Raw genomic sequence first — 83,137 nt, forward strand, 5'->3', positions numbered from 1 at the left:
AAGACCGGCCAGGAGGGCAAGAGCTTCTTCCTCAACATCAAGGGTCCCGAGCTGCTCAACAAGTACGTCGGCGAGACCGAGCGGCACATCCGGCTGGTCTTCCAGCGGGCCCGGGAGAAGGCCTCGGCCGGCACCCCGGTGATCGTGTTCTTCGACGAGATGGACTCCATCTTCCGCACCCGCGGTTCCGGGGTCTCCTCCGACGTGGAGAACACCATCGTCCCGCAGCTGCTGTCGGAGATCGACGGGGTCGAGGGCCTGGAGAACGTCATCGTGATCGGCGCCTCCAACCGGGAGGACATGATCGACCCGGCGATCCTGCGGCCCGGCCGGCTGGACGTCAAGATCAAGATCGAGCGGCCCGACGCCGAGGCGGCCAAGGACATCTTCTCCAAGTACATCCTGTCGGGGCTGCCGCTGCACCCCGACGATGTCAAGGAGCACGGCGGCAGCGAGGATGCCACCGTCGACGCGATGATCCAGCGCGTCGTCGAGCGGATGTACGCCGAGTCCGAGGAGAACCGCTTCCTGGAGGTCACCTACGCCAACGGTGACAAGGAGGTCCTGTACTTCAAGGACTTCAACTCCGGGGCGATGATCCAGAACATCGTCGACCGGGCCAAGAAGATGGCCATCAAGCAGTTCCTGGACACCGGGCAGAAGGGCATGCGGGTCTCCCACCTGCTGGCCGCCTGCGTGGACGAGTTCAGCGAGAACGAGGACCTGCCCAACACCACCAACCCCGACGACTGGGCCCGCATCTCCGGCAAGAAGGGTGAGCGGATCGTCTACATCCGCACGCTGGTCTCCGGTAAGGCGGGCACCGAGGCCGGCCGTTCCATCGACACCGTGGCGAACACCGGCCAATACCTGTAGGCGGACGGGGGCGGGGCATCCTGCTCGCCGCCCTTCGGGCGGCTTCGCCGGAGCCCCGCCGCCTGTGCCTGCCCGGGGGGACGACCCCCCGGAGCCCCCCGGGGTGGGGGCTCCGCCCCCACGCCCCCGTATGCCTGCAAGGCCGTCAGGGATCCGATCATCTCGGAGTCCTGGCGGCCTTGTTCCGTGAGGTGGGTCTGGGTCGAGGTGATCGGTTTCTAGGTGATCTTGTCCTGTGCGGAGGAGGCTCGTGCTGTGCCGGCGGGGGGCGAGAGCCGGTTCGGTCGGATCTTCGTGGGCTCCGTCAGCGCGGCGGGCGGGAGGTGACGGGCAGCGAGCGGATGGGCCGCGTTCCCTTTTGGTGTGGGGGCTGTGGGGAGTCGTGGGGGGCGTCTCGGGCGTGGCCGTGTGATGTTCGTCGGGGTGGTGGTCGACTGAGGTGGTCGCCGCGCCGGTGTTTTCGGGGGCGGGAGTGGGGGATCGGGGGGCGGTCGGGACATTGACGTGGGCAAACCGTCCCGGTGGGGGTAAGAACAACCCGATGTCGTACGTATGCAGCAGTTGCTTCGCCGGCGGCCCGACGAGTGGTCGGGGGCCCGTCCCGGCGCGTGCGCGGGAGTGCGGCCGGTCCGCCGTGGCGTCATCACGATCCAGTCCCGCCTCTCATGGGAGGCCACGATCGGCACTAGGCTCGGCGATATGAGTGTTCGGCGGGTGATGGGGATCGAGACCGAGTACGGCATATCCGTGCCCGGTCAGCCAGGGGCCAACGCGATGGTGACCTCCTCGCAGGTCGTCAACGCCTATCTGGCGGCCTCGGCGGCGCGGGCCCGGCGGGCCCGCTGGGACTTCGAGGAGGAGAACCCGCTGCGCGACGCGCGGGGCTTCGACCTCGCCCGCGAGGTGGCCGACCCGAGCCAGCTCACCGACGAGGACCTCGGGCTGGCCAACGTCATCCTCACCAACGGCGCCCGGCTGTACGTCGACCACGCGCACCCGGAGTACTCCGCTCCCGAGTGCACCAACCCCCGCGACGCCGTCATCTGGGACAAGGCGGGGGAGCGGGTGATGGCCGACGCCGCCCGGCGCGCCGCGATGGTGCCTGGCACGCATCCCATCCAGCTCTACAAGAACAACACCGACAACAAGGGCGCCTCCTACGGCTGCCACGAGAACTACCTGATGCGGCGGGAGACCCCGTTCTCCGACATCGTCCGGCATCTGACGCCGTTCTTCGTGTCCCGCCAGGTGGTGTGCGGGGCCGGGCGGGTCGGTATCGGGGTGGACGGCCGCGGCGACGGCTTCCAGATCAGCCAGCGCGCCGACTTCTTCGAGGTCGAGGTGGGCCTGGAGACCACCCTCAAGCGGCCCATCATCAACACCCGGGACGAGCCGCACGCCGACCCGGAGAAGTACCGGCGGCTGCACGTCATCATCGGCGACGCCAACATGAGCGAGATCTCCACCTACCTCAAGCTCGGCACCACCTCGCTGGTGCTGGCGATGATCGAGGACGGGTTCCTCACCGTGGATCTGTCGGTGGACATGCCGGTGGCGGCGCTGCGGGCGGTCTCCCACGACCCGTCCTGCCGGCACCTGGTCACCCTGCGGGACGGCCGCAAGATGACCGCCGTCCAGCTGCAGATGGAGTACCTGGAGCAGTCCCGCAAGTACGTCGAGGACCGCTTCGGCGCCGACGTCGACGAGCACACCCGTGACGTGCTGGACCGCTGGGAGTCGGTGCTGCACCGGCTCGGGGACGACCCCATGCAGCTGTCGCGGGAACTGGACTGGGTGGCCAAGCTGGAGCTGCTGGAGGGCTACCGCAGCCGCGACGGCCTGGACTGGTCGCATCCGCGCCTGCAACTGGTGGACCTGCAGTACACCGACATCCGCCCCGACAAGGGCCTGTACAACCGCCTGGTGGCCCGCGGCCGGATGGAGCGCATCGCCACCGAGGCCGAGGTGGAGGCCGCCATCGAGGACCCGCCGGAGGACACCCGGGCCTACTTCCGCGGCCGCTGCCTGCGCCAGTACGCCGACTCGGTGGCCGCGGCCTCGTGGGACTCGGTCATCTTCGACGTGCCGGGCCGCGAGTCGCTACAGCGCGTCCCCACCCTGGAGCCGCTGCGCGGCACCCGGCAGCACGTGGGCGCACTGCTGGACCGCTGCCGCACCGCCGCCGAGCTGGTCGCCGTGCTCACCGGACAGCGCTGAGACGGACGGCGACCAGCGGGACCACCGCACAGTCCTGACCGGTATGCCCGTTTCAGGGGTGTGCGGGCGGGCGATAACCCTGACAGGCAGCCCCGGATGCCGGGAGGCGATACGGACGTCGAGGACCGCTCGTCGTCGGTGATCGGAGATAGGGTTGGGGCACCGGCAGTGAGTGGAGGTAACCGATGGCCACTAAGGACACCGGCGGTCAGAAGCAGACCACCCGCCGCGATGAGGAGGTCGAGGAGACCCAGGCGGCGGTCGGTGAGGACGTCGCCGAGCGGCACGAGAAGCTGTCCGACGATGTCGACGCCATCCTCGACGAGATCGACGAGGTGCTGGAGGAGAACGCCGAGGACTTCGTGCGCTCGTACGTGCAGAAGGGCGGGCAGTAACACCCTTCGCAGTCAACCGGTCACCTCCGGCCGCGCGGCCCCCTGCGGGCCGCGCGGCACCGACCGGGGAATTGGGTACCCGTATAGCACCGGTCCTGCGGAGGCCCGCAGGACAGCCCCGTCCCGCAGGACAGGCCCGTACCGCAGAGGTACGCAGGGGGCGCCGGCACTGGATGCGGGTCCCCTCGCCCGGCGAGCCCTGGAGGGCTCGACGGGCTTTTCCCTTTTCACCCATGCCGCCCGCCCGGCTCCCCCGGAAGGTGGTCCCCCGGCCCGTATGAAGGCGGGATCAGACCTCCGACGCCTCGCCCGTGGCGGGCTTGGCCGCGAGGGCGTCGAGGGCGGCGGCGAAGGCGTCGGGCACCGTGAAGCCGTCCGGGGGGATGGGGATTCCGTGCGCCAGCCGGCACCAGGCGAAGTCGACCGCCGCCGCCGCGCTGAGCGCCTTCAGCGCCGTGTCGGTGTCGGCCGGGCGGAAGTCCTCCGGCAGCCTCCCGCGTGAGGGCCACAGCCTGCGCAGCCCGTGCCCGGGTTGCCCGATCACATCGCTGAGCAGGCCCCGCAGCTCCGGATCGAGCCAGTTGCCGATCGGGGCGGCCAGGTCCGGCCGGTACCCGGCCATGTCGGCCGCCAGCAGCGCCACCGCCGCATACCGCGGCTCGGTGAACGCCGTGCTCTCCGGATCCCCGCACATCGGCCGCAGCGCCTCGGCCAGGTCGTAGACGGCCATCTGGAAGCGCTCGCCGGGCGCGGTGTCGGCGAACAGGGTGGTGCCCAGCGCCGGCGGGCAGCGGCTCGTCCACTCCCGCTCCATGGCCTCGTCGCCGTACGGCAGCGAACGGTGGTCCAGGGCGGGGTTGGCCTGCAGCGGCTCGATGATGGACAGCAGCGCCGAGGCGCGCACCTTGAAGCGGGGGTCGTCGCGCAGCGCCTGCGCGGTCATCACCATGCAGCGGACGATCTGCCCGGCGGCGTCGGCGCGGCCGGCCCGCATCCGCTCGGCGTACAGGCCGATGACGGTGCGCAGCAGCGGCGGCACCAGCCAGCGCAGCCGGCCGTGGTCGTCGAACGGCTGGGCCAGGTAGGGCTCCCACAGGCCGAGCAGGCCGGGGGAGCCACCGGAGTCCAGGTCCGGGTCGAACACCGGCACCGACGCGCACCACAGCATCGCGCTCCAGGTGGCGGCGATGGTGCTCGGGGTGCCGTGCAGGAAGTAGCTCCAGCCCAGGGGATAGTCCATCGGTGGGGCCAGCGCCGCCTCCTGGATCACCGAGCGCAGCCGGTAGAGCAGCGCGCCCGATACCGGCCTGCCCGCCAGGGCCAGCGGCGGCCCGTGGTCGTAGGCGAAGTCGGGCCCGGCCGGCAGGATCTCGGCGGGGATGGGCGGCGGGCTGAGGCCGGGCTGCGCGGGCCGGGCCGACCGGCGGACCATCGTGCCCCGCGGGGGAGAGCAGGGGAACCAGCGGCCGTCGGCCGGATGCCAGCGGTACCAGCGCGCCCACGCCCCGTACATCCACCAGGAGCGGTCCGGCAGCGACACCAGCCGGGCGATCAGGGCCTGCTGACGCTGGAGCGGGGCGGCGGTCGCCCACCAGGGGGCGGCCACGGTGGCGCGGGTGTCGTGCTCGGCGCGGGTGAAGGGATCGCCGTCGCCGCTCATCGGGAGCGGCTGCTCCGGCGGCGGCCCGTAGGGTGCGGGCGGCGGCGACCCGGGATGCCCCGGCGGCGGCCAGCCGGCCTGCGGGGGCGCGCCCGGCGGGGTCGGCCAGACGGGCTGTCCCTGGTCGCCGGGCCATGTCGGCTGGCCGTGCGGGCCCGGCCAGCCCGGCTGCCCGGGGGGCGGGCCTGGAGGTCCCCAAACCACGTGGTCATCGTAGTGTCCCGAGGCCTGGGCCGGGGTCCGAAGCCGTCCTATAACGCCCCGATGTGGGGAGAAGGTGCCGTCTTGGGGCGTATGTGCCGACCGATGGGCGGTGCCGGGGCGGGACGCGGCGTGGGACGGCCGGGGCGGCGGGCCTTGCGGCCGGTTCGCCGTGGGCGGACTCCCCGAAGGATCACCGGGGTATGCGGGTCGTACCGGTTGAACAGTAGGGTCGTAATCGTCCGCGCCGGTGACCCCTCGTGGGGAGCCGGTGCCATGGTGGAGGGAAGGAGTCGCGTGGCGTCCCACGATTCGCATACCGGACGTCTGCCGGGAATGTTCATGAGCCCGGGCACGTCCTCGTTCACCGAGTTCCTGGGGGCTCATGCCCCCGACCTGCTGCCCGGCCGCCGTATGGCGCAGCTCGCCGGGGGAACGCCGGGGAGCGTGGAGGTTCCGCATGCCACGACGATCGTGGCGGTGACGTTCCCGGGCGGGGTCGTGATGGCCGGCGACCGGCGGGCGACCTCGGGCAACATGATCGCCCAGCGCGACGTGGAGAAGGTCTTCCGGGCCGACGAGTTCTCCGCGGTGGCCATCGCCGGCACCGCCGGGATCGGGATGGAGATCGTCCGGCTGTTCCAGGTGGAGATCGAGCACTACGAGAAGACGGAGGGCCGCACCCTCTCCCTGCAGGGCAAGGCCAACCGGCTGGCTGCGATGATCCGCGGCAACCTGGGCCTGGCGATGCAGGGCCTGGTGGCGGTGCCGCTGTTCGCCGGGTTCGACACCGAGCGGGAGACCGGCCGGATCTTCAGCTACGACCCGGCCGGCGGCCGCTACGAGGAGCAGGACCACTACTCGATCGGCTCCGGCTCGGTGTTCGCCCGGGGCGCGCTGAAGAAGCTGTGGCGGACCGACCTGTCGGAGGCCGACGCCGCGCTGGTCTGCGTGCACGCGCTGTACGACGCGGCCGACGACGACTCGGCCACCGGCGGCCCGGACCTGATCCGCCGGATCTTCCCGGTGGTGGCGGCGGTGACCGCCGACGGGTACCGCAGGCTGCCCGAGGAGGAGATCGCGGACTTGGCCCAGTCCGTCGTCGACGAGCGTTACGACTCGCCGGGCGGTCCGACCGCCCCGCTGCGATAGAAGGGATCGACGACGGTGAGCATGCCGTTCTACGTGTCGCCCGAACAGGCGATGAAGGACAAGGCCGACTACGCGCGCAAGGGCATCGCGCGCGGCCGCAGCGTCGTCGTGCTGCAGTACGACGAGGGCATCCTGTTCGTGGCCGACAACCCGTCCCGGGCGCTGCACAAGATCAGTGAGATCTACGACCGGATCGCCTACGCGGCCGTCGGCAAGTACAACGAGTTCGAGACGCTCCGGCTGGCCGGCGTCCGCTACGCCGACATCAACGGCTACCAGTACGACCGCCAGGACGTGACGGCGCGCGGCCTGGCCAACGCCTACGCGCAGACGCTGGGCAACATCTTCACCGAGACGGCCAAGCCGTACGAGGTGGAGCTGGTGGTGGCCGAGGTCGGCGAGGACGCCGAGTCCGACCAGATCTACCGGCTGACGTTCGACGGCTCGGTGCGCGACGAGCACGGTTACGTCGCGATGGGCGGCCAGGTGGAGGCCGTCGAGCAGGCCCTCAAGGAGCGCTACCAGGAGGGCATGTCGCTGTCGGCGGCCCTGCACGCCGGGGTGCAGTCGCTGGAGGCGCAGGAGGCCGACCGGCACCTGGAGGCCAAGGCGTTGGAGGTGGCGGTGCTGGACCGGCGCCGCGAGCACCGGCTGTTCCGGCGGCTGTCGGCCGCGCGCATCCAGGAACTGCTGGCCGACAGCTCCTGAAGGCCCCCGCCCCCGAGGACTTTGCGGTCCCCCCGTCCGGCCCGGGCGGGGGACCGGTACGGCCCCCTCCCGGCGCTCATTGATCTACAACGTAAAGATCACAACCGGGGCATACCGTGCTTCCATGGCGGCGGGCACTGTCGAGTCGGCCCGCCGCCGCATAGGGTCAAGGTGTGGACAGGCGCATTTTCGGGCTTGAGAACGAGTACGGGGTCACCTGCACCTTCCGTGGGCAGCGGCGGTTGTCACCCGACGAGGTGGCCCGCTATCTGTTCCGCCGGGTGGTGTCGTGGGGCCGCAGCAGCAACGTGTTCCTGCGCAACGGCGCGCGGCTCTACCTCGACGTGGGCAGCCACCCCGAGTACGCCACGCCCGAGTGCGACAGCGTCGTCGACCTGGTGACGCACGACAAGGCGGGCGAGCGGATCCTCGAGGGGTTGCTGGTGGACGCCGAGCGGCGGCTGCGCGAGGAGGGCATCGCCGGCGACATCTACCTGTTCAAGAACAACACCGACTCGGCCGGCAACTCCTACGGCTGCCATGAGAACTACCTGGTGGGGCGGCACGGCGAGTTCGGCCGGCTCGCCGACGTGCTGATCCCGTACCTGGTCACCCGGCAGATCATCTGCGGGGCCGGCAAGGTGCTGCAGACCCCGCGCGGGGCGGTCTACTGCGTCTCGCAGCGGGCCGAGCACATCTGGGAGGGGGTCTCCTCGGCCACCACCCGGTCCCGCCCGATCATCAACACCCGGGACGAGCCGCACGCCGACGCCGAGCGGTTCCGCCGGCTGCACGTGATCGTCGGCGACTCCAACATGAGCGAGACCACCATGCTGCTCAAGGTCGGCGCCACCGACCTGGTGCTGCGGATGATCGAGGCCGGGGTGGTGATGCGCGACCTGACCCTGGAGAACCCGATCCGGGCCATCCGCGAGGTCAGCCACGACATGACCGGCCGCCGCAAGGTCCGGCTGGCCAACGGCCGCGAGGCCAGCTCGCTGGACATCCAGAAGGAGTACTACGGCAAGGCCAAGGACTTCGTGGACCGGCGCGGCGGCGACGAGATCTCGCTGCGGGTGCTGGACCTGTGGGGCCGTACGCTGCGCGCGGTGGAGACCGGCGACCTGGACCTGGTCGCCCGGGAGATCGACTGGGTGACCAAGTACCAGCTCATCGAGCGCTACCGGCGCAAGTACGACCTGCCGCTGAGCTCGCCCAGGGTGGCCCAGCTGGACCTGGCCTATCACGACGTGCACCGCGGCCGCGGCCTGTACTACCTGCTGGAGAAGCGCGGATCGGTCGAGCGGGTCACCCGTGACCTGGACATCTTCGAGGCCAAGTCGGTGCCGCCGCAGACCACCCGGGCGCGGCTGCGCGGGGAGTTCATCCGGCGGGCCCAGGAGAAGCGCCGCGACTTCACCGTGGACTGGGTGCACCTGAAGCTCAACGACCAGGCCCAGCGCACGGTGCTGTGCAAGGACCCGTTCCGGTCCGTCGACGAGCGGGTGGACAAGCTCATCGCCGGGATGTGACCTGGGCTGTCTCCGGGGGTGACCAGCCGGTAAGGTGAGCGCTCGATCCGGCCCGTCACCCCCGGAAGGACGCCCATGCGCCGACTGGTTCCCTTCGCGGCCGCCCTCGCGGCCGCACCGCTGGTGCTGACCGCCTGCGTGGGCGGCGACGACGTTCCGGTGAAGGTGACCGGCGAGTACGGCGAGCGTCCTGAGGTGTCCTTCCCCAAGGACACCGAGCCCGGTGACGAACTGGTGACCTCCACGCTCGTCACGGGCAAGGGCGCACAGGTGGCCAAGGGCGACCTGGTGATCGCCTCCTACGCCGGGTACCGCTGGAACGACGCCGGCAGCCGGCTGATCGCCAGCAGCTACGCCGCCGGGCAGCCGGGCGCGTTCCCCTCCGGCAAGCTGGTGCCGGGCCTGGACAGGGCGCTGATCGGCCAGAAGACGGGCAGCCGGGTCGTCGCGGTCATCCCGCCCGACCAGGGATACGGCTCCCAGGGCGACGCCCGCCACCAGGTGGGCGCCCACGACTCGCTGGTGTACGTGCTGGACGTGCTCGCCACCTACTCCAAGAACGCCCAGGCGAAGGGGACGGCCCAGCCGCTGGAGGACCCCAGGCTGCCCAAGGTCGCTGCCGCCGCGCCCGGCCGGTCCCCGCGGGTGACCGTACCGCGCGCGGCCCCGCCCTCGACGCTGCAGGTGCGCACCCTGGTGCAGGGCTCGGGCCCGGCCGTCCGCAGCAACCAGCTGACGGTGCTGCAGTTCACCGGCGTGCTGTGGCGGACTGGCAAGGAGTTCTACTCCACCTGGAGCGACGGGCGGCCCGCCGGGGAGGTCCTTGGGGTGGGGCAGGACATCAAGGCCTTCGACGAGGGCCTGGTCGGGCAGAAGGTCGGCAGCCGGATGCTGTTGGTTGTCCCGCCCAAGTGGGGTTACGGCGCCAAGGGGCTGTCGCACTACGGGATCAAGGGCGACGACACCCTGATCTACGTGGTCGACATCCTCGGCGTGCACTGAGGACGGCGCCCGCCGCTCTCTAACGTCAAGAGCGGTTGTTCTTAGACTGGCCGGGTGGACGACGTCGAAGCGATAGCCGCGCTGCGCGACCCGGTCAGGCGGCGCCTGTACGAGTACGTGGCCGCCCAGGACCACGAGGTGAGCCGCAACGAGGCCGCCGAGGCCATGGGCGTGCAGCGCACCCTGGCCGCCTTCCACCTGGACAAGCTGGCCGAGGCCGGGCTGCTGGAGACGACCGGTCGCCGGCTGACCGGCCGCTCGGGGCCGGGGGCCGGCCGCCCGGCGAAGCTGTACCGGCGCGCCGCCGCCGAGCGCGTGGTGTCGGTACCGCCGCGCGACTACCGCACGGCCGCCGAACTGCTGGCGGAGGCGGCCGAGGAGGCGGAGCTGGACGAGCGGCTGTGGCGCGCGGCCCGGCTGCGGGGCCGGGAACTGGCCCGTGACGCCGGGCCGGTCCGTGGGCTCGACGAGGCCGAGGCCCTGCTCGCCCGCCGGGGTTATGAGCCCGTTCGCGAGCAGACCCCCGCAGGGGCGGTGCTGCGCATGCGCAACTGCCCCTTCCACGTGTTGTCCGAGCGGTTCCCGCCGCTGGTGTGCGGGATGAACCTGGCGTTGCTGGAGGGCGCGTTCGAGGGCTCCGCCGATCTGGCGCCCCGGATGGACCCCCGGCCGGGCTGGTGCTGCACGGTGCTGGCCGCTTCTAAAAATAATGAAGATTGACATACAGGCCGAGGCGGTGGTGTGCTGGGCGGCATGAGCGACTTCCACCTGGCGCAGTTCAACTTCGCGCGGCTGCGGGCGCCGCTGGACGCCCCCGAGATGGCCGGGTTCCTGGCGTTGCGGGATCCCCTCAACGCGCTCGCCGAGGGCACGCCCGGCTACGTGTGGCGGCCGGTCTCCCCGGTCGAGGGCGCCGACGAGTGGCCCTACGGCCCCGACGTCCTGATCAACTACTCGGTCTGGGAGTCCCGGGAGACACTGTGGGAGTACGCCTACCGCAGCGGGCACCTGGAGGCCATGCGCCGCCGCCGCGAGTGGTTCGAACGAGCCGCGGAGGTCTACCAGGTGTTGTGGTGGATCCCCGCCGGGCACCGTCCGGGCCCGGACGAGTGCGTGGAACGCCTCGAACTGCTGCGCCGTGAGGGCCCCGGCCCCCGCGCGTTCACCTTCCGTACCCCCTACACCGCCGCGGAGGCCGCCCGGGCGGAGGCCGAGCACGCCACGATCACACAACTGGACGCCGCACGGGCGGGCTGAGCCCGCCGAAGCGAGGCCGCCTGCGGGGGAGCGCCGGGGCGGCCGGTCGAAGCCGGTGTGCCGCGATCATCCGGATGGGCGTCGCATGGATGGGCCGGGCCGCCCTGGCAGGGCCGCCGCCGGGACGGCACGCAGGGCGGTTGCCGGTCGCGGCTCCCGGCGGCTACAGCAAGGAGGCGGTGTGGCGGCCGGCGGCGGCCGCGGTGAGGAAGTAGGCCGGGTCCTCGTCCAGGCGGCGGCCCATCGTGGACAGCCGCACGCCCCAGGCCCGCTCCGCCTCGCCCAGCGCCTCCCGCAGGCCGTCGACCGGGACGTGGACGAGATCGTGCCGGTGGGCCAGCGCGGCGGCCTGCTCGGCGACCCGGGCGCCGAAACCGCCGGGCAGCCCGGGCACCACCACGTCGGCCCTGGCCAGCGCCACCCGGCCGTAGGCGGTCAGGCTGTGGTGGGAGACCCCGACGTGCCGTTCGCGCCTGTCGCCCTCGCTGACCCGCAGCGAGGCCACCGGCCGCCCCGACAGCACGGCGGCGGCGTTGACGGCCTCGCCCGCCGACACTCCCGAGAACCCCCACCGAGTCCCGGTGCCGAGGTTGCCCGGCCCCTGGGCCAGGATCACCACCTCGGCGTCCAGCACCAGCCGGGCGGCCAGCAGGCCGGTGTGGACCGTCACCGCCTCCAGGTCGCCCCCGAACGCCTGTCCCACCGTGACCGTGGCGGCCAGCGCTCCCGCGTCCTTGAGTTGCGAGATCGACATCGAGAACCAGGCGGGCAGCGCGCCCCCGTCCGGCATCACGTACACCACCCGGGTGCCCGGCCGCTCGGCCAGCAGCCCGGCCAGAATCGGCGGCAGGGCCGAGTGCAGGTCGGCCACGACCACCGGCATCCCGTCCAGGGAGTCGGCCTCGCGCAGCACCTCGTGGTGCGGGGAGTCCTGCTCGTCGGCGCCCAGCAGCGTGGCCTGCAACGGTGTGTAGCGGGCCTTGACCAGATGGCCGGGGCCGGACGGGTCGGGCGGCAGCCGGTCGGGCACCGCGACCACCATGGCGTAGCCGCCGGTGCCCAGCCCCATGGCCAGCGCGGTGGTGTTGAGCAGCACCGTGTCACCGGGCTCGGGACGTCCGACCAGGGCCGGATAGGCCAGCGCACGCGCCGTGCCGTCCTCGCCCTGGACGGCGACCTCCAGTTCCAGCGCCCCGGCCCACTCCCGGCGGACTCGTTCCACCCTGCCTTTACGCCATCGGATCACGCCGGAAACGGTAGCGTCTTGACATGAGAGATGATGCGGAACCCCGACAGCCGGGGACGCCCGAGGATCGAGGTGGTGGGGTGTGTCGCGGCGCAAGACCGAGCGCCTGCTGAACCTGGTGGTGTGCCTGCTGGCCACCCGGCGCTATCTCACGGCCGAACAGATCCGCCGGGCGGTGCCCGGCTATCCCGACTCCGGCGACGCGTTCAAACGGATGTTCGAGCGCGACAAGGAGGAACTGCGCGAACTCGGCGTCCCCCTGGAGGTCGGCAGCGAGGACGGCGGCGAGGCCGGATACCGGATCCCGCCGCAGGACTACGAGCTGCCGGAGATCCACCTGACCCCTGACGAGACGGCCGTGCTGGGGCTGGCGGCCCGGGTGTGGCAGCAGGCCAGCCTGGCCGAGGCCGCCTCCGGCGCGCTGCTGAAGCTGCGCGCCGCCGGGATCGACACCTCCGAGACCGACTCGCTGGGCATCGAGCCCCGGGTGGACACCGACGAGCCCGCCTTCCCCGCGCTGTGGGAGGCGGTCAAGGGCGCCTACCCGGTCGCCTTCGACTACCAGGGCATCGGGCGGACCGCCGCGGCCCGCCGCCACGTGGAGCCGTGGGGGGTGGTCAGCCGCCGGGGCCGCTGGTACGTGGTCGGGTTCGACACCGACCGGCAGGGCACCCGGGTGTTCCGGCTCAGCCGCATCACCGGCGAGGTGGTGCCCGACGGTCCGGCCGGCAGCGTCACCGTTCCCGACGGCGTGGACATCCGCAAGATCGCCTTCGAGCGCAGCGAGGCACCCGCCGAGCCGCGCACCGCGACCGTGCGGCTGCGCGCCGGGGCGGCCCAGGGCCTGCGCCGCTGGGCGGCCGAGGTGCACCGCACCGGCGGGGAGTGGGACGAGGCGACGCTGACCTTCGGCGAGGCCGAGCGGTTCGCCCCCCACCTGGCCAGGTTCGGCGCCGACGTGGTGGTGCTGGACCCGCCGGACCTGCGCGACGCCGTCATCCAGCAGCTCAAGTCGGTACTGGCCGGACACGAACGGTGAGGGGGAGCGGCCCGTGAACAAGCCCAATACCTCCAGCGACCGGCTGGCCCGGCTGCTGGCGCTGGTGCCCTACGTGGTCAGCCGCGCCTCGGTGGCGCTGGACGAGGCCGCGGCCGCGTTCGGGGTCACCGAGAAGCAGCTGATCGACGATCTCAACCTGCTGTGGTGCGTGGAACTGCGCGCCCCCGACCCGTACTGCCCCATCGACCTGTCCTACGAGGGCGGGGAGATCACCGTCAGCGAGGCCGAGTCGATCGCCCGGCCGCTGCGGCTGAAGGTGGACGAGGCCGGGGCGCTGCTGGTGGCGCTGCGGATGCTGGCCGAGATCGGCGATCCGCGCGACCGTGACGCGCTCAGCCGCGTGATCGTCAAGCTGGAGAACGCCGCCGGGGCGGCCGCCGCCGCGGTCAGCAGCCAGGTGTCGGTCCAGGTGGACGTGAAGGCCGACCAGGCCGGAGCGATGCCCGCCCGGGTCCGCGACGCCATCGCGCGGGGCCGCAGGCTGCACCTGACCTACTACGTGCCGGCCCGCGACGAGAACACCGAGCGCGACGTGGACCCGATGCGGCTGCTGGTGGTCGACGGCCAGGCGTACCTGGAGGGCTGGTGTCGCCGCGCCGAGGCCGTCCGGCTGTTCCGGGTGGACCGGATCGTGGAGCTGTCGGTGCTGGAGGTGCCGGCGCAGGTGCCCGAGGAGGCCGAGCCGCTGGATGTGCGGACCGGGCGGCTGTTCCGGCCCTCGCCCGACGACATCAGGGTCACCTTCGAGCTGACCCCGGCCGGACGCTGGGTGGCCGACTACTACCCCTGCGAGAGCGTTGAGGAACTCGGCGAGGGACGGCTGCGGGTGGTGCTGCGGACCCCGGACCAGCGGTGGGTACGGGGCCTGGCGCTGCGGCTGGGCGACCAGGGCCGCATCACCGGTCCGGCCGGGCTGGCCGAGGCCGTCCGCGACGAGGCCGCCCGCGCCCTGGCCGGCTACGAGACGGCGGGTGTCTGAGCGGCGGCGCACGGTTACCTCGAATGCGGGCTATCGCTGGTCACGGCGATTCGCTAACGTGACGGGCGTGGGTTGGGCTCAGGTCTTCGTCGGAGTCGCATTCGCCGGGCTGGTGGTGCTGGCGGTGTGCTCCGTCAAGGTGTTCCGCGCGCTGCGGACGCTGGGACGTGAACTTGAGCGCGCCCGCCGGCGAATCGAGCCGAAACAGTCGGCGCTGAGCGGTGAACTCCGCCGGCTGCGGGACGCCCAGGAGGCTGAGCACGTCCCGGACGGCGTACGATCGTCATGAATGGCATCTGCTGAAGAGGTATGACATGGCTGGACTTGGCTGGACCGAGATTCTGATCATCCTTGCGGTGGTCATGCTGTTGTTCGGGTCGGCGAAGCTGCCACAGCTCGCCCGCTCGCTCGGCAAGTCTGCACGCATCCTGAAGGCCGAGACCAAGGGGCTGCGGGAGGACGACGACGAGGCCAAGCCGGCGCAGCCCGCGCCGCCGCAGCAGCCGCCGGCGCAGCAGTACGCGCCGCCGCCGCAGGGCCAGCTGCCGTCGGGGGAGCCCATCCAGGGCGTGCCGGTCGACCCCAACCAGGCCCGCAACCGCTGACCCTCCCTGCTGAACCCGACCGGCGACAGGTGCGACCCGAAAACCGATGATGAAGCTGACCAGGCGGCGACCCTCGGCCGATCCCGAGGGCCGCATGCCGCTCATGGACCATCTCCGTGAGCTGCGCAACCGATTGATCAAGGCCATCCTGGGCCTGCTGGTCGGCACGGTCGTCGGCTGGATCCTGTTCCAGCCGGCCTGGGACTTCCTCAAGGAGCCCTACTGCGCGCTGCCGGCCTCCCGGGACCTCAACGGCCACTGCTCGCTGGTGGTCAACGGGATCTTCTCCTCGTTCTTCCTGCGGCTGAAGATCGCGTTCATCATCGGGCTGGTGATCTCGGCGCCGGTCTGGCTGTACCAGCTGTGGGCCTTCGTGGCGCCGGGGCTGTACCGCCAGGAGCGCCGCTGGACCTACGTGTTCCTGGGCGCGGCGGTCCCGCTGTTCTTCGTCGGCACGGCGCTGGCCTACCTCACCGTCGACAAGGGGCTGTCGATCTTCCTGGGCTTCGTGCCCGAGGACGTGGCGGCGCTGATCACCGTCGACCACTATCTCGGCTACGTGCTGGCGATGCTGCTGGTGTTCGGGCTGACGTTCGAGCTGCCGCTGTTCGTGGTGGTGCTCAACATGGCCGGGGTGCTCAGCTCGGCGCGGATCCGCCGCTCCCAGCGGCTGATCGTCTTCGGGATCTTCGTGTTCGCCGCGGTGGCCACCCCCAGCGCCGACCCGTTCACCATGCTGGCGCTGGCCTTGCCGACCGTGCTGCTGTTCGAGGTGGCCGCCTTCCTGGCGTTCCTGAACGACCGGCGGCGGGGGCGGCGTCCCGACCCCTACGCGGAGCTGTCGGACGACGAGGCGGCCCCGCTGGACCTGGAGGAGATCGACGCCTCCCTGGAAGAGGGCGTCGGCGCCAAGGACGGAGTGGAGCGCGGCGAGCGGGCCCGCTGACCGGCCGGCGCGGTCCGCTGACCGATTGGGTGTCGGACCGTGCCAAACCGTAGGCTCGATGTCATGACTTCCCCTGGTACCACGCCCGCCGAGCGGTACGCCGCGCACCGCGCGCGCGTCCGCGAGAACGGGCCCGCACTGCTGGACTTCCAGACCCTGTACGACTTCGGGTTGGACGCGTTCCAGCTGGAGGCCTGCCGGGCGCTGGAGGCGGGCAAGGGCGTGCTGGTCGCCGCCCCCACCGGGTCGGGCAAGACCGTGGTCGGGGAGTTCGCGGTGCACCTGGCGCTGGCGAACCGGCAGAAGTGCTTCTACACCACGCCGATCAAGGCGCTGTCCAACCAGAAGTACGCCGACCTGGTCAGCCGCTACGGCCCCGGCAACGTCGGCCTGCTCACCGGTGACAATAGCGTCAACGGCGAGGCCCCGATCGTCGTCATGACGACCGAGGTGCTGCGCAACATGCTGTACGCCGGCTCCCACACCCTGGCGGGCCTGGGCTTCGTCGTTATGGACGAGGTGCACTACCTGGCCGACCGGTTCCGCGGCGCGGTGTGGGAGGAGGTCATCATCCACGTGCCGGACTCGGTCCGTATCGTGGCGCTCTCGGCCACCGTCTCCAATGCCGAGGAGTTCGGCGAGTGGCTGCAGGAGGTCCGCGGCGACACCGCGGTGATCGTCGACGAGCACCGGCCGGTGCCGCTGTTCCAGCACATGCTGGTCGGCAACCGGCTGTACGACCTGTTCGTCGACTCCGGCGAGCCGTCCGCCCGGCCCAAGATCAACCCGCAGCTGCGCAATGTCGCGGTGGACGAGGTGCGCCGCGCCAAGATCAATCAGAGCCGGCGCAACGGCCGCAAACGGGTCGCGCGCCCGCCCCGCTTCCGCCCCCCGGCCCGCCCGGACGTGATCGAGCGGCTGGACCGGGCCGGACTGCTGCCGGCCATCACCTTCATCTTCAGCCGGGCCGGCTGCGACGCCGCCGTGATGCAGTGCCTGTACGCGGGGCTGCGGCTGACCTCCCGCGAGGAGGCCGAGGAGATCCGCGCGCACGTCGAGTTGCGCACCGCCGACATCGCCGACGAGGACCTGCGCGTCCTGGGCTACGACGAGTGGCTGGACGGGCTGATGCGCGGCATCGCGGCCCACCACGCCGGGATGCTGCCGACCTTCAAAGAGGTCGTGGAGGAGCTGTTCGTCCGCGGGCTGATCAAGGCGGTGTTCGCCACCGAAACGCTGGCGCTGGGCATCAACATGCCCGCCCGCACCGTGGTGATCGAGAAGCTCGACAAGTGGAACGGCGAGGCCCACACCGACCTGACCCCGGGGGAGTACACCCAGCTCACCGGGCGGGCCGGCCGGCGCGGCATCGACGTTGAGGGCCACGCGGTGGTGATCTGGTCGCCGGGCATGGACCCGTTCGCGGTGGCCGGGCTGGCCGGCACCCGTACCTATCCGCTCAATTCCAGCTTCCGGCCGTCGTACAACATGGCCGTCAACCTGGTCGGCGCGGTCGGCCGCGAACGCGCTCGCACCCTGCTGGAGGAGTCGTTCGCTCAGTTCCAGGCGGACCGGGCGGTGGTGGGCCTGGCGCGTCAGGTGCACAAGAACGAGGAGGCGCTGGCCGGGTACGCCGAGGCCGCCTCCTGCCATCTGGGCGACTTCATGGAGTACGCGGGGCTGCGCCGGGCGCTGTCGGACCGCGAGGCCGACCTGGCCCGGGAACGGGGCGCCGCACAGCGCGCCGAGGCCGTCCGGTCGCTGGAGCGGCTGCGCCCCGGCGACGTGGTCGTCGTACCGTCGGGGCGGCGCGCGGGCCTGGCGGTGGTGCTGGACCCGGGGCTGGGCAAGCGGTCGGACGGGCCCGCCCCGCTGGTGCTGACCGCCCAGCGGTCGGTGCAGCGGCTGTCGGTGCTGGACTTCCCCCACCCGGTCGAGCCGATCGAGCGGATCCGCATCCCCCGCTCCTTCAACCCGCGCAGCCCGCAGGCGCGCCGCGACCTGGCCTCCACGCTGCGCAACAAGGTGCCCGACGCGGAGGTCAAGACGCGCGGCGGTGGCCGCCGGGGCAGGGGAGCGGCGGCCGGTGAGGACGCCGAGATCGCCCGGCTGCGGCGGGAGCTGCGGCAGCACCCCGCCCACGGCTGCTCCGAGCGGGAGGACCACGCCCGCTGGGCGGAGCGGTACTTCCGGCTGCACCGGGAGACCGAGGCGCTGCGCCGCCGGGTGGAGGGCCGCTCCCAGGTGATCGCCCGGACCTTCGACCGGGTGTGCGGGGTGCTGGAACAGCTCGGCTACCTGGAGGGCGACACCGTCACCGAGGACGGCCGCCGCCTGGGCCGTATCTACAACGAGCTGGACCTGCTGACCGCCGAGAGCCTGCGCGCGGGCCTGTGGGAGGACCTCGGTCCCGCCGAGCTGGCGGCCTGTGCGTCCGCGTTGGTGTACGAGTCCCGGCAGCCGGATGACGCCGGAGCCCCCCGCACGCCGCCGGGCCCCGCCCGCGACGCGCTGGCCGCGATGGTGCGGCTGTGGGGCGAGCTGGAGGCGATCGAGCAGGACAATAAGGTGTCGTTCCTGCGCGAGCCGGATCTCGGCTTCGCCTGGACCGCCCACCAGTGGGCCTCGGGCCGTCCGCTGGACGAGGTGCTGCTGGAGACCGGGATGACCGCCGGCGACTTCGTGCGGGCGGTCAAGCAGCTGATCGACCTGCTCGGCCAGATCGCCGACGCCGCCTCCCCGGACAGCCGGATCCGCCGCGTTGCGGGCAAGGCCATGGACGCGATGCGGCGCGGCGTGGTCGCCTACACCTCGGTCGGCTGACCTCGGCCGCTCTCCGTCCTTCCCGCCCCTCCCGCCTGCCCGGTGCGCGGCGGGAGGGGCGGCCGTTCCGGGGACCGGACGCCGGATCACCGGGGTTCCTGGAGCGGGGTCAGAGTGATCCGGTGGTGACTGCGGAGTAGCCGCTTGGACCGAAAACCCTAACTTACTATGTAAAGGGGCGGGCCGGAATCCGGCCCCCCGTTTTCCTGCCGCTAGGCCGGAGATCCCGGGAGCACGCCGCGGAACGAGCCGCGGCCCGAGTCCACCTCCGGAGGCACCGATGCTCGCGATCGTCGCGGCGATCGTTTTCGGCCTGGCCCTGCTGTTCGACCTGGCCGACATCCAGTCCGACCCGTTCGACTACATGACCATGGTCACCCTGGGCCTGCTCTTCCTGGCTCTGCACCTGGCCGGCGTCGGCGCCACCTCGACCTGGCGCACCCGCGGTCGCGCCCGTCGCTGACAACCTACGCACCACAGGCCGGGCCGGGGACGGCACTCATACCGTCCCCGGCCCGGCCTGTGCGGTGCCGGCGCCCGGGGCGAGGGGAGTGGGTCGGCTCGTCCCGGGCGCCGACCCGTGGATCGACCAGCCGCGGAAAGGTCGGTCATCTGGCATGGTCCGCCGGGCGGTGCGGTGCGGTCTGTGTCGTCTGGCACAGGTTCAGGAAACGGCCGCCAGTGCGTCCTGCAGGCGTTTGACGGGGCTGCCGAGGTTCCACCGCTCGGCCAGCTCGGCCAGGGCCCGCGGGTCGCGCGGCGCGCGCGGCAGGGTGTCGTCGAGGGCGGCCAGTTCGGGGGCGTCGATGTCGGTCACCACCTTGACCACGGTCTCGGCGGCGGCCAGGTAGTCGCGGGCGGCCTCCAGCCGGCGGCGGCTTCCCGCCGGGAAGCCCTCGGTGGCGCCCGCGTCCAGCGCGTCCAGGATCCCGGCGATGGAGCCGAAGCGGGTGACCAGCGCGGCTGCGGTCTTGTCGCCCACCCCGGGGACCCCGGGCAGCCCGTCGCTGGGGTCGCCGCGCAGCGTGGCGTAGTCGCCGTAGGCGCGGCCGGGGATGCCGTACTTGGCCGCGACCTCTTTCTCGCCCATCACCTGCAGGTTGCGGATGCCGCGCGCGGTGTAGAGCACCTGCACCGGCCCGCGCTCGTCGACCAGCTGGAACAGGTCGCGGTCGCCGGTGACGATGTCGACCGCGCCGCCGGCCGCCGCGTGCCGGGCGGTCAGCGTGCCGATGACGTCGTCGGCCTCGTAGCCGGGCACCCCGGCGCGCACCAGCCCGGCCGCATCCAGCACCGCGTCGATGACCGGCAGTTGCGCGGCCAGCGGGTCGGGGGTCTGGTCGCCGCCGTCGTCGGCCACCCGGTGGGCCTTGTAGGACGGCAGCGCCGCGACCCGGAAGGCGGGCCGCCAGTCGGCGTCCATGCAGCACACCAGCCGGGCGGGGGAGCGGTCCCGCACCAGCCGGGCGATCATGTCGATCAGGCCGCGGACGGCGTTGACCGGCGTGCCGTCCGGCGCGGTCACCGACTCGGGCACGCCGAAGAACGCCCGGAAGTACAGCGACGGCGTGTCGAGCAGCATCAGCGCACTCATGGAGGCCATCGTGCCACGGGCCGGGGACATCCTCGCGCCGCCGGCGACCGCCGCCCCGGCCGCGGCGGCGCGGAGGTTGTTGGGATGCTGGGAGTACCGAACGACGAAGGGCCGTGATCTTGATGAATCCGGATGTGACGACGGAGTTGTATCCGCCCGCCCGCCTCGCCCAGGTCCAGGAGGCGACTGCCGAGGCCGGGCTGGGCGCCCTGCTGCTGACGCCGGGTCCCGACCTGCGCTATGTGACCGGCTACGACGCGATCCAGCTGGAACGGCTGACCTGCCTGGTGGTACCGGGCGAGGGTGAGCCGTTCCTGGTGGTGCCGCGGCTGGAGCTGGCCGCCGCGCAGGCGTCCCCGGCCGGCGCGCTGGGCGTGGAGATGGTGCCGTGGGACGAGACCGACGACCCCTACGCGCTGGTGGCCCGGCGGCTGCCGTCCGGCTTGGCGGCGGTGGGTCTCGCCGACCGGATGTGGGCGGTGATGGCGCTGCGGTTCCGGGACGCGATGCCGGGCGCCCGGCAGGTCCCGGCGGGCCGGGTGATGGGCCGGCTGCGCGTCCGCAAGAGCCCCGCCGAGGTCGCCGCGCTGCGCGAGGCGGGGGCGGCGATCGACCGGGTGCACCGCCTGGTGCCGGGGCTGCTGAAGGCCGGCCGCACCGAACGGGAGGTCGGCCGGGACATCGCCGAGGCCATCGTGGCCGAGGGGCACGCCAGGGTGGACTTCGTGATCGTCGGCTCCGGCCCGAACGGCGCCAGCCCGCACCACGAGCTGTCGGACCGGGTGATCGGGCACGGTGAGCCGGTGGTCGTGGACATCGGCGGCACCATGCCCAGCGGCTACTGCTCCGACGAGACCCGCAACTACTGCGTGGGCGAGCCACCCGCCGACTACACCGCCTACTACGAGGTGCTTCGGCGGGCGCAGCAGGCGGCGTGCGAGGCGGTGCGGCCCGGCGTGACGCCCGAGGCGGTGGACGCGGCGGCACGGGACGTGATCGCCGATGCGGGCTACGGGGAGTTCTTCATTCACCGCACCGGTCACGGCATCGGCCTGGAGACCCACGAGGACCCCTACATCGTGGCGGGCAACACCGAGCCGTTGCGGCCCGGCATGGCGTTCTCGATCGAGCCGGGCATCTACCCCGGTGAGCACGGCGCGCGCATCGAGGACATCGTGGTGTGCACCGAGGACGGGTTCGAGCGGATGAACCTGATCGACCGTGCGCTGACCATCGTGGACTGACCTTCGCGCGGACGGAACGTGGACAGGGGCCTCGATCGAGGCTCCTGTCCTTTTTGTGTTCCCATGGTATGAAATGGGGTTAAATGGCCCCTCGTTCGCCCGTCGGCGGGTCGCCTCGCCGTTAATAACGATCTCTTTACGAACGTTCGAGTGCGTGCATGAGGGTTGCCGGGCCGGAGACAGGAGCGGTACGGCTTTATGTGTTCCGCCGGGGTTACGTGCGGATGTCCCCGGGGTTGCGTCGAGCGAAGGAGACGTCGTGGCCGAGGTCGTCCTGGCAGGAGTCGGCAAGGTCTATCCCGACGGAACCCGCGCGGTCACCGATCTGGACCTGCGCATCGCCGACGGGGAGTTCCTGGTCCTGGTGGGACCGTCCGGCTGCGGCAAGACGACCGCGCTGCGGATGGTGGCGGGCCTGGAGGACATCTCCGAGGGCGAGGTCAGGATCGGCGAGCGGGTCGTCAACCGAGTGCCGGCCCGCGACCGCGACGTGGCGATGGTGTTCCAGAGCTACGCCCTCTACCCGCATCTGTCGGTGCGCGACAACATCGGGTTCGGGCTGTCGCTGCGCAAGGTCCCCAAATCGCAGATCCGCGAGAAGGTCGAGCACGCCGCCCGGCTGCTGGGCCTGACCGACCACCTGGACCGTAAGCCCCGCAACCTGTCGGGCGGCCAGCGGCAGCGGGTGGCGATGGGCCGGGCGATCGTCCGCGAGCCGCAGGCGTTCCTGATGGACGAGCCGCTGTCCAACCTCGACGCCAAGCTGCGGGTGCAGATGCGCGCCGAGATCGCCCGCATTCAGCGCGACCTGGGCGTCACCACCGTCTACGTCACCCACGACCAGACCGAGGCGATGACGCTCGGCGACCGGGTCGCGGTGATGAAGAAGGGGGTGCTCCAGCAGGTCGCGCCGCCCCAGGAGCTCTACGACCGGCCGGCCAACCTGTTCGTCGCCGGGTTCATCGGCTCACCGGCCATGAACCTGCTGCAGGGCACGCTCACCGGCACCGAGGACGACCTGCGGGTGCGGTTCACCGATCAGTCGCTGACGCTGCCGCGCGAGGTCCTGGCGGCCCGCCCGGCGCTGCGCTCCTACCTGGACCGGCCCGTCATCGCCGGGATCCGGCCCGAGGACATGGAGGACGCCGAACTCGCCGACGGCCCCGAGGGCGCCCGGCTGACCTGCACCGCCGATCTGGTCGAGGCGATGGGCTCCGACGTGCTGGTGCACTTCGCGGTGAACGCCGAGCAGGTGGTCACCGAGGACACCCGGGAACTGGCGCGCGACATGGGCACCGACGTGCTCGACAAGGCCGAGGCCGGACCGGGGGGCACCCCGATGGTCGCCCGGTTCAGCCCACGCACCCGGATCAAGGTCGGCGATCCGGTGACCGCCCAGGTCGATACCGGGCGAATGCATTTCTTCGATCCCGAAACAGGCGCGTCGATCTGGGACTCGGCGCAGCCTTCCCCCAGGAAGGAATCCGAATGAGGGCCGAAAGACGTTCGATGGGCCGCCGGCGGATGCTCGGTGTGACGCTGGCGGCCGGGCTGGCGATCTCCACCGCCGCGGCCTGCGGCGGGGACGACACCGACACCGGGCCCGAGGGCGGCGGCGCGCTCAAGGGCCAGACCGTCACCGTGGCCGCGATCTGGACCGGGACCAACGAGGGCGCCAAGTTCAAGAAGGTGCTGGACGCCTTCGGCAAGCGCACCGGCGCCAAGGTCATCTACACCCCCACCGGCGACAACGTCGCCGCCTTCCTCGGCTCCAAGGTCAACGGCGGCGCGCCGCCGGACGTGGCGTTCCTGCCGCAGCAGGGCGTGCTGGTGGAGTTCGCCAAGAAGGGCTGGATCAAGCCGCTGCCGGCCGAGGCCCAGTCCGAGCTGCAGAAGAACTTCGCCAAGGTCTGGCAGGACCTCGGCAGCCATGACGGCAAGACCTACGGCATCTACTACAAGACCGGCAGCAAGTCGACCATCTGGTACCGCAAGCAGGCGTTCACCGACGCCGGCATCGCCCAGCCGCCCACCACCTGGGCCGACTTCGTCAAGACGGCACAGACGCTGTCGGACTCGGGGGCCACCCCGATCGCGATCGGCGCCGCCGACGGCTGGGTGCTGACCGACTGGTTCGAGAACGTGTACCTGTCGGTGGCCGGTCCCGACAAGTACGACCAGCTGTCCAAGCACGAGATCAAGTACACCGATCCGACGGTCAAGGAGGCGCTGCGCAGGCTGGCCGAGATCTGGGGCAAGCAGAACTACCTGGCCGGCGGGCCCAAGGGCGCGCTGCAGACCGAGTTCCCCGGCTCGGTGCCCCAGGTGTTCGGCGCCTCGCCCAAGGCGGCCATGCTGCCCGGCGCCGACTTCGTCGCCTCGGAGATCACCTCGGCCACCAAGTCCAAGGTCGGCACCGACGCGGACTTCTTCCCCTTCCCGGCGGCCGGCGCCACGGCGCCGGTGGTAGGCGCCGGTGACGCCGCGGTGATGATGAAGGACACCCCCGGGGCCCGGGAACTGCTGAAGTTCATCGCCACCACGGAGGCGGCCAGGATCTGGGCCGAGCAGGGCGGGTACATCTCCCCGAACAAGTCCCTGGACCTGGCCGCCTACCCCGACGAGGTGCAGCGTCGGATCGCCAAGGCGGTGATCGACGCCGGTGACGACTTCCGCTTCGACATGTCCGACCTGGCCCCGGCCGCCTTCGGCGGCACCAAGGGCGCCGGCGAGTGGAAGATCCTGCAGGACTTCCTGGCCGATCCCTCCGACGTGGACGGCACCGCCGCCAAGCTGGAGCAGGCGGCCGCCGACGCGTTCAAGTGATCCGCGGGTGACCCGTTCCTCCGGGGGATGACCAGCCCGGTCCCCCGGAGGAACGGGCCGGGCGACCCGCGTCGCGGCGGCGCTCCGCCATGATCGCCCGACCCGTCTCGGCGGGGGACCCCCAGATCCCGCCGCCCGCGGCCGGGCGACCGTGCCCCGCGGAACCCGCCGCGGTCGCCCGGCCCGCCGACCTGGGGGCGCCCCCGCTCCGTCCCTGATCCGAAGGAACCCCGCCGAGCCCCGGGAGAGTGTGCGATGACAGACACCTCCGAGCCGCCCGCACCACGCGAGGACCGGCCGGCCGACGAGCCGGCCGGCGGCGGCACGTCCCCGCCCGCGGCCGGGCCCGTCGCCGACCGCGCGGCGTCGGTCGCGACGACACCGGCCGAGGCGCCGGCCGAGGCCGCGTCCGGCGGCCGGTCGGCCAAGGCCGCCGGACGTGAGCGGCTGGGGCCGCCGCCCTGGCTGGCCGGCGGGTTCCTGGCGCCGGCGCTGGTCCTGCTGGCGCTGCTGGTCGTGTACCCGATCGTCTACACGCTGTGGCGCAGCCTGTACGACGCCGACGGCGGCCGGCTGGTGTGGTTCGACAACTACGTCACCATGTTCACCGACTCGACCACCTTCACCGCGATCAAGAACAACGCCATCTGGGTGGCGGTGGCGCCCGCGCTGATCACCGCGTTCGGGCTGATCTTCGCGGTGCTCACCGAGCGGATCCGGTGGGCGGCCGCGTTCAAGGTCATCGTCTTCATGCCGATGGCCATCTCCATGGTCGCGGCCGGTGTGATCTTCACGCTGGTCTACGACCACTCGCCCGAGCGCGGCGTGCTCAACGCGGTCGCGGTCGGCGTCCACGACACCTTCGCCGCCGCCTCCCCGTACCCGGGCGTACGGCCCCGCGAGCAGGGCAGCCCGCTCAAGCCCGAGGGGAAGGCGTTCGTCACCACCGCCCAGGTGCAGCCGGGGCAGGCGGTGACGCTGCCGCTGGTCGCGGTGCCCCCCGCCAAGCAGCGCGAACTGGCGCCCGCCCGCGCCGCCGCGCCCGCGCAGGGCGCCATCACCGGCACCGTGTGGGCCGACTTCGCGCCCGGTGGCGGCAAGGTCAACCAGATCGACGGCAACGAGAAGGGCCTGCCGAAGGTCGAGATCGAGGCGCTGGCCGGCGGCAAGGTCGCCGCCACCACCACCTCCCGCGACGACGGCACGTTCACCCTGGACGGCCTGGCCCCCGGCTCCTACACGCTGCGGCTGGCCGAGTCCAACTTCGCCGCCCCCTACAACGGGGTCACCTGGCTGGGCCCCGGCCTGGTGACGCCCGCGATCATCGGTGCCTACGTGTGGATGTGGGCGGGCTTCGCGATGGTCCTCATCGGCGCGGGACTGGCGGCGATCCCCCGGGACGCGCTGGAGGCCGCGCGGGTGGACGGAGCCACCGAGTGGCAGGTGTTCCGGCGGGTGACCATCCCGCTGCTGGCGCCGGTGCTGATGGTGGTGTTCGTGACCCTGGTCATCAACGTGCTCAAGATCTTTGACCTGGTCTACATCATGGCGCCGGGCTCCTCGGTCCAGGACGCCAATGTGCTGGCACTGCGGATGTACCTGGTCTCCTTCATCGGGGAGCGCCCCGACCAGGGGCTGGGCAGCGCCATCGCGGTGGTGCTGTTCCTGCTGGTGCTGCCCGCGATGATCTTCAACATCCGCCGTTTCCGAGCCGAACAGGGGTGAGCCGCCGATGACCGCCGACACACAGGCCGCGCCGGGAGTCGACCGGGCGGCGGGGGCGCCGCGCCGCTCGGCCGCCTCCCGGCTCGTCAACCGGCTGGGCGGCGGGGCCGTGCAGGCCGCGCTGGCGCTGATCGCGCTGGTGTGGCTGGTGCCCACGATCGGGCTGTTCGTGGCCTCGCTGCGCTCGTCGACCGACAGCGGCTCCAGCGGCTGGTGGACGGTGTTCACCAAGCCGGCCCAGCTGACCTTGGACAACTACGGCAACCTGCTGGACAACGACTCCATCACTCGGGGCTTCGTCAACACCGTGATGATCTCGGTGCCGACCACGGTGCTGGTGGTGATCGTGGCGTCGCTGGCGGCCTACGCCTTCGCCTGGATCGAGTTCCCCGGCCGCGACTGGCTGTTCCTGGGCGTGGTGGCGCTGCTGGTGGTGCCGGTGCAGGTGGGGCTGATTCCGCTGATCCAGTTGTTCGGCGAGGTCAACCTGTTCGGCACCGTGCCGGGCATCGTGCTGTTCCACACCGCGTTCGGGCTGCCGTTCGCGATCTTCCTGCTGCGCAACTACTTCGCCGGGATTCCGCGGGACCTGCTGGAGGCGGCGCGGATGGACGGCGGCACCGAGTGGACCATCTTCCGGCGGGTGATCTTCCCGCTGGGCGGCCCGGCGATCGCCTCGCTGGCCATCTTCCAGTTCCTGTGGGTGTGGAACGACCTGCTGATCGCGCTGATCTTCGGGGACGAGGACTCCTACCCGCTGACCGTGGCCATCCAGCAGCAGACCCGCCAGTTCGGCTCCAACCTCGACGTGATCTCCTCCGGGGCGTTCCTGTCGTTGCTGGTGCCGCTGGTGGTGTTCTTCGCCTTCCAGCGTTACTTCGTCCAGGGGGTGCTGGCCGGCTCGGTGAAGTGAGCGGCCCCTCAGAAGAGCGTCGGCTGCTCGGCCGGCGACGGCGTGGCCGGCGCCGGCTCGGGCAGCGGCTCGACCTCGGGCAGACGGGCCCGCACGTCCTCGTGGAAGCGGCGGGCGAGCATCAGCGCGTCGGCGTTGTCGGGGGTGTGGACGAACATGGTCGGCGAGCGGCCCTCACGCAGCCACCGGGCGAAGGTGTCGGCCCAGGGCCGCCACCCCTCGACGGTGCGTTCGGTGTCGTCCCGGCCGAGATAGCGGACGATCGGGCGGTCGGTGAGGGCGGGGGCCCGGCGCGGCAGGCGCGGCTTCTTCGTCCACGCGTCGCGTTCGGAGTCGCTGGTGGGAGGGCTCTGGAACAGGACGGTGGTGTCGAACGGGACCCATTCGGCGCCGACGCCGGTGAGCACCTGTTCGAGGAGCCGTGCGGATCGCGGGTCCTCGAAGAACGCGCGGTGGCGGATCTCGACGGCGTATCGGTGCGAGCGAGGCAGCCGGCGAAGGAAGCCCGCCAGGGCGCCGAGGTCGGCCGGAGTGAACGATCCCGGCAACTGCACCCAGAGAGCGTGGGCCCGCGGCCCGAGCGGTTCGATCGCCGTCAGGAACGACCGGAGCTCCTCCTCGGCGCCGGTGAGGCGCCGCTCGTGCGTGATCGACCTAGGCAGCTTGACCACGAAGCGGAAGTCGGGGGAGGTCTGCCGCGCCCACGACTCCACCGTGCTCCGCGCCGGTGTCGCGTAGAAGGTCGTGTTGCCCTCCACGGCGTTGCACCAGGTCGCATAGGACCGCAGGCGCTCCTTGGGAGGGAGCGGATGAGGCAGGAAACGCCCCTGCCATGGCGCGTGCGTCCACATCGCGCATCCCACATGAAGCCGCATGGTCTCGACGTTATCGGAGGCCGGTAGGGGGAGGGTCGAACCGGCCGCGCACCATCCCGCTCGCCCTGGCGTTGCGGGGCTGACCGGTTCCGGACACGCACGTCGGCGGCAGATCCCGGGCGTTCCCGGACCGAAACGGGTCACCGGCATGTCGAGGCCCCGTTCCGACCTCCCGGGATGGGGTCTCGGGCCGTTTCCGGCGCCGGCTCCGGCGACGGAACCGGCACCGGCCGTACCACCGGCCCGCCACGGCATCGATTGTCATGAATCTCCGAGATGCCGTAAGTTTCCTGCGCAACGGCGGGTGCCCGCGGTGCCCGTCGCGGCCCGAGACGCCCGGATGCGACGTTGGGAGATCACCGGTGGAGCGGCAGTCACGACCCCTCGTCCTCGACCCGGCCGGCGGCGACATCCACGCGGAAGCGGCCGAGCTCCGCCGGCGCGGCGCGGCGACCCAGGTGGAGCTGCCGGGCGGCGTGGTGGCGTGGGCGGTGACCGAGCGCGACGCGTTGCGGCGGCTGCTGGCCGACCCGCGGGTCTCCAAGGACCCGTACCGGCACTGGCCCGCCTGGATCAACGGGGAGATCCCGCAGGACTGGCCGCTGCAGCTGTGGGTGGCGGTGCGGAACATGTTCACCGCCTACGGCGACGAGCACCGGCGGCTGCGCTCGCTGGTCTCCAAGGCGTTCACCGTCCGCAGCACCGCCGCCCTGCGTCCGCAGGTCGAGCAGATCACCACCGGCCTGCTCGACCGCCTGGCGGCGCTGCCCCCGGACCGGCGGACGGACCTGCGCGAGGAGTTCGCCTACCCGCTGCCGATCGAGGTGATCTGCCGGCTGTTCGGCATCCCGGAGGAGGCGCGCCCGGAGCTGCGCACCGTGGTCGACGGCGTGTTCAACACCTCCGCGACCGCCGAGGAGGCGGCGGCCAACGTGCAGCGCCTGTACGCCATCTTGACCGAGCTGGTCGCCGCCAAGCGGTCCGCGCCCGGCGACGACCTGGCCAGCGCTCTCATCGCCGCCCGTGACGAGGACGGATCGCGGCTGGAGGAGAACGAGATGGTCGACACGTTGATCCTGCTGATCTCCGCCGGCCACGAGACCACCGTCAACCTCCTCGACCACGCCATCACGGCCCTGCTCACCCACCCCGACCAGCTCGCCCTCGTCCGCACCGGCCGGGCCTCCTGGGACGACGTCATCGACGAGACGCTCCGCTGGCAGCCCCCGGTGGCGAACCTGCCGCTGCGCTACGCCGTCGAGGACGTCGAGGTGGGCGGCGTGACCATCCCGAAGGGCGAGGCGATCCTGGCGGGCTACGCCGCCGTGGGCCGCGACCCCGCGCTGCACGGGGCCGACGCCGACCGCTTCGACGTCCGGCGGCCGAACAAGGAGCACCTCTCGTTCGGGCACGGCGTCCACTACTGCCTGGGCGCGCCCCTGGCGCGCATGGAGGCCGAGATCGCCCTGCCGGCCCTGTTCGACCGCTTCCCCGACCTCGCGCTGGCCGTACCGCCGGGCGAGCTGCGGCCGGTGGCGTCGTTCATCTCCAACGGCCACCGCACGCTGCCGGTGAACCTGCACAAGGCCGCCCGCGGCTGACCGGGGCCTGGCGCCGCCCGGGCGCCGGGGTGAAGGTGACGCGTCCGCGAATCCCGTTAAGCTGATCGGCGAATGTGATTCAACTAACGAGTTCGTGAGGTCGGGACGGTGGCGCGTAGACCACTCGGACAGCTGGAGGCCGAAGTGCTGGCCGCGCTGGCGGCCCTGGAGCGTCCCGCCGGGGCCGCGGAGTTGCGGCTGCGGCTGGTCGGCGAGCCCGCCCACACCACGGTGAACACCGTCCTGTCCCGGCTGTGCGACAAGCGACTGGTCACCCGGATCCGCGACGGCCGTCAGTACCTGTACCGGCTCGCCGTGGACGAGACGCGGCTGGTGGCCGGCCGCATGTACGACCATCTGCGTTTCGCCAACGACCCGCGGAGCGTGCTGAGCCGGTTCGTGCAGTCGCTCAGTGCCGACGAGGAGCGGGCCCTGCGCCAGATCCTCGACGCCTCCCGGCCTGAACCGGCCTGAACCGGCCGGGCGGCGGCCGGTCGCCGCCCGGCCGGCCCGGTCACAGCTCGAACTCGGCCGGGTTCAGGCCGACGGCGTGGCAGGCCTCGCGGACGACGGCCTTCTCGGTGTCGTCGAAGTGCCCGTCGGCGCCGCCGATGATGATGCCGATCTGGATGACGGCGCGGGCCTCGGCGGGCTTCTTGCCCACCTTGCCGATGGTCTGCAGGAGACCGACCTTCCCGAAGGCGAAGTCGGTCGTCAGCTTGCCCAGGTAGTCGTCGAAGCGGTGCTGCAGGTCGTGGGCGGGGAAGTTCTGCAGCACCTCGTTGGTGGCGATCAGGGAGGCGGTGCGCTGCCGCTCGGCGGGGTCCACACTGCCGTCGGCGGCGGCCACCAGGGCGCACATCGCCATGCTCGCGTCCCGGAACGCGCCGCTCTTGAGCTCGTTCTTCTTGGCCATGAGCTGGGCCTGCATGGTCTGGGTGGACTCGCGCAGCTTGTTCCACAGCGCCATCGAATGCCTCCAAGTCGGTGATCGGCCTGCCTGGACCCTGACCATTCTGCTACAAGTGTCGTAATGATTCTTGCCGGCGGTCCGTTCCCGGAGGTCGATTCTTTGCGGACGGCCCGACCGGCGACGACCGCCGGACCGGGCGGCCGTGCCGGATGGTCACCGGCGCGGCCACCGGGTCACAACCGCATGTCACAACCGCATATGAGTGGGGGAGCGATGGTCTTCAGGCAGTTGCTGGGCGCGTTCGGGGTGGGCGGCCCGTCGGTGGAGACGGTGCTGGCGTCCTCGCATTGCCGGCCGGGGGAGTACCTGGCCGGGGAGGTGCGCGTGCAGGGCGGGGACCGGGACGCCTACCTCGACCAGGTCGTGCTGAGCCTGGTCACCGAGGTGGAGGTCGAGCACGACGACCAGGAGGGCGCCGGGGTCCTGGAGTTCCACCGAGGAGCGATCACGGGCGGGTTCGTCATCGGGGCGGGACAGTTCCACTCGATCCCGTTCCAGCTGCCGATCCCGTGGGAGCTGCCGATCACCGAGGTGCACGGGCGGCACCTGCACGGCATGGCCATGGGGGTGCGCACCGAACTGGAGGTGGCCGGGCAGCTCGACAAGGGCGACCTGGACCCGGTCGCGGTGGTCCCGCTGCCGTCCCAGCAGCGGGTGCTGGACGCCTTCGCCGAGCTGGGCTTCGGCTTCAAGAGCGCGGACGTCGAGCACGGCCACATCGCCGGGCTGCACCAGGAGCTGCCGTTCTACCAGGAGATCGAGTTCTACGCCCCGCCGCAGTACAGCGGGCACATCGAGGAGGTCGAGCTGACGTTCGTGGCCAGCCCGCACGGGCTGGCCGTCGTGCTGGAGGCCGACCGGCGCGCCGACCTGTTCTCCGAGGGCGGCGACTCCTTCGGCCGCTTCCAGGTCTCCCACGAGCAGGCCCTGTACATGGCCTGGGAGCACGAGCTGACCGGCTGGCTGCAGGCCGTCGTCGGGCACCTGTCCGGCGGCCACGCCGTCCACGGGCATCACGACCCGTACGGCTCGTACGGCCATCACCATGATCCGCACGGGCACCAGGGGGGCCACGGCGGCCCGGGGTGGGGCGGCGTGGCCGCCGGAGCCGTGGGCGGCGCCGCCGTCGGGTTCGCCGCCGGGGCCGTGGTGAACGAGATGCTCGACGACGACTCCGACGAGGACGAGGCGGCCGAAGAGGCCGCGGAGGAGGCCGCCGAGGCCGTCCAGGCGGCGGCCTACCAGGCCGCCATAGAGGACGCAATTGAAGAGGCGGTCGAAGAGGCCGTCGAGGAGGCCTACGAGGACGCGATCGAAGAGGCCGTCGAAGAGGCCGTCGAGGAGGCGTACGAGGAGGCGTACGAGGACGCCTACGAAGAAGCGGTCGAGAGCTTCGAGGACGAGGACTGACGCCGCGCTCGGAGGGCGGTTCCGGCGGGCACTGCCCTCCCGCGCGTCGGCGCTGCCGTGGGTGATGCCCGGGATGCCCCCATCGCTGTTCTGCTCGCTCTGATCCGGTACGTGGCGGCGGCCACGGTCATCGAGCCGTACGGGGCCGCCGGGTGACCGCGGCTCGACGGGTGCCCTGTTCGTCCCTTCCGTACTACAAAAGTAGAATCCAGGAGCGGGGTCGGCCCGCCGGGGTCCCGCGTCGGCGTACGCACTCGGCGCGGGGAACCTGAACAGGTCGTTCGTCGTTCTACGGGCGACCCACCCGACCAGAGAGACACATGGACCGCGATCTCTTCACCGGCACCGCCGCCCGCCTCGACGAGCCGCGGAGGGGGCGCCGATGATCACCGCGCTCTCTCTGCTGCTGGGCGTGGCGGTGGTACTCCTGATCACCGCACTGACGGGCTACTTCGTCGCCCAAGAATTCGCCTACATGGCCGTGGATCGTTCCCGGCTGAACGCCCGCGCCGCCGACGGCGACGGCTCCGCCGGGCGCGCCCTGAAGGTGACCCGGCGCACCTCGTTCATGCTGTCGGGGGCGCAGCTGGGCATCACGGTGACCGGCCTGCTCGTCGGCTACGTCGCCGAACCGATGATCGGTCGGGCCCTCGGCGACCTCATCGGCGTGGCGGGCGTCCCCGCGGGCACCGGCCTTGCGGTCGGGACGCTGCTGGCGCTGGGGTTCTCCACGCTGGTACAGATGCTGTTCGGCGAGCTGTTCCCCAAGAACCTCGCGATCGCGCGGCCTGAACCGGTGGCCCGGTGGCTGGCGCGGTCCACGCTCCTGTACCTCAAGGCGTTCGGCTGGCTGATCCGGGTGTTCGACCAGTCGTCGAACCTGCTGCTGCGCCTGCTGCGCATCGAGCCGGTACACGACGTGGAGCACTCGGCCACCGAGCGGGACCTGGCGCACATCGTGGCCGACTCGCGCCGCAGCGGCGACCTGCCACCCGATCTGTCGATCATGCTCGACCGGGTGTTGGACTTCCCGCGGCGGGACGTCGAGCACGCGATGATCCCCCGCTCCCGGGTCGACACGGTCGACCGCGACGACCCCATCGCCGAGGTGCGGCGTGCCATGAGCACCGGGCACTCCCGGTACCCGGTCCTGGACGAGGAGGAGCACGTCGTCGGCGTGGTTCACCTCGACGACGTGCTGACCGCCGCCGACACCGCCGGGCCGGTGTCGGCGATCATGCGGCCCGCAACGGTGCTGCCGACGCTGATGACGCTGCCCGCGGCGCTGGACCGGTTGATCGAGCGGCGCGCCCAGTTGGCCTGCGTCATCGACGAGTTCGGCGGCTTCGCCGGGATCCTGACCCTGGAGGACCTGGCCGAGGAACTGGTCGGCGAGATCACCGACGAGCACGACGCCGCCGCCGGCGAGCCCACGGCCACCGCCGCCGGCAACGCCTGGATCATCCCGGGGACCTTCCACATCGACGAGGTGGAGCGCACCATCGACCACCGGCTGCCCGAGGGCGACTACGAGACCATCGCCGGTCTGGTGATCGCCTCCCACGGGGCGCTGCCCGAGGTCGGCACCGGGCTCGACATCGAGCTTCCGGCCGACCCCGCCGACCTGGCCCGCACCGACGACCCGCCGCGCCGCTTCGTGCACGTCGAGGTCCTGGAGGTCGACAACCACGTGCCCTCGTCCATCCGGCTGCAGGTCGGGCGGACCGACGAGCCCGCCACGGACGAGGGGACGGTCCGCCGATGAGCAACCCGTGGGTCGTGCTGGCCGCAACGGTCGCGATCATCGCGCTGAGCGCCTTCTTCGTCGCCGTCGAGTTCGCGCTCATCGCCGCCAAACGCCACCGGCTGGAGGACGCCGCGCCCACCAGCCGGTCGGCGCGGGCGGCGCTGCGCAGCGCCTCGGAGCTCACCGTGCTCCTGGCGGGCGCGCAGCTGGGCATCACGGTCTGCACGCTGGCGCTGGGCGCGGTCACCAAACCGGCCGTGCACCACTGGCTGACCCCGCTCCTGGGGTCATGGGGGCTGGCCCCCTGGCCGGCGGACGTGGCGGGGTTCGTGCTGGCCCTGATCGCCGTGACCTTCCTGCACCTGGTGGTGGGGGAGATGGCGCCCAAGTCGTGGGCCATCGCCCATCCCGAGAAGTCGGCCACCCTGCTGGCCCTGCCGATGCGCGCGTTCATGTGGCTGACCCGGCCGCTGCTGCGCACGCTGAACGAGGCGGCCAACTGGTGCCTGCGCAAGGTCGGCGTCGAGGCCGCCGACCAGGTCGCCTCGGGGCAGGACCCCGAAGCCCTGCGGCACCTGGTCGAGCACTCGGCCAACGTCGGCGTGCTCGACACCGTGTACTCCGCCCAGCTGTCCGGGGCGCTGGACCTGCAGCACCTGCGGCTCGGCGACCTGGTCAAGAAGGGGAGCACGCCCACCGCCGTCCCCGCGGGCGCCACCGTGGCCGACGTCCAGGCCGCCAGCCGAGACTCCGGCCACCTGCGGATCCTGGTGGCCGGCCCCGGCGTCGACCGGGGCGTGGTCCACGTGCGCGACACGCTGACCGAGCCCGAGACCGCCGGCATCGCCCACCTGACGCGCCCGGCGTACCGGATGAGCGCCGACACGACCGTCTCCACCGCCCTGGCGCGGATGCGCGAGACCAGCAATCAGCTCGCGCTCGTCACCGAAGGCGACCGGATCCTCGGGGTCGTCACCATCAACGACGTGCTCCGCCGCCTGTTCCTCCGTCCCGGGGAGGGCCGGACGCCGGCGACCGTCCGGTGACCGGGGACGGGCGGCGGTCACCAGCCGATCTCCTCGCAGCCGACGTGGTCGGCGGGCTCTACCTGCAGGGTGGCGTGGGCGATGTCGTGGCGGTCGCGCAGCAGGTCGCGGGCCTGGTCGAGGATGGCGTGCGGGTCGGCGTGGTCGGTGGTGACCAGGTGGGCGGTGGCGACGTGCATGCCGGAGGTCAGCGTCCACAGGTGCAGGTCGTGCACGTCGGCGACGCCGTCGATGGCGGCCAGCTCGCCGGCCACGACGTCCACGTCCAGGCCCTCGGGGACGTGCTGGCCGAGCACCGCCAGCACCTGACGGCCCAGCGCGACGGCGCGGATCACCACGAAGGCGGCGATGGCGAGCGCGACCAGGGTGTCGAACAGGATTTGCCCGGTGACGGCGATCAGGGCCCCGGCCGTGATCACCCCGACCGATCCGGCGGTGTCGGCGAGCACCTCCAGGTAGGCGCCCCGGACGTTGAGGCTCTCGGCGGCGCCCGCGCGCAGCAGCACGAGCGCGGCCAAGTTGACCACCAGGCCCAGCGTGCCGACGACCAGCATCGGCCCGCCGGCCACCTCGGCGTGCCCGCCGATCCGGGACAGTGCCTCGACGGCGATGTAGCCGGCGGTGCCCAGCATCACCAGCACCGCGAACCCGGAGGCGAACACCTCCACCCGGTACGACCCGTAGGTCCGCCGGCCGGTGGTGTCCGGACGGGTCGCGATCTTGGTGGCGACCAGCGCGGCGGCCAGGGTGACCACGTCGGCGGCCATGTGCCCGGCGTCCGACAGCAGCGCCAGCGAGCCCGAGGCCAGCCCGTACACCAGTTCCACCACGAAGAACGAGGCGATCAGGGCGAACGCCGCGACCAGCCGCCGGCGGTGCCGCCCGCCGGCGTGCCCGGCGACCTGACCCGCGCCGTGCCCGTGCCCGTGTCCGTGACCGGCGCCCATCACGGCTCCCGCTCGGGATGAACGGCCTCTTCAACGACCTGGGTGTGCTCGATGTGGGCGACGGCCAGGTCCAGCAGCATCCGCACGTGCGCGTCGGCCAGCCGGTAGTAGGCCATCCGCCCGGACCGGCGTACGCTCACCACCCGGTGCGCCCGCAGCAGCCGCAGGGCGTGCGAGGCCGCCGACTCGCTCATCCCGCTGACCGCGGCCAGGTCGCACACGCACAGCTCCCCGTCCAGCAGCGCCACCAGCAGCCGCAGCCGCCCCGGGTCCGACAGCAGCCCGAACACCTCGGCGGTGTCGGCCAGGTCCCGCTCGGCCGGCATCCGCTCGCGCACCGAGGCGACCCGGGGTGCGTCCACCACCCGCACCGCGCACCCGTCGAGTTCCATCACCCGGTCATATGAAGAACTGTTCATAGGTTTACTTCAGCGGTTCCCCCATGATCTGTCAAACAGCGGTCCCCGCGTGGACGGGCCGTGGTCGCGACGCCGGAGTGCCCCGGGTGCGGGTCAGCCGCTTTCGGGCAGGGCCGGTCTGGGGCGCAGGCAGAGCATGGTCGCGGTGCCGTCGCCGTCGATGACCCGGACGTCGGCCTCGGCCGGCCGGGACGCGGTGACGTCGACCTCGGCGGGATGGTTGATCATATGGCGGAGCACGACGGGGAACCGCGCCGAGTTGCCGCCGACCCCGACGACGACCACGTCGTCGCGTGGATCGTAGGAGGCGTAGTTGAACGGTAGCCCCTCGGTCTCGTACTGGTCGCCGTACTCGGAGTCGACCAGTTCGATGGCGACGGTGTGGCCCTGGTGATCGGCGGTCAGCGTGTCGAAGAAGCCGACCCAACCGTCCCGCTCGACCGTCATGGTCTCGGTCATGCATCCTCCCCCGCCCGCGCGGGCTCTTGGCTGCAGTGGAACTGACCTTCTGTGCTGAACGGGGGGAGCGTCGGCCACCGTCCCCCCGGGGGAGCCTTCACCGCGGCCGGGACAGGAGCCTGCGCGGCCACCGGCGGAGCCGCCACTGTGCGCGATACCCGGCGTGCTTCCGGTCACACGCGATTCTCGCCGCCGGGACAGCTCGGCTCCACGCCCCGGTCAGCGTTCGCGCCCGGCGTCAGGCGGATCCGGGCAGGCCGTAGCGTTCCTGGTCGGAGGGGCGTGGGCCCTCCGGGCCGTCCCGGCCGACGCGCAGCATCCGCGACACGCGCACGGTGCGGAACCGCCGTCCCAGCGCGGTGAACTCGTGCCCGGCCGTCGCCTCGATCTGCTCGGCGGCCCTGGCCCACTCGGCGAGTTCGCCGGGGGTGGCCGGGTCGCCGTGGAACTGGCGGAGCCGGGGCAGGACCTCGGTGAAGTGGCCGGCCAGGTGGGCACGCGCCTGGGCGGGTCCCGCCCCGCCGGTGAGGGGTTTCCAGGAATCCTCCTCGATCTCCACCACGGTGAAGGTGGGCGGGAGCAGGATCACCCCGGGATGGGCGCGGACCGCATGGCGGGCCTCGGCCCGGGCGGTCTCCGAGTCGGTGCCGAGGACGGGCATGTACCCGATCAGGTTCAGCCTCAGTTGTGCCTCCCACGGCCCGACCGGTGCCTGCGGGTCGATGGGGTGGTCACGTAGCAGGCCGGACCCGTCGGGAGGATCGGTGTCGGTGGGCCTGGGGGGCTCCATCACCCGGTCGCCGAGCAGGGTGAACTGCTCGATCCGGACGACCCGGTAGCGGCGGTCGCCGATCTCCCACTCGTCCTTGGGCAGTTGCGCGCCCTCCTCGGGGTCCAGTCGGCCGGCCGCCGCCAGCATGGCGCGGGCGACCCCGGCGTCCCCTGTGTGCCCGGCCGCGCTCTCGCGCAGATGGCGGGCCAGGTCGTAGCGGGCGCCCGCCGGATCGCAGGCGCCAGCGCACCCGATGCGCCACCGGCTCCCGGTCTGCACCGCGTACCCGAAGTCGGGCGAACCCGCCGGGCAGATCCTGGGATAGGCGCGCATCCGCTCACCGATCTCCCGGTCGCGCACCGCCGCGACCGGATCCAGGTCGGCGACCACATTGATGTGGTCATAACCGGGCATCAACGAAAAGGCCATGGCCCCATCCTCGCCACAGCCGCCCGGGCGTGCAGGGAATTCACCTGATTCCGCGGCCGGAACAGGCCTTCACCACCGGTTCGCCATCACAAAGCGGGACAATTCAACCGCCGGGCGTTTGCGGGAAAATGCGGATCAATGCCGGATCGTAAGGTGATCAGCCGTTCGCTCCTTTCGGTCGGAATATGTGCCTTTCGGGGTCGGAGGTCAGCCGGGTGCCGGACTCGTTCCGAACGCGGTCAGGAAACGGTCCCGGAAGGCGTCCATCCGCCAGACCGGGGCGTTCGGGCCGGGCTTCAGGCCGTCCTGCCAGCCCCACCCGGAGATCCGGTCCAACACGGCCCGGTCGCGGGCGACAATCGTGATCGGCACGTCTCGGCTGGCGCCCGCCCCGGTAATGATCGGGGCGGGCTGGTGATCGCCGAGGAAGACGAGCACGAGATCGTCGCCGCCGTAGGTCTCCACATAGGAGACGAGAGTGCTCAGCGTGTACTCAATGGAGCGCCGGTAGGCGGTGCGCATCCGGCCGGGACTGCGCCACACGTCCTGCCACTGGTCGCCGGCCGCGGCGATGGGGGCGAAGACCGAGCCGTCACCGACGTCGTCCCAGCCGACGAGCCGGGGGGTGGGCGCCCAGGGCGAGTGGCTGGAGACCAGCGGGATCTCCGCCATCACCGGGGCCTGGCCGGCCCCGGCGCGCTCGGTGCGCTGGAAGGTCTCCAGGGTGTACTGGTCGGGGGGCGTGTCCCAGTTGAAGGGCGGGCCCTGATACCCGAGGTCCGGACGGTTGTAGACCTTCTGGTGGCCGTAGAACGCCCCCTCCGGCCAGGGCCGGGTGTTGCCCGGCATGACGGCGACCGTGCGCCAGCCCGCCCGCCGGAAGGCGCGGGTGAGGGTCAGCCGGTCGCCGGTGACAAGGTCGTGGTGGCGCTGCTGGTTGTCGATCCACAGGCCCGACAGCAGCGTGGCGTGGGCGAGCCAACTGCCGCCGCCCGCCGTCGGAGAGGTGAGGAAGGCGCTGCGGGAGGTGTACCCGGCCGCGCGCAGCCGCCGATCGCCCTCCTGGAGCACCGCGCCGACCTGCGACGCGAACCGCGGATCCTCGATCGCGTCGCGCCCGTAGCTCTCGACGAAGGAGAAGACGACGTCCTTGCCGCGCAGCGCGGTCAGCAGCCTGTCGTCCGGGACGCCGCGGAAGGCGTCGTCGGCGGCCTTCGCGGCCAGCCGCCGCTGTTCCAGCAGGTCCTCGCGCACCTGGAGGACGCGGTCGAAGGCGACGGCGGCCACCGGGACGCCCGGGACGAGCTGCGCGCCGAGCACGGCGCAGGCCACCCAGACGATCCCGAGCACCACGACGGCGCGGGCCGCCGCGGTGCCGTGCCGGACCGCCAGGCGGGTCAGGCGCAGCACCGACAGCGCCATGAGGACGACCACGGCCACGAGGAGGACCACGGCCGCGGCCATGACGCCGATCGCGCCGGCCCGGCCGATCGACTGGCCGAGGAACTCCATGGCGGCCCCAAGGAGGGACCAGTCGAACATCGGACGGAACGGCCGGTCGAGGGTCGCGTAGAAGCCGATGTCGACGACCTTCACGATGACCAGTAGGCCGAGGACCACCCCGAGGAGCGACGCCGCCGCCTTCCTCGCCCGGCCCGGCAGGACGAGAAGGAGGGCGGCGCCGAGGAGCCCCTCCAGCGGAACGCGCACGAACGCCCCCGGCGTGAGACGGCCGATCTCGTTGGGGGCGATGAGGGCGGACAGCACGAACACACAGGCCAAGGCGGTGGCGGTCCACGCCGCGCCGCGTCGCGCCATCCGCGGGCGGTCGGCACGGTCACCCGCCTGCCCGTCCGCGTTGTCACGTCGTCCGTCGGCGTCCTCACCTGTGGCGTCGTCATCCGGCACGGGCTGCGGGGAGCCGTGGGCGGTCGTTCCGTCCTCCGCGGTCGCCCGTTCCCGAACCGGCGGTCGCGGGAGGCGTGTGAAGAAAGACAATGCAAGACCCTTGAGTGAGAACCCGGTGATGCCCGTCATCGCTGCGCGTGCCGCCGTCCGTGCTGGGTGAACGGGATGGCGGCGTTCATCGTGTGTACGGCCGGTCGGCGGCGGTGGTTCAGCGGAATTCCCCGGCCGGTGTCCGAAGGGACGAAGGCCGGGCTTGGGGCCGTCGTGCCGTGGCGGACCGGTCGCGGTCATCGGCGGTGGATCGTGATCGAGTGGCCGACCTGGTCGATCGGGTCGCTATCGTCGAGCAGCGCCGCCAGCCGGCCGTCGGCCTTGGCGATCGAGCTGTTGGACACCACCAGGAGCCCGCGGACCTCGTCCGGGGGCGCCGTCAACGGGTCGGAGGCGTCGATGCCGTAGGAGGAGGGCACACCGCTGCCCTTGTAGACGAGCCAGACCCGCTCACCCGGATACCGTTGCCGGAGGCGGTCGGCGAGCCGCCCCAGGTCCTGGCCCCAGTCGACGTTCGAGTCGTGCAGGCGCAGGTGGGTCTTCGACGGCCCGCCGAACGCCTCGTTGGAGTAGGGCAGGTAGTACGGGTACGCCCGCAGCGAGCTGACCGCGACGAACAGCAGTGCCGCCGTCGTCACGGCGGGCGCCCACCGCCGCCGGACGGCGACCGCACCGGCCGCCGCGACCGCCAGGAACATCGGCACGAAGATGGCGTACCGGACACCGAGGTCGCGGGAGCCGGTCATGGCCGCCGCCAGCAGCACGGCCATGGGAACGAGCACGTACGGCGCCGCAGGCCGCAGCCGGGACACCGCCACCATCGCGGCGGCGCCCGCCGACCACAGCGCGAGCATGCCCAGCGGTGTCTTCACCAGCAGCGCGGCCGGCAGGTAGTACCACAGCGAACCCTGGTAGTGCCGGCCGAACAGGAAGCCGCTCCAGGTGGCGTCCTCGAAGCCGAACTGGATGCGCATCCCGTCCCGGTACGGCCGCGGGAACGGCAGCCAGTCCACGGCGAGGCCGCGCAACCCATGGACGACCGGCACGTTGCCGGACGTCGCCCACCGCAGGCGCGGATCGACGGCGAGATAGCTCGCCCACACCACGACGACCACGGTCAGCGCCATGCCCGCCACGGCCATCAGGCCGCGCCCGACACCGCGCCCGGCGCCGCGCGTGCGGTCGGCGTGCCGGACCGACACAACCGCCAGCCCCAGCAGCACCGGGACCGCCGCCAGAGCGCTCATCTTCGTGGCCACTGCCGCGCCGAGGGCCACCCCGGCGAGCGGCAGGTAGAGCAGCGGTCGCCGCCGCGCCCGCCACAGCAGCCAGACCGACGTCAACAGCAGACCGGCCGCCGGCACGTCGAGCGTGGCCAGCGACCCGTGCGCGATGACGTCGGGGGAGAAGGCGTACAGGGCGAGCGCGGCCAGTCCGCCCACCGGACCGGTGAGGTCACGGGCGAAGGCGAAGACCACCAGCCCGAACAGCAGCGTCAGCACGATCACCGGCAGCCGCGCCAACAGCATCAGCCGCCCGGCGTCGTTGCCCGACTCGTACAGCAGGTGCCGCCCGACCGCCTCCTGGGAGCCGGTGAAGGCGGGGTCGAGGCGCGGCCGGGCGAACGCCGCCCCGCTTCCGATGAGCAGCTTGCCCAGTGGCGGATGTTCGGGGTTGTAGCGCAGGCTGTGCTGCTGCAGGTACACCACGGCGGTGCCCACGTACACGGGCTCGTCGATGGTCGGGGTCTGCTTCAGGGCCGCCGTGACCATCGCGGCCGCCATCTCGGCGAGCAGTGCGACCACGGCGAGCGCGAACGGCCATCGCCGGTGCCGCCGACGCGCCGCGACCGAGGCCGGTGACCGGGACCGGACGCTCCGGCGTGACCTGGCCACGGCCTCTCGCGCGACGGGCGGCAACCGGGCGTGGCCGGTCGCGTCAGTCACCAGCGGCGCCGAGCCCGTTGCGGGAGGACGCGTCCAGGTGCGGCAGTTCGTGCCCGAGCCGGTCGCGTTTGGCGGTCAGGTACCGGATGTTGTGGTCGTTGGCCGGGATGAGGAGCGGTACCCGGGACGCCACCGCGATGCCGTGGGCCTCCATCGCATGCACCTTGTCGTTGTTGTTGGACATCAGCCGGACCGAGCCGACCCTCAGATATCTCAGCACGCGGGCCGCCGGGCCGAAATCCCGGCGGTCCACCGGAAACCCCAGGACGGTCGCTGAGTCGACGGTGTCCAGCCCCTCCTCGTCCTGCAGTACGTGGGTGCGCACCTTAGCGACCAGGCCGATACCGCGGCCCTCGTGCCCGCGCAGGTACACCAGGACGCCGCGGCCCTCCCGGACGATCGCCTTCAGCGCGGCGTCGAGCTGGTCCCCGCATTCGCAGCGCATCGCGGCGAAGATGTCGCCCGTCACGCATTCGGAGTGCACCCGGACGAGAACGCCCTCCCGCATCCCGACCTCGCCGAGGACGAGGGCGAGGTGCTCGTGCCCGTCGACCGGGTCCCGGAACGCGAGGGTGCGGAAGGTGCCACGGCGGGTCACCAGATCTGCCTCGGCGATGTCCTCACGCGTGAGGGCAAGGTCATGCATGTGTCGCTCCTCCTTCTCCACTGTCATACTCGCGTGGCCTCGTGTTCGGTTCACGCCCGTTGGCACCGGTTGTTGCGGGTTTGCGTGCGACGGCGCAGGCTGGCCTGCCATGGACGACTCCGCATGGTTCCTGCCGGCGAGCACGGCCGACCAGGTACGGGATCGGCGCGCCGGGGTGGCGTTGCTGCCCGTCGGTAGCTTCGAGCAGCACGGCCCCTTCCTGCCGCTGGCCACCGACACCGTCATCGCGTGCACGATCGCGGCCGCGCTCGCCGCCGCCCACCCCGTGCTGCGTCTGCCGCCGGTCACGATCTCCTGTTCGCACGAGCACGAGGCCTGGCCGGGAACGGTCAGCATCTCCGCCGCGACGCTGCACGCACTCGTCGGGGACGTCGCCGGCTCGCTGCGCAGGTCCGGCGTCACCAGGCTCGTCCTGGTCAACGGGCACGGCGGGAACTACGTGCTGGGCAACGTCGTCCAGGAGGCCAACGCCGCCGCGCAGGCTGCCGGGGACGGGAACGTCATGGCGCTCTTTCCGGGGCCCGAGGACTGGGAGGCCGCGCAGGCGGCGGCCGGGGTGCAGACCCCGGCCTGGAGCGACATGCACGCCGGTGAACTGGAGACGTCCCTGCTGCTGCACGCCCATCCGCAGCTGGTCAGGCCCGGCTATGCGGCGGGCGACCACGTGCACGACGACCGCCGGCACCTGCTCACCCTGGGCATGGCCGCCTACACCCGGTCGGGGGTCATCGGCAGGCCGTCCCTGGCCTCGGCGCGGAAGGGAAAGGATGTTCTCGACCACCTAGTGCGAGCGTTCGCCGACTACCTGGCGGTCCTCGGCGGGCCGGACGACTCCGGCGTCTAGGACGACCGGCGCCTCCCTGACCGGTGTCTTCTCGGCCGGCGCCTCCCCGACCGGCGTCTCGCGGGTCCCGGCGCCGCGGCGGGCGAGCAGCACCGCGGCGCCGGGCAGGCTCGCGACGAAGGTGAGCACCCCGTACGTCACCGCGGTGGTGAGCCCCTGCCCGGCGCCCAGCCCCGCGGAGCCGAACGCCACCGCGCAGAACGCCTCCCGAGGCCCCCACCCGCCGACGTTCACCGGCAGCGCCATCGCCAGCAGCGCCAGCAGCAGCAGCGGCAGCAGCCGTCCGATCGGCGCCGCCGAGCCCGCGGTGCGCGCGGCGACGAGGAACAGCGCCAGGTATCCCAGCAGCGCGGCGGCCGACAGCGCCAGCACCCCCGGCCAGGTGTCCCGGGCGAGCAGGCCCCGGCGCGTGTCGGCAACGGCGGCCGCGACCGCGCCGCGCAGCCGCGCGGCGATCGCCTCCCGCCGCGCCCACACCGCCGCCGGCACGCCCACGACAGCGAGCCCGGCCGGCACCGCGGCCGTGACGCCGGGGTCGGGCAGCAGGCCACGCGCCAGCGCGCCGGCCAACGAGGGCTCCATCAGCAGCGCGATCACCCCGGCGGGGATGAGGACCACATAGCCGCCGACCCGTTCCAGCAGCACGGTGCGGACGCCGCGGCCGAGGTCGCCGGCGCGACGGCCGTGCCGCACCGCGCGGTGCGCGTCGCCGAGCACGCCGGCGGGGAGCACCGCGTTGAGGAACTGCGCCTGGTAGTAGTCGGCCATGGCCGTGCCCGGCGGCAGCGGCAGGCCCAGCCGGCGGGCCACCAACCACCAGCGCCAGGCGCCGGCCGCGGTGGTCAGCAGCCCGATCGCCAGCGCGGCCAGCACCGCCTCGCCGTCGACCGGCCGCACTCCGTCGACGAACGCTTCGGTGCCCAGCCGCCGGGCGAGCACGGCGATGATCACCACGGCGGCGAGCACCCGCAGCCGGGACCAGCCCCGTGGCGTCACCGGCGCGCCCCGGCCTCGGGCGCCGGCAGCGCGAGCAGGTCCTCGTGATGGACCACGACCCGCAAGGAGCCCTCCGCACACGCCCGTAGCCTGCGCCGCAGGTAGGCATGCCCCTGCGGGGCCAGATCCGGCCGCTGCTCGCAGGCGGCGCCGACCCAGCCACGCAGCCACTGCGCGGTCAGCGCGGCCTGGGCGGCGTCGAGCCGCCACGGGCTGGACCGGGTGCGCACCTCGGCCCCGCGGCGGGCGAAGGCCGCCGCCGCCGCGCCGACGGCGTCCGGCCCGAGCAGGCACCGGCCGCCGGCGACGCGGCGCTGGTGGGCGTTGAAGGCCGTGGCGATCTCGGCGTCGAGCGGATCGGCCGGGTCCAGTTCGACCCGGCCCACCACGGAGATGGTCAGCAGGGCGGGGCAGCGGACCGGGGTGCAGGCCGCGGCGAGGGCGTTCACCTCCTCGGCGGTGAGCAGGTCCAGCAGCGCGGAGGCGGTCACCAGCGAGGTCCCGGCGAGCTCGTCCGGGCCGAGCCGGGTGACGTCCCGCCGCTCGGCCGTCACCGTGATGGGGCCGCCGTCGCCGGCGGGCCCGCCGATCCCGGTGGCGGCCAGTGCAAGCAGCCCGGGATCGCGGTCGTGCAGGATCCAGTGCTGCGGACCGGGCAGCCTCCCGGCCAGCCAGCGCCCCATGGCACCGGTACCGCAACCCAGATCACGGATGACCAGGCCACCGGCGGGAGGCGGCGCGGCCGCCAGGTGCGCGCGCAGCGGGTCGAGCAACTCCGGCGCGCGGGCGGCGGCGTCGGCGCCTTCGCGCAGTGCCAGCCATTCCGGCGTGAATCCGGGCGCGTTCTTCTCCCGAGCGTTCTCCTGAACCGTCACATCCGACCTTTCACGCGGCCTTGAGCGGTCGCCGTAGCAGCTCGTCGAGCACGTTCCCCAGCCGGTGCACGGTGGTCTCCCAGCCGTCGAGCGTGTCCCGCCGGGCGCGGGCCGCCGTCTTGATCCGCCGCCGCAGCGCAGGCTCGCCGAGCCAGCGGCGCAGCGCGTCCGCGAGCGCCCGCGGGTCTTCCGGAGGCGTCAGCAGCCCCGGCACGCCGCCGTCCGGCGCGCGGCCGAGGGTCTGCGGCACCGCGTCCACGGCGGTGGCCAGCACGGGGATGCCGCGAGCCAGCGCCTCGGTCACCACCATGCCGTACGTTTCGGCGCGCGAGGGCAGGACCAGTAGGTCGGCGGCGGCGTAGAGTGCGGCCAGCCGCCCACCGGTGTACGGACCTGCGAGCCGGACCCGGTCACCGAGCCCGAGCGTGCCGATCAGCGCCCGGAGCCGGCCGACATATCCGGGGTCGCGGCGCAGCGGCCCGGCGCACACGCAGCTCCACGGCAGATCGCCGACCGACCCGAGCGCCCGGACGAGCAGGTCCTGCCCTTTACGGGGGGTCACCGAGGCGACGCACAGCAGTCGGGACGCGCCGTCGGTGCCGGGGGCGAGCGGCGCCGGATCGACGCCGGGCGGGACGACGTGCACCCTGCCTGGATCCAGGCCGTGCCGGTCGACCAGCCGCCGCCCGGCCCAGGGGCTGGTCGCCAGCACCACGGTGGCCGCACGCAGCGTCACCCGTTCCCGCGAGTCCAGCTCCTCGACGACCTGCGGCGCGGTCCCGGTCTCGTCGGCCAGCGGAAGGTGCACCAGGACCGCCAGCCGCAGTCGGCGAGCCTGCGGGACGACGACCTCCGGGACCCCGCAGGCCACCAGCCCGTCCAGCAGCACCACGGTGCCGTCCGGCAGGGCGGTGAGCGCGCGGACCAGCTCGGCGCGTGTCGTCTCGTCGGGCCGTGGCCAGGAACCGGGGACGGGGATCTCGTGCACCTGCCAGCCCGAGGCGGCCAGGCCCCGGCAGACGCGCCGGTCATAGACGTTGCCGCCGCTGGGTACCGTCAGGTCGTCCACGTCACCGGGCAGGACGACGTGCACCGAGCGCGCCGTGGCCGCGTTCACAGCCGGCGCTCGAAGCCGGCCCAGGCGACGTGCGACTCGTGCAGGGTGACGGTGATCCCGTCCAGCCCGCGGGCCTGCTCGCCCAGCGCGCCCGCGTGGACCCGCTCGGCCAGCCGGTCGGCGATGACCTTGGCCAGGAACTCCGTCGTGGTGTTGGTCCCGGCGAAGTCCGGCTCGTCATCGAGGTTGCGGTAGGCGAGCGGGGCCAGCACGGCTTTGAGCTCCTGGGCGGCGAGCCCGATGTCGACCACGATGTTGTCGGTGTCCAGCTCGGTACGGCGGAAGGTCGCGTCCACCACGAACGTCGCGCCGTGTAGTCGCTGGGCCGGTCCGAAGACCTCGCCGCGGAAGCTGTGCGCGATCATGAGGTGGTCGCGGACGGTGACGCTGAACAAACGGGCTCATCCTCCCAGGAGACGGGGCCACGGGCGGCCTCAGCCGGACTCGTACGCAATACGCAGGCACAGGCTGGAGAGTTCACCGGCGGCCAGGCGCGGCAGTACCCGGGGCAGCTCCGCGAACGCGTGCTCGCCGGTGATCAGCGCGTCGAACGCGGGGTCGGCGAGCAGACGCAGGGCCAGCGACAGCCGGTCGGCGAACGTGCGGCGGGCCCGCCGGGCCTGGGACACCGCCCCCACCTGGCTGCCGCGCACCACCAGGCGACGGGAGTGGAAGGCCTCGCCCAGCGGCACACCCACCCGCCTGTCGCCGTACCAGCTGAGCTCCAGCACGGTCCCCTCGTCGGCGAGCAGCTCCAGCGACCGCGTCAGCCCCTCCTCGGTGGCGCTCGCGTGCACGACCAGGTCGCACTCCCCGGCGGCCCGCTCGGGGACGGCGAAGCCGACGCCGAGCGCGCGGGCGGTGTCCGCCCGGGCCGGATCGACGTCGACCAGTTCCACCCGCGTGCCCGGAATCGCGGCCAGCAGCCTGGCCACGCAACAGCCGACCATCCCCGCCCCGACGACGGCGACCCGGTCCCCGACCATCGGCGCCGCGTCCCACAGCGCGTTCACCGCGGTCTCCACCGTCCCGGCCAGCACCGCCCGGCCCGGCGGCACCTCGTCGGGGACGGGCGTCACCGCGTCGGTCGGGACGACGTACCGGGTCTGATGGGGGTAGAGGCAGAAGACGGTCCGGCCCAGCAGGGCCGGCGGTCCCTGCTCGACGATTCCCACATTGAGGTAGCCGTACTTGACCGGCCCGGGGAACTCGCCCTCCTGGAAGGGCGCCCGCATCGCCCGATACTGGCTTTTCGGTACGCCGCCACGGAAGACGAGGGTCTCCGTGCCCCGGCTTATCCCCGAATACAGGGTCCGGACCAGCACTTCGCCGTCGGCGGGCGGCGCCACCTCGACCGGCCTGATCTCTCCCTGGCCGGGCGAGCGGAGCCAAAATGCGCGTGCTTTGAACTCCATCGACATCCCCCACGTAGCTGATGACAGCGGGATCGGCGCGCCGGCTGGGGCGGCCGAAGAGTATCGGACGCATTGCGTCCGGGCATAGGGGACCGGAGGCGCGGTGACCACACTTGATTGGCGTGCGATGAGGGCGCCGGCCCGGGAACCGGCCGTCGGGGTGGGGGTCCAGCTGGTGCTGCTCACCGTGCTGGCGGCCGGCGTGGGGCTGCGCCCGGAGGGCTGGGCGGCCGCGACCGGCTATGCGGTGATCCTCGCCGTGCTCCTCACCTGCGCCCTGTCCCGGTCCAGGACCCGGTCGCTGGGGCCGGCCGACTGGGTCACCCTGGCCCGCGCCGAACTGGTCGGCGGTGTCACGGCCCTGGTGGCGACGGCCTGGGTCGGCAAGGCCGTACCGGTCGGGCTCATCGTCGCACTCGCCACCGTGGCGCTGGTCCTCGACGGGGTGGACGGCCAGGTCGCGCGGCGCACGGGGACGGTCTCGGCGCTGGGCGCCCGGTTCGACATGGAGACCGACGCCTTCCTCGTCCTGGTGCTCAGCGTCTTCGCGGCCAGGTCCCTCGGCGTGTGGGTGCTGGCCATCGGGGCCATGCGGTACGTCTTCGTGGCGGCGTCCTGGGCCGCGCCGTGGCTGCGGGCCTCCCTGCCACCGAGCTTCGCCAGGAAGACCGTGGCCGCGACGCAGGGCGTCATCCTCGTGGTCGCGATCGCCGGGGTGACCTCCCGCCCGGTGGCGGCCGGCCTGGTCGGGGCGGCGCTGGCGGCGCTGGTGTGGTCCTTCGGCCGCGACGTCCGGTGGCTGTGGCGTGGCCGCGGCGCCGCCGGCGCACGCGGACGAACGTCACCGGGAGTCGCCGTCTGAGGAGCGGTCGGGGCCGAGGCCGTCGCGCGAGGACCACCACAGGCGTGGCAGGAGAGGGGCGAGGGTCCGCTCCCGGAGACAGCCGTGCCACACGCCGAGGCCGTAGGCCATCTCGTCGAGCAGACGCAGCCCCGTCCACGTCAGCGGGCCCAGCGCGGAGCCGCCCTGCCTGCGGAAGGTGAGGGCGGCCGGTCCAAGGACGGCCGCGGCCAGGGGGAGCCGCAGCCGGGGGACTGCCAGGCCGATCGGGAAGGCCAGCGGCCACCACGTCCGGGTCACCGTGCGTCCGAGGATCTCCCCGGCCGCGATGGTGCCGCCCGCGGCCATGCGGGCCGCCAGCGGCCAGGGCCGGTCGGTCCAGGTGGCGAACTTGCGGGCCAGCAGCGCGGTGGTGCCCGCGGTGACCGCGAGCCCGGCCGCGGGGGTCCCGGCCGCGGTCAGCGTCCAGGCCAGGGCGCTCCAGCCGGACATGCTCAGTGCCGGCAGTTCGGCCGGGTGCCGTACGGCCAGGGGCGCGGCGGAGGTGCCGTAGTCGTGGCGGCGCGCCAGCCAGGCGCGCAGCCGGGTCCGGTGCTGGTGGGCCACGCGCGATTCGGGGACGTAGCGCACCTGCCACCCGGCGGCCGCCAGCCGCCACACGAAGTCCACGTCCTCTCCCACGCGCATGCGCTCGTCGAAGCCGTCGCCCAACGCGGCCCGCCGTACGACCAGCGTCGCGCTCGGCAGATAGGAGACGGCCGAGCGCGGGCGCACGATGCTCGCGGCGGGGCCCATGTCCAGCGCCGAGCTTTCGGCCTCGTAGCGGGCCAGAACCCCGGAGCCGGTCACGTGCGAGGTGATCCGGGGCGCGACCGCCGCGACGGCCGGGTCGGCGAAGTGCGGCAGGAGCGGGCCGAGCCAGCCCGCCTCGGGAACGCAGTCGGAATCGACGAAGGCCACCAGCGGGGTGTCCGCCGCGCGTGCGCCCGTGTTGCGGGCCGCGGCCGGCCCGCCGTTGACGTCCCGGCGGATCAGCCGGGCCCCGGCCGCGACCGCGGCCCCGGCGATCGGGGCGGGATCGGGGGAGGCGTCGTCGACCACGATGACCGGGTACGCGGTCCCCAGCGCGGTCAGGCACCGGACGAGCTCCCGGGCCCGTCCGTGGGCGGGAACGACGATCGTGACCCGCGCGTCGGCGGGAGGCCCGTCCGGGAGCGGGTGCATCATGCCCGCCTCCACGAGCCGGCGGGCGAGGAGCCCAGCGGCCCGCCCGGGACCGACCGGCGCGCCCTGCGACCATCGCCGGACCAGGTCCGCGCCCTTAGGCGTGAGCCGTACGAGGCGGGTGGGCGTGCCGCCCAGCAGGACGCGGCCGTCCTCCAACGGCGCCAGGGCGGGGTCGGGACGCAGGCGGAAGGCCGCGGGCAGCGGGGTCCTATCGGATCTCATCGTCGATCCTGTCGAGCAGTGACCGGGTCAGCCCCTGGAAGAGACGGGCGCCTTCGGTGGCGGTGGCGCCGGCCGGGTCGCCCAGGACGCCGTTGGGGCTGACCGCGCGCACTCCCTCGGCGCGCAGGCGGGGCATGAGCGCGGGCAGTGGATCGGTCGCGCCGGCCTCGGCCAGATCGTGCCGTACGGCGGAGGGGGCCAGGTGCAGCATGAGCGAGGTCTCGGTGCGTCCCGCGTGCGCGTCGCCTCCGGGTGTGTGCAGGTGGTGGACGACCAGCCGGCGTCCTTCCTGCGCGCACACCTGCGCGGCCTGCCGGAGCGCGTCGGCGTTCCCGCCGTGGCCGTTGACGACCAGGATGCCGGCCCAGTCGCGGGAGGCGTCGCGGACCAGTTCGACGACGAGCAGGGCCAGCGCCCGGGTGCCGATGCTGACGGTTCCGGGGAAGCCGGCGTGCTCGCCGCTGGCGCCATAGGCGATGGCCGGGGCGAGACCCGTCTGTGGGCGCGACTCGTGCGCGTGGTGGGCGACGGCGGCGGCGATGCGGGTGTCGGTGTCGAGCGGCAGATGCGGGCCGTGCTGTTCGAGGGAGCCGACGGGGACGAGCAGGACCTGCCGAGGCCGGGCCTCCACCTGCGGCCATGTCGCGTCGGCGAGCGGCCGGGTCATCCGGTGAAGCCGCCGTCGACGTTCAGCGCCGCGCCGGTGGTCGCGGAGGCTCCCTCCGAGCACAGCCACACCACCGCCGAGGCGATCTCGGCCGGGTCGAGGAGACGGGCGAGCCGCTGGTGGCGGGCCAGTTCGGCGGCGCCGTCGAGCCCGTAGACGCCGGCGGTGTGGTCCAGCAGCGCGGTCGCGGTGCTGCCGGGCAGCACCGCGTTGGCGGTGACGCCGCTGGGGCCGAGGTCGGCGGCCAGGGCGCGGACGTAGCCGAGCGCGGCGTGCTTGGCCGCGACGTAGGAGGCCAGGCGGGGGAGCCCGCGCTCGCCCGCCGAGGAGACGACGGCGACGAACCGGCCCCGGCCCCGCGGCGCGAGCAGCAGGCGGGGGACCGCGGCACGGGCGAGGTTGGCCACCCCGTGCAGGTTGACCGACAGGTCGCGGTCGAGGTCGGCGGGCGTCTGCTCCCAGGCGGGGCCGTCGGCGCCGATGATCCCGGCGACCGCGACCGCGGCGACCAGGTCACCGGGGCCGGCGGCGCCGACGAGCCGCGCCACGTCCGAGGGGGAACGCACGTCGCAGGGCAGCGCGGTCACCTGGGCTCCCAGGTCCCGGCACCTTTTCTCCACCGCCGTGAGGTCGTCGGCGGTGGCCAGCCGGTAGCGCAGTCCCGCGACGGCGCCGGGGGCGGGGACGTCGCCGAGGACCAGGTCGTAACCGGCGGCGGCGAGCGCGGCGGAGACCGCCGCGCCGATGCCCCGCGCGGCGCCGGTGACCACGGCGACCGGGCGCTGTGCCCCGGTCATGGCCGCGGCTGCTCCACGACCCCCAGGTCCCGGGTGAATCCCGCCGGGACGAGCACGTCGTCGGGGGTCAGCTCGTGGATGGACGAGCGCCCCAGTCCCAGCAGCGCCGAGTCCATGCCGCCGCGCAGGATGTCGAGCACGTTCTCCACGCCCGCCTGCCCGTTGGCGGCCAGGCCCCACAGGTAGGCCCGTCCGATCATCACCGCCCTGGCGCCCAGCGCCAGCGCCTTGACCACGTCGCCGCCGCGGCGCACGCCCCCGTCGAGCAGGACCTCGACCTGGTCGCCCACCGCCTGCGCGACGGCGGGCAGGGCGCGGATCGGCGCCGGCGTCCCGTCGAGGTTGTTGCCGCCGTGGTTGGACACCGAGATCGCGGTGACCCCGGCGTCGACGGCGCGCAGGGCATCGTCCACCCGGCACACGCCCTTGAGCATGAACGGCGCGTCACCCCACTGCTCGCGCAGCCAGCGCACGTCCTCCCATGAGGGGGGAGGGGTCTGCATCCACTCGCCGTAGGCCCCGAAGAACGTCGGCGCCTCCTGCCCGGCCTCGGCCAGGTTCGGCGTCGTCAGGTCCGGGAGGCGCCGGGTCTTGACGTACTCCAGCAGCCAGCGCGGACGCGCCAGCGCCTGGGGTGCGAGCTTGGCCATCGCCTTGAAGTCCAGCCGCTCGGGAATCCACGGGCTGCCCCAGTCCCGCCCGTGGGAGAACGACCAGTCGAGGGTGACGATGAGCCCCTTGGCCCCGGCGGCGCGCGCATGCTCGATGCGCCGCAGCATCGCGTCCTTGCTGCCCATCCAGTACATCTGGAAGAACACCTGCGGGTTGGCCGCCACGACCTCGGTCAGCGGCTTGCTGGCGAACGAGCTGAGGCCCATCGCCGTGCCCCGCGCCGCGGCGGCCCGCGCCACCGCCACCTCACCGTCGGGGTGCACGGCCTGCACACCGGTCGGGGAGATGATCACCGGCAGCGAGATCGACTCGCCCATGACCGTGGTGCCCAGGTCGCGCTTGGCCGACAGGCCGGCCACGTGCGGGGCGAACCCCAGCTCGGCGAACGCCTTGGTGTTGTCGTCGTAGGACACGCCCCGCTCGGACCCGGCGAGCAACGCCCCGTAGACCGACTTCGGCAGCCGCTTCCTGGCCCGCCGCTGGGCCTCGGTGACCGTCTCGAACCATGCACCGCTCATGATCGTCCTCTTGTCTCGTCCCGGTCCGGAGGGCCGTTCACCGCTGCTTGGAGCCGGCTAGCGGGCTCTCGTCGCAGAAGCGGTCCGGGCGGCCGCCCGGCATCACGGGCATGCCCAGGGACACCGGCTGACCACGGACCGGGCCCTTGTGCGAGTGGTCGGCGCCGGGCCGGGGAGCGGCCGTGCGGTCGACGGACCGCAGCGCCGCCTCGCCGTGGCCCTTGACGCATTCGGGGTCCGGGCCGTCCAGCGGGAGGCCGGTGAAGAACTTGGCCGCCATGCACCCGCCGCGGCAGGCGTCGTACGCCGAGCACTGTGTGCAGGCGCCGCCGGTCTGCGGCCGCCGCAGCTCGGCGAACAGCTCCGACTCCCGCCACACCCGGGTGAAGCCGCCCTCGTCGCGCACGTTGCCGGCCAGGAAGTTGTCGTGGATGGCGAACGGGCAGGCGTAGACGTCGCCCACCGGGTCGATCAGGCACACCACCCGGCCGGCGCCGCACAGGTTCAGCCCGGGCAGCGCCGACCCATAGGCCGAAAGGTGGAAGAACGAGTCGCCGGTGAGCACGCGCTCGCCGTGCTCGACCAGCCAGTGGTACAGGCTCTCCTGCTGCTCGGCCGTGGGGTGCAGCTCGTCCCACACGTCGGCGCCGCGGCCGGAGGGCCGCAGCCGGGTCAGCCGCAGCTGGGCGCCGTAGCGGTCGGCGAGCGCCTGGAACGCGTCCAGCTGCCCGGCGTTGTGCCGGGTCACCACGACCGAGATCTTGAAGTCGCGGAACCCGGCCTCCTGGAGGTACCGCATCGCCCGGGTCGCGGTGGCGTACGAGCCCTGCCCGCGGACCGCGTCGTTGACCTCGGCGGTGGCGCCGTCCAGCGAGATCTGCACGTCCACGTAGTCGCTGTCGGCCAGCCGGGCCGCCACCTCTGGGGTGATCTTGACCCCGTTGGTGGAGAACTTCACTCCGACCCGGTGGGCGGTGGCGTAGTCCACCAGCTCCCAGAAGTCCGAGCGCACCGTGGGCTCCCCGCCCCCGATGTTCACGTAGAACACCTGCATCCGCTCGAGCTCGTCGATCACCGCCTTGGCCTCGGCGGTGGTGAGCTCCCGTGGGTCCCGCCGGCCCGAGCTGGACAGGCAGTGCACGCACGCCAGGTTGCAGGCGTAGGTGAGCTCCCAGGTCAGGCAGATCGGGGCGTCGAGACCATGCTGGAAGTGGTCCACCAGGCGGCCGGGCGACCGGTCCGGGCGCCGGGGCGCGGTGGGGGCGAGGGCCACGGTGCTGTTCTCCTTCGGATCCTTCAGGACTTGCCTGCGGCGGCCGCCCGCCTGACGAGCATGGCGGAGTCCGCCAGCGTGGCCAGCGCGGCCTGGTAGCGGCCCAGGTCGTCCTCCTCGACGCCTGCGCTGCGCAGGGCGGCCCGGGCGCTGGGCTGGTCGGCCAGGGCGCGTACCCCGGTCAGCAGCGTGCGGTCCTTGAGGAACGACAGCCGCCGCGTGCCGAAGTGGTAGAGCAGCGCCCCGAACGGCTCGGGGCGCACCGCCACCTGCGGGTGCAGCTCCCAGGCGGCGTCGAGGTCGAAACCCGCGGACTGGGCGCCGGCGCCGGGAGGGCTGGGCTCGGGCATCGCGGGCGTGCTTAGTAGACGCCGCACATGCCGTCGATCGAGACCTCCTCCACGAGCAGGTCCTGCTCCAGGAGGTCCTGCCCGTCCGGAGCGGTCGCGCGCTCGTCCTGCGCGGGGGAGGGGGAGACGGAGGCCGGGACCTGCGAAAGACCGCTCATGAAAGACTCCTTCAGTCAACCGCACGTGATACCTCATCGCGTGTGCGGCCACGATAATGGCACTTGGTGCCGAAAGGAAGAGGTGTGCCGGAGACGACCGATCGACCTTCGGCCGCCCGCGCCCCACGGGTCGGGCGCCGACCTCGTACCTCGCGCGCGGAGCTGGAGCAGGTCGCGCTGCGGCTGTTCGCCGAGCGCGGTTTCGAGGAGACCACCGTCGACGACATCGCGGCTGCCGCCGGCATCGGCCGGCGCACCTTCTTCCGCTACTACGGCTCCAAGAACGACGTGGTCTGGGGCGACTTCGAGCGCGAGCTGGAGCACATGCGCGCCTGGTTCGCCGGCTGCCCGCCGGAGATCCCGATGATGGACGCCCTGCGCCGGGCGGTGGTGGCGTTCAACCGCCTGGACCCCGACCAGGTCCCCTGGCACCGGCTGCGGATGATGATGATCCTCCAGGTGCCCGCGCTCCAGGCGCACTCCACGCTGCGCTACGCCGACTGGCGCGCCGTGGTCGCGGTGTTCGTCGCGGGCCGCCTCGGGCAGCCCGCGGACGCCCTGATGCCCCAGGCGATCGCGTACGCGTGCCTGGGCGCCGCCGTGGCCTCCTACGAGCAGTGGCTGCGCCACGACGACGCCGACCTGGGCGAGCTCCTCAACCGGGCCATGAGCGCCCTCGCCCACGGCTTCCAGGGCGCCCTCGACCCTCCCGGGCCCGTATCCGGCCAGACGCCGACCGGCTAGGCGCCCTCTGCGGCCGGCGGGGCGCCGGGCGGACGCCGCGTCACTGCGGTGGCGCCTCGGTCGCCGCGACGACCTCGCAGGTGCAGTAGCGGCAGCGCCGGGCGGCGACCGGAATGGCGCTGAGGCATTCGGGACAGTCGCGTTCGGTGGCCCGCTCGCCGCGGTGCAGACGGGCGATGAGCTTGGTGGTGGGCAGCACCACCAGGAAGTAGACGATGAGCGCGGTGATGAAGAAGGCCGTCGCGGAGGTCAGGAACACCCCGTAGGGGAACCTGGTGCCGGCGATCGTGAAGCTGAGCCGGGTGAAGTCGGGCTCGCCGCCCAGCAGGGCCAGCAGCGGCGCGATGAACGCGGTGACGAAGTCCTTGACCAGGCCGGCGAAGGCCGCGCCGACCACGAAGGCGACCGCGAGGTCCACCAGGTTGCCGCGGATCAGGAAGCTGCGGAAGCCGCCCAGGGTCTCCAGGCCCGACTTGCGCAGCTCGACGAGCTCGTGCCGGCGGGGGACAGGGTGAATCCTCATGCGATCGCTTTACCCGGAGTTTGCCGGATATGCCTTCCGGTCGGGCCGCGGGGTCAGGCGGCCCGCCGGTCCAGCGACGACACCAGGCCGCGCACGTCCACCCGCAGGTGGCGCAGCACGCGGATCGCGTTGCTCCGGCCGTCGGCCAGCAGGCCGTGCAGCAGGTCGGCGGGCTCCACCGGGGTCCGGCCGCGGCGGCGGGCCCGCCACGACGCCACCTCCAGCACCTTGCGACCGCCACCGGTGAACGGCAGGTCCCGGCCCGGCCCCACCACGGCGACCCGCAGCGGCCACAGCACGCTGCGGCGCACCTCGAACGGCTCGTCCTCGCCCAACGCCCGCATCCGGCGCCGTACCTCGTCCAGGTCGATGCCCAAGGTGGCGAGCAGTTCACGGTCGCTGTAGGGGCGGGGCCGGCTCAGCGCCGCGGCGATCGCGTGCTGCGCCGCCGGCCCAATGACGCCGTGCCGTTCCAGCGTCGGCGCCAGGGCTGCGTCCTCGCACAGGGCCAGCAGCACGAACTCGGTGCCGATCCGGTCGCGCCCGGCCGCGGCGGCCAGGTCACCGGCCCGGATCACGACCTCGCGCGCGCCGGGGGAGAACCTGCGGAACATCCTCACCTCCGATGACGGCGGGCATGCTTGCGGTGAACCGACTGGCGGCGGACCCCCAGCGCCGAGGCGATCGCCTCCCACGACCAGCCCAGCGCCCGGGCGTGGTCGACCTGGCGGGCCTCGATCTCCTCCAGCAGGCCGCGCAGCGCCGCCACGGCGGCCAGCCCCACCGCGGGGTCGGTGCTGTCGGCCGCTCCGGCCAACTCCCTGGCTCGGCTCATGGCTGTCAGCCTAGGCTGACACGTTGGATTGGTCAACTGAAGTTGACCCGAGGGGGCCGACCGGGACGGTGCGGTGCTGCGGAGGGCGTCTGGCCCGGACTCCCGTGCCTGCGGAGGCGGGCATCCCGGCGACCGCGGTGTTCGCCTCCTCGGGCCGGTCTCCGGCCGGGCTTAGGGTTGGCGCATGACCTCTGGGGTGGAGTGGGACGAGGACCTGGTCGGTGAGTTCGTGGCCGGGTTCGACTACCCGATGTTCGTGGTGACCGCCGTCGACCCGGCCACGGGGGCACGGGCGGGCTGCCTGGTCGGCTTCGCCACGCAGACCAGCATCGAGCCGTTCCGGTTCCTGGTCTGCCTGTCACGGCGCAACCACACGTACCGGGTGGCCGGGTCCGCGCCGGTCCTGGCCGTGCACGTCCTCGGCCGGGAGGGTGAGGACCAGCGGGAACTGGCGTCCCTGTTCGGCGAGGAGACCGGTGACGAGATCGACAAGTTCGCCCGCTGCGACTGGCGGCCGGGCCCGGGCGGCGTGCCCCTGCTGACAGCCTCCCCCCGCCGCCTGGTGGGTCGCGTCCTGGAACGCCTCGACCTGGGCGACCACGTCGGTTTCCTGCTGGCCCCGGTCGGGCTGCGGATCGACTCCGCGGCCGACCCGATCGGCTTCGCCGCCCTGCCCGACCTGGACGCGGGCCACCCGGCCGGCTGAGGAGCCCCTCCGGAAAAGGCGCTCCAGCTGCTCCAATTCCGGACGTTCGCATCGATTCGGCAAGACCGGCCGACAACCGGCAGAGTGTGCGATGGCTGTGCTTGTCCGGCAACCGGAAAAGGTGCTTCCCGGCGGTCGGCGATATGAGCATAATTCGGCGTTCCGCCGAGCCTTGAACGGTCGGCGAGACCGATCCCGATGACTGCTTTTAGCAGTTGATTAACTGTTCGAAAGTGGCGGCGGCCGCCATTGGCGGGTACACGTAACCCTGACGTGAGACATCGATCCCGGAAGGGGAAATTGTGTTCGACCAGCGATCCGACGCGACACGCGCCAGGCGGGCCGGTGCTGTCCTGGGCGTTGCCGCCGCCGCGCTGCTCCTCGCTCCCACGGCTGCCTTCTCCGCCACTCAGGCGCCCCAGGCGCTTCCGGCGGGGGTGGTCAAGCTGAACGACGGCGAGGGGTGCCCGTCCATGACCCTGTGCCTTTACCGCGACTACGACCGCAGGGGCCCGGCTTACGGGATCGGCGCGGGATACACCGTCGACCTCAGCCAGCTCCCCATGGGGAGCGGAACCGCCGCCAACAACATCTCCTCATGGGTCAACATGACCCGGTACACGGCCGCGCTGATCGACCGTGACAAGAACCGGATCCGCCTCCTGCTCCCGGGGGAGTCCCTTGAGGAGCCGATGAGCAGCAACGACAGCGTCGACGAGGTCAGCTGGGCATTCTGAGCACAGGGGAAGGGCCGGTACCAGGCACGCGGACCGGCACATTCCGACCGAGTCTCGCGCCCACGGTGTTCTCTGGCGAACGCGGGGGAGCGAGGACGAACAGAGGGACGGGGCCGCCCCGTCCCTCTGTTCGTTTCCCACCTGGCGTGCTCCGCCAGGTTCACGGAGGCGGCGACGTACGGCTGCCCGGCACGGGCAGCACACCGGACGGGCCGGCGCTCCCGGCGTGGGCGGCCCGTGGGCGGGCGACGGCCGCTCCGCCGAAGCGGACACGTCCGGCCGCAGTCGCGGGGGTGCATTGAGCGGCCCGCCGCCCAAGCGGAGGCGAATCGCTTGAGCAAGGGCTCGTCCTGCCACTGATCCGACGTTTTCGGGTCACGGGCGGATTTCTGATGGGAACCTTTGTCGCAAGTCCCGGAGTCGTGGTCGCGGCCGATGCGGTTCACCGTTCCCCTAACCCGCACGATGGAACGGGCGCGTCAACGGCAGAAAATGCCAAAAATGTCGGACAAATCAGCTACTCCCCAGTACGACATTCCGATGTATAAGTGAGGTCGTACCCTCCAATCCCCCCTTGGAGAGCTGATGCGCGTCCCCCGCCTCGCGCTTGCCGCAGTATGTGCGGCGACCCTCACCATCGGCCTGACCGCCACCGCCCGATCCGCTTCCGCAGCCGCCGTCAACTACGTCGCACTCGGCGATTCCTACTCCTCCGGACTCGGCGCGGGAAGCTACGACTCCGCCAGCGGAAACTGCAAACGCAGCAACAACGCCTATCCGAAACTGTGGGCCAACGCCAACGCTCCGGCCTCGTTCCGGTTCGTCGCCTGCTCGGGGGCCACGACCACGTCCATCGCCAGCGGCCAGCTCGGCGCCCTGAGCTCGGCCACCACCCTGGTGACGGTCACGGCCGGCGGCAACGACGCCGGATTCGCGAACGTCATGGAAACGTGCGTCCTGGGCTCCGACTCGACCTGCATCAACGCGGTCAACAACGCCAAGGCCTTCATGCAGAACCAGCTGCCGGGCCGGCTCGACACGCTTTACGGGGCGATCCGCTCGAAGGCGCCGTCGGCCCGCGTCGTGGTGCTCGACTATCCGCGGCTCTACAAGATCGTGAATGTCTGCGTGGGGCTCAGCAACACCAAGCGGACCGCGCTGAACGGCGCGGCCGACCTGCTGGACAGCGTGATAGCCGGCGCCAGCGGCCGGGCGAATTTCACCTACTCCGGCGTACGGGACGAGTTCGCGGGGCACGAACTGTGCAGCGGACACGACTGGCTGAACTCGGTCACCATCCCGATCGACAACTCCTACCATCCGACCGCTCTGGGCCAGCGCAGCGGCTACTACGCCGCGCTCAACTCGGTGCTGTGAGCACGCGGTAGCGCCCTTTCCACCCCGTCCCGCGGGGCGCTCCCTCGACGGCCGGGTGCGGACGCCCGCACCCGGCCGTTCACATGCTCCGACCGTGCACGGGGGACGCCGGACTCCCGAAGCCACCCGGGCGCGCGTCCAGCGCGCCGGGCATCTCCCGCCGGACATGATCCGCATCTGATGCGCATCGTGTCCGGCGGCCGCATGGTCAGCGCCGCGTTCCCTCACGTACGACCCCGGCCGTCAACAGTCGCCGCGACACGGCCCCGCACCGGCTGTCCGTCGCGCCGTCCCGGAACGCCCGCCGCTCCTCGGCGTGGATCCCGACCACCACGAACGTGAACGCGCCCACCACGGCGCCGGCCAGGAAGACGGCGAGCACGATCACCAGCACGGCCATTTCGATCACCCCTCTCACAAGAGCCCGGACCCACCCGTCCGGTCCGGCGTCGATCACCTGGGGGATCCGCCGGAACCGAGAGGTGAGAGCGGGGCGTGGCCGCAGGTGTTCGCGACCCCTCACAGGATTGACGAGGTCTTTGCACGTCCTGCCGATCCCGGAGCGGCGCGTGGCCGGACGGACACCCGCGCGTGGTCCTCCCGGAGCGGGGGCCGGCGACCCCCGCCCGTCGGACGGACCGGATCAGAGGCTGGGGCGGCTGCGGGGGAGACCGAGGTGGCGTTCGGCGATGATGTCGCGGAGGACCTCGCTGGCCCCGCCGTAGATCGTGGTGACCACGGCGTTGCGGAAGTCGTGCTCGAACATGCCGCCGGCGGGGGCGCCGGGGGCCTCCGGGGCCAGCAGGCCCTCGGCGCCCAGGATGTCGAGGGCCTCGCTGAAGTGGCGTTGGCCGGCCTCGCTCCAGAAGAGCTTGCGCATGGACCCCTCGGGGCCGGGGACCCCGCCCTTGGCGGCGTTCCAGTTCATCCACCGGCCGAGGAGCCGGGAGACCTCCTCCTCGACGGCGATCCTGCCGATCCGCTCGGCGACCAGCGGATCGTCCAGCACGGCGGTCCCGTCGGGACGGCGGGCCTCGCGAGCCCAGGCGGCGAGGTCGTCGGCCACTGTCCGCTCGACCGACGTGGGGCTGGAGACGCCCCGCTCGTACACCAGCGCCACCCTCATGACGCTCCAGCCCTGGTCGGCCTCGCCGATCAGGGCGGTGTCGGGGACGCGTACGCCGGTGTAGAAGGTCGCGTTGGTGACCTGGCCGCCGAGCGTGTGGATCGGCTGGACCTCAAACCCCGGGGCGTCCGTCGGTACGAGGAACAGCGACAGGCCCTTGTGCTTGGGCGCGTCCGGAGCGGTACGGGCCAGAACGAAGACGTGACTGCACACCTGCGCTGTGCTGGTGAACATCTTCTGGCCGTTGACGACCCACTCGGCCCCGTCCCGGACGGCGGTCGTCTTGGCCGCCGCCACATCCGAGCCGGAGTCCGGCTCGCTGTACCCGAGGGCGATCAGCAGCTCGCCGCGCAGCGCGGCCGGAATGTACTGGCGCTTCTGCGCCTCCGTGCCGACGTGCTGGACCGTGTGCAGCACCATGACCGTCGTCGCCCACCCGTCGAAGTGCAGGCCCAGCCGGGCGCACTCGTCGAAGACGGCGGCGGCGAATCCGGGGTCGACGTCGCCGCCGCCGTACTGCGGCGGCCAGCCGGCGGCGAGGATCCCATCACGCGCCAGCAGGGCGTGCAGCTCCATCGTCTGGTGGCAGCCGCTGCGGCGCTGCTCGTCGACCCATTCGGGCCGCACGTTGGCCTCGACCCAGGCGCGTGCCGCCTCGCGGTGCTCGGCCAGGTCGTCGGACTCCCAGAAATCCATCCTCATGCCTCCGTCGCGTCGAACAGGCGGTGCGGCAGCCGCGCGTAGGCGACCCGCCGGTCACCGGCCACCAGCGGCCACGCCTTGGCGCGCCGGAAGTACAGCTGGACGTCATATTCGAGGGTGTAGCCGTAGCCGCCGTGGAAGTGCAGGCTGTCGGACGCCGTCTTGAACGCGGTCTCCGACGCGAACAGCAGCGACATCGTGGCCAGCGTGCCGGCGGACGGCAGTCCGGCGTCGTGCGCCCACGCGGCCTTGTAGGCCAGCAGCCGGGTGCCCTCGATGGCGGTGGAGTTGTCGGCCAGCCGGTGCTGGACCGTCTGGAAGCCGGCGATGGGAACGCCGAAGGCCCGGCGGTCCAGGACGTAGTCGATGCCGAGTTCCAGCGCCCTGGACGCGATCCCCAGGAGCGCCGCACCGGTCAGCAGCTCCCAGTGGCGCACCGCGCGGCGGTGGGCGGCGACGGCCTGCGCGCCCTTCGCCAGCACGGTCACCTCGCCCGTGTCCAGGCGGCGGTCCGCGACCGGCATCGCGCCCAGGTTGGGCACCGCCCCGGCAGCCCCGGCCGGCCCGCCGGGCCCGCGGACCGCCAGCAGCTCCTCGCCGCGCAGCACGACGACCAGGTCCGCCACCGCGCCGGCCGGGACCAGGCGGGCGACGTCCCCGGTGACCGGGTGCAGCGCCACCGTCGCCAGCAGCTCACCGGCGACGGCGTCCGCCGCCGGTGTCGCCTCGCCGGGCACCGAGGTGAGCAGGGTGGTGGCGACCGCCGCCTCGATCAGCGGTACGGGCGCGAGGGAGCGTCCGAGGAACTCGGCGGCGATGGCCAGCTCCACGAACCCGGCACCGCCTCCGCCCCGGTCCTCGGGGACGGCGATCGCGGGCAGGCCCAGCTCGACCACCTTGCGCCACAGGGCGGCGTCGAAGCCGAGGGGCTCGGCCGCCCGGACGACCTCTGGAGGCGACTCCTTGTCGAAGAACTCGCGCACGGCGCCGCGCAGAGCTTCCTGATCGTCGGTGAAGTCCAGGTTCACGGATGGCCCCTTCGCAGCGTCGTCCGGCCGGTGGTCGCGCCGAGCCGCCCCGATCGTACGCGTCCGGACCCGGTCTCGGCAATGTCGATTGCGCTAAGAGATAAGCATGTTCTCAATAAAGGGCAACACGTCTCTCGGTTCTGTCTCTCGAACGGTCGCCGTCCACCGGGGGCGGGCGGGCGGTGCGGACGGCCGGTGCGGGCATGGCGGGCGGCTCGGGCCGCCGGGTCTGTGCTCACCGTTCTCGGATTGGAGTGCTTGATTGCCGCTGTGCGAGAAGGTACTTTCCATGGACCGAGAGGATGCTTGATGCGGTGCTGGACACGGTGGCGTCCGCCGACGGCACCGGCCAGGGGGTCGGCGCGCGCTGCGCCCGGCCGCCGAGGAGCCCGGCCCGGCCATGTTCGTGCAGGTGGGGAAGGTGAGCCGGCCGGGTCGCCGCACCACCGCCCTGACCCGCAGCATGGCGATCCGACCGGACCATTCACGGCCGACGGACACTCGCGTTGCGGTGTCGAAGGGAGCGGTGCAGACGGTGGACGACTTCGAGGCGCTCGACTTCTTCCGCGGTGACGAGCTCGTCGAGAACCCCTACCCGTACTTCGAGGCGCTGCGCGGGCAGTGTCCGGTACGGCGCGAACGCCACCACGGCGTGATGATGGTGACCGGGTACGACGAGGCGGTCCAGGTGTTCAACGACACCGAGACGTTCTCCTCGTGCGTCTCGGTGACCGGCCCCTTCCCCGGGTTCCCGGTGCCGCTGGAGGGCGACGACGTGACCGAGCTGATCGAGCGGCACCGCGACGAGCTGCCGATGAGCGACCAGCTTCCGACGCTCGACCCGCCCGAGCACACCAGGCACCGCGCGCTGCTGATGAAGCTGATCACCCCCCGGCGCCTGAAGGAGAACGAGGCGTCGATGTGGGAGGTCGCCGACCGGCTGCTGGACGACTTCCTGGCCGCGGGCGAGGGCGAGTTCATCGGCGAGTTCGTGGGCCCGTTCACCCTGCTGGTCATCGCCGACCTGCTCGGCGTGCCGGCGGAGGACCGCGCGGAGTTCGTCGAGGTGCTGCACCATCGGCCGCGGTCGCAGGCCGGCATCGGCAGCACCGGCGAGGACACGCTGGCGCACTCTCCGCTGGAGTTCCTGTACGCCCGGTTCACCGCCTACATCGAGGACCGCCGCCGCGAGCCCCGCGGCGACGTGCTCACCGGCCTGGCCACCGCGACGTTCCCCGACGGCTCGACGCCGGAGGTCATCGACGTCGTGCGGGTGGCCGCCAACCTGTTCGCGGCCGGCCAGGAGACCACCGTCCGGCTCATCAGCTCGGCGATCAAGCTGCTCGTCGAGCGCCCCGACCTGCAGCGGTTGCTGCGCGCCGAGCCCGACCGCATCCCCAACTTCATCGAGGAGACGCTGCGGATGGAGAGCCCGATCAAGGGCGACTTCCGGCTGTCGCGCGTGCCGACCACGGTGGGCGGGGTCGACATCCCCGCGGGCACCACGGTGATGGTGCTCAACGGGGCCGCCAACCGCGATCCGCGCCACTTCGAGGACCCGGCGACGTTCGATGTCGAGCGCAAGAACGCCCGCCACCACATCGCGTTCGGGCGCGGCATCCACACCTGCCCCGGCGCGCCCCTGGCCCGGGCCGAGGCCCGGGTGGCCCTCACCCGGCTCCTGGACCGCACGGCCGACGTCAGACTGGACGAGCGGGTGCACGGTCCCGCGGACGCCCGCCGCTTCCGGTACCTTCCGACCTACATCCTGCGGGGCCTGACCAACCTGAACCTGCAGTTCACGCCCGCGGAGGACAAGGCCCGATGAAGATCACCGTCGATGCGGACCGCTGCCGGGGCCACGGCGTCTGCTGCGCGCTGTGCCCGGAGGTGTTCGACCTGAGCGACGACGGTTACGCGGTGGTGCTGACGCCCGAGGTCCCGGCCGAGTTCCGGGAGACGGTCCGCACCGCCATGGGCCAGTGCCCCGAGCGCGCCATCGCGGAGGCCTGACACCGCCGCACGCGCCCGCCGCCCCGAGACCGTCCGCCGGAACCGCACCCGGCGGGCGGTCTCAGGCCGTCTCAGGCCGTACGGACGACGTCAGGACCCGCCGCCGCCGGCGTCGTGGCGGGGGACGATCATCATGCCGAAGTCGGAGGAGGCGATCAGCCGGCCGTCGTCGTCGGTGACCTTGCACTCGATGGTGATGAGCCGGCTGCCGACCTTGAGGACCTCGGCCCGCGCGTAGACCCGTTCGCCTCGGGCCCGTGCCAGGTACCGCACGTGCAGGTCGACGGTCACCAGGGCGTGGGTGGTCATGTCCAGCCCGCCGGCGTGGGCGGCCGCCGTGCCGGCGGCCTGGTCGATCAGCGTGGCGATGGCGCCGCCGTGCAGCCGCCCCGAACTGTTGGACGCCTGCGCGCCGATGGGCATGCACACCACGGCGTGCCGGGGGCTCATCTCGACCAGCCGCAGGTCCAGCAGCGCGCTCAGCGGCGCGGCCTGGAACATCGAGCGGATGTACTCGCGCTGGTCCTCCGGGAGGTCGGCGACGCGCGTCGTGTCGTCTCGAAGCTCGGCGGCGTCGCTCACCGGTTGACCCCTCCCACGAACCGGAACAGCACGGACCGCGTGCAGCATATCCACCCGGTCCGGCCGGGACGCCCACGGGTCTGGGCCGATATGAGTTCGCCTATCGGATCTCGTCTTTTATCCATATTGGACCCGCCGGATGTCCCTGTGGTGGGCTCTGCCCCGTGACCGTCGCTGCACCCGCTCCCGCTCCCGCACCGCCCGATCCCGCCGTGGACCCGTCCGGCCGCCGGGTGATCGTGACGGTGGTCGCGATCCAGTCCGCCGCCTGCCTGGGGTTCTTCTCCGTGATGGCGCACCTGGTCGCGCACCTGCGGCACGACCTGGGCCTGCTGGCCGGCACGGTCGGGCTGATCCTCGGGGTGCGGGTCGGCCTGCAGTACGCGCTCCTGCTGCCGGTCGGCGCGGTCACCGACCTGCTCGGCGCGCGCCGGACCGGGGCGATCGCCTGCGCCCTGCGCGCGCTGGGCTTCGTCCTGCTCGGCGGCGCCGAGAGCGTGGGCGCGCTGCTGTGCGCGGCCGTCGTCCTGGCCGCGGGCGGCGCGCTCTACAACCCCGCGGCCCAGAGCCTGCTGGCCGGCGTCGGCCCCGCCCGCCGGTCCGGCGGCTTCGCCGCCTATGTCACGGCCCAGCACATCGCGACGGTCGTGGGCCCGCCCGTGGGGCTCCTCCTCCTCTCCCTAGGGCCGGGGTTCGCGCTCCTGGCGGGAACGGCCGCCGCCATGTGGACGGTCGGTGGCGTTCTGTTCCTCCTCCTGCCGCAGAGCGGGAGGAAGCCGGCGCCCACACGCTTCCGCGACATCCTCGCGGGCGTGCGGACGGTGCTCGGCGACCGCGCGTTCCTGCTCTTCGCGCTGATGACCGCTCCCACGACGCTGCTTGCCAACCACGTCATGACCGCCGTGCCGCTGCTGGGCTTCGCTCCCGGCGCGGCGACCCTCTGCTTTTGCGTGCTGGCCGCGGTCGCCGCGGCCGCCCAGCCCTTCGTCGCCGCCGGCCGCCGGGGCGAGCGCCCGTGGGTGCTGCGCCTGGGCCTGCTGTGCGCGGCGGCGACGTTCTTCGTGCTCGCCCCGCTGGATGGTACGCAGACGGGCCCGCTGATGCTCGCAGCCGTCCTCAATGGCGTGGCGAACGGACTGGTCCAGCCGGCGATCTTCCAGCGCACCGCCCGGCACGCCCCGCCCGAGCGCTTCGGCTCGTACTACGGCGTGCTGGCGTTCTGCGCCGGCATGTTCTCCTTCGCGGGCGACCTGGTGGTCGGCCGGCTCTTCGACCTAGGCCCGGCGGGCGCGACCGTGGCCCTGATCGGGGTCGGTGCGTTCGCCCTCGCGGCCGCGGCCGGCACCCGGGGCCCGTGACGCGCGGGTGGGGCGGGTGCCCAGGTGGTCGAAAAGCCCGTCCACCCGTCATCCCGCAGGGGACTTCACCAGCAGATGACCTCGGTCACCGGGACACAGGACGTCCGGGCCGATCTCGACCGCGGGTCCGCGTCCGGCCGGGCTCACCATCCAGCGGGGACGCGCCCGGTGTCGTCCAGGACGACGATCGCGCCGTCCGCACGATCCGGCGCGATGAGAAGGGAAGCCCAGCGGTTGGCCGTTGCGATCAGTGTCGTTAGTCCGGTTGTGGCCACGATGTCAGGCTTTGGAGTCGCTGGGGCGTCCTGATTGCGGATGGTCTGAGCCGAGGGACGTGGGGCCCCGTCCCTCGGCACGGCCTCGTGATCGATCCAGATTGGATGGGGGTCTGATGAAGAGACGTTTCGTGGTCGCCCTGCTGATGACGGTAGCCCTGGTAACGGTGCCCGGGCAGCAGGCCTCGGCAGCCGCGTGCCGTCCGGCGCTGACCGGGTTCACGGCGCCCGCGGTGGCGCATGCGGGCGACGAGGTGTCCGGCGAGGTCAGCCTGAGCTGCGCGCCCGGCTCCAACGTCAAGATCTCGCTGAGGTCGGACCGGTCGTCGCTGGCCGTCCCGGCCACCGTCACCGTGCGGCGCGGGCAGACCCGCGCCGCCGTTCCGCTGACAGTCAAGCCGGTCGAGGGGCCCCAGTACACGGCGCGTGTCACCGCCGGATACAAGGGCCGGTCCCTCGCCCGGGACGTCACCGTCAACCCGGGGCTGAAGATGGTGGAGATTCCGCCCTCGACGGCTCCCAACTTCGTGAGCCTGTACATCCTGTTCACCGGGCCCGCCCCGGCCGGCGGGATGACCGTGCGGATGGCCTCCGACAACCCCGCGGTCACGGTGCCCGAAACGGAGTTCTTCCAGGAGGGGACCTACGGCGGGGGCGTGGGGGGGATTCAGGTGCGCCCGGTCACCGAGGACACCAAGGTCACCATCTCGTTCACGCTGGGCGCCCGCACGCTCACCGCGTCGAAGGTCCTCGTCCCCCCGTTCGATGGCAGCCAGAAGGTGAGCATCCACCCCGAGAACTCGGGTGGACTCTACGGGCTGCAGCACTTCGAGCAGTTCAACGTCGTGCTCGCCAATCCGGCCCCGGAGGGCGGCGTCCCCGTGCAGGTGAGCGTCGTCGACGACGACCCCGCCGTGCGGCTGGAGAGCAGCATCGGCTCCATCGGTGAGGGCGACACCAGGGGAAGCTTCTACCTCAGCACCGCCGATGTCACCAGGACGACCCGGGTGACGCTCAAGGCGACCGCTTTCCAGGCCACCGCCTTCCTGGAGATCACGATCCATCCCCGGATCACGGCGGTCACCCTGCCCGAGTCGGTCAAGAGCGGCACGTCCTTCGAGGGCACCATCACCCTCGCGGGCCCGTCCGACGTCGACACCGCGGTCTTCCTGCAGTCGAGCTGGGGAATCCTGGACGTCCCAGGCCCGATGACCATCCCCGCGGGCGCCACGTCCGCCACCTTTCAGGCGACGTCCGTCCAGGTCGACGAGCCCTCGAACGTCTTCGTCACCGCACACCTGGGCCGCACCGACATTCAGTCCAACTGGGTCACGCTGACCCCCTGACCCCTGGCCGGCCGCCGAGTTCGCGCTCGCGGCCGCGAGCGCGAACTCGGGGCCCGTGACAAACGGGTCCCACCCGGTCTTCGAGGACTGCGGCATCCCAGTGACCGGTGCCTGCACAACGTCGCCCTTCGGGGTGCCTGGGGACACGGTCCGCGGCGCTGGAACTGTCGTAGCCGCCAGGAATGATGTCGTCATGAGCGAAGCCGTTGCCTTCACCGAGATCGCTGATCAGGCCGCGTACGCGGCCGCCGTGCAGACCGCCGTCGCCGCCGCGGCCGCTTACTACGGCGACGGCGACTCGCCCTTGGACGATGACGCGTTCGACCGGCTGGTGCGCGGCATCGCCGCCTATGAGGCCGAGCACCCGGAGCAGGTGCTGCCGGACTCGCCGACCGGCAAGGTGGCCGGGGGAGCGGTGGTGGGCGACGTCCCGCACACGGTGCCGATGCTGTCGCTGGACAACGTGTTCGGGCCCGAGGGGCTGACGGCGTGGGCGGCGGGGTTGGAGCGGCGCATCGGCCGTCTGGTGGAGCGGTGGAGTGTGGAGCCAAAGCTCGACGGCCTGGCGATCTCGGCGCGGTATCGGGACGGGCGGCTGGTCCAGCTCGTCACCCGGGGGGACGGGGCGGCGGGGGAGGACGTCTCCGCGCAGGGCATCGGGATCATCGTCGGACTGCCGGAGCGGCTGGCCGAGCCGGTGACGGTGGAGCTGCGCGGTGAGGTGCTGATGACCTACGCCCAGTTCGAGGCCGCCACCGCCGCCCGTACCGCGACCGGTGCGTCGGCGTTCGCCAATCCGCGCAGCGCGGCGGCCGGGTCGCTGCGGACCAAGGAGCGGCCGTACCAGGTGGAGATGACCTTCTTCGGCTACGGCGCCCTGCCCCTGCCGGACGGTGCGGGTTTCGGGGACGGCACCGAGGCGGGGCTGGCCGAGCGGCTGCGGCGGCTGCCGCACAGCCAGATCATGGACCTGATCGCCGGCCTGGGGGTGCACACGACCGCGCGGACCCCGGTGGCCGGCGTTACCTGTACGACGGTCGAGCAGGTGCAGCAGCGGGTGGAGGAGATCGCCGCGCTGCGCGGCGAGCTGGAGTTCGGCATCGACGGCATCGTCGTCAAGGCCGACGCCGCCGAGGACCAGGCCGAGGCCGGGTTCTCCTCGCGGGCGCCCCGCTGGGCGGTCGCCTACAAGCTCCCGGCGGTGGAGAAGATCACCAAACTGGTCGCGGTGGAGTGGAACGTCGGCCGCACCGGCATCATCGCGCCCCGCGCGGTGCTGGAGCCGGTCGAGGTGGACGGCTCGGTCATCACCTATGCCACGCTGCACAACGCCGCCGACATCGCCCGGCGTGACCTGATGGTCGGCGACCACGTCACCGTCTACAAGGCCGGCGACGTCATCCCGCGCGTGGAGGCGCCGGTCGCGGGTCTGCGGACCGGCGCCGAGCAGCCGATCGTCGCGCCGCGGGCCTGCCCGCGCTGCGCGGGGGAGATCGACACCTCACAGGAACGGTGGCGGTGCGCGCGGGGCCGCGCCTGTCACGCGGTCGCCTCCATCCGCTACGCCGTCGGCCGCGACCAGCTCGACATCGAGGGCCTGGGCGAGAAGATCATCGACCAGCTCGTCGGCAACGGTCTGATCACCGATTTCGCCGACCTGTTCACCCTCACCCGCGACCAGATCCTGACGCTGGAACGGATGGGCGAGGTCAGCACCGACAACCTGCTCGCCGCGATCGAGGCCGCCAAGGCCAAGCCGCTGAACAAGGTGTTCTGCGCGCTCGGCGTGCGCGGCACCGGCCGGTCCATGTCGCGGCGCATCGCCCGGCACTTCGCCACCATGGACGCCATCCGCGCCGCCGACGACGAGGCGCTCCAGCAGGTCGAGGGCGTCGGCCCGGAGCGGGCCAGGATCCTGGTCGCCGAGATCGCCGAACTCGCCCCGCTCATCGACAAGCTGGTCGCCGCCGGGGTGACCATGACCGAGCCCGGCGCCACCGGCCCCACCGCCGCGGCGGCCGAGGACGGGGAGGACGCCGGGCGGGAACTTCCGCTGGCGGGCAGGTCGGTCGTCGTCACCGGCTCCATGACCGGCCCGCTCGCCGAGCTGTCCCGCACCCAGATGAACGAGCTCGTCGAACGTGCCGGCGGCAAGGCGTCCTCCTCGGTGTCGGCCCGCACCGCCCTGCTCGTCGCCGGGACCAAGGCCGGCTCCAAGAAGGACAAGGCCGAAAAGCTCGGCGTCCCGATCATCGACCCCGAGGAGTTCGCGAAGCTCGTCGCCGACTACCTGTGACCGCCCCGCCGAACCCGGACCACCCCCACCGAGCCGGCTGTGGCGTGCATCACCTCGACCTCATGTCACGGACGAGCGGGCCGCTTGCATCTGGTGGTCGTCAGCGACAGCCGAAGCGAGGCGGAACGATGAGCGCACAGCATGAGGGCGGCATGGCGGCCGTACACCGCGTTGTGGTCCTGGGGGCGGGTTACGCGGGCATGGCCGCGGCCATCCAGCTCGCGGCCCGGGTGAAGCGGCGCGAGGACGTGCAGGTGACGCTGGTGAATGCGCAGGAGCGGTTCACCGAGCGGATGCGGCTGCACATGACGGCGACCGGGCGGCGGCTCGCCGAGCTGAGCATCCCGGACCTGCTGGAGGGCACGGGGGCGCGGTTCGTGTGCGGCTGGGTGACGGCGGTGGACGCGGACGCGAAGAACGTGCGGATCGACGACGGCCGGGTCCTGCCCTACGACACGCTGGTGTACGCACTGGGCGGCGTGGCCGACACGGCGGCGGTGCCGGGCGCCGAGGAGCACGCCTACACCCTGGACGGCGCCCAGGACGCCGAGGTGCTGGCCGACCGGCTGGCACGGCTCGGCAGCGGCACGGTGGTGGTCGCCGGCGGCGGGCTGACCGGCGTCGAGTCGGCTGCGGAGATCGCCGAGCGGCATCCGGAGCTGGACGTCGTGCTGCTGGACCGCCGCGAACCCGGTGCGGCCATGAACCCGAAGGCCAGGGCGTACCTCCAGGCCGCGCTCGAGCGCCTGGGCGTCCGGGTGCGCGGCGGGGCCGAGGTGGTGAAGGTGCTGCCCGGCGCGGTCGAGTTGGCGGACGGGGAGAGCATCGCCGCCGACGTGGTCCTGTGGACGAGTGGGACGCGGGTGTCGCCGCTGGCGGCCGTCGCCGGGCTGACCGTCGACGAGCGCGGCCGCATCGTCACCGACGCCACGCTGCGGTCGGTGTCGCATCCGGAGGTGTACGCCGTGGGCGACGCGGCCGCGATCAGCCAGGGCTACGGCGTCATGCACGGCACCTGCCAGGGCGGCATGCCGACCGGCGTGCACGCCGCGGTGTCGATCGTCCGTGCGCTGAAGGGCAGGCGGCCCAAGCCGTTCCGCTTCGGCTACTACCACACGCCGGTGAGCCTGGGCAGGCACGACGCGGTCGTGCAGTTCACCCACCCCGACGACAGTCCCCGACGGATATGTCTGACCGGCCGCACGGCGGCCCGCTATAAGGAGATGGTGACCGCCGCGCCCTGGCCGACCTACGGCCGCATGAAGAAGATGCCCGCATCGGGTGCCTTCTGGCCTCGCGGCGGCCGCTTCACCCGGGGCCGGGAGGCGCGGTGACCCGGCCGTCCCCGGACCCTGACCAGCAGGTGTTCAACCGGCATCGCAACCTGCTGTTCTCGGTGGCCTACCGCGTCCTCGGCACCGCGGCCGACGCCGAGGACGCGGTCCAGGACGCCTGGATCAAATGGTCGGCCGCCGACCGCTCGCAGGTGGCCGACCCGAAGGCGTACCTGACGCGGATCGTGTCGAATCTGGCGCTGGCACGGCTGCGCTCCACCCGGTACAAGCGGGAGACCTATGTGGGGCCATGGCTTCCGGAGCCCATCCTCACCAGCGGTGACACGGCGGAGGCCGTCGTGGACGCCGAGTCGGTGTCGATGGCGATGCTGGTGGTGCTGGAGACGCTGAGCCCGCTCGAACGTGCGGTGTTCGTGCTGAAGGAGGTCTTCGGCTTCGGCCATGCCGAGATCGCGGAGGCGGTGGAGCGTTCCGAGGCCGCGGTGCGGCAGGCCGCGCACCGCGCCCGTGAGCATGTGCGGGCCCGGCGGCCGCGCTTCACCGTGGACCGGTCGCGGCAGCGCGAGGTCACCGAGCGGTTCTTCGCCGCCGCGGCCGGTGGCGACGTCAACGCCCTGATGGAACTGCTGTCCCCGGACGTCACCCTGTGGACCGACGGCGGCGGCAAGGTTCGCCAGGCGCTGCGTCCGGTCGTGGGCGCGCCCACGGTGGCCGCCTGGTTCGCGGCCATCGGCACCGTCGCCTACCAGGGCGTCGAGCCCGCCGACATGAACGCCGAACTCGTCGAGATCAACGGCGGGCCGGGCCTGGTGTTCAGCGGCCCGGGCCGTGTGATCGCCACTGTCACCTTCGATTTCGACGCCGACGGCCGCATCACCGCCGTCCACAACGTGGCCAACCCGGACAAGCTCCGGGCCGTCGCCGAGGGCACCGCCCACGACGTCGGGACGCGGTGAGCCCGGTACGGGGCCTGCCCTCGGGCCGACGCCCGTGCCGACGTGGGCGGCCCCTGCGGCCAGCAGGCGGCGGGGCTCCCCCGGAGGGGTGGTTAGGGTTGTGACATGCCTCGGATCGCGACCAACACCGCCGTGACACTGGACGAGTTGCTGGAATTCGTACGGCCCCGGCACCGGGCGATCCTGCTGACCTCCCGGAGCGACGGGTGGGTTCAGGGCTCGCCGGTGACCTGCGGTGTCGACGATTCCGGACGGATCGTCGTCTCCACCTACCCCGCGCGTGCCAAGACCCACAACGCCAGGCGGGACTCGCGTGTGAGCCTTCTGGTGCTGAGCGACGACTGGAACGACGCCTGGGTCCAAATCGACGGCTCGGCAGAGGTCATCGACGCGCCGGACTCGGTGGAGCCGCTGGTGGAGTACTACCGCAACATCGCGGGGGAGCACCCGGACTGGGACGAGTACCGCGCAGCGATGATCAAGCAGGGCAAGTCCATCATCCGCGTCACCCCCGAACGGTGGGGCCCGGTCGCCACCGGCGGCTTCCCGGCGAGCCTCGCGCAGGAGTGAGCGCTCCCGCGGCGGAAGCCGCGGGAACCTCCCGTGAATGCCGGCGCCGTCCGTGCCCGGCCCGCGAGGAGGCGGCCGGACACGACCGCGCGCGGTGCGCGGGTGCGCCCTGCGGGTGCTCACAGTTCCAGGACCATGCCGTCCGCCGCCACCTCCACCGACGACGATGCCAGGGCCAGGGACTGGTCGGACGTGGCGTCCAGCAGTGGATTGGTGTTGTTGAGATGCGTCAGCAGCCTCCGGCCACCGGGTAGGGCCGCCAGCCGTTCGCCGACACCGCCCGGTCCGGCGACCGGCAGATGCCCCATCACCGTCGCACGCGGCGGGGTAGGGGCGGTACGCGGCGGAGTGCGCGTGGCGCGCCGGAGTTCGTCGTCGCTCCAGAAGGTGCCGTCCGCGATCAGGACGTCCGCACCGGCCGCCGCCTTATCGAACTCCTCCGGCCAGGAGGCCAGGTTCGGCGCGTAGACCAGCCGCCGGCCGGTGACCTCGTCCTCGATCGAGTACGCCACCACCCAGTCCCGTCCGGGCAGGCCGCGCGCGTACCGGGGCCGCTTGTCCCCCAGGGACACGGCGGTGACCACCAGGCGTTCGTCCAGCCGCAGTGGATCGCCCGGTTCGACGGCATGCCAGCGGTGATCGGCGTAGGGCGCCAGGACGTCCCGCAGGGGGAAGGCACTGGACAGCGCGCCGATGACCGCCGGGGGCGCGTACACATTGAGCGGCGCTCCCTCCCGGAGGACGGCAAGGCCGATGGTGTGGTCCAGTTCCGCGCTGGACAGCAGGACGCCCCGCAACGGTGTCTCGCGGGTGCCGGGGCGTGGCGTGAGCTCCGGCGCGAGGAGTATCTGGGCGCGGACGTCGGGGGAGGCGTTGACCAGATACCAGGTGTCGCCGGTGCCGCTGACGGCCAGGCTGTCCTGGGTGCGCCAGCTCGGCGGCCCGGCGCGGCGGGCGCGGGCGCACTGCACGCAGGAGCAGTTCCACTGCGGGGAACCGCCGCCGGCCGCGGTCCCGAGGACACGGATCTTCATCGGCGCCCTACCGTCGCGGGACCATGGGCCCGGACGCGGCGTCGGGCCCGGCCTGTGCCGCCTGCGCCTGCTCCACGAGCCGGGTCACCACGGAATGGTGCGGCGACAGAGCGCAGACGGGGTCGGTGGCGCTCGCGTCGCCGAGCAGCCGCAGCGCCTGGCAGCGGCAGCCGCCGAAGTCGACCTCCCGCAGGGGGCAGCCACGGCACGGGTCCGGCATCCAGTCCGTGCCGCGGAACCGGTTGAACGACTCCGAGGAGAACCAGATCTCCGCCAGCGGCGTGCCGAGCACGTTCTCGATCGGCAGTCCCGGGATCTCCCCGGCCGCCGTGCAGGGCAGCACGTCCCCGTTCGGCCGGACCACAAGGTGCCGCCGTCCCCATCCGTGCATGCACGGCTTGGGACGGTCCTCGTACAGGTCCGGGACGACGTACACGATGCCCAGTCGGTCACCGTGGCGCTCGGCGGCGTCCCGGGCGGCGGCGCGGGACCGTTCGACCTGCTCCCGCGCCGGCAGCAGCCGGGCCTGATTGAGCGCCGCCCATCCGTAGTACTGCGTGTGGGCGAGTTCGAGCCGGTCGGCGCCCCAGCGAACGGCCAGCTCGGCCAGCTCGGCCACGCGGTCGGCGTTGTGCCGGTGCAGGACGACGTTGACGGTCAGCGGTAACCCTGCCCGCTTCACCGCGCGCGCTGCCGCCCGCTTGCGCTCGAACGACCGGGTCCCGGCGATCCGGTCGGAGCGTTCGGCCGCGGAGTCCTGGACCGAGAGCTGCACATGGTCGAGTCCCGCCTCGACCAGCGCGGCCAGGCGCCGGTCGGTCAGTCCCACCCCACTCGTCACGAGGTTGGAGTACAGCCCCACCCGGCGCGCGTGCCGGACCAGCTCGGGCAGGTCCCGGCGGGTCAGCGGCTCGCCCCCGGACAGGTGGAGTTGAAGTACTCCCAGTTCACGGGCCTCGGTGAGCACCCGGCACCACTGCTCCCCGGTCAGCTCCCGCCGGTGGTCGCCCAAGGCGACCGGGTTGGAACAGTACGGGCAGTGCAGCGGGCACCGGTAGCTCAGCTCGGCGAGCAGCCCGATCGGAGGTCTCATCTCGGCCTCAGCGGACATCCTCATCCCCCTCGAAGCGGTCCTGGTCGGCTGCCCGCGGGGACCCGTCCTCGGCCACGTGCAGGAGACGGGCGGTGACGAGCCGGGACAGCAGGGCCAGCACCTCCTCCGCGCAGACCCCGTCGTACTCGGCGTCCAGGGCGGCGACCAGGTCGGCCACCGTGGACTCGCCCGTGCAGGCGCCCAGCACCCGGGCGGCGGTCTCGTTGATCAGCAGGACGCCCTCCGGATACAGCAGCGCGTGGCTGCCGCGGACCTCGTCGAACACCAGGCGGACCCCAGAGCGGGGCCGTAACCGCGACCGCGGGCCGATCCCGGTCATCGGTCACACGCCGTGGCGTGCTCGATGGCGTCCGCCAGCGCCCACAGCACGTCGCACTTGAACGTCAGCGCGGCCAGCGCGGCCTCCTGCCGTTCCCGGGTGGCGCAGTGCCGCAGGACGATCGCGAGCGTACGGTCGCTGTCGGAGGAGACGACCGGGAGGCGCCGGGTGAAGTAGGCATGGCCCTCGGGCTTGATCCAGGGATAGTGCTTCCGGAAGGCCGCGACCCGGTCCCGCATCAGGTCCGGCGCGAACAGTTCGGTCAGCGAGGCGGCCACGCCCTCCTCCCACGGCCGCGTGCGGACGAAGTCCAGATACGCCTGGACGGCGAACCGCGCCCCGGGGGCGACGTGCCGCTCGTCCAGGACCTCCTGACGGGTGAGGCCGGCCGACTCGGCGAGCGCCAGCCAGTCCTCGATCCCGCCTTCGCCCTCGGCCGTGCCGTCGTGGAACGCGATCCGCTCCAGCCACATCCGGCGGATCTCCGGGTGCGGGCAGTTGGCGATGATGAAGGCGTTCTTCTGCGGCAGGCACTTTTGGTAGACCCAGCGGTTGGCCACCCATCCGCGGACCTCCGCCTCCGTGAGCGAGCCCTCATGAAGGCGGAGGTGGAACGGGTGCCTGTCCCAGTAGCGTGCGGACCTGGCGCGTAGGGCCGTCGTGAACTCCTCGGCGGTCAGCACCTGGGATGCACCCGGCATCGCGGGCTACCAGTCCTCGTCGCGCGGGTCGGCCGCCCAGGCGTAGGCGGTCACCTCCAGGCCGGCGTCGTACTGCTCCACGACGGGCGGCACCCACTCCTGGCGCTCGTTCGCGTCGGTGTTCATGCCGGAACCTCCTTTCGTGTCCGCGGACGGGTCTTACGACCTTCCGCGTCAGTCGAGCCGTGCCCGCACACCACATTCCGCACACCACCGCCCTTTCCATCCTTTACCGGGACAAGTGTTCATAAGGGCGCGAGCCAGACCCGGCCCGAGGCCTCTTTGGTGGCGATTGACCCGGATCCTCCTGGTCCATACGTGGCGATGTTCCCGTTACGGAAACAGCGTCTTCGACAACTCCGAGGCACACCAAGATCCTGGCGGCCGGCGTATACCGTCACCACCGGATGCGTGCCGGAGCCGTTCTCCGGACACCGCCGGGCCGTTATCCGGCGGCGAATCGCGCGGCGTAGCCGGCCAGGGCGGTGGAGACGAGCACGGCGAGCAGCCATTGGACGATCACGGCCGTGTGCAGCCGCTCCTGGGAGGACGGGTCTTTCAGGCGTGCTCGCAGCGGACCCAGGTTTGTCGCCCAGCCCAGGGCGGCGGAGGCACCGGCCAACGCGAGCACGAACCCGTAGGCGGCGGTGGCCAGCGCCGGCAGGCGCTGCAGCGCGCCGGTCAGGGGAATCGTGGCCCATGCCGCCAGCAGGGCCGTCGCCCCGGTGCGTGCGATGCGGAATCCGAGGTGCGAAGCGGTCTCGCGCGGGCCGGTCGCCCTGCGCGTCGGGTTCGGCTGTGGATTTCGGTGCGGCATGGCGCCCCCACGGTCTCCTCCAGCGACACGGCGCTGCGGAAGGTGCGCACTTCAAGCCTGACCCACCGGACGAGACGCCCATATGGCATTGCGGTTAACGGGCGTCGAACAGCGGATAGATCTTCACCAAGACACGTTTGACCGATCCGATGCCTTCATATCTCCCGGTCAAGGAACGTCAATGTGCTGTCCTCGCCCCCGATGAGGGCTACGGCGGCGGTCGCCTCCGGGGACGACCCGAACGGCGGGCGTAGGGTGGAAATCGGTTCCGGCGCAGAAGCCATCGGGGATCATGACCCGCGGCATGGGCACCGCGCTCGGCATCGCCGTGGTGACCCTGACCCTGCATCTGGCGGGCGGACGCGCCGCGCTGGCCGTGCTGACGGCCGTGGCGCTCCTGGCCGCTCTCACCGCGACCACCGCCTCCACCAGCCCTGCGCGCACCCCGCCTGATCGTTCACCGACCCCGGGGCGAAGGGAATCCGGCGGTAACGGCACGCACTGATCGCCCTCCTGACCCGGGCGCGGCCGGGTGCTCCTCGCCGCCGGCGATCGCCCGTGACGGCTCCGGCTCAGTGACCGGGCGCGCGGACCTGGTCCAAGCCGGCGCGCAGGTCGCCGGCGAGTGCGGTGGCGTCTCCGGTCTTCCAGAAATGCAGGTAGAACAGGCGAGGCTGCTCGTACAGCATGTGGTTGTGCAACTCGATGATGGTCATGCCACGCGAACGCAGGGCTTTGATCACCGGGTTGACCTGGTCGGCGGTCATGGTGAAGTCGCCGTTGACCGCGGCGCGCCCCCCGCCCAGAGGCTGGAACATCAACTGGGTGGAGGCCTCCATCAGATACGGCACCGTGGTGTGGGCGCGGGTGTCGGTGATCTTCTGGGTGACCGGGATGCGGTACTGCAGGACGCCGTTCTCGTCCTCGCCCTTGGCGCCGATGATGCGGTCCAGCGCCGCGGTGTCCAGCTTGACGGGAGGCTCCTTGCCCTCCTTCTGGTCGAGGGGGATGCCGGTCTGCGCGAGTGCGGTGTGCACGGTGCGGGCGATCTGGACGGGGTCGCCCTGGGCCCAGTAGTGCATCCACCACAGCCGCGGGGTCTCGTCCTGGATGTGCTTGTGCAGTGCGGTGATCTCCACGCCTCCGCGCTGCAGGGCGTCGGCGACCTTGTTCACCTCGGCGCCGGTGAGGGTGACCTCACCGATCATCAACGCCCTGTCGGGGGTGGTCTGGTGGAAGGAGGCTTCGGCATTCAGTTCCATCGCGGGGTTCTCCCGCACTCCGGCGTTGACGACGTGCAGGTCGGTGCGCAGCCATTCGGCGGTGTGCACGTCCTGGGCCTCGGTCTTGAGCGGCTGGCCGATGGCGCGGCCCACGGCGTTCCAGTCGATGCCACGCGGTCGCCCGGCGGCCGTACCGGCGATGGCGGCGGACGTGGTGGCCAGGGCCGCCGCACCGGCCGTGAAGGCGATCGCGGCGTGACGCCATGATCGTGTGCGAGGGGCCATCAGGGGCCTCCTGATGCGTGAACGGTGGGTTTGTCGGCGTGGTCGCCGCGGGCCGGATGCAGGCCTTGCCGGAACGGCCCGTCCCGGCCCTGGGATCATCACCGGGTAACGAATATCCGCATCGTCGGCCGTTCCCCGTTGCGGGCGACACAACCCCTGATCGTTCACAGCCGGTCACGAAGACGAGGCGGCGAAGATCAGTGGCTCACCGTACCGGCGCTCCACCCGGTGTCCGCCGGTGCCGTGGTCCGGGATCGGGTGTTTGTCCGTCGGCAACTGAGGTGGGTTAGGGTGGATTGCGAAGACTTACGTACGGCGGTCGACGTGTGAGAGGAGAGGCAGTCCACCGCAGGCTGTGTGTCGTGATGGATGTGACTCCAGCCGTGAACGGTTCCCAGGACGTCCTCGACCCGGTGGCACGGCCCGTCCCGTACGCGGCTCTGTCGGTGGATGCCTCCGGCGTCATCGTCCGGCTCAACGACGCGGCGCGCGTCCTGTTCGGGGCGGCGCCGGGGGTCTTGCTGGGCGGGGTGGCACCCGGGTGGCTGGTAGCGGCGCATGAGTCGCTGGCCGGTCATTGTCCGGACGGCGAAGCCGGCTCCTGCCCGGTGGGCGGGGCCGCACTCGACGGCGCCTTCCGCGGCTCGATCGGCGAGCGGGTCTTCGAGGCCCGGCCCATGCTGGAGGGCGAGGAGTCCGCAGGCCCGGTGTCCACGACCTGGTGGGTGATCGACATCACCGAGCAGGACCGCCTCATGCGGGAGCTGGAGGTCGAGCGGGAGCGGACCGCGTTGCTGGCCGAGGCGTCGAGCCGGTTGATGGCGTCGCTGAACCTGGAACGGTGCATGGAGGTGACCGTGCGGCTGGCCGCGCGGCACCTCGCCGATGCGGCAGTGGTGATCGCCCCGCGGAACGGGCGCGTCCATCCGGTCGCCTACTGCGGCCCCGACGGGCAGGTCGACCACCGGGAGTTGCGCATCGATCTGACCGAGGTGCCGGGGCTGGCCGAGGCGATGCAGGGGTTTCTGCCGGTGCCGTCGCGGTGGATCGACCCGTCCGCCGCGCCGGAGTGGATCGCCCGCGGGCAGATGCGGGAGCCGGGTGCGATGGTGGTGACCGCCCTGCCGGGGCACGGTACCGCGGCCGGCGCCCTGGTTCTGCTGCGCCGCGCCCGACAGGAGGCGTTCTCCGGGGACGAGGAGGTGTTCGCCCGGCTGTTCGCCGCCCGGGCGGGCGCGGCGATGTCGGCGGCCCGCATGTACGCCGAGCAGGCGGCCATCACCCGGACGCTGATGAGTGAGCTGCTGCCGCCGCGCACGAACGAGCTGGACGGGGTCGAGCTGTCGGCCCGCTACCGTCCGGCGGGGGACGGTGAACTGGTCGGCGGTGACTTCTACGACCTGTACCCGGCCGATGCGGCCGATCCCGACGGCGAGTCGCTGGTCGTGCTGGGGGACGTGTGCGGCAAGGGTCTGGAGGCCGCGGTGCTCACCGGCAAGATCCGCAACACGCTGCGGGCCCTGCTGCCCATGGCCGGCGACCACCAGCACGTTCTGGAGCTGTTGAACCAGACGATGCTGTATGCCGACACCACCCGGTTCGTCACGCTGGTCCTGGCCTCGATCCGCCGGCGGGGCACCGGCGTCCGGCTCAAGCTGACCAGCGCGGGGCACGCCGCGCCCTTGATCGTCCGGACCGACGGGAAGGTGGAGATGGCCGGAACGAAGGGATCACTGATCGGTGTCCTGGACGACATCGTCTCTACGACCGCCACCGTGGCGCTGGAGCCCGGGGATACGTGCCTGCTGTACACCGACGGCATCACCGAGGCCATCGGCGGGCCGCTGGGGAGCGAGATGTTCGGCGACGAGCGGTTGCGCGTCGAGTTGGGCCAGTGCGGCGGCATGCCGCCCGAGGCCCTGGTGGAACGGGTGCACATGCTCGCCGCAGAATGGGTGGGCTCCAGCCGGCACGACGACATGGCCACGGTCGCGATCACCGCTCCCCGGCGCTCCCGGCTCAGCGCCGTCGACGGGCATGGCCCGGACGGTACACCGCATAGGGACTCTGGAAGATTCCTCGCATGAGCGACCCGCTGCGACAGGCCGAGCCGCCCGTCGCCATGAGCACCTGGACGGACCGGCTGTGGGACGCCGTCACCGCCGGTGAGGAGTACGCCGCCGCCGACACCGCGATAGCCGCGCTGGACGACGGGATGGACATCGAGGACCTGCTGCTGGAGGTCATCGCGCCGCTGCAGGCCAGGGTGGGGCGCGAGTGGGCGGCCAACCGGATGACCGTCGCGCAGGAGCACACTGCCACGGCGGTCAACGAACGCCTGATCGCGGCGGTCGCGCACCACCCGGCCGTCCGGGAGCGGCGGGACGAACGCGCCGCCGACCGGCTCGGCCGTATCACCGTGGCGTGCATCGACGGTGAGTGGCACGCGCTGCCCGCCCGGATCGTGGCCGAGGTGCTGCGCCTGCGCGGCTGGCACGTCGACTACCTCGGCGCCCAGGTTCCCACCCCGCATCTGATCGGCCATCTGCACCGCACCGGGCCGAGCCTGGTGGCGTTGTCGTCCTCGATCGCCACCCGCCTGCCCGCCGCGCACGCCGCGATCATCGCCTGCCAGGCCACCGGCACCCCGGTCCTGGTCGGTGGAGCCGCCTACGGCCCCGCCGGCCGCTACGCCTCCCTGCTCGGCGCCGACGGCTGGGCCGGCGACGCACGCATCGCCGCCGACCGCCTGGCCGAGGCCCCGCTGCCTCCGCCGTCTCCTCCGCGCCAGGCCATCGACGACCTGCCGCACCTGGCCGACCAGGAATACACCCACATCACCCGCACGGCCACCCAACTTGTCCGGCATGTGCTGGGTCGGCTGCCCTCACACGTCCCGGTGATGGTCGACTACACCGACCGGCAGCGACGCCACACCGCCGAGGACATCGCCCACATCGTCGACTTCCTCGCCACCGCGCTCTACCTGGACGACCCTGACCTGTTCACCGGCTTCCTCACCTGGACCGCCGGCATCCTCAGCGCCCGGAACGTCCCCGCGCACAGCCTGCTGCCCGCCCTGGAACTGTTGTCAGAACAACTCGCCGACTATCCACGAGCCACCGATATGCTCACCCGCGCACACACGGCCATAACACGGCCAAGTCCCCGAACGATCGAGGCCGGCATGAGCGGTGGCCGCCTGCTGTGAGTCCAGGAAGCTGATGCGGGTTCTGTGCCGCAGCACTTCGGGCCCGTGGTGACCACGAACGGTGACCAAGCTGCTTCGGGGCCCGGGGCGGTGTCGGAGGGCGCGGCCTTCCCCGATGGTCATCCTGGGGGCCGGCCCATCTACGAGCGTGTTGTCGCCGAGGCGTACGGCGAGCTCGTGCGAGCTCTGGCCGCACTCCTGCGCTGCGCCGCCCTCGTACGGAGGGGCTCCGCCCGGCCGGTCCTCGCGGCCGGCCGGGCGGGCGGAGCCGATCAAGCCCGCCTGGCGGGCTCCGGGTCAGCCGAGAGTGGCGGTGTCGATGACGAACCGGTAGCGGACGTCGGAGGCCAGGACACGCTCGTAGGCCTCGTTGATCCGGTCCGCTGAGATCAGCTCGATGTCGGCGCCGATGTGGTGCTCCGCACAGAAGTCCAGCATCTCCTGCGTCTCGGGGATGCCGCCGATCATCGACCCGGCGTAGGAGCGCCGGGCGTTCAGCAGGGAGAACACGGTGAGGCTCAGCGGCTCGGCGGGGGCACCGACGTTGACCAAGGTGCCGTCGACCGCGAGCAGACCGAGGTAGGCGTCGACGTCGATGCGGGCGCTGACGGTGTTGACGATCAGGTCGAACCGGCCGGCGAGCCGCTCGAAGGTGTCGGGGTCGCTGGTGGCGTGGTAGTGGTCGGCCCCGAGCCGCAGGCCGTCCTCCTGCTTCTTCAGCGACTGCGAGAGCACGGTGACCTCGGCGCCCAGAGCGTGGGCGAACTTGACGGCCATGTGCCCCAGCCCGCCGAGACCGACAACGGCGACCTTCTTGCCCGGGCCGGCCCCCCAGCGGCGCAGCGGCGAGTAGGTGGTGATGCCCGCGCACAGCAGCGGCGCCGCGGCCGCGAAGTCGATGCCCTCGGGCACCGACAGGACGAAGTCGGCGTCGACGACGACATGTGTGGAGTAGCCGCCCTGCGTGATGGTGCCGTCCCGGTCGACGGCCCCATAGGTGGGCACCATCCCGTTGAGGCAGTACTGCTCGTTGCCGTTGCGGCAGTTGGTGCACTCGCCGCAGGAGTTGACCATGCAGCCGACTCCGACGCGGTCACCGGCCTGGTGCAGGGTGACGTCGGCGCCGACCTCGGTGACGATGCCGACGATTTCGTGGCCGGGGACCAGCGGGTAGGACTGGGGCCCCCAGTCGCCGTTGACGGTGTGAATGTCGGAGTGGCAGATGCCGGCGTACTTGATCTCGATGAGGACGTCGTTGGGGCCGACGTCACGCCGTTCAATGACCGTGGGGACCAACGGCTCGGCGGCGGCCGGTGCGGCGTAGGCATGAACACGCATGATGGTTGCTCCTCTGATTGGGCCCCCCGCGTACCCACCGGGCTGGAGGGGGACAGCACCCATCAAAAGAGTTGGTCAGGTGGGGAGGAAGGCACTGATGAAGGGTGTACTGGCAGGGCACCCCAGCCAGGCGGGAGGCCGCCTAGCCTGGGGAAGGTGGACAACCGCAGCCAGGTCCGTGAGTTCCTGACCTCCCGGCGCGCCAGGATCAGCCCGCAGCAGGCCGGGCTCCCCTCCTACGGCACCCGCCGGGTGCCCGGCCTACGCCGAGCCGAGGTCGCCCAGCTGGCCGGAGTGAGCGTGGAGTACTACTCCCGCCTGGAACGCGGTGACCTGTCCGGCGTCTCCGACCACGTTCTGGACGCCCTGGCCCGCGCGCTGCGGCTCAACGACGCCGAACGCACCCATCTGGAGGACCTGGCCCGCGCCGCAGGCCCCGGCTC

At 72.3% G+C, this 83,137-nt stretch carries 82 protein-coding genes (1 of these 82 running past the window's edge); 44 read left to right on the forward strand and 38 right to left on the reverse strand.

Features of this window, described 5'->3' with window-relative positions; all coding sequences use genetic code 11:
• The 3 genes from arc to C4U03_RS20135 form a co-directional block, all read left to right on the forward strand.
• On the forward strand, window positions 1-876 hold the 3' portion of the coding sequence (arc, locus tag C4U03_RS20125; RefSeq protein ID WP_200827355.1) for a proteasome ATPase. 843 nt of this gene lie to the left of the window's left edge; only the last 876 of its 1,719 coding nucleotides appear in the window; the start codon falls outside the window, past its left edge; it ends in the stop codon at window positions 874-876.
• Between the two features lie 699 nt (window positions 877-1,575).
• Window positions 1,576-3,093 (forward strand): depupylase/deamidase Dop, encoded by a 1,518-nt coding sequence (dop, locus tag C4U03_RS20130; protein WP_103939354.1) that lies wholly within the window; start codon window positions 1,576-1,578, stop codon window positions 3,091-3,093.
• A gap of 185 nt (window positions 3,094-3,278) precedes the next feature.
• Entirely contained in the window at window positions 3,279-3,488 is a 210-nt protein-coding gene (locus C4U03_RS20135) for a ubiquitin-like protein Pup (protein WP_103939355.1), read from the forward strand.
• 289 nt (window positions 3,489-3,777) lie between these two features.
• Here C4U03_RS20135 and C4U03_RS20140 read toward each other — a convergent pair whose 3' ends face one another.
• Window positions 3,778-5,148 carry a hypothetical protein gene (locus tag C4U03_RS20140; protein WP_103939356.1) on the reverse strand — a complete coding sequence of 457 codons (1,371 nt, stop codon included), beginning with the start codon at window positions 5,146-5,148 and terminating at the stop codon, window positions 3,778-3,780.
• Between the two features lie 477 nt (window positions 5,149-5,625).
• Between C4U03_RS20140 and prcB the strand changes: the two genes are divergently transcribed.
• The 6 genes from prcB to C4U03_RS20170 all read left to right on the forward strand — a co-directional run bounded on the left by prcB (window position 5,626) and on the right by C4U03_RS20170 (window position 11,000).
• On the forward strand, window positions 5,626-6,501 hold the full coding sequence (gene prcB / locus C4U03_RS20145; RefSeq protein ID WP_200827343.1) for a proteasome subunit beta: 876 nt from the start codon (window positions 5,626-5,628) through the stop codon (window positions 6,499-6,501).
• A gap of 21 nt (window positions 6,502-6,522) precedes the next feature.
• Window positions 6,523-7,209, forward strand: a complete 687-nt coding sequence (prcA, locus tag C4U03_RS20150; RefSeq protein WP_103939358.1) for a proteasome subunit alpha — start codon at window positions 6,523-6,525, stop codon at window positions 7,207-7,209.
• A 173-nt stretch (window positions 7,210-7,382) separates the two neighbouring features.
• Window positions 7,383-8,741: a Pup--protein ligase gene (pafA, locus tag C4U03_RS20155; protein ID WP_103939359.1), complete on the forward strand. Its 1,359-nt coding sequence runs from the start codon at window positions 7,383-7,385 to the stop codon at window positions 8,739-8,741.
• 75 nt (window positions 8,742-8,816) lie between these two features.
• Window positions 8,817-9,743 carry an FKBP-type peptidyl-prolyl cis-trans isomerase gene (locus C4U03_RS20160; protein WP_103939360.1) on the forward strand — a complete coding sequence of 309 codons (927 nt, stop codon included), beginning with the start codon at window positions 8,817-8,819 and terminating at the stop codon, window positions 9,741-9,743.
• A 54-nt stretch (window positions 9,744-9,797) separates the two neighbouring features.
• On the forward strand, window positions 9,798-10,463 hold the full coding sequence (locus C4U03_RS20165; protein ID WP_103939361.1) for a helix-turn-helix transcriptional regulator: 666 nt from the start codon (window positions 9,798-9,800) through the stop codon (window positions 10,461-10,463).
• A gap of 33 nt (window positions 10,464-10,496) precedes the next feature.
• Entirely contained in the window at window positions 10,497-11,000 is a 504-nt protein-coding gene (locus C4U03_RS20170) for a DUF3291 domain-containing protein (protein WP_103939454.1), read from the forward strand.
• Window positions 11,001-11,163: 163 nt separating this feature from the next.
• On the opposite strand, the gene C4U03_RS20175 is transcribed toward C4U03_RS20170, so the two are convergent.
• The gene (locus C4U03_RS20175) at window positions 11,164-12,246 is read right to left on the reverse strand and encodes a DUF3866 family protein (protein WP_200827344.1); all 1,083 of its coding nucleotides are present in this window, start codon (window positions 12,244-12,246) and stop codon (window positions 11,164-11,166) included.
• 82 nt (window positions 12,247-12,328) lie between these two features.
• On the opposite strand from C4U03_RS20175, the gene C4U03_RS20180 reads away from it, so the two are divergent.
• The 7 genes from C4U03_RS20180 to C4U03_RS20210 all read left to right on the forward strand — a co-directional run bounded on the left by C4U03_RS20180 (window position 12,329) and on the right by C4U03_RS20210 (window position 19,122).
• Window positions 12,329-13,285, forward strand: a complete 957-nt coding sequence (locus C4U03_RS20180) for a helix-turn-helix transcriptional regulator (RefSeq protein ID WP_103939362.1) — start codon at window positions 12,329-12,331, stop codon at window positions 13,283-13,285.
• Between the two features lie 13 nt (window positions 13,286-13,298).
• Window positions 13,299-14,285, forward strand: a complete 987-nt coding sequence (locus C4U03_RS20185) for a helix-turn-helix transcriptional regulator (RefSeq protein ID WP_103939363.1) — start codon at window positions 13,299-13,301, stop codon at window positions 14,283-14,285.
• A gap of 67 nt (window positions 14,286-14,352) precedes the next feature.
• Window positions 14,353-14,574 carry a hypothetical protein gene (locus C4U03_RS20190; protein WP_235017991.1) on the forward strand — a complete coding sequence of 74 codons (222 nt, stop codon included), beginning with the start codon at window positions 14,353-14,355 and terminating at the stop codon, window positions 14,572-14,574.
• Between the two features lie 25 nt (window positions 14,575-14,599).
• Complete coding sequence (gene tatA / locus C4U03_RS20195; protein ID WP_103939365.1) at window positions 14,600-14,890, forward strand: Sec-independent protein translocase subunit TatA; 291 nt, start codon at window positions 14,600-14,602, stop codon at window positions 14,888-14,890.
• A 94-nt stretch (window positions 14,891-14,984) separates the two neighbouring features.
• Window positions 14,985-15,836 carry a twin-arginine translocase subunit TatC gene (tatC, locus tag C4U03_RS20200; RefSeq protein ID WP_235018000.1) on the forward strand — a complete coding sequence of 284 codons (852 nt, stop codon included), beginning with the start codon at window positions 14,985-14,987 and terminating at the stop codon, window positions 15,834-15,836.
• A 63-nt stretch (window positions 15,837-15,899) separates the two neighbouring features.
• Window positions 15,900-18,659: a DEAD/DEAH box helicase gene (locus tag C4U03_RS20205; RefSeq protein ID WP_103939366.1), complete on the forward strand. Its 2,760-nt coding sequence runs from the start codon at window positions 15,900-15,902 to the stop codon at window positions 18,657-18,659.
• A 280-nt stretch (window positions 18,660-18,939) separates the two neighbouring features.
• Window positions 18,940-19,122, forward strand: a complete 183-nt coding sequence (locus tag C4U03_RS20210) for a hypothetical protein (protein WP_103939367.1) — start codon at window positions 18,940-18,942, stop codon at window positions 19,120-19,122.
• A gap of 201 nt (window positions 19,123-19,323) precedes the next feature.
• Here the strand turns inward: C4U03_RS20210 and C4U03_RS20215 are convergent, their stop codons facing one another.
• Window positions 19,324-20,253, reverse strand: coding sequence for a 5'-3' exonuclease (locus tag C4U03_RS20215; RefSeq protein ID WP_103939458.1), 930 nt, complete (start codon window positions 20,251-20,253; stop codon window positions 19,324-19,326).
• A gap of 134 nt (window positions 20,254-20,387) precedes the next feature.
• Between C4U03_RS20215 and C4U03_RS20220 the strand changes: the two genes are divergently transcribed.
• From C4U03_RS20220 to C4U03_RS20245, 5 genes are all read left to right on the forward strand, one after another.
• Window positions 20,388-21,497 (forward strand): M24 family metallopeptidase, encoded by a 1,110-nt coding sequence (locus tag C4U03_RS20220; RefSeq protein WP_235017992.1) that lies wholly within the window; start codon window positions 20,388-20,390, stop codon window positions 21,495-21,497.
• 259 nt (window positions 21,498-21,756) lie between these two features.
• Window positions 21,757-22,989: an ABC transporter ATP-binding protein gene (locus C4U03_RS20225; protein ID WP_103939368.1), complete on the forward strand. Its 1,233-nt coding sequence runs from the start codon at window positions 21,757-21,759 to the stop codon at window positions 22,987-22,989.
• Window positions 22,986-24,323 (forward strand): ABC transporter substrate-binding protein, encoded by a 1,338-nt coding sequence (locus tag C4U03_RS20230; RefSeq protein WP_103939369.1) that lies wholly within the window; start codon window positions 22,986-22,988, stop codon window positions 24,321-24,323. Before C4U03_RS20225 ends, C4U03_RS20230 begins: the two co-directional genes overlap by 4 nt.
• A 255-nt stretch (window positions 24,324-24,578) precedes the next feature.
• Entirely contained in the window at window positions 24,579-26,048 is a 1,470-nt protein-coding gene (locus C4U03_RS20240; protein WP_200827345.1) for an ABC transporter permease, read from the forward strand.
• A gap of 7 nt (window positions 26,049-26,055) precedes the next feature.
• Window positions 26,056-26,961 (forward strand): carbohydrate ABC transporter permease, encoded by a 906-nt coding sequence (locus C4U03_RS20245; RefSeq protein ID WP_103939370.1) that lies wholly within the window; start codon window positions 26,056-26,058, stop codon window positions 26,959-26,961.
• An 8-nt stretch (window positions 26,962-26,969) separates the two neighbouring features.
• On the opposite strand, the gene C4U03_RS20250 is transcribed toward C4U03_RS20245, so the two are convergent.
• Complete coding sequence (locus C4U03_RS20250) at window positions 26,970-27,836, reverse strand: DUF72 domain-containing protein (RefSeq protein WP_103939371.1); 867 nt, start codon at window positions 27,834-27,836, stop codon at window positions 26,970-26,972.
• Between the two features lie 362 nt (window positions 27,837-28,198).
• Between C4U03_RS20250 and C4U03_RS20255 the strand changes: the two genes are divergently transcribed.
• Entirely contained in the window at window positions 28,199-29,437 is a 1,239-nt protein-coding gene (locus tag C4U03_RS20255; RefSeq protein WP_235017993.1) for a cytochrome P450 family protein, read from the forward strand.
• A 108-nt stretch (window positions 29,438-29,545) separates the two neighbouring features.
• Window positions 29,546-29,911 carry a BlaI/MecI/CopY family transcriptional regulator gene (locus C4U03_RS20260; protein ID WP_103939373.1) on the forward strand — a complete coding sequence of 122 codons (366 nt, stop codon included), beginning with the start codon at window positions 29,546-29,548 and terminating at the stop codon, window positions 29,909-29,911.
• A 40-nt stretch (window positions 29,912-29,951) separates the two neighbouring features.
• On the opposite strand, the gene C4U03_RS20265 is transcribed toward C4U03_RS20260, so the two are convergent.
• Window positions 29,952-30,407 carry a tellurite resistance TerB family protein gene (locus tag C4U03_RS20265; protein ID WP_103939374.1) on the reverse strand — a complete coding sequence of 152 codons (456 nt, stop codon included), beginning with the start codon at window positions 30,405-30,407 and terminating at the stop codon, window positions 29,952-29,954.
• 216 nt (window positions 30,408-30,623) lie between these two features.
• Between C4U03_RS20265 and C4U03_RS20270 the strand changes: the two genes are divergently transcribed.
• The 3 genes from C4U03_RS20270 to C4U03_RS20280 all read left to right on the forward strand — a co-directional run bounded on the left by C4U03_RS20270 (window position 30,624) and on the right by C4U03_RS20280 (window position 34,613).
• A complete protein-coding gene (locus tag C4U03_RS20270) occupies window positions 30,624-31,820 on the forward strand; it encodes a sporulation protein (protein WP_103939375.1) in 1,197 nt (398 codons plus the stop codon).
• A 382-nt stretch (window positions 31,821-32,202) separates the two neighbouring features.
• The gene (locus C4U03_RS20275; protein WP_103939376.1) at window positions 32,203-33,585 is read left to right on the forward strand and encodes a hemolysin family protein; all 1,383 of its coding nucleotides are present in this window, start codon (window positions 32,203-32,205) and stop codon (window positions 33,583-33,585) included.
• Window positions 33,582-34,613, forward strand: a complete 1,032-nt coding sequence (locus tag C4U03_RS20280; RefSeq protein ID WP_103939377.1) for a hemolysin family protein — start codon at window positions 33,582-33,584, stop codon at window positions 34,611-34,613. Before C4U03_RS20275 ends, C4U03_RS20280 begins: the two co-directional genes overlap by 4 nt.
• A 17-nt stretch (window positions 34,614-34,630) precedes the next feature.
• Here C4U03_RS20280 and C4U03_RS20285 read toward each other — a convergent pair whose 3' ends face one another.
• From C4U03_RS20285 to ribA, 7 genes are all read right to left on the reverse strand, one after another.
• On the reverse strand, window positions 34,631-35,560 hold the full coding sequence (locus C4U03_RS20285) for a cation diffusion facilitator family transporter (protein ID WP_103939378.1): 930 nt from the start codon (window positions 35,558-35,560) through the stop codon (window positions 34,631-34,633).
• Window positions 35,560-35,979, reverse strand: a complete 420-nt coding sequence (locus C4U03_RS20290; RefSeq protein WP_146087439.1) for an ArsR/SmtB family transcription factor — start codon at window positions 35,977-35,979, stop codon at window positions 35,560-35,562. Before C4U03_RS20290 ends, C4U03_RS20285 begins: the two co-directional genes overlap by 1 nt.
• Before the next feature lie 93 nt (window positions 35,980-36,072).
• Window positions 36,073-36,438 (reverse strand): DUF5335 family protein, encoded by a 366-nt coding sequence (locus tag C4U03_RS20295; RefSeq protein ID WP_103939380.1) that lies wholly within the window; start codon window positions 36,436-36,438, stop codon window positions 36,073-36,075.
• 238 nt (window positions 36,439-36,676) lie between these two features.
• Entirely contained in the window at window positions 36,677-37,639 is a 963-nt protein-coding gene (locus C4U03_RS20300; protein ID WP_103939381.1) for a DUF5954 family protein, read from the reverse strand.
• A gap of 207 nt (window positions 37,640-37,846) precedes the next feature.
• The gene (locus C4U03_RS20305; protein ID WP_103939382.1) at window positions 37,847-39,547 is read right to left on the reverse strand and encodes a sulfatase-like hydrolase/transferase; all 1,701 of its coding nucleotides are present in this window, start codon (window positions 39,545-39,547) and stop codon (window positions 37,847-37,849) included.
• Window positions 39,548-39,834: 287 nt separating this feature from the next.
• Window positions 39,835-41,544, reverse strand: a complete 1,710-nt coding sequence (locus C4U03_RS20310) for a phospholipid carrier-dependent glycosyltransferase (protein WP_200827346.1) — start codon at window positions 41,542-41,544, stop codon at window positions 39,835-39,837.
• Complete coding sequence (gene ribA / locus C4U03_RS20315) at window positions 41,537-42,190, reverse strand: GTP cyclohydrolase II (RefSeq protein WP_103939383.1); 654 nt, start codon at window positions 42,188-42,190, stop codon at window positions 41,537-41,539. Before ribA ends, C4U03_RS20310 begins: the two co-directional genes overlap by 8 nt.
• 109 nt (window positions 42,191-42,299) lie before the next feature.
• On the opposite strand from ribA, the gene C4U03_RS20320 reads away from it, so the two are divergent.
• Window positions 42,300-43,055, forward strand: coding sequence for a creatininase family protein (locus C4U03_RS20320; protein ID WP_103939384.1), 756 nt, complete (start codon window positions 42,300-42,302; stop codon window positions 43,053-43,055).
• Here the strand turns inward: C4U03_RS20320 and C4U03_RS20325 are convergent.
• The 5 genes from C4U03_RS20325 to C4U03_RS20345 are packed head-to-tail and all read right to left on the reverse strand — an operon-like array spanning window position 42,993 to window position 47,458.
• Window positions 42,993-44,051: a lysylphosphatidylglycerol synthase transmembrane domain-containing protein gene (locus tag C4U03_RS20325; RefSeq protein WP_103939385.1), complete on the reverse strand. Its 1,059-nt coding sequence runs from the start codon at window positions 44,049-44,051 to the stop codon at window positions 42,993-42,995. The two genes, C4U03_RS20320 and C4U03_RS20325, sit on opposite strands and share 63 nt — an antisense overlap.
• Entirely contained in the window at window positions 44,048-44,926 is an 879-nt protein-coding gene (locus tag C4U03_RS20330) for a class I SAM-dependent methyltransferase (protein ID WP_103939386.1), read from the reverse strand. The genes C4U03_RS20325 and C4U03_RS20330 overlap by 4 nt, the downstream gene beginning before the upstream one ends.
• Window positions 44,927-44,936: 10 nt before the next feature.
• A complete protein-coding gene (locus C4U03_RS20335; protein WP_235017994.1) occupies window positions 44,937-46,043 on the reverse strand; it encodes a glycosyltransferase family 4 protein in 1,107 nt (368 codons plus the stop codon).
• Entirely contained in the window at window positions 46,040-46,438 is a 399-nt protein-coding gene (locus C4U03_RS20340; RefSeq protein ID WP_103939388.1) for a 6-pyruvoyl trahydropterin synthase family protein, read from the reverse strand. The genes C4U03_RS20335 and C4U03_RS20340 overlap by 4 nt, the downstream gene beginning before the upstream one ends.
• A gap of 39 nt (window positions 46,439-46,477) precedes the next feature.
• The gene (locus C4U03_RS20345; RefSeq protein ID WP_103939389.1) at window positions 46,478-47,458 is read right to left on the reverse strand and encodes a zinc-dependent alcohol dehydrogenase; all 981 of its coding nucleotides are present in this window, start codon (window positions 47,456-47,458) and stop codon (window positions 46,478-46,480) included.
• A 103-nt stretch (window positions 47,459-47,561) separates the two neighbouring features.
• On the opposite strand from C4U03_RS20345, the gene C4U03_RS20350 reads away from it, so the two are divergent.
• Window positions 47,562-48,320, forward strand: coding sequence for a CDP-alcohol phosphatidyltransferase family protein (locus C4U03_RS20350; RefSeq protein ID WP_235017995.1), 759 nt, complete (start codon window positions 47,562-47,564; stop codon window positions 48,318-48,320).
• Here C4U03_RS20350 and mftF read toward each other — a convergent pair.
• The 7 genes from mftF to mftA are packed head-to-tail and all read right to left on the reverse strand — an operon-like array spanning window position 48,300 to window position 54,183.
• A complete protein-coding gene (gene mftF, locus C4U03_RS20355) occupies window positions 48,300-49,748 on the reverse strand; it encodes a mycofactocin biosynthesis glycosyltransferase MftF (RefSeq protein WP_103939391.1) in 1,449 nt (482 codons plus the stop codon). The two genes, C4U03_RS20350 and mftF, sit on opposite strands and share 21 nt — an antisense overlap.
• Entirely contained in the window at window positions 49,735-50,415 is a 681-nt protein-coding gene (mftE, locus tag C4U03_RS20360; RefSeq protein WP_103939392.1) for a mycofactocin biosynthesis peptidyl-dipeptidase MftE, read from the reverse strand. Before mftE ends, mftF begins: the two co-directional genes overlap by 14 nt.
• Window positions 50,412-51,212: an SDR family oxidoreductase gene (locus C4U03_RS20365; protein ID WP_103939393.1), complete on the reverse strand. Its 801-nt coding sequence runs from the start codon at window positions 51,210-51,212 to the stop codon at window positions 50,412-50,414. Before C4U03_RS20365 ends, mftE begins: the two co-directional genes overlap by 4 nt.
• The gene (gene mftD / locus C4U03_RS20370; protein WP_103939394.1) at window positions 51,209-52,402 is read right to left on the reverse strand and encodes a pre-mycofactocin synthase MftD; all 1,194 of its coding nucleotides are present in this window, start codon (window positions 52,400-52,402) and stop codon (window positions 51,209-51,211) included. The genes C4U03_RS20365 and mftD overlap by 4 nt, the downstream gene beginning before the upstream one ends.
• Window positions 52,403-52,439: 37 nt before the next feature.
• Window positions 52,440-53,675: a mycofactocin radical SAM maturase gene (gene mftC / locus C4U03_RS20375; protein WP_200827347.1), complete on the reverse strand. Its 1,236-nt coding sequence runs from the start codon at window positions 53,673-53,675 to the stop codon at window positions 52,440-52,442.
• 23 nt (window positions 53,676-53,698) lie between these two features.
• Window positions 53,699-54,025, reverse strand: a complete 327-nt coding sequence (gene mftB / locus C4U03_RS20380) for a mycofactocin biosynthesis chaperone MftB (RefSeq protein WP_103939396.1) — start codon at window positions 54,023-54,025, stop codon at window positions 53,699-53,701.
• Between the two features lie 11 nt (window positions 54,026-54,036).
• Window positions 54,037-54,183, reverse strand: coding sequence for a mycofactocin precursor MftA (mftA, locus tag C4U03_RS20385; protein WP_103939397.1), 147 nt, complete (start codon window positions 54,181-54,183; stop codon window positions 54,037-54,039).
• A gap of 84 nt (window positions 54,184-54,267) precedes the next feature.
• Here mftA and mftR point away from each other — a divergent pair, with 84 nt between their 5' ends.
• Complete coding sequence (mftR, locus tag C4U03_RS20390; RefSeq protein WP_103939398.1) at window positions 54,268-54,927, forward strand: mycofactocin system transcriptional regulator; 660 nt, start codon at window positions 54,268-54,270, stop codon at window positions 54,925-54,927.
• A gap of 40 nt (window positions 54,928-54,967) precedes the next feature.
• Here the strand turns inward: mftR and C4U03_RS20395 are convergent, their stop codons facing one another.
• The 3 genes from C4U03_RS20395 to C4U03_RS20405 are packed head-to-tail and all read right to left on the reverse strand — an operon-like array spanning window position 54,968 to window position 56,285.
• Entirely contained in the window at window positions 54,968-55,450 is a 483-nt protein-coding gene (locus tag C4U03_RS20395) for an MscL family protein (protein WP_327373208.1), read from the reverse strand.
• 53 nt (window positions 55,451-55,503) lie between these two features.
• Window positions 55,504-56,064: a Clp protease N-terminal domain-containing protein gene (locus C4U03_RS20400; RefSeq protein WP_103939399.1), complete on the reverse strand. Its 561-nt coding sequence runs from the start codon at window positions 56,062-56,064 to the stop codon at window positions 55,504-55,506.
• A 2-nt stretch (window positions 56,065-56,066) separates the two neighbouring features.
• Window positions 56,067-56,285: a helix-turn-helix domain-containing protein gene (locus tag C4U03_RS20405; RefSeq protein ID WP_103939400.1), complete on the reverse strand. Its 219-nt coding sequence runs from the start codon at window positions 56,283-56,285 to the stop codon at window positions 56,067-56,069.
• Between the two features lie 184 nt (window positions 56,286-56,469).
• Here C4U03_RS20405 and C4U03_RS20410 point away from each other — a divergent pair, with 184 nt between their 5' ends.
• The 3 genes from C4U03_RS20410 (at window position 56,470) to C4U03_RS20420 (ending at window position 59,105) form a co-directional block, all read left to right on the forward strand.
• Window positions 56,470-56,991, forward strand: a complete 522-nt coding sequence (locus C4U03_RS20410) for a flavin reductase family protein (RefSeq protein WP_103939401.1) — start codon at window positions 56,470-56,472, stop codon at window positions 56,989-56,991.
• 302 nt (window positions 56,992-57,293) lie between these two features.
• On the forward strand, window positions 57,294-57,728 hold the full coding sequence (locus C4U03_RS20415; RefSeq protein WP_103939402.1) for a peptidase inhibitor family I36 protein: 435 nt from the start codon (window positions 57,294-57,296) through the stop codon (window positions 57,726-57,728).
• Window positions 57,729-58,313: 585 nt separating this feature from the next.
• Window positions 58,314-59,105 (forward strand): SGNH/GDSL hydrolase family protein, encoded by a 792-nt coding sequence (locus C4U03_RS20420; RefSeq protein WP_103939403.1) that lies wholly within the window; start codon window positions 58,314-58,316, stop codon window positions 59,103-59,105.
• A 208-nt stretch (window positions 59,106-59,313) separates the two neighbouring features.
• Here C4U03_RS20420 and C4U03_RS20425 read toward each other — a convergent pair whose 3' ends face one another.
• The 3 genes from C4U03_RS20425 to C4U03_RS20435 form a co-directional block, all read right to left on the reverse strand.
• Window positions 59,314-59,514 carry a hypothetical protein gene (locus C4U03_RS20425; RefSeq protein ID WP_146087441.1) on the reverse strand — a complete coding sequence of 67 codons (201 nt, stop codon included), beginning with the start codon at window positions 59,512-59,514 and terminating at the stop codon, window positions 59,314-59,316.
• 234 nt (window positions 59,515-59,748) lie between these two features.
• Complete coding sequence (locus C4U03_RS20430) at window positions 59,749-60,927, reverse strand: acyl-CoA dehydrogenase family protein (protein WP_103939405.1); 1,179 nt, start codon at window positions 60,925-60,927, stop codon at window positions 59,749-59,751.
• Window positions 60,928-60,929: 2 nt separating this feature from the next.
• Window positions 60,930-61,961, reverse strand: a complete 1,032-nt coding sequence (locus tag C4U03_RS20435) for an acyl-CoA dehydrogenase family protein (protein WP_103939406.1) — start codon at window positions 61,959-61,961, stop codon at window positions 60,930-60,932.
• Between the two features lie 511 nt (window positions 61,962-62,472).
• Here C4U03_RS20435 and C4U03_RS20440 point away from each other — a divergent pair.
• Window positions 62,473-63,789, forward strand: coding sequence for a cytochrome P450 (locus tag C4U03_RS20440; RefSeq protein WP_200827348.1), 1,317 nt, complete (start codon window positions 62,473-62,475; stop codon window positions 63,787-63,789).
• Window positions 63,786-63,974, forward strand: a complete 189-nt coding sequence (locus C4U03_RS20445) for a ferredoxin (RefSeq protein ID WP_103939407.1) — start codon at window positions 63,786-63,788, stop codon at window positions 63,972-63,974. Before C4U03_RS20440 ends, C4U03_RS20445 begins: the two co-directional genes overlap by 4 nt.
• 90 nt (window positions 63,975-64,064) lie before the next feature.
• On the opposite strand, the gene C4U03_RS20450 is transcribed toward C4U03_RS20445, so the two are convergent.
• Window positions 64,065-64,556, reverse strand: coding sequence for a PaaI family thioesterase (locus tag C4U03_RS20450; RefSeq protein WP_103939408.1), 492 nt, complete (start codon window positions 64,554-64,556; stop codon window positions 64,065-64,067).
• 164 nt (window positions 64,557-64,720) lie between these two features.
• Between C4U03_RS20450 and C4U03_RS20455 the strand changes: the two genes are divergently transcribed.
• The 6 genes from C4U03_RS20455 to C4U03_RS20480 all read left to right on the forward strand — a co-directional run bounded on the left by C4U03_RS20455 (window position 64,721) and on the right by C4U03_RS20480 (window position 72,652).
• Window positions 64,721-65,914 (forward strand): MFS transporter, encoded by a 1,194-nt coding sequence (locus tag C4U03_RS20455; RefSeq protein ID WP_146087442.1) that lies wholly within the window; start codon window positions 64,721-64,723, stop codon window positions 65,912-65,914.
• 391 nt (window positions 65,915-66,305) lie between these two features.
• Complete coding sequence (locus C4U03_RS20460) at window positions 66,306-67,535, forward strand: hypothetical protein (RefSeq protein WP_146087443.1); 1,230 nt, start codon at window positions 66,306-66,308, stop codon at window positions 67,533-67,535.
• Window positions 67,536-67,728: 193 nt separating this feature from the next.
• On the forward strand, window positions 67,729-69,831 hold the full coding sequence (gene ligA, locus C4U03_RS20465; protein WP_103939411.1) for an NAD-dependent DNA ligase LigA: 2,103 nt from the start codon (window positions 67,729-67,731) through the stop codon (window positions 69,829-69,831).
• A 128-nt stretch (window positions 69,832-69,959) separates the two neighbouring features.
• Complete coding sequence (locus tag C4U03_RS20470) at window positions 69,960-71,165, forward strand: NAD(P)/FAD-dependent oxidoreductase (RefSeq protein WP_103939412.1); 1,206 nt, start codon at window positions 69,960-69,962, stop codon at window positions 71,163-71,165.
• Window positions 71,162-72,082 carry an RNA polymerase sigma-70 factor gene (locus C4U03_RS20475; protein ID WP_103939413.1) on the forward strand — a complete coding sequence of 307 codons (921 nt, stop codon included), beginning with the start codon at window positions 71,162-71,164 and terminating at the stop codon, window positions 72,080-72,082. Before C4U03_RS20470 ends, C4U03_RS20475 begins: the two co-directional genes overlap by 4 nt.
• Before the next feature lie 105 nt (window positions 72,083-72,187).
• Window positions 72,188-72,652 carry a PPOX class F420-dependent oxidoreductase gene (locus C4U03_RS20480; protein WP_103939414.1) on the forward strand — a complete coding sequence of 155 codons (465 nt, stop codon included), beginning with the start codon at window positions 72,188-72,190 and terminating at the stop codon, window positions 72,650-72,652.
• A gap of 119 nt (window positions 72,653-72,771) precedes the next feature.
• On the opposite strand, the gene pqqB is transcribed toward C4U03_RS20480, so the two are convergent.
• The 5 genes from pqqB to C4U03_RS20505 form a co-directional block, all read right to left on the reverse strand.
• Window positions 72,772-73,686, reverse strand: a complete 915-nt coding sequence (gene pqqB / locus C4U03_RS20485) for a pyrroloquinoline quinone biosynthesis protein PqqB (RefSeq protein WP_103939415.1) — start codon at window positions 73,684-73,686, stop codon at window positions 72,772-72,774.
• 7 nt (window positions 73,687-73,693) lie between these two features.
• Complete coding sequence (gene pqqE / locus C4U03_RS20490) at window positions 73,694-74,779, reverse strand: pyrroloquinoline quinone biosynthesis protein PqqE (RefSeq protein ID WP_103939463.1); 1,086 nt, start codon at window positions 74,777-74,779, stop codon at window positions 73,694-73,696.
• A 7-nt stretch (window positions 74,780-74,786) separates the two neighbouring features.
• On the reverse strand, window positions 74,787-75,119 hold the full coding sequence (gene pqqD / locus C4U03_RS20495; protein WP_103939416.1) for a pyrroloquinoline quinone biosynthesis peptide chaperone PqqD: 333 nt from the start codon (window positions 75,117-75,119) through the stop codon (window positions 74,787-74,789).
• Window positions 75,116-75,820, reverse strand: a complete 705-nt coding sequence (pqqC, locus tag C4U03_RS20500; RefSeq protein WP_103939417.1) for a pyrroloquinoline-quinone synthase PqqC — start codon at window positions 75,818-75,820, stop codon at window positions 75,116-75,118. The genes pqqD and pqqC overlap by 4 nt, the downstream gene beginning before the upstream one ends.
• 445 nt (window positions 75,821-76,265) lie before the next feature.
• Window positions 76,266-76,637: a hypothetical protein gene (locus C4U03_RS20505; RefSeq protein ID WP_103939418.1), complete on the reverse strand. Its 372-nt coding sequence runs from the start codon at window positions 76,635-76,637 to the stop codon at window positions 76,266-76,268.
• A 292-nt stretch (window positions 76,638-76,929) separates the two neighbouring features.
• Between C4U03_RS20505 and C4U03_RS20510 the strand changes: the two genes are divergently transcribed.
• On the forward strand, window positions 76,930-77,142 hold the full coding sequence (locus tag C4U03_RS20510; protein WP_103939419.1) for a hypothetical protein: 213 nt from the start codon (window positions 76,930-76,932) through the stop codon (window positions 77,140-77,142).
• Window positions 77,143-77,209: 67 nt separating this feature from the next.
• On the opposite strand, the gene C4U03_RS20515 is transcribed toward C4U03_RS20510, so the two are convergent.
• Window positions 77,210-78,145, reverse strand: coding sequence for a DUF1259 domain-containing protein (locus C4U03_RS20515; RefSeq protein WP_160147043.1), 936 nt, complete (start codon window positions 78,143-78,145; stop codon window positions 77,210-77,212).
• A gap of 383 nt (window positions 78,146-78,528) precedes the next feature.
• Here C4U03_RS20515 and C4U03_RS20520 point away from each other — a divergent pair, with 383 nt between their 5' ends.
• Together C4U03_RS20520 and C4U03_RS20525 are read left to right on the forward strand one after the other, a co-directional pair.
• Entirely contained in the window at window positions 78,529-80,232 is a 1,704-nt protein-coding gene (locus C4U03_RS20520) for a PP2C family protein-serine/threonine phosphatase (RefSeq protein ID WP_235017996.1), read from the forward strand.
• Window positions 80,229-81,356, forward strand: coding sequence for a cobalamin B12-binding domain-containing protein (locus C4U03_RS20525; RefSeq protein WP_103939422.1), 1,128 nt, complete (start codon window positions 80,229-80,231; stop codon window positions 81,354-81,356). The genes C4U03_RS20520 and C4U03_RS20525 overlap by 4 nt, the downstream gene beginning before the upstream one ends.
• A 297-nt stretch (window positions 81,357-81,653) precedes the next feature.
• Here the strand turns inward: C4U03_RS20525 and C4U03_RS20530 are convergent, their stop codons facing one another.
• A complete protein-coding gene (locus C4U03_RS20530; RefSeq protein WP_327373228.1) occupies window positions 81,654-82,697 on the reverse strand; it encodes an NAD(P)-dependent alcohol dehydrogenase in 1,044 nt (347 codons plus the stop codon).
• 153 nt (window positions 82,698-82,850) lie between these two features.
• Here C4U03_RS20530 and C4U03_RS20535 point away from each other — a divergent pair.
• A partial coding sequence (locus tag C4U03_RS20535) for a helix-turn-helix domain-containing protein (RefSeq protein WP_200827350.1) occupies window positions 82,851-83,137 on the forward strand: 287 nt, incomplete at its 3' end.

Source organism: Thermomonospora echinospora (assembly GCF_900108175.1).
In the GTDB taxonomy this organism is placed as follows: domain Bacteria; phylum Actinomycetota; class Actinomycetes; order Streptosporangiales; family Streptosporangiaceae; genus Thermomonospora; species Thermomonospora echinospora.

Coding starts and splice junctions, on each gene's coding strand:
- C4U03_RS20460 (WP_146087443.1), top strand. CDS start 66,306: ATGAAGAGACGTTTCGTGGTCGCCCTGCTGATGACGGTAGCCCTGGTA.
- mftD (WP_103939394.1), bottom strand. CDS start 52,402: ATGAGCGGTGCATGGTTCGAGACGGTCACCGAGGCCCAGCGGCGGGCC.
- C4U03_RS20410 (WP_103939401.1), top strand. CDS start 56,470: ATGACCTCTGGGGTGGAGTGGGACGAGGACCTGGTCGGTGAGTTCGTG.
- mftB (WP_103939396.1), bottom strand. CDS start 54,025: ATGCCCGAGCCCAGCCCTCCCGGCGCCGGCGCCCAGTCCGCGGGTTTC.
- C4U03_RS20245 (WP_103939370.1), top strand. CDS start 26,056: ATGACCGCCGACACACAGGCCGCGCCGGGAGTCGACCGGGCGGCGGGG.
- C4U03_RS20320 (WP_103939384.1), top strand. CDS start 42,300: ATGGACGACTCCGCATGGTTCCTGCCGGCGAGCACGGCCGACCAGGTA.
- prcB (WP_200827343.1), top strand. CDS start 5,626: ATGGTGGAGGGAAGGAGTCGCGTGGCGTCCCACGATTCGCATACCGGA.
- C4U03_RS20400 (WP_103939399.1), bottom strand. CDS start 56,064: ATGTTCCGCAGGTTCTCCCCCGGCGCGCGCGAGGTCGTGATCCGGGCC.
- C4U03_RS20430 (WP_103939405.1), bottom strand. CDS start 60,927: ATGGATTTCTGGGAGTCCGACGACCTGGCCGAGCACCGCGAGGCGGCA.
- tatC (WP_235018000.1), top strand. CDS start 14,985: ATGCCGCTCATGGACCATCTCCGTGAGCTGCGCAACCGATTGATCAAG.
- C4U03_RS20170 (WP_103939454.1), top strand. CDS start 10,497: ATGAGCGACTTCCACCTGGCGCAGTTCAACTTCGCGCGGCTGCGGGCG.
- pqqE (WP_103939463.1), bottom strand. CDS start 74,779: ATGAGACCTCCGATCGGGCTGCTCGCCGAGCTGAGCTACCGGTGCCCG.
- mftF (WP_103939391.1), bottom strand. CDS start 49,748: ATGAGATCCGATAGGACCCCGCTGCCCGCGGCCTTCCGCCTGCGTCCC.
- C4U03_RS20515 (WP_160147043.1), bottom strand. CDS start 78,145: ATGGCCCCTCGCACACGATCATGGCGTCACGCCGCGATCGCCTTCACG.
- C4U03_RS20470 (WP_103939412.1), top strand. CDS start 69,960: ATGAGCGCACAGCATGAGGGCGGCATGGCGGCCGTACACCGCGTTGTG.
- C4U03_RS20395 (WP_327373208.1), bottom strand. CDS start 55,450: ATGAGGATTCACCCTGTCCCCCGCCGGCACGAGCTCGTCGAGCTGCGC.
- C4U03_RS20250 (WP_103939371.1), bottom strand. CDS start 27,836: ATGCGGCTTCATGTGGGATGCGCGATGTGGACGCACGCGCCATGGCAG.
- tatA (WP_103939365.1), top strand. CDS start 14,600: ATGGCTGGACTTGGCTGGACCGAGATTCTGATCATCCTTGCGGTGGTC.
- C4U03_RS20405 (WP_103939400.1), bottom strand. CDS start 56,285: ATGAGCCGAGCCAGGGAGTTGGCCGGAGCGGCCGACAGCACCGACCCC.
- C4U03_RS20230 (WP_103939369.1), top strand. CDS start 22,986: ATGAGGGCCGAAAGACGTTCGATGGGCCGCCGGCGGATGCTCGGTGTG.
- C4U03_RS20525 (WP_103939422.1), top strand. CDS start 80,229: ATGAGCGACCCGCTGCGACAGGCCGAGCCGCCCGTCGCCATGAGCACC.
- pqqD (WP_103939416.1), bottom strand. CDS start 75,119: ATGACCGGGATCGGCCCGCGGTCGCGGTTACGGCCCCGCTCTGGGGTC.
- C4U03_RS20280 (WP_103939377.1), top strand. CDS start 33,582: ATGAGCAACCCGTGGGTCGTGCTGGCCGCAACGGTCGCGATCATCGCG.
- C4U03_RS20365 (WP_103939393.1), bottom strand. CDS start 51,212: ATGACCGGGGCACAGCGCCCGGTCGCCGTGGTCACCGGCGCCGCGCGG.
- C4U03_RS20275 (WP_103939376.1), top strand. CDS start 32,203: ATGATCACCGCGCTCTCTCTGCTGCTGGGCGTGGCGGTGGTACTCCTG.
- pqqB (WP_103939415.1), bottom strand. CDS start 73,686: ATGAAGATCCGTGTCCTCGGGACCGCGGCCGGCGGCGGTTCCCCGCAG.
- prcA (WP_103939358.1), top strand. CDS start 6,523: ATGCCGTTCTACGTGTCGCCCGAACAGGCGATGAAGGACAAGGCCGAC.
- C4U03_RS20290 (WP_146087439.1), bottom strand. CDS start 35,979: ATGAACAGTTCTTCATATGACCGGGTGATGGAACTCGACGGGTGCGCG.
- C4U03_RS20265 (WP_103939374.1), bottom strand. CDS start 30,407: ATGGCGCTGTGGAACAAGCTGCGCGAGTCCACCCAGACCATGCAGGCC.
- C4U03_RS20140 (WP_103939356.1), bottom strand. CDS start 5,148: ATGAGCGGCGACGGCGATCCCTTCACCCGCGCCGAGCACGACACCCGC.
- C4U03_RS20295 (WP_103939380.1), bottom strand. CDS start 36,438: ATGACCGAGACCATGACGGTCGAGCGGGACGGTTGGGTCGGCTTCTTC.
- C4U03_RS20445 (WP_103939407.1), top strand. CDS start 63,786: ATGAAGATCACCGTCGATGCGGACCGCTGCCGGGGCCACGGCGTCTGC.
- dop (WP_103939354.1), top strand. CDS start 1,576: ATGAGTGTTCGGCGGGTGATGGGGATCGAGACCGAGTACGGCATATCC.
- C4U03_RS20210 (WP_103939367.1), top strand. CDS start 18,940: ATGCTCGCGATCGTCGCGGCGATCGTTTTCGGCCTGGCCCTGCTGTTC.
- C4U03_RS20270 (WP_103939375.1), top strand. CDS start 30,624: ATGGTCTTCAGGCAGTTGCTGGGCGCGTTCGGGGTGGGCGGCCCGTCG.
- C4U03_RS20510 (WP_103939419.1), top strand. CDS start 76,930: ATGACCCGCGGCATGGGCACCGCGCTCGGCATCGCCGTGGTGACCCTG.
- pqqC (WP_103939417.1), bottom strand. CDS start 75,820: ATGCCGGGTGCATCCCAGGTGCTGACCGCCGAGGAGTTCACGACGGCC.
- ribA (WP_103939383.1), bottom strand. CDS start 42,190: ATGCATGACCTTGCCCTCACGCGTGAGGACATCGCCGAGGCAGATCTG.
- C4U03_RS20215 (WP_103939458.1), bottom strand. CDS start 20,253: ATGAGTGCGCTGATGCTGCTCGACACGCCGTCGCTGTACTTCCGGGCG.
- C4U03_RS20205 (WP_103939366.1), top strand. CDS start 15,900: ATGACTTCCCCTGGTACCACGCCCGCCGAGCGGTACGCCGCGCACCGC.
- C4U03_RS20420 (WP_103939403.1), top strand. CDS start 58,314: ATGCGCGTCCCCCGCCTCGCGCTTGCCGCAGTATGTGCGGCGACCCTC.
- C4U03_RS20285 (WP_103939378.1), bottom strand. CDS start 35,560: ATGGGCGCCGGTCACGGACACGGGCACGGGCACGGCGCGGGTCAGGTC.
- C4U03_RS20345 (WP_103939389.1), bottom strand. CDS start 47,458: ATGGAGTTCAAAGCACGCGCATTTTGGCTCCGCTCGCCCGGCCAGGGA.
- C4U03_RS20135 (WP_103939355.1), top strand. CDS start 3,279: ATGGCCACTAAGGACACCGGCGGTCAGAAGCAGACCACCCGCCGCGAT.
- C4U03_RS20505 (WP_103939418.1), bottom strand. CDS start 76,637: ATGCCGCACCGAAATCCACAGCCGAACCCGACGCGCAGGGCGACCGGC.
- C4U03_RS20160 (WP_103939360.1), top strand. CDS start 8,817: ATGCGCCGACTGGTTCCCTTCGCGGCCGCCCTCGCGGCCGCACCGCTG.
- mftE (WP_103939392.1), bottom strand. CDS start 50,415: ATGACCCGGCCGCTCGCCGACGCGACATGGCCGCAGGTGGAGGCCCGG.
- C4U03_RS20480 (WP_103939414.1), top strand. CDS start 72,188: ATGCCTCGGATCGCGACCAACACCGCCGTGACACTGGACGAGTTGCTG.
- ligA (WP_103939411.1), top strand. CDS start 67,729: ATGAGCGAAGCCGTTGCCTTCACCGAGATCGCTGATCAGGCCGCGTAC.
- mftA (WP_103939397.1), bottom strand. CDS start 54,183: ATGAGCGGTCTTTCGCAGGTCCCGGCCTCCGTCTCCCCCTCCCCCGCG.
- C4U03_RS20300 (WP_103939381.1), bottom strand. CDS start 37,639: ATGGCCTTTTCGTTGATGCCCGGTTATGACCACATCAATGTGGTCGCC.
- C4U03_RS20240 (WP_200827345.1), top strand. CDS start 24,579: ATGACAGACACCTCCGAGCCGCCCGCACCACGCGAGGACCGGCCGGCC.